Raw genomic sequence first — 115343 nt, 5'->3', positions numbered from 1 at the left:
GGCCCCGACGAGGGTCAGCTCCTGCTCGGCGATGCGGGGCAACAACGCGGCGTCGACCTGCATCGGCGTGCAGGTGGCCCACCAGTCCGCGCCGTCCTCGGTCCGCAGGCGCAGGACGTGGTCGGCTGCCTGCCCCACCACCCGGTCGGCCGGCAGCCGGAGGAGGCGCAGCGCCTGGGTGTTGGCGTAGGTGATGGCACCGTCGGATCCGACGATCACTGCCGCATCGGCGATCAGCTCCAACGCCGCCATGTCGGCGGGGGTCTTCTGCGCCAGGTGCGTGCTCATCGTCAGGGCGTCGGTGGCGTCTTCGTCGAGGGGTGGGACTGCGCGCTGTTGACCGAGTAGGCCATGACCGCGACGGCGGCGGCGAGGTTGAGGCTCTCGGCATGGCCGGAGTACCCGTCCCGCTGCGTGGTCGCGATCGGAATGTGCACCGACACGCTACATGCCTCGACGGCCACCGACGAAAGACCTGCAGCTTCTCCACCGAACACCAGCGCGGTGGGGACCGACAGGTCGACCTCGTCCAGCGGCACCGACGCGTGCACGTCGGCAGCCAGCAGCTGCAGGCCGGCGTCGGCGATGGTGTGCAGCTCCTCGGGGTCCACGCCGGTGATCAGCGGCAGGTGGAACACCGACCCCGTTGAGGCACGGACGGCCTTGGGGTTGTAGGGGTCCACGCTGCCCCGGACGAACACGACGGCATCGGCGCCGGCCGCGTCGGCGGTCCGCACGATCGTGCCGGCGTTGCCCGGGTCGCTGACGCCGTCGAGGACGACGAGGAAGCGTGCGGTCGGCAGGATGTCGGCCAGGGCCACCTGGCGAATCGGTGCCACACCGACCATGCCCTGCGGGGTGACCGTGTCGGCCAGCGCCCGCAGCACCTCGGGGGTCACGGTGCGGATCCGTGCCCCCGCGTCAGCTGCGTCACGCAGCAGGTGGACGTGGCCGTGCACGGCCTCGGGGGTGATGAACAGCTCGACGAGCTGGTCCACCGCCTCGCTGACCGCTTGCGGGCCCTCCACGAGGAACAGCCCCTCGTCCCGACGACCCTTGCGGGCCGCCAGCTTGGCCGCAGCCTTGATGGAGCTGTTCGCGGCCGACGTGATGACCGGTGCGTTGACCAGCGCCCTCACGTCGAACGCGGACTCCTCGAGGTCGACCTCGGTGGGTGCCTCGAGCCCCTCGGGAGCGATCGCCATCCCTAGAGGTGGGCCTTCGCCTGCTCGACGAGCGCGGAGAACGCCGCCGGGTCGTTGACGGCCAGCTCGGCCAGGATCTTGCGGTCGACCTCGATCTCGGCCTGCTTCAGGCCGAACATGAAGCGGCTGTAGGACAGGCCGTCCTGGCGGGCCGCCGCGTTGATGCGGGTGATCCACAGCTTGCGGAAGTCCCGCTTCTTCGCGCGACGGTCGCGGGTTGCGTACCGATCGGCGTGCAGGATCGTCTCGTTTGCGACGCGGTACCGGCGGCTACGTGCCCCCCGGAACCCCTTCGCGCGGTTCATGACTGTACGGCGGTGCTTGCGTCCGTGGACGCCGCGCTTGACGCGTGCCATTGCTGTCTCCTAGCTGAGGTGTGTCGTGGTGAGAGTGGTGCGCGGACGGGCTACTGGCCCAGCATCCGCGAGGTTGGGCAGGAGCCCGGGGACTGGGCTACTGGCCCAACATCCGCTTGATGGTCTTGGCCTCTGCGGTGTTGTGCAGCGGCTGGTCCTTGCGCAGGCGCAGCTTGCGGCGCTGCGGCTTGTGCTCCGCGAGGTGGTTGCGGTTCTGGCGGCGGTGCATGACCTTGCCGGTCTTGGTGACGCGGAAGCGGTCCTTGGCGCCGGAGTGGCTCTTCTGCTTGGGCATGACGTGCTCCTGATGGGGCGGTTCTTGGGAGAGCTGTCGTGGGTCTTGCTCTGGCGTCGCCGTGGTCACGGCGGGAAAACGCAACGCGGCCGCTGCGCAGGGGCAGCGGCCGACGACGATCCCGACCAGCCCTGGATCGGGCTGGCGTTCTGACGTGATGGACCCACGCGAGTCGTTGCCCGGTAGGTGGGGAAAGCCGCTCCCACTTGGTATGGACTCGCGATGATACGTCAGATCGTCACGATCTGCCGAACCCGTGGTGTCGGCCGGTGGGCCGAGGGCCGCGGACGGGACCGCGTGACGCGGACGCGGGGGTGGGGGTGGGGCTGGGGCTGGGGCGCGGGGCGCGGGCTCGCGGCGCGGGGCGCGGGGCGGGGCGCGGGGCGCGGCGGAGTTGTGCACCTCGGCCGAGACCCCGACCGAGGTGCACAGGCACCCGGCCCTCCTGTGCGGCTCAGCCAACCCCCCGGCTGTGCTGCACAACTCGGCGCCCCGGGTGGGCGCGCGGCGGGTGGGCGCGGGGCGCGGGCTCGCGGCGGGTGGGCGCGGGGCGCGGGGCGCGGCGAAGTTGTGCACCTCGGCCGAGACACCGACCGAGGTGCACAGGCACCCGGCCCTCCTGTGCGGCTCAGCCAACCCCCCGGCTGTGCTGCACAACTCGGGCGGGTTGCTGGCCCGCTGGACGCGGGCCGACCCCCGACCGAGAGGTCGCGCTAGCCCTGGCCGGGGATCCAGAGCTTGTCGGTGGCCTTCTGCTGGGGCTGCTGCGGCGCGGCCGGCGGCGGCGTGGTCGCCTGCGCCTGGCCGGACCCGGCTGCCTGTTCCTCCCCCGCACCCTCGCCGGCCCGTTCGGCGGCGATGTCCTTCTCGGCCTGGACCTGGGCGGTCTTCAGCTGCGCGATGGCCTGCTCGAGCTGCGGGGCGGTCTCGGCGAGGACGCCGCGACCGGCGCCGAGCAGCGCCTCCATGGAGTCGATCAGGACCCGGGCATCCGGCAGGCCGAGCTTGACCTCCGCACCGGTCCCGAGGACCGAGAAGGCCTGCAGGAGCAGGTCGTGGACGGGGGCCTGGCGGAGCTCGTTGAAGTAGGCCTCGAGCTCTTCCTGGCTGGGCTGGGGTTGCTGGGGTGCGCTCATGGTGGCGGCCATCCTACGCGGGCCACCGGCACGTTCACCCGTGCGTGCCGACGCTCAGCGAAGCCCCGAGAAGCGCAGGTAGGCGTCGACCAGCGTGGGGCCGACGAACAACGCGACGAACGATCCGGCGGCGAGGAACGGCCCGAACGGGATCTGGTCCTTGCGGTCACCCTTGCGTGCGGCCAGCACGATCGAGGAGATGATCCCGCCGCCGAGGAAGGCGATGAACATCCCGATCACCACGGTGCCCCACGACACGTAGCCCAGACCCATGCCGAGGAACGCCGCGAACTTCACGTCGCCCATGCCCATGCCGCGCGGGTAGATCAGGGCGAGGAGGAGCAGGAACGCGAACGCCGCCAGCCCCCCGCCGACGACCCGCAGCGCCACCGACGGTTCGCCGTTCAGCAGCGCCGCACCGACCAGCAGGACCAGCAGGGCGGGGGTCAGCGGGTAGGTCAGCGCGTTGGGGATCCGCTTGGTGGCCAAGTCGATGAAGGTGACGACCAGCAGCATCCACGCGAACAGCAGCATGCCGGGCAGGGCCCAGTAGTCCGGCGGCTCCATCGATGCCAGCCACCAGCCGACCGCGGCGAACATCAGGCCCGACGTCAGCTCGACGGCCGGGTAGCGTGCGCTGATGGGCTGTCCGCAGTGCCGGCACTTGCCCCGCAGCAGCAGCCAGGACAGCACCGGGATGTTGTCGCGGGGACTGATCTCGTTGTCGCAGCCGGGGCAGGCGCTGGGTGGCCTGACGACGCTGCGTCCCTCGGGGACACGGTGGATCACGACGTTGCCGAAGGACCCGAACAGCAGCCCGAAGACCCCGGCGAACAGCGCGACCAACCCAGCCATGGGGCACATGATGCCTGCTGGGCCCCCGTCACCGTCGCTGCCGTCCCCGATGGCCGTCGACGACCCGGCACGAGGACCGGTGGGCGGCCAGGGTGCGGGGGACGCGGTAGAACTCGACCTCGATGTCGGACACCTCACACCTGCCCTCCGCCGAATGCGCCGCCATGCTGCGCCGCCGCGCTGCCGACATCGAGGCGGCCCGCCGGCTGCCCGTTGACGTCGTCGAGGCGATGCGCGACGAGGGGTTGTTCCGCTCGTGGGTTCCCTCGGCCTACGGCGGTCCCGAACGATCGGCCGTGCAGGGCCTCGAGTCCATCGCCGCCGTGGCCGCCGACGACGGCGCGGCGGGCTGGTGCGTGATGATCGCCCTGACGACGTCGATGACCGGATACCTGCTGCCCGCGACGCACGCGGAGGCGATCTACGGTGACCCCGACGCCATCACCGGCGGGTTCGCCGCACCTGCCGGGACCGCCGTTGCCCTGCCCGGCGGTGGGCTGCGGGTCAGCGGCCGCTGGGCGTGGGGATCGGGGACCAGCCACTGCACGACGATCGCGGGCGGTGTGCGACTCGTGGACGCCGACGGCCGACCGGCGTCCCGCGAGGACGGCCTCACCTTCCCGTTCGTGTTCTTCGACCGCGATGACGTGACCCTCCTCGACACCTGGCACGTGATGGGCCTCTCGGGCTCCGGGTCGACGGACTACACGGTGGCGGACGCGATCGTGCCCGAGGGCCGGTGGGTGGAGTTCGGCCGCACCGAGCCGGTGGTCGAGCGGCCCCTGTCACGGTTCCCGATGTTCGGGTTGCTCGCGCTGGGGGTGGCGTCGGTGTCGGTCGGCCTCGCCCGCCGCGGGCTGGAGGAGCTGGTCGAGCTCGCCGGCGGCAAGCGGCCGCAGGGAAGCCGCAGGACCCTGGCGGAACGCCAGACCACCCAGGTCGACGTCGCGCGGGCCGAGGCGGTGGTCCGGTCGGCGTGGGCGTTCGTGGTCGACACCGTCGGGGACGCATGGACCACCACCGAACGCGGTGACCCGCTGACGGTCGAGCAGCGCCGGTTGCTGCGCCTGGCCGCCACCGACGCCACCGCCCGCTGCAGCGAGGTGACTCGTCGGCTGCACCTGCTGGCCGGCGGCGTCGACGCCTACCTCTCCTCCCCGATCCAGCGGGTGTTCCGTGACGCCCACGTCGCCTCGCAGCACGCCATGGTCGCCGAGCGCACCTACGAGCTCGCCGGCCGGCTGGCGCTGGGCCTGGACACCGAGACGGGCCAGCTGTGAACGGCACCCTGCTGACGGGAGGGCTGGCCGCGGGAGGGATCGCCGCCGCCGGGCTGGGCATCTCCAGGCTGCTGCCGCTGCGTCCCCTTCCCGCGCCCACCGGTCCGCACCGTGTCGGCACCCGGACCGTCGTGCTGGACGACGACCGCCACCCCGACGGGCTGCCCGTGCAGGTCTGGTACCCGACCGCGGACGCGGGCAGTGCCGCCCCGCTGCTGGCCGACGGCGACGCCTTCGGGCGAGGCCTTGCCGCCTCCTACGGCATCCCCGCCGCCCTGCTGACCCACCTGCGCTGGGTCCGGGGCACCGCCGTGGCCGACGCCCCTCCCCTGGACGTGTCGGCCGACCTGCCGACCGTCGTGCTGGTCCACGGCTGGAAGGGGTTCCGCACCGCCCACAGCGACGTGGCCGAGCAGCTGGCCTCGCAGGGCCACGTCGTGCTCGCGGCCGACCATGTCGGCGGGTCACTGGCGGCCGTGCACCCGGACGGGTCGGTGCAGCCGATCGACCCGTCGCTGCTGCCGCCCGAGGGAACCCCGGACTACTGGCCATCGGCCCGGCGGCTGGTCGAGCGCTACGCCAGCGACCTGTACACCGTCCTCGACGCGCTCGGCAAGCCCCACCTGCCGCAGGCCGGCCCACGGACGGTGCTGATCGGCCACTCCACCGGCGGGGCGGCTGCGCTGCTGGCTGCGGAGTCCCATGCCCGTGCGGTCGGCTGGGTCGGCCTGGACCCGTGGGTGCGCCCGATCGCCATGGCCGGCGGATCACTCCCCTCCTCCCTGGGTGTTGCCGCGAGGATCCTGCGCAGCGCGGAGTGGGCCGGCAACGCCAACGACGACGTGCTGGTGCCGCTCGCCGCCCACCTCGACCAGCCGGTGCGGACCCTCCCCGGCACCGGCCACGTCGACTTCACCCTCCTCGGGCGCCTGTCGCCGCTGGTCCGCCGCGCCGGGCTGACCAAGGCCGACCCCGACGTCACCCGCCGGGCCACCCTGTCGGCAGCCGAGGAGGTCCTGGCCGACCTGTCACACACCGCGGGGACCGCCGCAACCGGCTGACCCCGGCGCCGTCGAGCCGCGTCGGGCAGGATGGCCGGCGTGCCTGCCCATGCCCAGCCTGCCCGTGACGAGCACCGTCGGGAGCGCTCGCCGGGCCTGGTCCGGCGCGTCGTCCACGCGTTCGCCCCCTACCGGACCCGAGTCCTGGTCGTCTGCGCGCTGATCGTGGTCACCGCCACGATCGGCGTCGTCAACCCGCTGCTGGTCCAGGTCGTCTTCGACGATGCGCTGTTCGCCGACGGCGGGCCGGACCTGTCGCTGCTGTGGACGCTGGTGGCGATCATGACGACGCTGCCGCTGGTCTCCGCCGGCCTGAGCCTGTACCAGACCTACGTCACCAACACGATCGGGCAGCGGGTCATGCAGGACCTGCGCAACAACCTCTACGCCCACCTGCAGGGCATGCCGCTGCGCTTCTTCACCGACACCCGTACCGGCGAGATCCAGTCGCGGCTGTCCAACGACATCGGGGGTGTGCAGGCCGTCGTCACCGACACCCTGTCCAACCTGCTGTCCAACTCCGTGACGCTCATCAGCGTCATCGTGGCGATGCTGGCCCTGTCGTGGCAGCTGACCGTGCTCAGTCTCTTCCTGCTGCCGATCTTCGCGTGGCTGTCCAAGCGGGTCGGGCACGCCCGCCGCAAGGTGTCGAAGTCCACCCAGAAGGAGCTCGCGGACCTGTCGGCGATGTCAGAGGAGACCCTCAGCGTCAGCGGCATCCTGCTGTCCAAGACCTTCGGTCGGCAGCAGGCCGAGATCGAGCGGTACTCCGCCGCCTCGGGCCGGCTGGCCGAGCTGCAGGTCCGCCAGACGATGATCGGCACGTCGTTCTTCTCCGTCATCCAGGCGTTCTTCGCGATCACCCCGGTGGCGGTCTACGCCCTTGCCGGGGTGCTGCTCGCCGACGGTGGCGGCGGGGTGCTGGGCGGCGGCGACCTGACCGCCGGCACGATCGTGGCGTTCACGACGTTGCAGGCCCGGCTGTTCTTCCCCATCGCCCGGACGCTGGAGGTCAGCGTGCAGCTGCAGTCCTCCATGGCCCTGTTCGAGCGGGTCTTCGAGTACCTCGACCTCGAGCAGGAGATCGTCGACACCGACGACGCCACCGAGCTCGGCGCCGTCGAGGGCCACATCCGCTACGACCACGTGTGGTTCGCCTACGAGTCCCGGCCCGACGTGGAGGAGCCCACCGAGTGGGCGCTGTCGGACGTCGACATGACGATCGAGCCCGGTCAGCTGGCGGCGCTGGTCGGCCCGTCCGGGGCCGGCAAGACGACCCTGACCTACCTGCTCCCCCGCCTGTACGACGTCGATCGCGGCGCGGTGCGGATCGACGGCCACGACGTGCGCGACGTGACGCTCGCCAGCCTCGCGCGGCAGATCGGCATCGTGACGCAGGAGACCAACCTGTTCCACGCCACCATCCGCGAGAACCTGGTCTACGGGCGGCCCGACGCCACGCAGGAGCAGATCGAGGAGGCCTGCCGGGCCGCGTCGATCCTCGACCGCATCCACGAGCTGCCCGACGGCTTCGAGACCGTCGTCGGCGAGCGGGGGTACCGCATGTCGGGCGGCGAGAAGCAGCGGCTGGCGATCGCGCGGGTCATCATCGCCGACCCGCGGGTGCTGGTCCTCGACGAGGCGACCAGCGCCCTGGACACCGTCAACGAACGGATCGTGCAGCAGGCCCTCGAACGCCTGATGGAGACGCGCACGACCGTGGCGATCGCCCACCGGCTGTCCACGATCCTGCGGGCCGACGTGATCTTCGTCGTCGACCGTGGGCGCATCGTCGAACGCGGGACCCACGACGAGCTGCTGGAGCGCGGCGGGACCTACGCCGGGCTGTACCACGAGCAGTTCGGCGGTGGCGAGGTCGAGGCGCGCTGCGCCGACGGGCTGCTGCTGCGCAACGGGGACGTCGTCCGCATCGGCCCCGACGACGGCTGACCGGGAAGGCAGCAGGACTTCGCCCATCCGACGTCGAACTGCTGCGCCATGCGCATCCCGCCGATCGTCGCCCTGCTCGTCCTCGCACTGATGGCCGTCCCCCTCGGGGTCCAGGCCGACCAGCCCATCGCCCGCCGTGCCGCGGGCGTGGAGGAGGTCCGAGAGGGCCTGCTCGGGGGCGACCTCGGTCCTGCGGTTGCCCCCGAGGTGGCCCTGGCCGCCGTCGCCGACCGGCTGGAGGTCGACGCCGAGGGGTTCGCCTTTGACTTCCACCGCACGTCGCTGGCGGGTGAGCACTTCCGGGGCCGGCAGGTCATCGGTGGCGTACCGGTCGACGGCACGGCCGTGGCCGTGCACGTGATCGAGGGACGGGTCGCGATCGTCGAGGCGAGGGACACCGACGCGGTCGGCTCCCCCGTGGCGACACCCGTGACCGCAGCCACGGCCGAGGCCGCGGTGCTGGGCGCGTTCGGGGTGACCGACGCCATCGCCGTGGACAGCGAGCGGCTGCTCGTCCCCACCGACGGCGTGCTCGTCGACACGTGGCGGGTCGGTGTCGTCGCCCCCGAGGTCGCGGTCACCGTCGACGTCTCCGCCGCCGACGCCACCATCCTCGAGGTCGGCGACGACCGCCTCTTCGCCAACGCGACTGCCACCCTGTTCTCCCCCAACCCCATCGCCACCTCCGGCCACATCGACATGCGCCAGGACGTCGACGTCGCCGGTGTCGACGTGGACTTCACCACCGACAGCCGGGTGGCCAAGGAGCTTCGCGACCTGCCGATCCGCGACTTCGACCTGGCTCGTGCGGCCGCAGGCAACCTGGTCGGCCCGTGGGTCGACGTCATCGGCGGCGGCCCGATGGTGCCGGTCCTGGACCGCTTCGACGTCACCAAGACCGACCCCCGGTTCGAGGGCCTGATGGCCTACCACCACATCGACGCGATCCAGCGGTACTTCCGGGACGAGCTCGGCCTCGACGACATCAACGCCGAACCGCAGCTGACCGTCGCCCTGCCGGTGATGGGCTTCGACAACTCCTTCTACCAGCCGGCCAATGACCTCGTGCTGTTCGGCGCCGGCGGCGTGGACGACGGCGAGGACGCCGAGGTCATCATCCACGAGCTGGGCCACGCCATCCACGACGACCAGGTCCCCGGCTGGGGCAAGTCGGCCGAGGGCGGCGCGATGGGTGAGGGCTTCGGTGACTTCCTGGCCGCCAGCTACTACGCCACCTTCGACGACACCCTCCGCACCCAGGACACGTGCCTGATGGAGTGGGACTCCACCTCCTACTCCTCGGAGGAGCAGACCTGCATCCGTCGCATGGACACCACCAAGACCTATGCCGACAGGGTCGGGCAGGTCCACGCCGACGGGGAGATCTGGTCGAAGTTCCTGTGGAACGTCCGCGAGCACCTCGGGCAGACCGAGGACGAGCGGTCCGCCAACGTCCTGACCTGGCTGCTGACCGCGCACTTCTCCACGAGCGACCGCGCCGACTTCGCCGAGGCCATCCGCGCCCTGGAGATGACCGTCGACTCCGTCGCACCCGACGCCGAGACCGCCGCGGAATGGGACGCCGTCCTGTACGACGAAGCCGTCGCCATGGGCATGCCGATCGCTGCCCGCCCCGGCGCGTCGACGGGTTCGTAGCGCTCGACGTCGGCAGGTAGCGTTCCGGGCATGGAGCGCCTCGAGAAGCTGACCGCCGGCATGCCCCTGCTCGTCGGCGGCGACCGGTACACCACCGTCCCCGCCGACGTGGCCGACGCCTTCGAGCTCGGCGACGCCGTCCTGGTCGCCGACACCGGCGAGGTCCTGCACGTCCCCGCCGCGGAACGCCGGGCCGCCGGCGCCGCGGTCGATGCGGCGGTCGCCGCGTTCGACGTCATGGGCACCGCCACCGACGACCAGGTGTCGGCGTTCTACGACGCGTTCGCCAACGCCCTGGCCGACGACACGATCTTCGTCGCCATCGCCCGGGCCAACGCCGACGACGTCGAGGCCGCTCGCGAGAAGGGCCGGTCGACCACCCGGCTGGAGCTGACCGCACGGATGCGGGCGGACATGGTCGAGGGGCTCCGTGGCTGGCGGGACATGCCGGGCGGCCGCGGTGAGGTCATCGAGACCGTCACCCACGATGGCTGGCGGGTCGAGCAGGTCCGTGACCGCCTGGGTGTCGTCGGGTTCGTCTTCGAGGGCCGGCCGAACGTGTTCGCCGATGCCTGCGGGGTGCTGCGCAGCGGCAACACCGTGGTGTTCAGGATCGGTTCGGACGCGCTGGGCACCGCCCGCGCGATCGTGACCCACGCCCTGCGTCCGGCCCTGGCGTCCGCCGGACTCCACGAGGGCGCCGCGGTGCTGGTGGACTCCCCCTCGCGTGCCGCCGGCTACGCGTTGTTCAGCGATCCCCGCCTGTCGTTGGCCGTGGCCCGCGGGTCGGGCCGGGCCGTGCACACCCTCGGTGGTGTCGCCCGCCAGGCCGGCGTCCCGATCAGCCTGCACGGCACCGGCGGTGCCTGGATCGTGGCCGGCCCCAGCGCCGACGCCCAGGACTTCGGCGAGGCCGTCACCCGGTCCCTGGACCGCAAGGTCTGCAACACCCTGAACACCTGCGCCATCACCGCCGACCGCGCCGACGAGCTTGTTCCCGTCTTCCTGGACGCCATCCGGGCTGCAGGTACCGCCCGCGGCGCCGAGCCCAAGCTGCACGTTGCCGAGGACTCCACGGATCACGTCCCGGCGGACTGGTTCCAGCGGCAGGTCCCGATCGGCCGCGCCGAGGGCGATGTCGAGGAACCGCAGGCCGAGGCGATCGCCGTTGACCAGCTGGGCCGGGAATGGGAGTGGGAGGAGTCCCCCGAGGTGACGCTGGTCGTGGTCGATACCGTCGACGACGCCGTCCAGCGGTTCAACGCCCAGGCACCCCGGTTCGTGGCCAGCCTGATCGCCACCGACCCGGCCGAGCACGACCGGTTCTTCGCCACGATCGACGCCCCGTTCGTCGGCAACGGCCTGACCCGCTGGGTCGACGGCCAGTACGCGCTGGGCAAGCCCGAGCTCGGCCTGTCCAACTGGGAGACCGGCCGGCTGTTCGCGCGGGGCGGGATCCTCGCCGGCGACTCGGTGCACACCGTCCGCACGCGTGCGGTGCTCGACCGGCCCGACATCCCCCGCTGACCCATCACGGGGCTCCCGGCCCCGGACGCACCAACGAGGTCGTGTCTGCGGGAACACGACCTCGCTGATGGGCTTGGTTGGGCTGCTCGGTCGGGGGTGGCACGGCTGCCCCGGCACGGGGCCGGGGCAGCCGCCATCGGTCATCGGACCGGGTTGAGCAACCCTTCGATGGCCTGCTGGACGATCGCGCTGATCGCGCTCTCGCCACCGAGGAGGACCGCGCTGGTCACCGACGAGGTGGCCTCCAGGTAGTCAGCCGTGTCGGGGCTGAGGTCACCGGATGCGGTCAGCAGCAGCGGCGCGTCCAGGCGTGCCAGGCGGGGACCGCCTGCCAGCGCGTCGGGGAACGCGTCGTCCCGGGCGAACCCGACGACCATGGGGTCGTCGAAGAACGTCTCGGCGACCAGGACGGCCGTCGCGTGACGTGTCGCCCCGACCACGGACACCGCGTCCGGGTAGGCCGTCGCGGCCGGGCCACCGATGGCGTAGACGTCGGACGACGGCACCCCGCTGTCGGCGATGTAGTCGTCCACCGCGTCGTGCGGCACCCCTGCGGGGGTCAGCAGCACGGCACCGCCCCGGGCGCCCGCGGCCGCACCAGCGGTCATGGCGTCGGGGAAGTCGTAGCCGTTGGTGATCAGCAGCTCCGTCGGGTCACCGATGACGTCGGCGATCTCGATGGCCGTCTCGACCCGGCTCTCACCGGCAAGGCGAACCACCGCGTAGCCGTCGGTGGCCAGGGTGTCCTCGATGGTGGTGCCGAGCGCGGACTCGCCACCCAGCAGGTAGACCGATCCGCCGGGCGCCAGGGCCCGGGCGATCTCGGCCGCCACGTCGCCGTCGAGGCTGTCGGACGGGTTGATCAGGACGGGCGCGTGCAGGTCGACGGCCAGCGGTGCCCCGGCGAGGGCATCGGCGTAGTCGTCGGCACGGGCCAGGACGATGTTGCTGGCCTCGCCGTCGGCGAAGTCAGCCCGGGAGACGGCGATGGCGGTCTGGACACGACCGGCACCCTCCAGGCGCTGGACGAACGGCTCCGGCTCCGGGGTCGGGGTCGGGGTCGGGGTGGGCTCCGGCGTCGGGGTCGGTGCGGGCGTCGGGGTCGGGTCGACCGGACCGGGGTCGACGGGACCGGGGTCGACCGGACCGGCCGGGCACTCGGCCAGCGGCACAGCCGAACCGCTGTAGAGGAACGGTCCCTGGTAGGACCCGTAGGAGGAGTAGTCGTCCTGCTGGCCGGGTGCCGCAGGGTCGAACAGCAGGGCGATCAGGCCGCGAAGCGGCTGGCCGAGCGGGATGAAGATCCCGTCGTCGACCTCCTCGACCTGGATGCCGTGGGCCTCCAGCCGGGTCTGTGCCGACGGCATCAGGCCGAACTGTGGGTCACCCTCGTACTCGATCCGCTCGGTGTACTGCTCGGTGGTGATGAGGTACCCGCACGGCGCCGGGTCGACGATCGTGCCCTCGCGGCTGTCGCGGATCGGCGGGCTGATGCGAGGGGTGTCGCGGGTGCCGTGCAGGATCAGCGGACCCTCGTTGCGGGAGTTCTCCTCGAAGGCGGCGTCCTGCACGGCCGCCGCGTCCTCGTGGTTGGCCAGCGAGAAGCGGAGCAGCTCGCGGTAGGTCCACAGGTGGGAGTAGACGTGGCGACGGTCGTTGTGGTTCTGCTGGGTCGGGCCGCCGGAACCGGAGGCGTTGGGCCGGGTCGGCCCACCGCTGCTGCGGGACTCCAGGAGGATGCCAACGATGCCCTTGAGTCCGAGGGTGTTGCGGAGGATCGTCTCCTCGCTGTAGCCGATCGGGTAGGGCTGCGGCCACCAGCCGTCGTCCTCCGCAGCGCCGAACAGGTAGTCCAGCGTCAGTGCGTTCTGGGTGTAGCTGGCGACCTCCTCGTCGACCGCGGCGTTGCGGGCCCACAGCAGCGGCAGGTCACCCACGTCGTTGTTGCCGTAGTGGTGGCCGTCGATGGCGATCGTCGGCTCGTAGAGGCTCATCGCGCGTGCCACGGCGAGGGGCTCGGGCTCACGCAGGAGGGAGTGGTCGCGGTTGAGGTCCTGGCCGCGGGCGTTGCCGCGGCTGCCGGCCGCACGGCCGTCGCCGTTCATCGACGGCATGACGATGACGGTGACCGCGTCCAGCAGCTCGTCGATGAAGGGGTCGTCCTCCAGCGCGAGGTAGCGGATGATCATGAAGCAGGCTTCGCGGCCGCCGGCCTCGGGGCCGTGCACGTTGCAGTTGAGGAACACCGTGGAGCCCTCGCGTGCCTCCCCCGGGGTCGGGGGCGGGTCTCCGAAGACGAAGAGGTTGATGTCGCGGCCCAGGTGGGTGCGCCCCATCAGCTCGACGCGAACGCGGTCGCTGTTGTTGGCGATGAGGTTGGTGAAGGCCAGCTCGCCCTCGTAGGAGGTCCAGTCGTCGGGGTCCTCCTCGAACTCGATGCGGAAGGCGTCCGACGGGCTGGGGGCCTCCATGGTGTCGGCGTACGTCCAGTCCGACCAGGGGCCCTCCACACCGGCGGCGACGGCGCGAACACGCCAGCCGTACCGGTCACCGGGGATGAACCCCGCGTCGGCGAAGGTGGTCGAGTCGCCGGTGTAGGTGTAGCGGTTGTAGCGCCAGATGCCGACCAGCAGCTCGGCCCCGATCGGGGTGTCGGTCGCATCGACGGGAACGCGTTCGATCTCCTACTGGGTGACCAGCTGGTCGTTCTCGGTGGCCGGGTCCCAGGTGACGGTGGTGAAGCCCCAGTCGGGGGTGACGGCCACACCGGCGACCGGCTGCGTGGGTGCCACGGCCTGGTCGACGACGGTCGGGGACGGCGCAGGCGCCGGGTCGTTGCCGGTGCCGACGGCGAAGTACGCGAAGTCGGCGTACGCCGGGTTGGTCCCGGCGTTGCCCGACCCGATGCCGACCCAGCCGTTGGCCAGCGGAGTGGGGTCGTCGAAGGTGATCATCGGGGCGGCGGGCTCGGGGGTGCCGAACGGCCAGATGGAGGCGTTCAGCTCACCGTCGTCCTCACCGAACCGCAGCTCGTACCAGGTGTTGGCCTGGAAGTCGCCCGGGATCGGCGCGGAGGCGAGGGTCGACGCGGATCCGGCGGTGTTGATGCGCAGCCGCAGGTCGTCGCGGTACTCCTCGACGAAGTACGACGTCTCGTTGTCCTCCTCACCGGCGCCAGCCAGGTGGACCTGGAAGCTGGTGCTGGCGGTGTTGTCTGCGCCGACGTGCACCACGGCCCGGACCTCCGGACTGCTGGGGGTGCCGGCGGCGTCGAAGGAGAGCAGCCGGAGGGGGCTCGACGACGGCCCCTGGACCAGCCGCCGGGGGTCGTCCTGCACGGCGAACCAGCCGGGCGCCCACCTGGACGTCCAACCGGCGGGGGACGCGCCGACGGCGTCGGCGGTGAAGTCGGCGACGAACGTCGCTGCGCGGGCCGGGGCGACCTGGAGCAGCGAGGCGACCAGCAGCGCGACCACCATCCAGGAGACGGTGACCACGGATGATCGGGTACGTGAAAGCGTTGGCAAGTGCACTCCTCGAGGCGGGGGAAGCACACCCAACGCGGCGTTCCGCTGAGCGCACTTCCGTTTCGGAGAGCGCAATACCTAGGGGGCCACGCTGAACTGGTCAATGGTTCAGCAGCGGTTTGGTGACTCGAAATCTCGATTCCGTGCTCGTGATCAGCGCGACACGCCCGCTGGAGAGGAGCGGCACCGTGGGGAGGTCGGCGGCCACCAGGCCGCCGCTGTCGGCCACGAGACGGGTCAGCCGGCTCCGGCTGCGACCGATCGGTGCCGGACTGCGGCCGAGCACCCGCCGCGCTCGGGCGCGCCACGACGGGGTGGGACGCACGTCGCTGATGACCACGCCGTGTCGGGCCACACGCAGCCCCTCGGCCACCACCGCCCGGACCATCTCGTCGCTGCACCGGTGCAGCAGGCGGAGGACGACGACCACGTCGACGGCCCCGTCGGCGAAGGGCAGGGCTCGTGCGTCGCCGACGACCGCCGGATGGCCGCTGCGGTCCTCGGCCAGCATCGCCGCGGACACGTCGACCGCGATGCGACGTGGGGGGAGCCCGGCGTCGACCAGCTTCCCCGACCCGGCGGCCACGTCCAGCCACACCATGTCGCGAAATGCGACGTGGGTCCCCCCGTCGCCCGACGACCGCCGGTGTGCGGCGGCGACCGCCCGACGGACGGCACGACGCTCGCCGGCGGTGATCACGCGGGCGACCGGGTGGCGGAGGTCGGCTGCGTAGCGGCGGGCCCCGTCCGCCGTGACGTACCGGATCCGTGTGGCCCGATCCGTGCTGGCCGGGTCCGTGCTCGCCGGATCCGTGCTGGCCGGGCCCGTCACGGGCCGACCTCGACGACGGGGGCCACCGACGCGGCGCGGTCGGGCGGCAGGACCAGGCGTCCGCTCCGGAGGCCGTCGAGGACGCGCAGGTGGTAGCGCAGCCCGACGGTGTGGACGCCGACGAGGCGGCTCGCGGCGTCCAGCCGGGTCCGGCCGACCCACTCCCCCTGCCTCGCCCGCCACCACGACCGATGCGCCTGCTCGACCGCGTCGAGTCGTGGTCGGACGGGCAGCATCGCCGCGACCGCCGCGGCACCGGCCCAGTCCGGTCCGGCCACGAACCCGCGGAGCGGCCGGCCCCACCTGGTCCGCAGGGCGCTGGCGACCAGCTCGGCGGCCTGCTGCTCGACCGTCCCGACCCGATCCGGCAGGTCCAGCAGCACCGGTCCGCTGGGCCCGGCCATCACGGCATCCACCCCGAACAACGGCACGGTCCCGGTGCCGTCGATCCGCCCGACCGGCAGCAGGGCGAGCAGCTCGAGCAGCCGGTCGCCGGGAACCTCGACGTCGATCCAGGGATGGACGGTGACCGCCCGGTCCCCCAGCACGGCGACGGGCGGGACGGCTGGCAGCCCCACCGCCGCCGCCCGGTTCGCCGCACGGGCCTGGGCCGTCGCACTGGTGGGGTCGGGCCGGCGGCGACGGTCCAGGTGCTGCTTGCACCACACCCGCTGTGACCCCCGCAGCCCGTTCGCCACACGTGACCAGGTGCGCTGGTGGACCGTCCCGAGGACGACGATGGTCGCATCGGGCAGCACGAGGCGTGCCCCCTCCACGAACCCGTCGGCTGGTCCGGACCCACGCCACAGCAGCGCCGCGCCCACGAAGACCGCCTCGGCGAGGGCGTCCAGCAACCGCGCCAGCAGCGCGATGGCCCCTGCCGGACCGAGGCCGACGGTGGGCGCCAGCACCGCCGTCAGCATGGCCTCGCGCACGCCGAGGCCAGCCGGGGCGATCACGACGACGCGGCCGACCAGGTTGCTCACCGCGAACGCGCCGAGCAGGGCAGCCACGCCTCGACCGTCGGCCCGACCGGCAACGGCCACCCCCAGGACGACGAACCCCAGGCCGCGCACCCCGAGCACCCCGACGTAGCGCAGCGCCACCCCGCGCACGAGCCGTCCCGAACGACGGCCGGTCTCCATCCCTCCCCCATCCAGCTGGCGGACCAGTCGATCGACCGGCCCCGACGGGAACGGGCTGCCGAGGATGCGGACCGCACCGCCGGCCAGGGCCATCGTGCGGTCGGGAGCGACGAGGAGTGCGAGGGCGGCGCCCGCGGGAAGGACCGCCAGCCATGCCGTCCTCCCGGCGTCGTCGACGGCCATCCAGCCCGGCAGCGTCACCAGCGACAGCAACGAAAGGATCAGGACCGACAGCAGCAGCTCGACGCCACCGAGCCCCACCCCTGCGGCCACCGGCAGGCCGTGTCGTCGGGCTGCCGCCGCCCTGGCGGGGATGTGGCCGCCGGGGGCGAGGTACCGGGCGGGCAGGGACACCGCGTGTGCCCGTACCGCCGCCGCCACGTCCACGTCCGGGGTGCCGGTGCGCACGAGCGCGACCCACGTCCGGGCCAGGCCGACGTTGGCGACGACGTTGGCGGCCGCCACGACGACCGTGACCCCAGCCGACGGCAGGCCGCCGGCCGCGTGCACCTCGGTCCAGCGGGGCGCGACGACGAGGACGGCCAGGCCCACGAGGACGGCGGGGCCGACCACCTGTCCAACGATCCTGCCGACGCCCCCCATCGACGGCTGCGGCCTACAACGACTTCAGCAGCGTGGCGGTCTCGAGCGCGGCCTGCGCCGCCTCCCAGCCCTTGTTGCCCATCTTGCCGCCGGCGCGGTCCTGCGCCTGCTCCCAGGTCTCCGTCGTCAGGACGCCGAAGGACATGGGAATGCCGGTCTCCAGGGCAACCCGACCGAGGGCCGCGGACTCACCGGCGACGTACTCGAAGTGGGCGGTCTGCCCGCGGACGACGAGGCCGAGGGCGACGACCGCGTCGACGGCCCCCGCCTTGGCGATCCGCTGGGCGACCACGGGGATCTCCCACGCGCCCGGGACCCAGTACAGGTCGATGTCGTCGTCCCCGACGCCGTGCTTGGTCAGGCACGAGACCGCGCCGTCGACCAGGCGCTGCACGATCGTGTCGTTGAACCGGCTGGCGACCACGGCGACCCGCAGGCCGCTGCCGTCGAGGCTGCCCTCATGCACTCGCATCGGTGTTCGTCTCCTGGCTCGTGGTGTCGTCGCTGGTCTCGAGACGGGTCAGATCGTGGCCCATCCGATCCCGCTTGGTGCGCAGGTAGCGCAGGTTCTCCGTCGTCGGGGCGGTCTCGATCGGGACCCGCTCGACGATCTCCAGGCCGTAGCCCTCCAGCCCCGCCCGCTTGGCCGGGTTGTTGGACAGCAGCCGCAGGGTGGACAGGCCGAGGTCGACGAGGATCTGGGCCCCCGTGCCGTAGTCGCGGGAGTCCGCCGGGAAGCCCAGCTCGATGTTGGCCTCGACGGTGTCGCGGCCGGCGTCCTGCAGCTTGTAGGCCTGCAGCTTGTGCATGATCCCGATGCCGCGTCCCTCGTGGCCACGGATGTAGACGATGACCCCCTCGCCCTCCTCGGCGATCTGCCGCATCGCATCGTGCAGCTGCGGCCCGCAGTCGCAGCGCAGGGACCCGAAGATGTCCCCGGTCAGGCATTCGGAGTGCATGCGGACCATCACGTTCGGCTTGTTCTCGGGGTGGCCGTAGACCAGCGCGATGTGGTCGTGGTTGTCCATCTCCGAGGTGTAGCCGACCGCGCGGAAGATGCCGTAGGGGGTGGGGATCTCGGCCTCGGCGACGCGGGTGACCAGCCGCTCGGACCGTCGGCGCCAGGCGATCAGGTCCGCGATGCTGATCAGCTTGAGGTCGTGCTCCCTCGCGAACTCCGTCAGCTCGGGGAGGCGGGCCATGTCGGTCTTCTTGGCGTCGACGATCTCGCACAGCACCCCGGCCGGCTCCATGCCGGCGAGGCGGGCCAGGTCGACGGCCGCCTCGGTGTGACCGGCGCGCTTGAGCACGCCGCCCGGCTTGGCCTCCAGCGGCACGATGTGGCCGGGGCGGGTCAGGTCCTCCGGTCGGGTCGCCGGGTCGACCAGCGCATGGATCGTCTGGGCGCGGTCGGCCGCGGAGATGCCCGTCGACGTGCCCTGGCGGGCGTCGACGGTGATCAGGTAGGCCGTCTTCATCCGGTCGGTGTTGTTGTCCACCATCGGCGGCAGGTCCAGCTGCTGTGCCCGTTCGCCGGTGATGGCGGTGCAGATGTAGCCGGAGGTGTGGTGGAGGAAGAACGCGATCTTCTCGGGGGTCACGGCCTCGGCGGCCATGATGAGGTCGCCCTCGTTCTCGCGGTCCTCGTCGTCGACGACGACGACCATCTCGCCGCGGCCGATGGCGGCGATGGCGTCCGGGATCGGGGTGAACTGGACGTCAGACACGGCTGGTGCTCCTCGCCTCGTGGGCGTTCAGGTGGGCGGCGAGCTGCCGCTCCACGTACTTGGCGATGACGTCGACCTCGAGGTTGACGCGGTCGCCGACCTTGCGCCGTCCGTGGACGGTCACGGCCATGGTGTGGGGGATCAGGCCGACGGAGAAGTGGTCCTCGCCCGCGTCGGTGACGGTCAGGGAGGTGCCGTCGATGGTGATCGACCCCTTCTCCACCACGTAGGGCGCCAGCTGCGGCGGCAGGTCGTAGGTGACCGTCGTCCACTCCTCGTGTGGCTGGATCAGCCGCACGGTGCCGACGCCGTCGACATGGCCCTGCACCATGTGGCCGCCCAAGCGGGCGTCGGCCTTCATGGCCCGTTCGAGGTTGACCGGGTCGCCCTCGACCAGGTCGGCGAGCGCCGAGCGGACCAGCGTCTCGCCCATCATCTCGGCGCTGAAGCCGGCCGGTGCGTCGTGCAGCTCGGTCACGGTCAGGCACACGCCGTTGACGGCGATGGAGTCACCGATGGACGCGTCCTCCACGACCAGCGGGGCCTCCAGGGTGATGGTGCCGCCGCCCTCTCGGGTGTCGAGGACGCGCACGACGCCCACCTCTTCGATCAGTCCGGTGAACATGGCTCAGGGGGTCCTCGGGTAGGCGGTCAGGACAACATCGTCACCGGACAGCTCCGCGGACACCAATCGCAGGCGTGGCGCGTCCGGGAGCGCCACCCGCGTCGACAGCGCCCCGAGCCCCTCGCCGAGCAGGACGTTGCCGAGGTGCAGGACGTAGCGGTCCACGAGCCCCGCGGCGACGAAGGCACCGGCGACGCCAGCCCCACCCTCGACCAGCACGCTGTGCACCCCGAGGTCCCACAGCGCCGCGAGGGCCGCGGCTGGGTCAGGGGTGTCCAGCACGGTGGTGGGGGCCAGACCGTCGGTGAACAGCTTCAGGTCGGCGCCGGAGGTGCGGCCACGACGGTCGAGGACGACCCGTCGGGGTTGGGGGCCGTCCCAGCCGGGCAGCCGGACCGTCAGCGACGGGTCGTCGGCCAGGGCCGTGGCCGAGCCGACGAGGACGGCGTCGACCTCGCGGCGCAGCTCGTGGCCACGGGCGCGGGTGGACGGGGAGGTGATCCACTGCGAGGTGCCGCTGTGGTCGGCGATGCGCCCGTCGAGGCTGGTCGCGGTCTTGAGGATCACGAACGGGCGTCCGGTCGCGATGCCGTGGAGGAAGATCTCGTGCTGCTGTCGGGCCCGGTCGACGGCGGCGTCGGGGACGACCTCGACCCCTGCCTCGGCCAGCATCGTCCCGCCGCCGATCGCCACGGGGTTGGGGTCGGACAGCGCGTACACGAGCCGGGCGATCCCGGCGTCGAGCAGCGCCTGGCTGCACGGTGGCGTGCGGCCGTGGTGGTTGCACGGCTCGAGGGTCACCCAGGCCGTGCCGCCGCGGGCGCGGTCACCGGCCATCGCCAGCGCCACGACCTCGGCGTGGGAGCCGCCGGCCGGCTGGGTCCATCCCTCCCCCACCAGGGCGCCGTCGGCGTCGGCGATGACGCAGCCGACGAACGGGTTGGGACACGTCCGTCCGCGGCCGTGCTCGGCCAGCGCGAAGGCGCGGTCCATCATCTCGAGGTCACGGGGGAGGGTCACGTCCCCACGCTACGCGGCGACGCCGCGACGTCAGCCCGTGCGTCCGTCCAACGCGTAGGCCGAGGTGTCGGGATGCGCGCTCTTGACGTGGGTCTTCATCTCGGTGGCCACGGCGACGATGTCGCGGTGGTCGAGGAAGGTGCGGTGGGCGTTGGTGGTCACCCCGATGGCGATGGAGACCATGCCGAAGCGTCGCATCTCCCCGCGACGGTCCCGCAGCTCGAGGTAGCCGCGCTCGCGGTCCTCGGGGGCGTACAGGGTCGGGATCATCTCGTCGAACCGTCGGATCGCCTCGCTGCAGACGTCGTCGGCCTGGGACGGGTGGAACAGCATGACGAAGTCGTCGCCGCCGATGTGGCCGAGGAACGCCTCGGCGTAGGCGGTGCCGGTCAGGACGTCGCGCAACACCTGGGCGGTCGACTGGATGACCTTGTCGCCCTCGAGGAAGCCGTAGTGGTCGTTGTAGGCCTTGAAGTTGTTCAGGTCGACGTAGGCGACGGCGATGTCCTGGCCCTGGTCCAGCCGCCGGGCGATCTCGCTCTCGATGCGGTGGTTGCCGGGGAGCCCGGTGAGGGGCGAGGCCCCTCGCAGGTCGGCGGCGCGGCGCATGGTGGTGCGGACGCGGGCGACGAGCTCCATCGGGTCGAAGGGCTTCAGGACGTAGTCGTCGGCACCCGCAGCCAGGCCGACGACCTTGTCGACCGTCATCGACTTGGCGGTCAGGAGGATCACCGGGATGTGGCTGGTGCGGGGGTCGGCTCGCAGTCGTCGACAGACCTCGATGCCGTCGATGCCGGGCATCATCACGTCGAGCAGCACCAGGTTGGGGTCCACCTCGAACGCCGCGGCCAACCCCTGCTCGCCGTCGGGTGCCGAGACGACCTCGAAGCCCTCCAACCGCAGGTTGACCTCGATGAACCGCCGGATGTCGGCTTCGTTGTCGACGACCAGGATCCTGTCCGCGGTCACGACACCTCCGCCGTTCGTTCCAGCACCGCCATGTACATGCCATCTCCCTCATCGCGATCGGGCGCCATCTGTACGCCGAACCGGGTGGGCGTCCCGACCTGCGGGACGTCCGCAACCGTGACGCGACCACCGTCGACGGCGTGGGCGACCACGTCGTCGGCCTCGTCGGAGGTCCAGGTGCACACCGAGTAGACCACTCGGCCGCCCGGCCGGACGAGATCCACCGCGCGCTCCAGCAGCCGCTGCTGCACCGCCGTCATGGACGTGACGTCCTCGCGGCTGCGACGCCACCGCAGCTCCGGCCGTCGTCGGACGACCCCGAGGCCCGAGCACGGCGCGTCGACCAGGACGAGGTCGACCCCGTCGGGCAGGTCGACGGTGGCCCCGTCGCCAGTGACGGTCACCATGTCCAGGCCGAGGCGGTCGGCCATCTCGGCCGCTCGCCGCAAGCGGCCGGCGTGCCGGTCGACGGCGGTCACCTGCAGCCCCTGCTGGGCCAGGTGGGTGGACTTGCCGCCCGGTGCAGCACAGAGGTCGATGGCGGTGGCACCGGCCGGCAGGCCTGCGGCGGCGGTCTGGCCGATGACCTGGGAGGCCTGGTCCTGCACGATGGCAAGGCCGTCGCGGATCACGGCGAGCTTCCCCGGCTGGATGCGGTCGGCGAGGACGATCGCATCGCGGGCCATCGTGCCGGGTTCGGCGTCGATGCCCTCGGCGGCCAGCGCGGCGAGCACCTCGTCGCGTGGGGCGACGGCCCGCAGGACGAGCGGAGCCGGACGGTTGCCGGCGTCGAGCACCGCTGCGGCCCGTTCGTCGCCGAAGCGCGTGACCGCGGCGTGGGCGACCCACGACGGGTAGCCGTACTTCAGGCCGAGACCCATGTCGGTGGCCTCGTCGGGCCACGGCAGGTCGTCGATGCGACGGGCGATGTTGCGCAGCACCCCGTTGACGAACCCGGTGGCGCGCTGGCCGACGACGACACGGGCGACCTCGACGTGGGAGTCGACGACGGCGTGGACCGGCTGGTTGCCGTGCAGCAGCTCCCACGTGGCGATGCGGAGCAGGTCCAGCAGCGTGGCCTCGACGGCCTCCAGGCCACGGGACACGGCGTTGGCCAGCACCCAGTCGAGGGTGCCCTCCCAGCGCAGGGTCGAGAACGCCAGGTTGGCGGCGAAGGTCCGGTCCTGCTGGTCCAGCGGGCTCCTCGACAGGATCCGGTCGGCCACGGGTGAGGCCCAGGCGTCGTTCTCGTGGACCTGCATGACGATGACGAGCGCGGTCTGGCGGGCGGCGACGCCCGCCCGGTCGGCGCCCTCGGCGGCGGCGGTGTCCACCCGGTCCTCCTCGCTCACGAGCCCAGCCGTTCGGGTCGGTAGCCGTTGGCGAAGTCGCGTCCGTCCATGCGGGGCTTGCCGGCCGGCTGGACCTGGTCCAGCCGCAGGCCACCGCGGCCGACGGCGACCACTGGGCGGCCGTCGACGTCACCGACGACCTGCCCGGGTGTGCCGTCGACGTCGGCGATCGGGACGGCCCGGTGGATCTTCAGCCGGGTGCCCTCGAAGGTGGTGTGGGCGCCGGGCATCGGGTTGTAGCCGCGGATCATGCGGTCCAGCTGCTCGGCGCTGTCGGTCAGGTCCAGGCGTGCGTCCTCGGGGCTGACCTTGGAGGCGTAGGTGGCCGCGGCGTGGTCCTGCGGGTGCAGCGACAGCGACCCGTCGACCAGCCCGCGGATGGCGTCGACGAGCACGGGCCCGCCTGCCACGGCCAGCCGTTCGGTCAGCTCGCCGCTGGTCTCGTCGGGCAGGATCCGGACCTCGTGGCGGCTCAGCACGTCACCGGTGTCCATGCCGGCGTCCAGCCGGAAGCAGGTGACGCCGGTGGTCGTGTCGCCGGCCAGGATGCTGGCGGGGACGGGTGCGGCGCCGCGCCAGGCGGGCAGCAACGAGAAGTGGAGGTTGACGAACCCCTTGCCGCCGGCGTCGAGGACGTCCTGCGGCAGGATCGAGCCGTAGGCCACGACAGCACAGGCGTCGACGTCGAGGGCCTTCAGGTCCTCCAGCCGTTCGCGGGGCTTCTGCGGCTGCCAGACGTCGAGTCCGGCGTCGAGGGCGGCGACCTTCACGGGTGGTGGGGTCAGCTCGTGTCCCCTTCCCGCTGGTCGGTCGGGGTTGGTGACGACGGCCACGACCTCGACGTCGTCGGCGTCGAGGAACGCGCGGAGGGACGGCACCGCCGGGTGGGGGGTGCCGAAGAACGCGATGCGGATGGTCAGAGGACCTCTCCTTCGGGGGCTGGTGGATTCTCGAGCTCGCCGCGCCGGATGCGGCGCATGGCGTCCTTGCGGTCGTGCTTCTCGAGGTGCTCGATGAACAGGATGCCGTTCAGGTGGTCGATCTCGTGGGCGATGATGCGGGCCAGCAGGCCGGCGCCCTCCAGCTCGAAGTCCTCGCCGAAGACGTCCTGGGCGGTGATGTGGACCTCGAGCGGACGAGCCGTGGGGTAGAAGAGGCCGGGGAAGGACAGGCAGCCCTCCTCCCCCTCCTGGATCTCCTCGCTCTCGAAGGTGATGTCGGGGTTGACCACGGCCCCGCCCATGTAGCCCTCACCGGAGGGGTCGGGCGCTTCCCAGGTGAACAGGCGCTTGAGCACCCCGACCTGGTTGGCCGCGAGCCCGGCGCCGTTGCTGCCGCGCATGGTCTCCATCATGTCGTCGGCAAGGCGGCGGAGCTTGTCGTCGAACTCCGTGACCTCGTGGGCGCGCTGGCGCAGCACCGGGTCACCGAAGAGGCGGATTGGCAGTGTCGACACGGCGTTGGTTCCTCGTTGCGGCTGGCTCAGGTGATGGTGGGGTCCACGTCGACCCGGACGCGGATGTCGTCCTGCGCCCACGCGTTGCGCAGGGGCTTCAGGGCTGCAACCGTGTCACGAAGGGTGTCGGTCTTCAGGAGGGCGACACCGTCGGGGTCGGGTCCAAGAAGGGTACCGGGTACGTCCGCACGGACGGCGGCGGCGGCCTCGGGGGTGACGCCGGTCATGCGGATCAACGACCCGGCGGGTGGGAAGCCGAGGGGGGCACGGCGTTCGGCCTCGGCCGGCCAGAACCCGTCGGGGTCCAGGCGGACGAGTGACTGCAGGGCCGGGTGGGTGGGCTGGCCGGTCTGGACCATGACCTCATCGGCCAGGGCGGCACCGTCCAACCACAGCCGCAGGGCGTCCTCGGCGGCCTCGACGTCGGGGCGGCCGAGCAGCACGTCGGGGTCGGCGACGACCAGCAGGTCGGCGCGGCGGCCGTGCAGCCAGTCGGGCCGGGCAACGACGGAGCCCCGGGTCATCACGGCGATGGCGGGTCGGCCGGACGGGCCGGGCTGGTCGAAGCCCTCCATGTGGCCGACCTCGGCGTCGGGATGGGCCCTCGCCAGCTCCGTTGACAGCCGCTTGGCGCCAGCGCGGAGGGGGAAGGTGTCGGTGGCGCCGCAGTCGATGCACGCGAACGGCGGGGTGGTCCAGCTGCACACCGCGCACCGCCAGGTGGGGCTGGGTGCGCCGTCGACGGGGGCGATGCCGGCCCCGCAGTCACGGCACTCGAACCGGCTGCGACAGTCGGTGCAGGCGAGGGAGGACCCGCTGCCCTTGCCGGCGGCCAGCACGATGACCGTGCCGCCGGTGCGGACGACCTCGGCGACGCGGCTGGTGATGGGGCCGACGAGGCGGGTGCGGCGGTCCTTGGGCGACAGGGTGGTGCGGTCGACGACGCGGACATCGGGCGCGTCGGCGCGTTCGGTGGCCCGGTCGGCGCGGACGAGCGTCAGGTGGCCGCCGTCGTGGTGCTTGTGGACCTGGGCGGACTGCAGGCTGGAGGTCAGCACGACGGTGGCGCCGAGGATCCGTCCGCGGGCGAGGGCGGCCTCGCGCACGTGGTGGCGGGGGTTGCGGCGTTCCTTGTAGGCCGGGTTGGCCTCGTCGACGACGACGATCAGGCCGAGGTCGGGCATCGGCATCAGCGCCAGCCCACGTTCGCCGACGGCCACGGTGACGTCCCCGCGGAGCTGGCGCAGGTAGGCCCGGTAGCGGTCGGCGTCGCGGTCGAGGTGGCGGTGGTCGGCGACGGCGGTCCCGAGGGCGGCGACGACGTCGTCGGCGGGGCCCGGGGCGGGGCCGGGCACGATCACCAGGGCGGTGCGGCCGTTGCTGGTCGTGCGGGCGACCAGGTCGACCAGCAGCGGCCCGAGGTCGTGGTGGAGCGGGGGACGCAGGTGGTAGGCCCGGCCGTCGGGCTCCCACGCCGCCTTCAGCAGGGCCGACCCGTCCAGCGCCTTCCACCCCTCCGACGCACACGGCGGCCGCGCACGCGCCCCCTCCTCCCCCATCCCCTCGCCCGGCCCGGCTGGGTCGGGCTGGCTGGCGTGCGGCTGTCCCACCTCCGATCGGCGCGATCGGGGGCTCGATCGTCCATGGACGATGTCGGGCGCGATCGTGTCGTCCGGCGACGGGCCCGATCGTGCCGATCCTCGCGGATGCGCGACGGAGGCCCCGATCGGGGCGTCGAGGGGGTGGCGGGCCGGACCCCACGAGGCGGCTTCGTGCTCGACCCGGACGGTGCGTGGGGGCAGGCCGTGGGCGATGGCGCCCGACATGGTCCCGGCGAAGCGGTCGGCGACCCAGCGCCAGACGGTCAGGTCGTCGGGACCGAACCAGCGGACGTCGCCCTCGACCCGGTCCAGCGGCTTGACCTTCGCCTCGTCGACCTTGGGGGTGTCGGTCAGCGCGACGACCCAGCCGGTCCGCAGCCGACCGTTGAACCGCACGCGGACGCGCGACCCGATCCCGACCTGCTCACCGTCGGGGATGCGGTAGTCGAAGGGCCGGTCGAGGTGGGCCGGGCCGACGTCGACGACGACACGCGCGAACGCGGGCCGGGAGCCGGCCCGCGTGTCGACGGGTGTGGGGTGGTCGGCCGTGGCCGCGGCGACGCTAGGCGCCGGAGGCCGAGCGCAGCGCGTCGGCCCGGTCGGTGGCCTCCCACGGGAACTCGTCACGGCCGAAGTGGCCGTACGCCGCCGTGGGGGAGAAGATCGGCTCGCGGAGGCCGAGGTCGCGGATGATCGCGGCCGGACGCAGGTCGAAGACCTCCTTGATGCCGGCGAGGATCTTGTCGACGTCCTGGGTCTCGGTGCCGAAGGTGTCCAGCATGACCGAGACGGGGTGGGCCACGCCGATGGCGTAGGCGACCTGCAGCTCGGCGCGCTCGGCCAGGCCGGCGGCGACGACGTTCTTGGCGACCCAGCGGGCGGCGTAGGCGGCGGACCGGTCGACCTTGGTGGAGTCCTTGCCGGAGAAGGCGCCGCCACCGTGGCGGGCCATGCCGCCGTAGGTGTCGACGATGATCTTGCGACCGGTCAGGCCGGCGTCGGCCTGGGGACCGCCCAGCTCGAACTTGCCGGAGGGGTTGCAGAGGAAGTCCGCGGCGTCGAAGTCCAGGCCAGCCGGCAGGACGGGGCTGATGACCTTGTCCTGCAGCTCGGGACGCATCTGGCTGGCCAGGTCGATGCCCGGCTTGTGCTGGGTGGAGATGAGGACGCGCTCGATGGCGACGGGGGTGTTGCCCTCGTAGCGGACGGTGACCTGGGTCTTGCCGTCGGGGCGCAGGTAGTCGACCTCGCCGGAGTGGCGGACGGCGGCCAGCTGCTTGGCCAGCTTGTGGGCCAGGTCGATCGGCAGCGGCATCAGCGACTCGGTCTCGTTGGTCGCGTAGCCGAACATCATCCCCTGGTCGCCGGCGCCGAGCTTGTCCAGCTCGTCACCGGTCGGCTCGGTGCGGGACTCCAGCGCCGAGTCGACGCCACCGGCGATGTCGGGCGACTGCGGGTCGATGGTGACCAGGACGCCGCAGAGGCGGCCGTCGAAGCCGGCGTCGAAGCTGTCGTAGCCGATCCCGGCGACGGTCTCGCGGGCGATCGCGGCGATGTCGACGTAGGCGTCGGTGCGGATCTCACCGGCGACGACGATCAGGCCGGTGTTGACCAGCGTCTCGCAGGCCACACGCGCGTCCCACGGGTTGGAGTCGTTGGCGAGCACCGCGTCCAGCACCGCGTCGGAGACCTGGTCTGCCACCTTGTCGGGGTGGCCCTCCGTCACGGACTCGGAGGTGAACTGCCATGAACGCGCCATCGTGGGGATTCCTTCGTGTTCGGGGGTCGGGGGCGCGCCAGATGGCACCCCCGGAGCGAAAAAGCGTTGGGGGACAGCCTATACGGAGCCCCCGCTGGTCCGGAGCCCCCATCGGACAGGCGAAACCGTGGGATGGATCATGGCCGTGCAGCGGCTCCGGCGGTTCGGCCCGGGCCCGACTCAGGCAGGCAGGCGGTTGGCGGCCTCGGCCAGCAGGATGGCGGCCAGCTCGCGCTTGCTGGTCAGCGCCACGTCGCGGCGCATGCCGTCGGCGGCGAGGATCACGGCACGGTTGGTGTCGACCGCGAACCCGGCGTCGGCCTGGCTGACGTCGTTGATGACGATCAGGTCCGCGCCCTTGCGCCGCAGCTTGTCGCGGCCGTGGGCCTCCACGTCGGTGGTCTCCGCGGCGAAGCCGACCAGCACCGCGCGCAGGTCGTCGCGGGCACCGAGCTCGGCCAGGATGTCGGGGTTGGGCACCAGCTCGATGGTCGGGGTGCCGTCGGCCTTCTTGATCTTGTGCTCGGCGCGGGCCACGGGACGGAAGTCGGCGACCGCAGCAGCCTTGACGATGACGTCGGCCAGGTCGGCCCGGGCCATGACGGCGTCGTGCATGTCCAGCGCGGACTCCACGGGCACGGCCTCGACCCCCGGCGGGACCGGCAGGGTCGAGGTGGTGACCAGCACGACCTTGGCGCCCAGCGCTGCTGCCTCGGCAGCGATGGCGTGGCCCATCTTCCCGCTGGAGCGGTTGCCGAGGAAGCGCACGGGGTCGATGGCCTCGCGGGTGCCGCCGGCGGTGACCAGCACGGTCCGCCCGCTGAGGGGGCTGTCCAGCCGCCCGGCTGCGCGGGCGACGGCGTCCAGCAGGACGTCCTCGTCGACGAGGCGGCCCGGGCCGACGTCACCGCCGGCCAGCTCGCCCTCGCCGGGGCCGACGATGATCGTCCCGCGTTCGGCGAGCGTGGCGACGGCCGCCTGCGTGGCGGCGTGCTGCCACATCTCGGTGTGCATCGCCGGCGCGACGATCGTCGGGATCGTCAGGCAGGTGAAGGCCGAGGTGACCAGGTCATCGGCGATGCCCGCGGCGAACTTGGCGATGACGTTGGTCGTGGCCGGGGCGATGATCGCCACGTCGGCCCACCGGGCCACCTCCACGTGCACGATGCGGTGCACGTCGGTGAAGGTGTCGGTGTGGGCAGGACGTCCGGTGAGCGCCGCGAACTGGTCGGGCTGGACGAACCGGGTGGCGCCGCCGGTCATGATGACCTGGACCTCGGCACCGGCCTTCTTCAGCCCACGGGCCAGCGAGGCGGCCTTGTAGGCCGCGACCCCGCCGGACACCCCGAGCAGGACCCGCAACCCCTCGAGCGCGGTGTCCATGGTCGAGCGCTAGATCTCGGTCGGCGCGTCGTCGGCGTCGTCGATGATGGCGTCCTCGCCCTGCGGCAGGGTGACGACCTCGCCGTCCTCGTCGGCCGCGAGGGCCTCGGCCGCACGGGCGCGTGCCTCGTCGGGACGCTGCACGACGATCTTGTCGGCGGCGATCTCCTCCATGGCGATCGACAGCGGCTTGTTGGAGTCCACCTGCTCGACGAGGGGACGGACGTACTGCCCGATGCCCTCACCCAGGGAGTGGTAGTAGTTGTTGATCTCGCGGGCGCGCACGGCCGCGAGGTGCACCAGCGTGTACTTGGAGTCCACGCGGGCGAGGAGGTCGTCGATAGTGGCCATGGCGTCAGTGCCCCTGAGGATGTCGAGGTGCGGGAGAGGTCGTCGAGGGCGGTCCAGCGCCGCGAGTTCGGGCTGCCGCCTGCCGTGGACCTGACGGCACGGCGAACGGCCGTCGGTCAACGTTGAATGGCCAGTATACGTTCCAGGGCCTTGACTGCCGCGTCCACCCGGTCGTTGACCACCCGGTGGTCGAAGTCGTCGGCCTGCGCCATCTCCTCCCGCCCGATGGCCAGGCGCTGCTCGATGGACGTCTCGTCCTCCGAGCCGCGGTGGCGGAGCCGTCGTTCGAGGTCCTCCCAGCTGGGCGGCTCGAGGAACACCAGCGTCGCGGCGATGTCGCCGACGTCGTGCTGGCGCTGCCGGACCTGCCGGGCGCCCTGCACGTCGATCTCGAGGACCAGCGTCGCACCCTCGGCGAGCCGGTCGGTGACGGAGGACCACGGCGTGCCGTAGAAGTGGCCGTTGAACTCCGCCCACTCCAGGAACTCGCCGTCGTCGATCATCCGACGGAACTCGGTGGGCGAGACGAAGCGGTAGTGGACGCCGTCCTCCTCCCCCGGGCGCATCCGACGGGTGGTCGCCGACAGCGACACCTCGATCTCGTCGTGACGTTCCCGCAGCGCCGAGACGACCGTGCCCTTGCCGACCCCGCCCGGACCGCTGACGACCAGCAGGGTTCCGGGGGCCTGTGCCTGCTCGTTCAAAACGTCGGACGCTTCCCGTCGAATGCCTCGAGCAGCCGCTCGGTCTGCTTGTCCCCGAGCCCACGGAGCCGGCGGGACTCGGAGATGTCCAGCAGCTCCATCGTCCGCCGGGCCGTCTTCTTGCCGATCCGCGGGATCGACTCCAGCACGGCCGAGACCTTGGTCTTGGACAGGACGATGTCCTCCTCGGTCCGGGGGTCGCGGCCTCGCCGGACGACCTCCTCGAGGGTCAGCTCGCCGTCGCGCAGCTGCTGCTTGAGCGCCGCGCGAACCCTCCGCGCCGCGGCGGCTTTCTCCAGCGCCGCGCGTCGGGCGTCGTCACTCAGCTCGGGTACCGCCATCGTGATGCTTTCGTGTGTCGCTCGTGGAGGGAGGCAGCCGGATCCTAGTCGGCGCCACCCCGCCCCCGTCAACGGGTGGTGAACTTTCGGCTCAGGCCTGCTGGGACGCCTTGAGCTCGTCCATGGTGAACAGCGGCGAGAGGGCCAGGTCATGCTCGGCCAGCTTCTCGGGGCCGCCGGCCTGCCGGTCGATGACGCAGAGCACCCCGAGGATGTCCGCCCCGCGTTCCCGCAGGTCAGCGCAGGAGAGGATGACCTGCCCACCCGAGGTCACGACGTCCTCGACGACGGTGATGCGCCGTCCGCCGATCGTCCCGCCCTCGGCCAGCTTGGCGGTGCCGTAGGACTTGGCTTCCTTGCGGACGAAGAGGGTGGGCAGGCCGGTGACCTGGCTGAGCGCCACGGCGATCGGGACGCCACCGAGCTCGAGGCCGGCCAGCACCTCGGTGCCCTCGGGGATGGAGGGGGCGAGGTGCTCGGCGATCTCGCGCAGCAGCACCGGGTCGGCCTCGAACAGGTACTTGTCGAAGTACTCGTTGGAGGTGGCGCCCGACCGGAGGACGAACTCCCCGGTCAGGTGGGCGGCGTCGAAGATGGCGCGGGCGAGGTCGTGGCGTTCCATGGGGGCAGGCAGCCTACGGGATGCAGCCACGGATCGCCCGTCGAGGATGGCCGGCGAGCGGTTGTCTGACTAGAGTCAGACAACATGAGCGACGACGTGGCCGTGCTTCGGGCCTTCAACCGGCGGTACACCCAGCACATCGGGGTGCTGGAGGACCGGTTCCTCGGACGTGGGCGGCCGCTGGCCGAGTCGCGCCTGCTGTTCGAGGTGGGGCTCGACGGGGCGACGGTGCTGGCGCTGCGCGAGCGGTTGTCGCTGGACTCGGGGTACCTCAGCCGGCTGCTGCGGAGCCTGGAGGACGCCCGGTTGGTGACCGTGATGGCTGATCCGGCGGACGGCCGTCGTCGTCGGGTCGAGCTGACGGCTGCAGGTGTGGAGGAGTGGGAGGAGCTGGACCGGCGCTCCGACGAGCTGGCCGCCGGCCTACTGGCCCCGCTCGGTCCGGCCCAGCGCGACCGGCTGCGCGAGGCCCTGGGGACCGCCGAGCGCCTGCTGCGGGCTGCCACGGCGGAGTTCGTCGTGGCCGATCCGTTGTCGGAGGAGGCGCTCGTCGCCGTGGAGCGGTACCTCGCCGAGATCGCGGACCGTGGGGTCGGGGGCGGGGCAGCCCTCGGATCGGCGAGCGACGGGGCGGAGACGATGCGGCGTCCCGACGGGGTCTTCGTGCTGGTCCGCAGCGACGGGGATGTCGTCGGCTGCGGCGGCGTGCGCCCGCTCGGTGACGGCGTCGGCGAGGTCAAGCGGATGTGGGTGTCCCCCGCGGTCCGCGGGACGGGGATGGGCCGTCGGCTGCTGGACCACCTGGAGGAGTGGGTGCGGCGCCTCGGCCACGACGTCGTGCGGCTGGACACCAACAGCGCCCTCACCCAGGCCATCGCCATGTACGAGTCGGCCGGCTACACCGCCATCGAGCGCTACAACGACAACCCCCACGCCGAGCGGTTCTTCGAGAAGCACCTGCGCTGACGGCGTGCGTCGGGCGGGGCGGCGACCGGGGTGGCCGACCGGTGCAGGAACGGGGTCGGTCGGCGGCGAATGGGGCGGCGATGACCTCCACTCCCCTCTCCAGCACTCCCCTCTCCAGACGGTCCCTCCTCGGTCGTGCGGGCGTCGCCGCTGCTGGTGCCGCCCTGCCGCTCGGTGCCCAGCGCTCGGCGTCCGCCGCATCCCCGACGGCGGGTTCGGCATCGGTTCCGGGACGCACGGACGGCGGCCCCCTGCAGCTGGCGCGGGTGTGGTTCGGTGAGGGAGGTCCGACCCGTTTCGACACCACCCATCGGGTCTTCGAGGACGGATCCGTCGAGGTGGTCCTGTGGCCCGGCGACCTCGATCGGCTGGTGGCCCTGGACCTCAAGGTCGAGCTGACCGACGACGACCTGGCTCTCACCGACGCGATGGCGCGGGCGTCGGCATCCGGTCGCCCGGTGGCGTTGCCGATCCAGCCCGGCGAGGTCGATGGCTACCGCACGGTCGCGGCCCACGAGGACGACCTGCGGCGCCTGGCGGCCGAGCACCCGACGACCGCCCGGCTGGTCGAGCTGCCCTTCATCACGTTCGAGGGTCGGACGGTCCTGGGGCTGGAGATCGCCCGCAACGTGCACGCCCCCAACGACGGGCGGCCCACGTTCCACGTCGACGGGCTCCACCATGCACGGGAGTGGCCGGCCGGTGAGCTGGCCATCATGTTCGCCCACGACCTGCTGGAGTCCGACGGCACCGATGCCAGGGTCACCCGCATCGTGGATCGTGTCCGCACGATCGTCGTCCCGGTCGTCAACCCCGACGGATACCACCACTCCCGATCGGCGGTCGCGGAGACACCGGGCGGCACCGCGGAGTCGATCGCGCTCGGCGGACGGGGCGCGTACTGGCGCAAGAACCGCCGCTCCTTCACCGACTACTTCGCCGGCGACGGCCTGCTGCTGGACAGCGGGCACAGCGAGTACCCCGAGCCGCTGCGCGGCAGCGACGCCTACGGGGTGGACCCCAACCGCAACTACGCCTGCACCTGGGGCCGGCCCGGCAGCTCGGCGAACGACGTGCACTCCCAGTCGCACCGCGGGGATGCGCCCTTCAGCGAGCCGGAGTCGCGCAACATCGCTTGGCTGATGACGACCCGGCACGTCACCGGCGCCCTGTCCCATCACACGGGCGCGGTGGAGATCATCTGGCCGTGGGCCAACGAGATGGGCGAGGCCCCGGATGCCGACACGTTCCTCGCGCTGGCCGAGGCGATGAGCGCGATCAACGGCTACCGGGCACGGAAGTTCAACACGTCGGAGGGGACGACGCCCGATCACTTCTACGGCTCGACCTCGACGCTCTGCTTCCTGTTCGAGAACGCCTCGTCGTTCCACCCCGACTACGCCTCGACCGTCCCTGCGTTGTACGCGACGAACCGCGACGCGTTCCTGCTGCTGGCGGAGCGCACGTGTGTGGACAGCGACCTGCATGCCGTGGTGGCCGGACGGATCGTCGACGCTGACGGCAACGGCGTGCAGGCGACGCTGACGACCCGCAAGCGATACGGGTCACCGCTGTGGTTGTTCGGCGACGGCAACGCCCCCGGTGGACGGACGACGCACGAGGAGGTCTTCGAGGCGTCGATGGCGACCGCAGCGGACGGCACCTTCGAGTGGCACGTCAACCCGTCGACGCGCCCCCACGTGCAGCAGGCCGGGGCAACGGAGTCCGTCGAGCTGGCGGTGTCCTCGGCAGCCGGCGGGACGGTCCGCCACTTGGTGCTGGGACGTGGGGAACACCTCGACCTCGGGGACCTGCAGGTGATCTGACCCAAGGGGCTGCGCGGGGCGGGGCCTCGATCGTCGGCGCACGCGACCCGGCCGGTGGTCCGGGGTCGGGGCATCCGCGTCGGGCGTATCGTTGGCGGGGTCGCCACAGGCGGTGGTGGCCTCCAACGACCCCCGGAGGAACCCCGTGAGCAACCCCCTGATCGCCGCGCTGGACAGCGCCGACGCCGACCGGGTCGTGGCCTGGGCCGACCAGCTGGCCCCCGAGTGCGGACTGTTGAAGGTCGGCCTCCAGGCGTTCACGGCCAGCGGCCCCTCCCTCGTCCGTGCCGTCGTCGAACGCGGGCCGGTCTTCCTCGACCTCAAGCTGCACGACATCCCCAACACCGTCGCCGGTGCCGCCGGCGCGGTCGCCGACCTGGGTGTGACGATGCTGACCGTGCACGCCAGCGGCGGCCCCCGGATGATCGAGGCCGCCGCCAAGGCCGCCCCTGACGTGGCCATCCTCGCGGTGACCGTCCTGACCTCTCTTGACGATGACGACATGACCGCCGTCGGGCAGCGCCCGGTCGACGAGCAGGTCCCCCGCCTTGCCAAGCTGGCCATCGACGCCGGTGCCGCCGGGATCGTGTGTGCCCCCTCCGAGGTCGAGGCCGTCCGTGGCGCCATCGGCATCGACCCGCTCGTCGTCGTCCCCGGCATCCGCCCGGCCGGATCGGCCACCGACGACCAGGCCCGCGTGGCCACCCCCGCCGAGGCTCTTGCCGCCGGTGCCAGCCACCTCGTCGTCGGCCGCCCGATCACCCGCGCCACCGACCCCGCCGAGGCCGCCCGCGACATCGTCGCCTCCCTCTAGTCCCCTCCCCCGGCTCCGCCCGACGCCCGGCCGCCGACGCCGGACGCCCGACGCCCGGCCGCGCGGCCGCGCGGCCGCCGACGCCTGACGCTCCCCGCTGATGGAATCGTCCCCACGCTGTGGCGGAATAGTCCCCACCCTCGGCGGCTCGTGTCGCGAATCCGCTGGTCAGCGTTGACCCCGACGACGGATTGATCCCCAGACGGGCGGTTGGTGCCGCCCAAGTGGGTCAAGATCCGTCACGGGTGGCCGCACGGGTGGGCTGCCGCACGGGTGGGCTGCCGCACGGGGGGAGCCCGCGCGGCAGGAGGGAGTCAGCGGCCGGGCGGGTGGACGGCCGGCGCTACGAGCCGCAGGCGACCGGCACGGCAGTCTGGGCGGGGCAGCGGTCGGTCCACCACGCGGCGCCGTCGCGGGTGTCGACCACGACGCCGGTGTCGAGGAACGTGGCCTTCTGCTCGCCGCCGGGGACGTCGTTGCGGGGGTGGCCGTGGGGGTCGGAGCCCTCGTGGGCAGGGGGGACGTTGCCGCTCGGCGGGACCAGGTTGCCCGAGTCCATGTAGACGAGCGCCGACCCCTCGTGGGACCCCTCGAACGTCTCCAGCCCGAAGAACGGGTCGCGCGCCCAGTGCCGGCCGTCGGCAAGCGCCGTCTCCAGCACCGCCGCCCCGACGGTGCGGGCCTGCACCTCCGCCGCGAGGTTGGCGACCTGGAAGTCACCGTAGGCGACGTGCAGCAGCACCCGGTGGGCGGGGGTGTTGGGGTAGGGGTTGTCGGTCATGTGGTGGGCGTAGCCGTTGGATTCCGAGCGGTCCCACAACATCTGGATGAGGGAGAAGACGATCTGCTGCTCCACGGCGTCCGGATACGACTGGTACATCACCTGGGAGTAGGCGGGCAGGCCGGGCTCCCCCGGGTCGAACAGCTCGCCCTCCCAGTCCACCGACCGGTTCAGCAGCGTGGAGTAGTTCATGCCGGGCACGCCCAGCACGGCGTTGGTGAAGTCCGGCGCGACGGCCGTCAGCGCACCACCCATGATCGCGCCCTGGCTGTTGCCGTCGTAGGTCAGGACGGAGGTGTCCATCAGCGGCTGGCCGGCGGCGTCCTGGAACGCCGGGTCGGTCGCGAACCCGTCGGGGTGCAGCATGGCCCGGCCGACCATCATGAAGCCGAGGAACCCCTGCTGGCCGCGGTCGGCGAGGCTGCCCATGTTCGAGCCGTCCGACAGGATCATCGCGACGTTGGCCAGGTCCTCCTGGGCCATGCCGATCCAGTCGACGCCGCAGTTCATCGTGTTCTGGTGGCTGAGCATGTGGCGACCGCCGGACCAGTAGGCCCCCTCGATCCGCTGGCCGAGCAGGCCGTGGCCGTACAGCGCCATCCGCGCCGGGTCGGTGACCAGCCCGTCCTCGCCGACCGCAGTGGTCGGGATGGCGCACACGAACGGGATCTGCATCGTCGGCGCGACCGGGTTGATGTCGGGCAGGTCGTCACCGTCGAGGTACACGAACCGGCTGCCCGGCACCTGCTGCATCGGGACGTCGTGGCCATCGCGGTCCATGCGGCCCGGGTCGACCGGGTCCTGCGGCAGCTGGAGGAAGTTCGGCACCGTCACCGCACCGTGCACGACCCGGTCGGAGTTGCCGTCAGCCGTGTCGACGTAGTCGATGGTGAACGTCGGTGCGACCCCCTCGACCTGCAGGTCCTCGAGGTCGAAGTCGCCCAGCTGGGCGAACGCCTCGTCGCGGATGTGCAGCATCCGGCCGGCAAGGTTCTGCCACGACGCCACGGTGAAGTCCCACGCGAGGTACAGCTCGTCGGTGTCGACCCCGGCCGCCTCGAGCACCGGCAGCACGTCGCTGGACAGGTGTGCCTGCTTGTCGGCCTGCGCCCCCTCCCCTGCCAGGTAGCTGGCGAACGCATCCCCGGCCGGCAGCGGTGCCCCCGAGTCGTCGCGGAGGTTCCGCAGGCCGATCACGTAGCGGTGACCCTCGGTGTAGTTGATCGCCGGGCGGATGATCAGGCTGCGCTCGTCCTCGCCGGTGTGGGCGTTGTGGTCCAGCTCGTCGAAGAACGGGTGCCGCTCGCCGGTGTCGGCGTCGATGACGACGATCGGCGCGTCAACGTGCAGCGACCGGGCGGGATCGTCGACGGTCGTGGCGGCCGCGTCGTCACCCAGGACGGCCCGCCACGTGGCGGCCAGGTCCAGGCCGGGCACGAACGTCACGGCTGGCTGGCCGGGCGAGAAGCCGTCGTTGCGGTTGTACTCCGTCGGGTCGATCGGCTTGCCGGCCACGTTCTGCGGCATGGCAAGGATCGACAGGTCGACCCGCTGACCGGTGACCATCGAGCGGTCCTCGACGGTGAAGTGGTCGTTGGGGAACGGCAGCAGGCAGTGGCGGCCGTCGGAGTCGTCACAGACCCCGAGCCCTGCTGCACCCGCGACGTCGGCGACGGGCCCGTCGACCGCCACGGGGGCGGGCAGGGCGGTGGCGGGCAACGCGGCGGTCAGCAACGACAGCACGACGAGGAGGACTCGCAGGGTTCGGCTCATGGTGGAGGAGTTCGACGTCCGCCCCGCCCGTTCCTGCACCGGCGGACCCCCAGCGACCGGCCCCTACACTGCGGGCATGCTCGACCCCCGTCACGAACTGCTCATCGAGTTCTGCGTTCCCTGAAACTACATCCCACGCGCCGTCGGTCTGACGGCAGAGGTGTTGGAGGGCTGGGCGCCGCTGTTCGCCGACGTCCGCTTGATCCCCGGCGACAAGGGCGTGTTCGACGTGACGCTGGACGGTGATCTCGTCTACTCCAAGCACGCCACCGGACGCCACGCCGAACCCGGCGAGGTCAGGGCGATCATCGAGTCGGTCATCGGTCCGCCGGTGCTCGAGGGCTGAGGGCCCGCTCACCGGGTCACCTCGCAGCGGCACCCGTCAGATGCGCACGCCGCCGATGAGGGAGCGGGCGTGGCGGATGCCGCGTTCGGCCAGCCAGTGCGGAAGGCCCTCGACGATCTCCATCGACGCCATGGGGTTGGCGAAGGTGGCGGTGCCGATGGCGACGGCGCTGGCGCCGGCGAGCATGAACTCCACGACGTCCTCGACCGTCGCCGCACCGCCCATGCCGATGATCGGCAGGTCGGGCATGACGGAGTGGATCTGGTGCACCGCGCGGATGGCGATCGGCTTGATCGCCGGGCCCGACAGGCCACCCATGCCGGCGGCGAGCTTGGGCTGGCGGGTCTCGACGTCGATGGCCATGCCGAGCACCGTGTTGATGACCGACACGCCGGAGGCGCCGGCCTCGGCGGCGGCGTGGGCGATGGTCACGATGTCGGTGACGTCGGGGGTCAGCTTGGCGAAGACCGGCACGGTGGCCACGCGCATGATCGTCGAGACGACCTCGGCGGCGGTGGAGGGGTGGGAGGCGAACAGTCCGCCGCCCGCTTCGGCGTTGGGCGAGGAGATGTTGGCCTCGATGGCCACGATCCCCTCAAGGCCACGCAGCTTCTCGGCGACCTGCCGGTACTCGTGGACGGTCCGCCCCGCGATGGAGGCGATGATCGGCACGCCGTGGTGGACCAGCCACGGGTAGTCCAGCGACAGCCACCGCTCCACCCCGGCGTTCTGCAGGCCGATGGCGTTGAGCATGCCGCTGGCGGTCTCGGCCATGCGCGGTGTCGGCAGGCCCGGACGGGGTTCCATCGTGATGGACTTGATGACCACCGCACCCAGGCGGTTCACGTCGAAGAACCGGTTGATCTCCTGCCCGGACGCGAACGTGCCGCTGGCCGCCAGGATCGGGTTGCGCAGGATCATGTCGTCGAGCTGGACGCGGAGGTCCACCTCGGCGGGGGTGACGGTGACCGAGCGGGGCTTGCGGGACGACGGGACGGTGCTCACGCCTCGTCCTCCTCGGGCAGCGGCTCGGGGATGTCGTGGACAGGCAGCGCACCGATGGCGTCCCACTGGACCTTGGCGCCGTTGAAGACCGGTCCCTCGATGCACGACCGCAGGTTGTAGACCGCACCCTTTCGCTCGACGGGCATCACGCAGGTCCAGCAGACGCCGGTGCCGCAGGCCATGGCCTCCTCGACGGCAACCCGGATGGGCACGCCGCGGCTGGCGGCCAGCTCCGACACGTCCCGCAGCAGCGGCATCGGCCCGGAGGCGTAGATCAGCCCGGTCCGGCCGAGGTCCAGGTGGCGGTCCATCACGTCGAGGATGTTGCCCTCCTCCCCCAGCGACCCGTCCTCGGTCACGAGGATGGTGGTGGCGGACAGGCGCTTGGCCTCGATGGCGTTGAAGATGCCGTCGGCGTCCTTGGCCCCGATGATCATGTCGGCGCGGAAGCCCCGCTGCTGCAGGACCCCGGCGAGGTACAGGAGCGGGGCGGCCCCGTATCCCTGGCCGACGAGCAGGCAGCCGACGTTCTGCTTGGGCAGCGGGAACGGGGTGCCGAGGGGGCCGACCAGGTCGACGGTGTCGTGCTTGACGCGCGAGGCCAGCCAGCGGGTGCCCTCGCCGACGACGTCGAAGACGATCTCGACGGTGCCGGCCCAGGGACCGTGGCGGCTGACCTGGTAGATCGCGAACGGCCGGCGGAGCACCGTGGAGTGCCCCTCCACCCCGATGGTCACGAACATGCCGGGCTCTGCCCGATCGGCCATCTCGGGGGAGACGAACGTGATCGAGTGGTACTTGCCGATCTTGCGGTACTGCAGGACCTCGCAGCGGGCCCTGATGGGGCCGCTGGATCGGCCCTGGAACGGCGGGCCGTTGCCCTTGCTGGATACGAAGGTGCTCATCGGTTGGCTGGTGATGGTACCGGCGTCGGTCGCGCCGACCGGGTCGGTCCGACGTCCACCCGACCGACCCGCACCTCAGCGTTCGGCCAGCTCGCGGTGGTAGTCCTGCAGCGACCGCACGTCGCCGTCGGACTGCCGCAGCGCCTCGATGCCCTGGATGGCGGCGAGGATGCCGGGCAGGGTCGTGATGCACGGGATGCCGTGGCTGACCGCTGCCGTGCGGATCTCGTAGCCGTCGGCGCGGGCGCCGATGCCGGTCGGGGTGTTCAGCACGAGGTCGATCTCGCCGTCCTCGATGCGGTTGACGACCGACGGGCCGCCCTCGCTGAACTTGCCGATGATCTCCGCGTCGACGCCCGCGCGCTGCAGCGTCTCCGCGGTCCCGGCCGTGGCGACGATCTCGAAGCCGAGCTGCGCCAGCCGCTTGACCGGGAAGATCATGGCCCGCTTGTCGCGGTTGGCCAGCGAGCAGAACACCCGGCCCTTCAGCGGGAGGATCATCGCGCCGGTGCCTGCCTGGGACTTGGCGAACGCCACGCCGAAGTCGGGGTCGATGCCCATGACCTCACCGGTGGAGCGCATCTCCGGACCGAGCCGTGTGTCGACGCCCGGGAACCGGTTGAACGGCAGCACGGCCTCCTTCACGGCGTTGAACGGCAGCGTCGGCCCGTCGACAGCGTCGGGACCGAGGTCCAGGTCGGCCAGCTTGGCGCCCGACATGACGGTGGCGGCGACCTTGGCCAGCGGCACGCCGGTGGCCTTGGAGATGAACGGGATCGTCCGGGAGGCGCGCGGGTTGGCCTCGATCACGACGATCTCGGAGTCGCGGACGGCGAACTGGATGTTGATCAGGCCACGGGTGCCCAGCGCCTCGGCGATGGCGGCCGCGTGGGCCTTCAGCTTGCCCTGGGTCTCCTTGCCGAGGGTGAGCGGCGGGACGACGCACGCCGAGTCGCCGGAGTGGATGCCGGCCTCCTCGATGTGCTCCATGACGCCGCCGACGAAGGCGTCGGTCCCGTCGAAGACCGCGTCGACGTCGACCTCGGTGGCGTTCTCGAAGAACCGGTCGACGAGGACCTCACCCTCGCCGGCGTTCTTGTCCAGCCACTCCGTCATCTGCTCGGGGGTGTAGACGATCTCCATCGCCCGACCACCCAGCACGTAGGAGGGGCGGACCAGGACGGGGAAGCCGATCCGCTCGGCGATGCCGAGGGCGTGCTCGACGGACTGGGCGACCGCACCCGGCGGCTGGCTGATGCCGAGCCGTTCGAGGATGGCGTTGAACCGGCCACGGTCCTCGGCCAGGTCGATGGCGGCCGGCTTGGTGCCCATGATCGGCACGCCCTCGGCCTCGAGCGCCCCGGCGATCTTCAGCGGTGTCTGCCCGCCGAACTGCACCAGCACGCCGGCGACGCCGTGCTCGTCGATGGCCACGGAGGGGCCGACCCGCGGGACCGCACCCTCGGCGTGGGCGATCTCCAGCACGTCCTCCAGCGTCAACGGCTCGAAGTACAGCCGGTCGGCGGTGTCGTAGTCGGTGGAGACCGTCTCGGGGTTGCAGTTGACCATCACGGTCTCGTAGCCGGCGTCGCGCAGGGCGAAGACGGCGTGGACGCAGCAGTAGTCGAACTCGATGCCCTGCCCGATGCGGTTGGGGCCCGACCCGAGGATGATCGCGCGCGGCTTGTCGGCCGGGCGGATCTCCGACTCCTCCTCGTAGGTGGAGTAGTAGTAGGGCGTCTCGGCGGCGAACTCACCACCGCAGGTGTCGACGGTCTTGAAGACCGGCCGCATCCCGACCTCGTGGCGGCGTTCGCGGACCTCGACCTCGTCGGCACCCACGACGTTGGCGATCAGGGCGTCGGAGAAGCCCATCCGCTTGGCGCGGCGAAGCAGGTCGTCGTCGACGTTGGCCAGCAGCTCGGAGCCACGCAGCTCGCGGCGCATCTCGACGATCTGCAGGATCTGGTCGACGAACCAGGGGTCGTAGCCCGACAGCGCCGCGACCTGGCCGGGGTCCCAGCCGCGGGTCAGCGCCGCGTCGACCCAGTGGATCCGTTCGGCGGTGGGGGTGGCCACCCGGTCGGCGAGCTCGGTGGGGTCCAGCGCGCTGCCGGTCCCCTCCCCTGCCTCGCCACCACGGCCGGTCAGCCCGATGGTGCCGTTCTCCAGCGACCGGAGCGCCTTGTTGAGCGACTCCTTGAAGGTCCGGCCGATGGCCATGACCTCGCCGACGGACTTCATCTGGGTGCCCAGGGTGTGGCTGGCACCGGGGAACTTCTCGAAGGCGAACCGGGGGATCTTGGTGACGACGTAGTCGATGGACGGCTCGAAGGCCGCCAGCGTCGACTTGGTGATGTCGTTGGGGATCTCGTCGAGGGTGTAGCCGACGGCCAGCAGGGCAGCGATCTTGGCGATCGGGAAGCCGGTGGCCTTGGACGCCAGCGCCGAGGAGCGGCTGACGCGCGGGTTCATCTCGATGACGACCATGCGGCCGTCGGTGGGGTCCACGGCGAACTGTACGTTGGAGCCGCCGGTGGCGACGCCGACCTTGCGCATGACGGCGAAGGCCGCGTCGCGCATGACCTGGTACTCGGTGTCGGACAGGGTCTGGGCGGGGGCGACGGTGATGGAGTCGCCGGTGTGCACGCCCATCGGGTCGAGGTTCTCGATGGTGCAGATGACCACGCAGTTGTCGGCGTGGTCACGCATGACCTCGAGCTCGTACTCCTTCCACCCGAGCAGCGACTCGTCGATCTGGACCTCGCCGATGGGGCTGGCCTCGAGGCCCTCGCGGACCATGCGCTCGAAGTCCTCGGGCGTCTCGACGATGCCGGAACCGGCACCACCGAGGGTGTAGGAGGAGCGGACCAGCAGCGGGTAGCCGAACTCCTCGGCCAGCTTCTGCGCCTCGGCCATGGCGGCGGGGACCTGGGAGAGGTCGTGGTCGCGGCCGATCGACACGCGGCCGGCGCGAGCCTGCTCCAGGCCTATCTCGGTCATCGCGGTGTTGAACGACCGGCGGTCCTCCGCCAGGTCGATGGCGTCGATGCTGGCGCCGATCATCTCCACGTCGTGCCGCTCGAGGACCCCGGCCTTGGCCAGGTCCATCGCGACGTTGAGGCCGGTCTGCCCACCGAGGGTGGGGAGGATCGCGTCGGGCTTCTCCTTGGCGATCACCTTCTCCACGAACTCCACCGTGAGCGGCTCGACGTAGGTGGCGTCGGCGAACTCCGGGTCGGTCATGATCGTCGCCGGGTTGGAGTTCACCAGGATGACCCGGTAGCCCTCGCGGCGGAGGACCTTGCAGGCCTGCACGCCGGAGTAGTCGAACTCGCAGGCCTGGCCGATGACGATCGGCCCGGACCCGAGGATCAGGATGGACTGGATGTCGGTGCGCTTCGGCATTACTGGTGGCGCTCCATCAGGTCGGTGAACTGCCCGAAGAGGTAGCGGGCGTCGTGCGGGCCGGGGGCGGCCTCGGGGTGGTACTGGACGCTGAAGGCGGGCAGGTCGACCAGCGCCAGCCCCTCGTTGGTCCAGTCCGACAGGTTGACGTGGGTCTGCACGACGGCGCCGAACGGCCCGTCCTCGGGCAGCGACTCGGCGTCGACGGCGAAGCCGTGGTTCTGGGAGGTGATCTCCACCGACTCGCCCGCGCGGGCGAGGTGGGGGACGCGGCTGTCGGGCGCACCGGCGTCGTTGCGCACGGCGTGGTTGGCGCCGCGGTGCCCGAACTTCAGCTTGTAGGTGTCGGCGCCGGCGGCCTTGGCCAGCAGCTGGTGGCCGAGGCAGATCCCGAAGGTGGGGGTGCCGGTGGGGAGGATCTCGGCGATGGCGGCGATGCCGGCCTTGACCGCGGCGGGGTCGCCGGGGCCGTTGGACAGGAACACGCCGTCGGGCTCGCGGGCGAGGACGTCCTGGGCGGACGTGCCCGCGGGGACCACTGTCAGGTGGCAGCCGGCGTCGTTGAGCAGCCGGACGATGTTGGTCTTGATGCCGAAGTCGTAGGCGACGACCCGGAAGCGGGCGTCGTCGGGGCCGATTTCGTAGACCTCGGTGGTAGAGACCTCGCTGGCCAGCTCCGCACCCTCCATCGTGGGGGCCTCCTGGACCCGGCGGAGCAGCTCGTCGGTGTCGGGGATCTCCGTGGAGATGACCCCGCGCATCGCGCCGGCCTCGCGGATGTGGCGGACCAGGCGGCGGGTGTCGATCTCGGCGATGCCGACCGCACCGGCGTCGGCGAGCCCGTCACCGAGCGATCCCTTGGCCCGGTGGTTGGAGTGCATCCGGGCGGCCTCGCGGACGATGAACCCGCTGACCTGGACCCGGTTGGACTCGGCGTCCTCGGGGGTCATGCCGTAGTTGCCCATGTGCGGGTAGGTCATGGTGACCAGCTGCCGGTGGTAGGACGGATCGGTGAGGATCTCCTGGTAACCGGTCAGAGCGGTGTTGAACACGACCTCACCGAAGGCGGTGCCCTCGGCGCCGAAGCCGAGGCCCCGGAAGGTCGTGCCGTCCTCGAGGACGAGCGTTGCGGTGGGAGCGGTGGCCATCAGACGACCTTTCCATCGTTCAGGGTGAACTTGCCTCGGAGGACGGTGTGGACCGCGCGGCCGCGGACCTCGTGTCCCTCGAAGGCGGTGTTGCGGCTGCGGGTGCGCAGCTCGTCGCCGACGACCTGCCAGATGACGCCGGGGTCGAACAGCAGCAGGTTGGCGGGTTCGCCAGCGGCGATGGGCCGGCCGTGTCCCTCGATGTCGCGGGCGCGGGCCGGGCCGGAGGACAGCAGGGCGAGGGCCTCGGCCATGCTGAGCGTGCCGTTGCCGCGCGTGTCGGGGCAGGCGTCGGGGTCGACCAGCTCGGCCAGGACGACCGAGAGGGTGGTCTCCAGGCCCACGGTGCCGGCCGGCGCGTAGGACCACTCGTGGTCCTTGTCGTCGGGCGGGTGGGGGGCATGGTCGGAGGTGATCGCGTCGATCGTGCCGTCCTGCAGGCCCTCGCGGAGCGCGGCGATGTCGTCGGGGGTGCGCAGCGGCGGGACGACCTTGAACCGGGTGTCGTAGTCGACCAGGTTGGAGTCGTCGAGGACGAGGTGGTGGGGGGTGACGTCGCAGGTGACGCGGACCCCACGGGCCTTGGCGTCGCGGACCAGCTCGACGGCCCGGCGGGTCGACAGGTGCGGCACGTGCAGCCGGGCGCCGGCCCGCTCGGCGAGGATCAGGTCACGGGCGACGATGATCTCCTCCGCCTCCCGCGGTGAGCCCTTGAGCCCCAGCCGCGAGGACATCGCCCCCTCGTGCATCTGCGCACCCTCGGTGAGGGAGGTGTCCTCCGGGTGGTTGGCGACGATCGCGTCCCAGGTGCGCGCGTAGATGAGGGCGCGGCGCATGACCTGGCTGGACACGACGGCGTGGTGGGCGTCGGAGAAGGTCCGCACGCCTGCCTCGTGCATGGCGCCCATCTCGGCCAGCTCGTGGCCGGCACGGCCCTTCGTGATCGCGCCGACGGGGAAGACATCGCAGCGGCCGGTCTCGCGGGCCAGGCGCAGGACCTGCTCGACGATGCCGGCGTGGTCCATGGCCGGTTCGGTGGTCGGCATGGCGCTGACGGCGGTGTAGCCCCCGGCCGCAGCGGCGGCGGTGCCGGTGGCGATGATCTCGGAGTCCTCGCGGCCCGGCTGGCGCAGGTGGGAGGACAGGTCGACCAGGCCGGAGGTGCAGACCAGCCCCTCGCACTCGATGCGCAGGCCGGCGGACTCCTCGCCGACGGAGCGGATGGTCTCGCCCTCGACGACGACGTTGCCGGTCTGGGTCGTGCCGCGGACCGGGTCGACGATCTGGCAGTTGGCGAACGTGTAGGTGCGCTTGCTGGTCACGCGGGGGTCACCTCCGTAGCAGCCCCCGTTTGTTCCCCACCCAGCATCAGGTACAGGCACGCCATCCGGACGGCCACCCCGTTGGTGACCTGGTCGACGATGACGGCCTGGTCGGCGTCGGCCACGTCGGCGGAGATCTCCACCCCTCGGTTCATGGGGCCGGGGTGCATCACGATGGCGTGGTCGGGCATGACCTCGAGCCGGTCGATGTCCATCCCCCAGATCCGGGCGTACTCCCGGACGGAGGGGAAGAACTGTTCCGCCATGCGTTCGTTCTGGACCCGCAGGAGGTAGCAGACGTCGAGGTCGGCCAGCATGCCGTCGAGGTCGTGGCTGACCGCGACGTCCCAGCTCTCCACGTGGGAGGGCATGAGGGTCGGCGGGCCGACGAGGGTGACCTCGGCCCCCATGATCCGCAGGCCCTGGACGAGGCTGCGGGCCACCCGGGAGTGGACGACGTCACCGCAGATGGCGACGTTCAGGCCCTCGAGGCGGCCCATGCGTTCGCGGATGGTGAACAGGTCCAGCAGCGCCTGGGTGGGGTGCTGGTGCCAGCCGTCACCGGCGTTGAGGACCTTGGCGTCGACCCACTCGGTCAGCCGGCGGGGTGCGCCGCTGGAGGAATGGCGGATGACGATCGCGTCGACGCCCATGGCCTGCAGGGTGAGCGCCGTGTCCTTCAGCGACTCGCCCTTGCTGACGCTGGAGCCCTTGGCGGAGAAGTTGATGACGTCGGCGGACAGCCGCTTCTCGGCGACCTCGAAGGAGATCCGGGTGCGCGTGGAGTCCTCGTAGAAGAGGTTGCAGACGGTCCGGCCGCGGAGGACTGGGACCTTCTTGATGGGGCGGACGGCGATGTCCTTGAGCTCCTCGGCGGTGTCGAGGATGCGGGTGATCATCCCGGCGTCGAGGTCCTCGATGGACAGCAGGTCGTCGATCACTGGTCGCCTCCGATGATGAGGACCTCGTCACCGGCGTCGTCGACCTCGGCGAGGTGGACCCGGATGTCCTGGTTGCGGGAGGTGGGGAGGTTCTTGCCGACCACGTCGGCGCGGATCGGCAGCTCGCGGTGGCCCCGGTCCACGAGGACGGCCAGGCGGACGGCGGCGGGCCGGCCCTGGTCCATGACGGCGTCCATGGCGGCCCGGATGGTGCGGCCGGTATACAGCACGTCGTCGACGAGGACGACGGTGCGGCCGTCGATGGAGCCGGGGAAGCGCGTCTTGCCGAGCGGCAGGGGGCCGGTGCGGGCGTAGTCGTCGCGGTAGAGCGTGACGTCGAGGACCCCTTGGGGCACCTCGTTGCCGTCGATCTCGGCGATGCGCGCGGCGAGCCGTTCGGCCAGCGGGACCCCGCGGGTCTGGATCCCCATGAGGACCAGTCCCTCGGCGACGGAGCGCCCGTCCCCACCAGCGGCGTGGTTCTCGAGGATCTGATGGGCCATGCGCGTCAGCGCGCGGTCGATGTCGTCTGGTGACAGCACTCGTGTCACGGGTGGCTCCTTCCCGGCCTCGCAGGACCGGCCTTAAAGGTGCGAGTGGCGTTCGGGTGAGACTAGCAGCCACCCACCCCCTCCCCCGAGTCGACCCGCCGCCATATGGACAGGCACGCAACAAAACCGTCGGTGCCGTTGTGGTCCGGTCGGGCTCGCCCGAACGTCAGGCCGCGAGGTCGTGCGCGGCGACGCCGAGCGCCTGGACCAGTACGTCACGCCGCTGGGCGAAGACCTCGGTCGAGGCGGACAGGCCGATCGCCCACCACTCCTCCGTCTCGGTGGTGTGCACGGTCCGGTCCCCGGTGGGTGGCTGGCCGTCCGCGGGCGGCCGAACGGCACGGACGAGGCGGGCCGCGCACGACACCTGGCCGTCGAACTGTCCCTCCTCGACGAACACGCCGTCGCGGCACGACACGAGCTCGTGGTCCAGCTGGTCGAGGTCGGTCACCGTGCCGGGCGTGAACGCCGGCAGCCCCTGGGCCAGGAGGTACGCCCGGCGTGCCCCCGGGTCCAGCCGGGACAGCAGCGCCTTGCCGAGCGCCGTCGCGTGGGCGCCCTCGTCGAACCCGGGGATGAGGTCCTCCAGGTGCGGGGACCCGGGTGCTTCGGAGACCGCGGTGATGGCGATGCGGCCGTCGACGAACCGGGCGAGGTACACCGAGTGGCCCGTGCCCCCGGCAAGTGACTGCAGCACCTTGCTGACGTCGGCGGGACCGAGGAGTGCGCTGCGCAGGTCGGCGAACCGGTCGGCGATGCCGAGACCGAGTGAGTAGTCGCCAGCCGCGTCCCTGACCAGATAGTCCTCGTAGGCCAGCGTGCGCAGCAGGTGGTAGGTCGTGGCGAGCTTGAGGCCGGTCCTCCGGGCGATGACCTTCGGCGCGAGCCCCTCTGGATGGCCCCCGACGACCTCGAGTATGCGCAGCGCACGGGAAACGCTCTGGATGAGATCGGACGGGATGTCCATCGATGTGCCCTCCACCGTCGTGCGAGCGGTCATCGTGCACACGGCTCGTCCACCGATGAGCGTTCGACGTGTTCACCATATGAAATCGGCGGCCTTGTGGACAGGGGTGACCGGCCGGTTGAGTCCGGTGCATGCACGAGCCGACCAGTTCGCCCCCAACGCCCGGTTCCGTCGGGTCCGCGGTCACCGCGGCGCTCTCCGGCGTCATCGACCCCTGCTGCCGTGACCGCGGGATCTCCGTGGTCGACATGGGGTTGGTCTCGGAGGTGCACGTCGACCCCGACGGGCACGCCGCGATCGACATCCTGCTGACCAGCGGCTGGTGTCCGTTCCAGGTCGACCTGACCGCGGAGGTGACGGCGGCGGCGGAGACCGTACCCGGTGTCCGCACCGCCGAGGTCCGGATCCGGGTCGACCGCACCTGGTCGCCCGACCGCATGAGCCCGTCGGCCCGGCAACGGCTCCGCCTGCTGCCCGAGCCGGGTGAGGTCGGCGACCGCGACCGCTACCTCGCCGCGAATCCCCTGCCGATCGCCCACGTCGGCTGACCCGAGCCCAGGAGGACCCCATGATCCGTGATGCGTTCGTCTTCGACGGCGTCGCCCACCCGTTCAACGCCGACCTCAAGAACGCGCTCGGCCGCGGCGGGGAGATGTTCGTCAACCACCTCTACGCCTTCCACGCCACCCTGACGCCCGACGGCCAGACCGTCCTGCCCGCCGAGGAGTGGCTCAAGCAGTGGGACATCTCCGAGATCCAGGAGATGGTCTTCGACCAGTCCGACACCGACATGCTGATCTCCATGCCGCTGCCGCTGACCGACCTGTTCAAGGACGGGCTGTCGCCGTGGCAGGAGTGCGCCGAGCTGGCCAGCCGCGACCCTGACCGGATCGTCTTCTGGGGCACCGTCAACCCGATGGAGGGCCGTCGGGCGCTCGACGAGATGGAGCTGCAGGTCCGAGAGCACGGCGCCAGGGGCTTCAAGTTCTACAACACTCGCTACGACTACGGTCAGCCGATCCCGTGGCGCATGGACGACCCCAAGATCGCCTTTCCCATCTTCGAGAAGGCCCAGGAGCTCGGGGTCGACGTCATCGGGGTGCACAAGGGCGTGCCGCTCGGCCCGCAGCCGATCGAGCACACGCAGACGTGGGACATGGACGGAGCGGCGGCCGCCTTCCCGGACCTCAACTTCATCATCTACCACGTCGGCTTGCCGTTCCTCGACGAGACCTGCTGGCAGCTGATCCGCCACCCCAACCTCTACGCGTCGTTGGCTGCCACCATCGACTTCGTGGTGCGGTCACCGCGCATGTTCGCCGAGATCATCGGCAAGCTGCTGTTCTGGTGTGGGGAGGACAAGATCGTCTACGGCAGCGAGGCGCCGATCTTCCACCCCCAGTGGGCGCTCGAGGCGTTCATGGACTTCGAGATCCCGCAGGACATGGTCGAGGGCTACGGCTACCCGCAGCTCACCGACCAGGCCAAGCGCAAGATCCTCGGGGAGAACCTGCTCCGCCTCCACGGGATGGACGTCGAGCAGACCGTCCAACGCCTCGGCCGCCGCTGACCCCTTCGGCCCCGGGTGGTGCCGTCGCTACCCGTGGTGTGTCGCCCAACGACGACATGCGGCCGGTTCGACGACACACCGCTGGGGGCCGGGCCGGCGCGCCCCGTGGTGTGTCGCCCAACGCCGAGAGGTGGCCGGTTCGACGACACACCTGGGGCCGTGGCTCGGCGACGGGCGGCAGGGCCGCCGGGCCGGGTTGTCCACAGGGCGTGGAGGTTCTCCGCCTGACGCGCCAGACCCCGACGACGATCGGGCGATGACACCCGCGCAACGCGAACGGCTCCACCACCTCCTGCTCCACAATCATCAGGCCCTCACGGTCGAGGAGGCGCAGCGGGCAGGTTTCTCCCCCGAGCAGCTCCGTCGGCTGGTGGACCGACGCGAGCTCCGCCGGCCGCGTCGGGGGCTGCTCACCTCCCCCTCCTCCGCCCGGACGGTCCAGGAGCAGGTGGCAGCCGCCATCAGGCTGGCTGAACGTCCTGCGTTCGCCGCCCGTCACAGCGCGCTGCTGCTGCACGGCCTGCGCTGGTTGCCCGGCAACCCGCGGCGACCCGAGGTGGTAGTCGCGGGCCCATCCCGGCCCGAGCTCGAGACGAACGTGATCGTGCACCGGACGCGCCAGCTGGAGGACCTGGACCTGGTGACGGTCCAGGGCATCCCGACCACGACCGTCGAACGTGCCGTCATCGACCTCGCGAGCGGATCGACGACGGGAACGCTGCTGCGGCTGGTCGACGAGGTGCTGTACTCCGGCCTGGCGGACCGAGACACCCTGGTCCTTCGGAGCGAGGCGCTGCAGCGTGGTCGACGGGGGGTGCGGACGATCCTCCGGGTCGCGTCGGCGAGGGGGCCGCAGCGGTTCCGGTCCGACCTCGAGCGGACGGCCCTTCCCCTCCTCCGTCGCGCCGGCCTGCACGACGTCGAGCCGAACGTCGTGCCGCTGCACGCCCCGTCAGCTGGCGAGATGGATGCCGTGTCGGAGCACCACCGGGTGATCGTCGAGCTGGACGGCCTCCGGTTCCACGCCGACGGTCGGGCGCGCCAGCGCGACAACGTCAAGGGCAACGCCGTCGTGCTCGGCCGCTACACCCTCCTCCGCTTCACCTACGCCGACGTCCACGATCGACCTGGCGACGTCGAAGTACAGGTCCGAGCGGTCGTTCGCCCACGCGCCTGACCGTCGTGACCGCTGGTCCGCCCATGCCCTCGACCCCTTGGGTGTGTCGCCCAACCACGACATGTGGCCGGTTCGGCGACACAGGTAGGCACCGGTCCCGGCGTGGCCCCTGGGGTGTGTCGGCCAGCCACGACATGTGGCCGGTTCGACGACACACCTGGGCCGTGACGAGCCGCAGCCCCGACGGATGCGCCCAACCGCGACGTCCCCGGACCCGGCCGTGCAGGACGACGGGCTAGAGGAGGTCGCGGTCGCGGGCGACGGCGGCGAGGATGCCGTTGACGAAGCGGGGGGAGGAGTCGGTCGACAGCGACTTGGCCAGCTCGACGGCTTCGTCGATGGCGACGGCGGGGGGGACCTCGTCGATGTAGAGCAGCTCGGCGAGGCCCAGGCGCAGGACGTTGCGGTCCACACCGGGCATGCGGTCCAGCGTCCAGCCCTCGGCCCGTTCGCCGATGAGCTGGTCGATGTCGTACCGGTTGTCGGCGACGGTCGTGACCAGCGTGCGGGTGAACGCATCGACCCAGCCGCCCTCGGGGTCGTCCAGCAGGGTGGCTGCCGGGACACCGCGCAGGTCCGCAGCGAACAGGACCTCGAGCGCCTTCGTCCGGGCCTCGGTCCGTGACATCGACCGCCCGGACCCCCGTACGGAGTCCTCGGCGGCGGTCATGCGCGGGAGATGTAGTCGCCGGAGCGGGTGTCGACCTTGATCTTCTCGCCGATGTTGACGAACAGGGGCACCTGCACCTCGGCACCGGTCTCGAGGGTGGCCGGCTTGCTGGCGCCGCTGACGGTGTTGCCGGCGACGCCGGGCTCGGTCTCGGTGATCTCGAGGATCACGTTGGCCGGGAGGGTGAAGTCGATGACCTCGCCCTCGTAGAACGTCAGCTCGATGACGTCGGACTCCTTGGTCCACTTCATCGCGTCGGCGACGACCTCCTGCGGCACGAAGGTCTGCTCGTAGCTGTCGGTGTCCATGAAGACGTACTGCTCGCCGTCCTGGTACAGGTACTGCAGCTCGGTGCGGGTGACGATGGCCTGCTCGAGCTCCTCACCGGCGCGGAAGGTCTTGTCGACGACTTTGCCGTCGGGAACGCTCTTGAGCTTGGTACGGACGAACGCCGGGCCCTTGCCGGGCTTGACGTGCTGGAAGTAGTCGATCTTCCACAGCTTGTCGTCGATCTTGACGGTCATGCCGTTCTTGAGGCTGTTGGTCGAAACCATGGGGGTCTCCTGGAGACGTTTAGAGGACGATGAGGTCGTGGGAGGCCGTGGTCAAGCGCTCGCCGTCGGTGTGCCCTACCAGCACGACGTCTTCGATGCGGACCCCGCCGAGCCCCGGGACGTAGACGCCCGGCTCGACCGTGATGGCCATCCGGTCACGCAGTGTACCGGTTGCCTGAATGCCCAGGAACGGCTCCTCGTGGATCATCAGGCCAACCCCGTGGCCGGTCCCGTGGCGGAAGTCCGCGCCGTGGCCCGCGTCGGTGATGACCTCGCGGCACACCGCGTCCAGCTCCTTGGCGCCGATGCCGTCCCGCACCGCCTCGACCCCCGCCTGCTGCGCGCGGCGGACCAGGTCGTACAGGTCGCCCAGGTCCGATGCCACCGCGCCCACCGCGACGGTGCGGGTCATGTCGGCGTGGTAGCCGTCGACGCGGGCACCGAAGTCCATGGTGAGCAGCTCGCCACGGCCGACGGGACGATCCGAGGGTGAGTGGTGGGGCACCGCCCCGTTGGGTCCGGCGGCCACGATGGGGTCGAACGCCGACGCCTCGGCCCCCCGCCGGGTCATGTCGTCCAGCAGCCGACGGGCGATCTCGCGTTCGGTCAGGCCGGGTGCGATCCACCCGAGCGCCGCCTCGAACGCCTCGACGGTGATGGCGCACGCCCGACGGAGCGCGGCGATCTCGTGGGCGTCCTTGACCGCCCGGACACCGGCGAGCAGCCCCTCGGTGGGGACCAGCTCGACGTGCTCGAGCAGGTCGGCCAGCTCGCGCACGACCGCCCACGGCAGCACCTCGGCCTGGACGGCCAGGGGTCCGTCGATGTCGGCGTCGCCCAGCCACCCCCAGGTGCGGTCGATGACGATCTCCGCGGCAGGCGCCTCCACCTTCGCGCGCAGGGTGTAGCGGTCGTCGGTGACCAGCACGGCCGGGCCGGAGGCCCTGACCAGCGCCCGGCCGGCGGAGCCGCTGAAGCCGGTCAGCCAGCGGACGCTCGGCAGCTCGGTGACCAGCAGCGTGTCGATGCCGGCCTCGGCCATGGCCGCTTGCAGCCGGCCCACGCGGACGTCGATCGCCTCGGCGGGGACGGTGCTCATGCCATGGAACGCAGGACGTCGTCGACGATGCCGCGGCGGGGTTCGTCGATGACCTCGGCCTCGCCGGGCCGGCGGCTGATGATGAACCGCACGCCATCGCGGGCCTTCTTGTCGCGGGCCATGACGTCCCAGACGGCGCCCGGGTCCAGCCGCAGGCCGCGGGTGGGCAGGCCGAGTCCCTCGAGGACCGCGACGGTGCGGTCCGCCAGCCCCTTCTCGGCGATGTCCAGCCGCTCGCCCAAGCGGGCGGCGAAGACCATGCCGAGCCCGACGGCCTCGCCGTGGCGGTAGGTGCCGTAGCCGGTCAGGGCCTCGATGGCGTGGCCGACGGTGTGGCCGTAGTTGAGGAGGGCCCGACGGCCCGACTCCAGCTCGTCCTCCGACACGATCTCGGCCTTGACCGTCGAGCCGCGGCGGACGATCTCGCGCAGCACGTCGGGTTCGCCGGCCGTGGCCGACCCGGGCCGTTCCTCAAGCAGCTCCAGGACCACGGGGTCGGCGATGAAGCCGTACTTGGCGACCTCGCCGAGGCCGGCCCGTCGTTCGCGGTCGGGCAGCGTGGAGAGGGTGCCGACGTCGCTGATGACGACCAGCGGCTGGTGGAAGGCCCCGATGAGGTTCTTGCCCTGGGCCAGGTTGATGCCGGTCTTGCCGCCGATGGCGGAGTCGACCTGGGCCAGGAGCGTCGTGGGGACCTGCACCAGCGCCACGCCGCGGTTCCAGGTGGCGGCCGCGAATCCGGCAAGGTCGCCCACCACTCCCCCGCCGAGGGCGATCACCACGTCGTCGCGCAGCAGCGGGATGCCGGCGAACCGCGACCAGAGCGCCGCGAGGGTGTCGGTGGACTTGGCCTGCTCGCCGTCGGGCACGCGGATGGTGACCAGGTTGAGCCCGGCCGCCTCGATCGCCGCGGACACGGCCTCGCCGTAGTGGTCCCAGACGACCCCGTTGGTGACGACGACGGCGTTGCGGGCGTGGGCGGGCCACGGGACCAGGTCGTGCAGGTCGGCCAGGAGTCCGGCCCCGACGTGGATGTCGTAGCTGCGCGGGCCCAGGTCGACGTGGATGGTGTCGTGGGTCATGGTCAGGGTCGTTCCTCGGGGCTGAGCACGCCGGGCTGCTGCATCGCCCATGCCAGGACCTCCTGGGCCACGACCTCCGAGGAGCGTCCCATGGTGTCCAGCACGTAGACGGCGCTGCTGGCGTAGGCGTCGTACCGCTCGGCACGCAGCGCGCTCAGGCGGCTGTGCAGGGCGTCGGGGTCCTGGTCGCCTTCCAGCAGGGGGCGCTTGTTGGGCTTGGCGGAGGAGGCGAGGCGACCGACGAGCACCTCGACAGGCACGTCGATCCAGACGATGTCGCCGGTGGCGCGCAGGCGGGCGACGTTGTCGGGGTCCATGACGACGCCACCGCCGAGGGACACGACCTGGCCCTGCGTGGCGGCGACCTGACGGACGGCCTCGCGTTCCATGTCGCGGAAGGCCGCTTCGCCCTGCTCGGCGAAGATGGTCGCGACGCTGCAGCCGGCGGTCTCCTCGACCTGCTTGTCGGTGTCGACGAAGGGGCGGTCGAGCAGCCCGGCGACGATGCGGCCGATGGTGGACTTGCCCGACCCCATCATCCCGGACAGGACGATGTTGCGGCCCTGCTGGTCGGTGGCGTCGACGGTCACGGCGCGTCGTCCCGCAGGCTGCCGGCGTCGGTGCCCTCGGGGGTGCGATAGCCGCGTTCGTCGACGGGGTCGCCCTGGTAGCCGTCCGCGACGGGCCCGCGGGGACGGTCGACGCCGGCAAGGTAGCCCTGCAGGTTGCGGGTGACCTCGCCGAGGGAGTCGCCGCCGGTCTTCTCCAGCAGCGCCGAGGCGAGCTCCATCGCGACGACGGCCTCCGCGACGACGCCAGCACGAGGAACGGCACAGACGTCGGAGCGCTGGGTGATGGCCTCGGCCGGGCCACGGGTGGCGGTGTCGACGGTGGAGAGGGGACGCATGAGTGAGGAGAGGGGCTTCATCGCGGCGGTGACACGGAGGACCTCTCCGGTGGTCATGCCCCCCTCGAGCCCGCCGGCCCGGTGGGTCTTGCGGACGAACCGTCCGTCCTCGCCGGGGAGGATCTCGTCGTGGGCGACCGAGCCGGGGACGGCGGCCGAGCCGAACCCGTCGCCGACGCCGACGCCCTTGAACGCCTGGATGCTCATCAGTGCGGCGGCCAGGCGGGTGTCGAGCTTGCGGTCCCAGTGGACGTGCGAGCCGAGGCCCGGCGGGAGGCCGTGGACGACGACCTCGACGACGCCGCCGAGGGTGTCGCGTTCGGCCTTGGCCCGGTCGACGCGGTCCTGCATGGCCTGGCTGACCTCGGGGTCGAGGCAGCGCATGGGATCCTCGTCGATGCGGTCGAGGTCGTGCGGGCCGGGGAGGGGGTGTTCGTCGGTGACCGCGACCTCGGCGATGCGGGTGACGTGGGAGAGGACCTGGACGCCGACGTGGCGGAGGAGCCGCTTTGCGAACCAGCCGAGCCCGACGCGGGTGGCGGTCTCGCGGGCGCTGGCACGTTCGAGGACGTTGCGGGCGTCGTCGAAGTCGTACTTCTGCATGCCGACGAGGTCGGCGTGGCCCGGGCGGGGCCGGGTGAGGGCGGCGCCGCGACCGGTGGCCTGCAGGGCGTCGGGGTCCTCGGGCGCCTCGATGCCCATCGCCTCGGTCCACTTCTCCCATTCGGTGTTGTGGATGACGAGGGCGACGGGTGACCCGAGGGTCAGCCCGTGGCGGACGCCGCCGAGGATCTCGATGCGGTCGAGCTCGAAGTTCATCCGTGGGGAGCGCCCGTAGCCGAGGCGGCGGCGGGCGAGCTCGTGGCGGATGCCGTCGAGGTCGGTGGGTACTCCGGCGGGGAGGCCGTCAAGGATGCCGACGAGGGCGGGTCCGTGGGACTCCCCTGCGGTCAGGTAGCGCAGGGTCACAGTGCGAGCATCCTAGCCGGGTGCGGTGCCCGGCCTACTTGACGATGGTCTCGCCGGCGCAGAGCGTGAACCGGGAGTCGCCGAACAACATGATCGCGCACTGTCCGTCGATGTCGAGCAGCTGGAAGCGTTCGGCGAAGACCTCACCCTCGGCGATGGCCTCGTGGAGGGTCTCGTCGATGGTGACGTCCAGGCTGTCCCCGGTGAGGGAGACGGCGTCGAGGGTGATCTCGGTGCTGCCGGCGGCGGGGCCGACCGGCTCGTAGATCTCCTCGCCGGCGCTGCCCTGGGGGGCGGTGCCGTCGGCCGGCGCATCGTCGTCGACGGGCGGAGTTGTCGGGGCCGTGGTCGTGCCGCCGCCGGAGGACGAGGAGCCGCTGGTGGTGCTGCTGCTGGTCCCGACGGTGACGTCGGTCGTGGTGTCGGAGTCGGCATCGACGTCCACGTCGACGATCACGTCGGGATCGTCAGCTTCGACCACTGAGGCCTGCCCGCTCTCGACCTCGACCACCAGCTGCTGGAAGGGGTCGCGAGCGGTGAAGATGCCGAAGGTCTCCGGCACCGGCTCGCCGAAGAGCGTCTCGATCTCGTCGTCGCTGAGCACGGGGTCGTCGGGGCTCTCGGTGCCGGGGACGGGGGTGCCGTCCTCGGGTACGACCACGGGCGGGTCGGCGGGGTCGACGGAGCCGACCTCGTCGTCACCGGCGAGGAGCGGGGAGAGGACGAACGTCCACAGTGCGTAGATGGCCGCGAGGCCGACGACGACTGCGAGGAGGATCTGCAGGGGCCGGCTGACCTGCTGCTGGCCGTCGGTCGTGCTCATCGGGTCCCTCCCATGGCCACGGCCACCTGGTCGCCGTCGACCATGCTGATCTCGTCACTCTCAGCAGGAGCGTCGTCGCCCTCGGGGGCCTCGGTGGTCCCTTCGACGGGGGCGTTCGGGTCGATCACGGGGGCGTTGGGATCCACGGGTGCGACGATCAGGGCGAAGATGGAGCCGCGGATGGTCGAGCTCAGCCTGGGGAACCCGTCCTCGCTCTCCTCCAGGCCGATCTGCTGGACCAGCATGGCGCGGGCCACTTCGACCTCGAGGCGGCGAAGGAAATCTGCCGCTTGGAAGTAGCCCCCCTCCAACACGATCTCGGTTTCGATGCGGCCGAGGACCAAGCCCGGTTGCGCGGGGGGCGGGGCGCCCTCGACCACCACCGGATCTGCGAACGTCAACGACTCGACGGTCAGGCCCGACGCGTCAGCAGCCAGCTGGACCTGACGGACAAGTGACGCCTGCGATGGGTTGACCGGGATGTACTGCTCGAGCCGGGCCAGGTCCGCCTGGATCTGCACTTCCTGCTCACGGATGTCACGGAGCTGGGCGATCTGGGTGCGCAGCTGGCCCTGCTGGGTGACCAGCGTGGCGGTTTCGGCCTGGAGTGCCTGCTGCTGCGTGCGGGCGGGCCCGTAGAACAGGAACCACCACGCGACCGTCAGGACGACAGCTGCGGCGAGGACGGACAGCCAGACGCGGGTCATCGGGTGACCCCCGGAAGGCCCTCGGCGTACCGGCCGGTGCGGTTGTCCTCGTCGAGGCGGACCTCGGCGTCGAAGGTCGTCACGCCGACGTCACCGATCTCTTCCTGGACTGCGTTGGACAAGTACTGCTGGAAGAACGAGTCGACCTGACCGAAGCGCAGGAGCACGGACTCGACACCGGGGGCGAACCGTTCAGTCGAGTACCCCGTCACGTTGAGGAACCCGACGTCCGCGGTGTCGTTCTCGGCGAAGACCTCGTTGGAGACCGTGCCCGGGTCGTTGAGCGCACCGTCGAAGGTTCTGAGGGATGCCGTGGTCGGAACGGACAGCGCAAGGTTGTTGAGCACCTGTGCCCAGGACACCTCCTCGTCCATGGCTGTGGTGAGGATGGCGTTCGTGGCGTTGAGCCGGTCTGCGAGGTCCTGGAACGCGGCGAGCGACTGGACCTCGGCCTGGAGGCGGTTGACCTCGGCCTGCGCGGTGTCGCGCTCGTCCTTGGCGTCGTTGACGGCAGCGAGCTGGCCGAGCAGGACGAACGCCAGCAAGGCAACCCATGCGGCCACGACGAGCACGCCGACACCGACCATGCGGCGCTGGCGGCTTCGTTCCTCGAACTCCCGTGGGAGGAGGTTGACACGCACGCTCATTCGAGCGCTCCCATCGCCAGGCCGACAGCAACGGCAAGGAAGGGCTCGGCTTCTGCCAGCTGTGCCGGCTCGAGGCCGACCTTGCCGATCTGCAGGCTCTGCATGGGGTGACCGCGGTCGACGGGAAGGCGGACGGCCTCGGACAGGCGCTCGGCGAGGTTGGGCAGCTGGGCGCCGCCTCCGCTGATGATCACTCGCTCGACCTGGACGGAGTCGCCCTGTGCGCGGTAGTAGTCGAGCGAGCCTCGGACCTCGTCGATGAACCGCTGGGCACGCTCGGAGATCATCGATCCCTCGGGCGATCCGGGCGCGTGGCCGGCGGACTTCATGGCCTCTGCCTGCTCCCAGGACACGCCGAAGGAGTTCTGGAGGGACTCGGTGACCGAGTTGCCACCCATGAGCAGGATGCGGACGAAGCGTGGAATGCCGCCGGAGTGCACCACGATGTTGGTGACGGTGGAGCCCACGTTGACGATCAGCTCACCCGTCGTCACGGTACGTGGCTGCCCCTCGTCGACCGGTTCCGGTTCGTCGGCAAGCGCACGCAGCAGCGCGAACGCGTCGAGGTCAAGGAGGACCGGCTCGAGCTTGGCCTGCTTCATGACCGCCAGCAGCCCGTCGACCATCTCGCGAGCAGCGGCCACCAGCAGCAGCCGCGACATCGCGGTTCCGTCGGGGTTGGCGTACTCCTCGAGGATCTCGAAGTCGAGCAGCGCCTCGTCGACAGGGATCGGGATGTAGTCCTGCACCTGGAACGGCAGCGACTCGCGCAGCTGCTGCTCAGGGAGGGACGGCAGGTCGACCTGGCGGACGACGACCTGCTGGTTCGCCACGCCGAGGGCGACCTTCTTGCCCTTGAACTTGTAGCGACTCATGAGGATCTGGAGCGCCTCGACAACAGCGTCGGGGTCGACGATCTCACCGTCGCGCACCGCGCCTGGGGGCAGCATGACCTGCCCGAGGCGGTCGAGGGTGTGTCCACCCTTGCCGCCAGTCAGCTGCACAGCGCGTACTGCGCTGGAGCCGATGTCGAGTCCGATTGCGGAAGCCATGGGGAAGTTGGGCCTCGTCCGCTACTTGGTTTCGTCCGCGGTGCGCGCCTCGCGCGCCACCGCCTCGAACGATGCGTCGATGTAGTCCGAGAGCTCGCGCCCGCGGATGCGGTAGTTCTTGCCGACGCGAATCGCCGGTAGGTCACCGGCCTTGATGAGCCGGTAGACGGTCATGTTGCTCACGCGCATGTGGTCAGCTACCTCAGCGACCGTCCAGAGACGGTCCTTGTCAATCGGTGCCATGGGTACTCCTCCGAGGTCCCGCTGGGACCTCCCCTTCCTTTGTTCAGTTGTCGGCGGGGTTCGGGATCTGCCGTCCGTCTGCCTGCCGTTGGCCCGTGTCTCAGCTCTGCCAAGCCGTTGACACGAGCACCCATGGTGCACAGCACCCACAGTGCTCGTCAAGAGCAACTCCAGTTAACACCAGCAACACGAGCAACTCCAGTAGCACGGACTGCGGCGTTCGACGCAAACGAGGCGCAGCTCACGCCAGAACGCCGAACGCCCACCCAGCGACGGACTGGATGGGCGTGCTGTTGGGGCGTCAGCAGACGTTGCCGTCCTTCTGTCCCCCGCCGTCTGAATCCCAGCTGAGGAGCACTGCGCCGCCGTTGAGGTCGGCGTGAGCGGCCGTGAGGCAGAAGACCTGCCCTCCTGAGGCCACGGGCTCCGCGACGACCACGGAGACTCCGACAGCAGTGGTGAACGCGATGTCGGCTGCCGTGGGGTAGTCGCCTCGGTTCCTGTAGGCCAGCTCCATCTCGTTGGCAGCCGTTCGCAGGTCGGCCTGTGCCTGGGCCTCGACGGCACGTTCTCGCTGCGCCAGGAACTGCGGTACGGCAACGGCAACGAGAACCCCCAGGATGATCACCACCACGAGGAGCTCGATCAGGGTGAAGCCGGCATCGTCGTGTCGGAACGCTTTTCTGGTGTCCATCGAACCTCCATGCACCTCTACGGCAGGCCGGCTCACGACTGTAGGCAACAGTCCACCGGAGTTCGGGCGGAACGCCTCGGAACACACGACCGGCCCCCCGCCTGTGGCGAGGGGCCGGCACGTGTTCCGGATCGGAGTGGCCTAGCTCCAGGCCCCGAGCCCGCCCGTTGCGGAGTCGTAGGTGACCGACTCGGCGATGTTGGCGTGGGAACCGGTCAGCTGGTAGGTCTGACCGCCACCGACGACCGCCGCGAGGCTGGTGTTGTCGCTCAGCTGGAGGTCGACACCCGCGCAGACGCCGTCAGGGGTGGAAACGCCGGTCGGGGACGCTGCCTGAACAGCGATGCTCGGGTACGCCGCGTTGTTGGCGTAGCAGGTCTCCATGTTGGTGGCGAGGTTGCGCAGGTCGGATTCGACCGAGGCGCGCCACGCGCTCTCACGCTGGTTGAGGAAGGTCGGGATGGCGATCGCGGCCAGGATGCCGATGATGATCACGACGACGAGCAGCTCGATGAGGGTGAAGCCGTCTTCGTCGTCCTTGCGGAAGCGGTCGAACATTGGTGCGTTTCCTTTGGTTTCGTGGGGGATGCTCCCACGGGCACATTTCACTCTTGGTTCCCTTGTGCCCAGGTGTCCTGGTCACGAGGCAGCCCGGCGGTCCCGTACGTGATTGCGATGATTTGGTGGGATCCGTGGCTTTGCGTCCCGGCCTTGCAGCCGGTTTGCCTTTTCTCGTACCCGCGGTTTGCGCTTGCAACTTCTGTATCGGTCAGCGCCGAGGCCCACTTGAGCCGAATACCCGAGAATTTCGCCCGTGCACGGGGACGACCCCTCTCGGCCGGTCACAACGTCCACGACCGCCCGTCTGGGACGGGCGGTCGGTGCTGGGCGCACTCGCGGGGATCACGGTCAGGCGCAGGTCCCACCGGGACACTCGCTGTAGACCGAGACCTCCCACTGTCCCTCGACAGGGTCGATGAAGTGCGGCGGCGACTGGTACGTGAACCGCTGGTCGTACACGTAGTCCTTGAAGTAGCCCCTGCTGCCGTCCACGAGTCCGACGGGACCTCGGAACACCTGCGCGATCGCGCCGTTGACGCTGATGTCACCGAGCGGGATCCCCTGGTTCCAGTTGGGAACCAGGAACGATCCGGTCACGCTGAGGATGGCTGCATCGATCTGCGGGTTGTAGAAGTACTGCGTCGGGTGATTCGGGCCAGCTGTCCGCTGCGAGCCGGTGCTGGACACCGGGTGGTAGATCTGCACCAGGTTCTGGGCGACGAGGCCGATGATGTCGTCGGACGTGGCAGACCTGTCGGCGCGGGTGATGTGCCAGATGATGGCGAGGTTGTTCTCCGACGCCACGGTGACGCGTCCGTTGACCTCGCCCTCCACGAAGGCATCGCCGGCCCGGCAGTCGTAGGCGATGTGGTCCTGACGTGCGCTGTTGTAGGGGTACCCGAGGCCGTTGCCTCCACCACAGCCCGAGACGGCCTGGGACGCCGGGACGTTCTGGACGTAGACGACCCCGTTGGAAGGCAGGTTGACTCGTTGCCGCCCGCCGGGCCACGACCCACACCCGGCGCCCGAGCTCCGTGTCTGTGGGCTCGTGACCCACATCTGGGTGCCGACGAACTCGATTTCCGTCGGGCCGGTGTACAGGCAGCCATCACCACCGATGGTGTGGTCTGCCTCCCGACGGATCGACTGGTTGCTGGGCGGCATGGTCAGTCGGTCGGCGCGGCGTGGATACCCGGGCTGGAAGACGGCGCCGTCGAAGCTGTTGACGCTGTAGAGGTTTCCGGGTGAGGATCCGGTGGCCGGCCCGCGGAACTCCGGACGTCCGTACACGACGAAGCGGTCGTTGGTGTGGAACGGCCCGTTGACGACGTCACCGGTGGCCCAGTTGATCTGGATGCAGCGGGAGTCACGCGCCGGGCTGTCGTAGACGTGCCGACGGCAGACGACCTCGGCCTCCGCCTGCGTGAGTCCGTTGTAGGGATAGACGAGGGGGCTCAGGGTCTCGTACTCGGTGAAGTACAGGTAGTTGAGGAAGTTCTGGCGACGAAGCTGGGTGTTGACGGTCCGCGTCTCGCCGTTCACACGGCCGGTTGACGTCAGGTAGATGTTGCCCGTCGTGGGGAGGGCACTGACGTCGACGGCGTAGGTGAACTCCGCGTTGCCCGTGCCCGGGACGTCGACGAACTGGCTGAAGGCGAGGTTTCCGTCAGGGGGCGTACCGGCATCGGGCCACTGCCAGTAGTCCTGATTGCGGTTGAGCCGGTAGAGGTAGTCGTCGACCCCGGCGTCGGCTGCCGCCAGTGCCGCTTGTCGGTCACGGTCATCGGTTGACTGCCGGGTCTCCCTGATGGTCACGGCGGTCACGGTGGTGACCAGGATGGCGAGGATCGACGCCATGCCCACGGTGAGCAGCAGCGCGTAGCCCTCCTCGCCATGCAGGCGCGAGGGTCGTAGCGCCCTGAGCAACGATCGCATCATGGCTCCTTAGGTGAGGTTGCGCAGCTCGATACGGCTGCTGATCGTGACCGGGCCGGTACGCGGGTTGTCGTCGGCGTCGAGGCTCATCTCGACGCGCACCGACACGACGGTCTCTCGCTGCGCCGCCGTGAGCTGCCCGCTGAGGGTCATCGGTGTGCTGGACGGCGCGACTTGGTCGTAGTAGCTGAAGATGCTGCGGTCGGTGAGCCCCGTCGCGATGATTCGTTCGGTGCTGTTGGTGCTGCTGTAGGTCCAGTCGGGTCCGCTGCCGCTCGGCGTGGTGACACGCTCGATCAAGCGGCCATCAGGGTCCACATAGATCAGTACTTGGAGCGCTGGGCTGCTGGGGTGCCGTCCGTGCTGGCTGTAGAACCGAATCCCGTAGTCGGCCCCGGCGATGATGGCCGGCGGATTCGCCGTGCTGGACGACGATGGCGGGACGGCGGAACGCAGCATGCTCAGCACCCGCGCCTCCGCGGTACGGACGGAGCTCGTCGACGCCGCGGTGTTCTCGACCGACTGCCCCGTCTGCATCGTGATGATCATCGTCGACGTGACGATCGTGCCCACGATGGCGAGGATGCTGATGCCGACGAGCAGCTCGACGAGGCTGAACCCGTGATCGTCCTCGCGCCGTTCGAGGGCGTGCCGGAGCGCCGTCACAACGCCACCTCCGTGACGGTCGCCAGCATGCCGTGCGTGAACGTCACCGTCGCCTGGGCGGTCCCGACGGAGACGCGCCAGGGGCCGTACGGCATCAGGACGTACAGCTGTCCGTTGGCGGGCATCGTGCCGAACTCGAGCGTCTCGGTGCACGAGGCGGCGGTGTCGTCCATGAACGCTCGTACGGTGCCGCCGGGGGGACCGGTGATACGCGCCACGTGCATCGCCAGGTTGCTGTCGGTCCTGTCGCCGGGATCCACAGCCGCCACCGGAGTGTCGGGGGCGCCGTTGGCCACGGGGGCGGCCGCCGGACAGAGGCCGGCGTACAACCCGTAGCCGGCGTCGAACGGGAACAATCCGTCCACGACCCGTGGATGCCCGGTCCCGGGGAACTCCTTGCGCTGGTCCGTGCCGAGGTAGGTGTTGGTGACGGTGTAGCCCTGCCCGGGTGCAACCAGCGGCGAGGCCGGTGCACCCACCGCGGGAACTGGCGTCACCCGTATCGAAGCGGCCTCGTCGTAGATGAACTCCAGGGGAGCGGTCGTCGAGGCGGCCACCGACGTGGTCTGCTGCGACAGCTGGTTGCCCTCGAAGTCGACGTAGCCGCTGTCGTCGAGGGACACGTCGTACTGGCCCGGGGCAACGTTGACGAAGTAGGCACAACCCCGTGATGTGGTGCGCTGCGACCCGAACCCGGATGCCGGCGACTGGGCCGCGTAGCGAACGTTGCGGAAGGCAGCGCCTGCGGCGTCGCGGTCCAGGACCGTCACGGCGATCTGTCCCTTGTCCGGGTCGAGGTCACCGACGCCCGGCGTGATGATGGAGGAGGTGGTGGCTGGGCCGCCGGTCGCGCGAGGCCACGACACGGAGATGTCGGCCACGACGTAGTCGAGGTCGGCCCCCGGCGTGCTGGAGGCGCTGCACGAGGTACCGGCACCGCTCTCGACGTCCACGTAGTCGAGGTCGATGGTGACGGAGTAGGTGATGCCGTCCACGACGACCGTGCTCGTGGTCCGACCGATGACAAGGCTCGTGAAGGGAACGGCCTGGAGCGCGCTCAGCTGCTCCACGGCGATGTTGGTCCCGACGCTGCGGTCGCGGCTGTCGCGCGTGGCGGCGCTGGAGGAGATCAGCGCGCTGGCGGTGCCGGTGAGGACGACTGCCAGGATCGAGATGGCGACGATCACCTCGACCAGCGACACGCCGTCATCGGCGTGTCGCTCGGTGAGGACCGCACGAAGGCGGGACACGAGTCGAGGAGTCACGTCAGCACCTACTGGATCAGTTCGAAGATCTTGAACATGGGCATGTACAGCGCGATGACCATCCCGCCGACCACGGCACCGAGTACGGCGATCATCAGCGGCTCCAGCAGGGCGGTCAGGCTCTCGGTCGTGGCCTCGACCTCCTGGTCGTAGAACTGGCTGATCTTCTCCAGCATCTCGTCGATGGCACCCGTCTCCTCCCCGACGGCGATCATCTGGACGGTCATCGGCGGGAAGATCTCGTGGTTGGACAGCGGCGTATGCATGGATTCGCCCTCCTTGACCGCCCCGACGACGTCGTGGATGGCGTTGGCCATCACCCCGTTGTCGACGGTGTCGGAGGAGATCTCCAGCGCCTGGAGGATCGGCACGCCTGCCTTGAGCAAGGAACCCAGGTTCCGCGTGAAGCGGCTGAGCGCCACCTTGTGGAAGAGCGGGCCGAAGACCGGAGCCTTCAGCTTGAACTTGTCGAGGGCGAAGCGGATCTTCGGGACCTTGCGGGCCTTCTTGAAGGCCTGCCAGCTGAGGTACGGCAGGAAGGCCACGATGTACCAGTACTGGGTCAGGATGTCGGACCCGAGCATGAGGACCTGGGTGGGCAGCGGAAGCTCGCCGCCGAGCTGTTCGAACATGCCGGCGAACGTCGGCACGATGAAGACCAGCATCGCCGCGGTCAGGACGAAGGCCATGATCAGCACGACGACCGGGTAGGTCATCGCCGACTTGATCTTGCGGCGCAGCGCGAGGTCGGACTCGAGTGTCTCGGCGACCCGCATGAGCACCGAGTCGAGCAAACCCGCGGTCTCACCGGCGCGGACCATCGCGATGAAGAGCTTGGGGAACACGTCGTGCTCGGCCATGGCCGCGGAGAGGGGACGACCCTGCTCGACGTCGGAGCGGATCCTGCCGATGATCTCGGCGAGCTTGGCGTTCTCGGTCTGCGCCGCCAGGATGTTCAGGGCCCGGATCAACGAGAGGCCCGAGTTGATCATGGTCGCGAACTGCCGGGCGAAGATCGACAGATCGGCAAGGCCGACCTTCTCCCCCAGACCGGGGATCTTGATCTCCTTCTTGCCCAGCGATTCCTTGTGCTCGCTGATCGAGACCGGCGCGTAGCCGAGCTCGCGAAGCTTGTCGGAGACCGCCTTCTGGGTCGGGGCGGTCATCTGCCCCGACTTGGTCTTGCCGTTCCTGTCGCGAACGGTGTAGTCGAACGTCAGCGTGTCAGCCATGGTCTAGGCCCTTCCGCACAGGCGGTTGAAGTCCGGCACGCTCGCGCAGCGTTCGAGCGCGTGGTTGTAGGTGATGATCCCCTTGTTGACCAGGTCGGCCAGGGACTGGTCCATGGCGACCATGCCGTGCTGCTTGCCGGCCTGGATCGAGGAGTACATCTGGTGGGTCTTGCCCTCGCGGATCAGGTTCCTGATCGCAGAGGTGGCGACCATGATCTCCGTCGCGACCGCACGGCCCTGCCCGTCGGAGCGCTTCAGCAGCTGCTGGGTGACCACACCGTTCAGCGCGGTGGCCAGCATCACGCGGACCTGCTCCTGCTGGTGCGGCGGGAACACGTCGATCACGCGGTCGACGGTCTGCGGCGCGTCCTGGGTGTGCAGCGTGCCGAACACGAGGTGCCCGGTCTCTGCGGCGGTGATGGCCAGCTGGATGGTCTCCAGGTCACGCATCTCACCGACGAGGATGACGTCGGGGTCCTGGCGCAGCACGTGCTTGAGCGCCTGGGCGAAGCTGTGCGTGTCGGTGCCCAGCTCGCGCTGGTTGACCACCGAGCGCTTGTGGTTGTGGAGGAACTCGATGGGGTCCTCCACGGTCATGATGTGCGACGCCCGCTCGCGGTTGATGATGTCGATGATGCTGGCGAGCGTCGTTGACTTGCCCGAGCCCGTCGGCCCGGTGACCAGCACCAGGCCACGAGGCATGAACGCGAAGTTCGCGACCTGCGCGGGGACACCGAGGTCCTCCAGCGGCTTGATCTCGAACGGGATCATTCGCATGACCGAGCCGATTGACTCGCGCTGCTGGAAGACGTTGACGCGGAAGCGTCCCTGGCCCGGGAGGGTGTAGGACATGTCCAGCTCGAGCTCGTTCTCGAACGCCTCGCGCTGCTTCTGCGTCATGATGGAGTAGAGCGCGTTGCGCAGCATCTCCGGCTCGCAGACGGGGTATCCGGGAAGGTGCTCGAGCTCGCCGTGCACACGAACAGCAGGCGGGATGCCAGCGGTGAGGTGCAGGTCGGAGCCTCCGCGCGAGATCAGCTCGGTGAGGGCGGCGTCGAGGTCGAGGGCCAGATCCTCCTCGTAGGCCAGCCGCGGCCCGTCGTCGGCAGGAGCGCTCGCCTCCAGCAGGTCAGCTGGACGGAGGCCGGCGTAGGTGCCGTCGGCGCTGCCGTTGCCGTGGGCGTGCCCGTTGGCGCCGCCCCCGTGCGAGCCGCCCCCGTTCGAGCCGCCACCGTGCGAGCCGCCACCGTTCAGCCCGTCGGCGGCGTGGCCGTTGGATGCATCCGTGGCAGGTGACAGCCCCATGGCGTGCCGGCCGTTGGTCGGGGCGCCGTTGGACGGCGAACCGTTGGCCGGACCCTCGCGGAACAACCCACCGGGCGCGGCGATCGGCGCGGCAGCGACTCCCACGGCACCGTCGGAGGCGTCGGCGAGGTGCTCGATCGCGCCGAGCAGGGTGTCGCGGACGGCCAGGGCAGGGTGGGCCTCCAGGCCGGTGATGGCGGTCACGCGTGCGAGGGCGGTGGTGTTGGCGGGGTCGGCCAGCGCGACGAGAACGGAGTTGCCCTCACCGAACTGCACGGGCAGGGCCAGCATTTCCCGTGCGACGTCGCGCGGCATCAGGCCGGCGGCCATCGGGTCGACGAAGCCGGGGCTCGCGTCGACGAAGGGCATGCCGATCGTCGTGGCGACGGCCTCGACGATCTGGGACTCCGAGACCATCTGCATCTGCACGAGGGTCTTGCCCAGCGAGATTCCGTGCTCGGCCTGCACCTGCTCCGCGGCAGCGAGGGACTCTGGTGTCAGCAGACCCTGCTGCACCAGTACCTGTCCGAGACCTTGACTCATGGTTGCTCCCTGGGCGGGTGTCCGCCCCCGTGGTTCATGGACCGGCGCGTTGCTCCCGGTCCTCTCCCCATCTCATCGGCCCGAGGAGCAGCCGACTTGAACAAACAGGACCACGAGGTCCGCCGCACGCCGGGCGGCGTACCCTGCCACCAACCCCCTCCCCACGGATGGATTCACCTCCGCGACCACCCATCCTGTCGTCGGGCCGAGGCGATTCCGTCCCCGACGGGCTCGCTGACCTGCGACTACCACCGTGGGTAGCGCCGACCCGGAGGCGATTCCATCCGGCCGCGGAGTCGATTCCATCCGGCAGTGGGATTCTCGATCCCGCTCAGACAATGTTCATCGACGGGCTTCGCCCGAACTCGCGGGATCTCCGAGCCAGTCGGATTCTCGATCCCGCTCAGACAATGTTCATTGACGGGCTTCGCCCGAACTCGCGGGATCTCCGAGCCAGTGGGATTCTCGATCCCGCTCAGACAATGACGCGGCCGATTTCTTCCAGCGTCGTGTGGCCCTTGAGGACCTTGGAGAGGCCGTCCTCGCGGAGGGTGCGCATGCCGTTGGCGCGGGCGGCCTCGGCGATCTCGTCGGTGGAGGCCTTAGTGACGATCAGGCGCTCGATGTCCTCGTTGATGCGCATGATCTCGTGGACAGCCAGGCGGCCTCGGTAGCCGGTGTTGCCGCAGTGGGTGCAGCCGACGGCCCGGTGCAACGACGGGAACCGGTCGAGGTCCTCCTCCGTCACCGGCAAACCAGCGGTGTGGAGCTCCTCGACCGTCGGCCGGTACTCCTCCTTGCACTTGCTGCACAGCCGCCGGGCCAGGCGCTGGGCCAGCACACAGTCGGCCGCCGACGCGACGATGAACGGGTCGACGCCCATCTCGGTCAGGCGGGTCACGGCCGACGGGGCGTCGTTGGTGTGCAGGGTCGACAGCACGAGGTGGCCGGTCAGCGCGGCCTCGAGGCCGATCTGGGCGGTCTCCTGGTCACGCATCTCACCGACCAGCACGACGTCGGGGTCCTGACGCAGGATCGACCGCAGCGCCGCACCGAACGTCAGGCCGGCCTTCTTGTTGGTCTGCACCTGGCTGATCCCCGGCAGCCGGTACTCCACCGGGTCCTCGACGGTCACGATGTTGATCTCGGGCTTGGAGATCTTGTTCAGCGTGGCGTACAGCGACGTCGACTTGCCCGACCCCGTCGGCCCGGTCACCAGGATCAGCCCGTACGGCTTGGTGAAGGACTCCGCGTACATCTTGTAGTTGTGCTCGGTGAACCCGAGGTCGGAGAGGTCCAGCAGGATCGAGGACTTGTCCAGGATGCGCATCACGACTTTCTCCCCGTACACCGTCGGAAGGGTCGAGACACGCAGGTCGATCTTCTTGCCGGCCGCCTTCACTGAGATGCGGCCGTCCTGCGGGACTCGCCGCTCGGCGATGTCGAGGTCGGCCATGATCTTCAGCCGGGACACCACGCCGGCGTGGATCCGCTTGGACTGGGTCGTGATCTCGTGCAGCACACCGTCGATGCGGTAGCGCACGCGGACCTCGGTCTCCTGCGGCTCGATGTGGATGTCGGAGGCGCGGTCCCCCACCGCCTGGCTGATCAGCGCGTTGACGAACTTGACGATCGGCGCATCGTCGATGGCGTCGGCCGCCTCGACGGCGTCGAGGTCGTCCTCCTCGCTCATCATCAGGTCGCCGGCGAGGTCGTCGACGGAGTCCCCGCCCAGCGACCCGTACTTGTCCAGCGCCGCCATGATGTCGCCGCGGGTGGCGACGACCGGCTGCACGTCCTTGTCGCAGACCGTCCGGATGTCGTCCAGGGCGATCACGTTGGACGGGTCGCTCATGGCGACCTTGAGCTTGCCCTCCTCGTCGAACCCGAACGGGAAGACGCAGTACCGCCGGGCCATGTGGTCGGGCAGCATCGTGGCCGCCACGTGGTCGACGTCCTGCTCGGCGAGCTCGACGAACTCCAGGCCCAGGTGCTTGGCGAGCGCCGCCACCAGGCCGGCCTCGGTGAACAGGCCCATCTCGATCAGCACGCGGCCGAGGGATCGACCGGACCGCTCCTGCTCCTCGCGTGCGCGAGTGAGGTCCTCGGAGGAGATCAGTCCCTCCTCCAAGAGGACATCCGAGAGCTGGCGTGTGGCGTGCAACGGCGTCTTTCTTGCGGGTCTACCCGCGGTGGTACGGCTCGGCGACGGGGCGGCCCACCTTACCCAGCGCGAACCTGTTCGATGTCTCCGTCATGGACTCCATCGGCATCTTCGGTCGCGGCGTGAAGCAGCTGGAGGAGAAGCTGCTTGGAGGAGGCGCGTTGGCGAACGTCGACGGCGCAGACACGGACGTGGTCGGGGATCCGCAGGACGTGCCGTGTCCGCCGGATCGACCGTTCGGCGTTGGCGGCCGAGACCTTGTTGACGGCCACGACGTAGGGCACGTTGGCCCGTTCGCGGAACCAGTTGAGCACGCCGACCGCCTCGGGCAGCGAGTCCGCCCGCGAGTCGTCGACCAGCACGATGAAGCCGACCATGCCGTCCTTGACGACGTCCCACATGAAGTCGAACCGGTCGCGCGTCGGTGTGCCGAACAGGTGCATGGACAGCCCGTCGCCGACCGTCAGGCGGCCGAAGTCCATGGCGATGGTGTCGGCGTCGCCGCCGGCGCTGGTGACCGACCGTTCCTGGGTGAGGACGTTGATCTCCGACAGGCTGCGGACGAGCGTGGTCTTGCCGGCCCCGTAGGCGCCGGTCACCACCACCTTGACCGAGCTGACCGGGGCCTCCTGGTCAGCGCTGTCAGGCACCCTTGACCCCGTCGATCAGCCGGGCAAGCAGATCGGCGTTGACGTTGTTGTCACGGGCCAGCGGCCGCGAGTCGTCCGACGGCTTCTCCGACGTGGGCGCCGGGCCGATGCCCAGGGCCGCGAGCTCGCGGGCACGCCGGTCCTCGGCTGCTGACGCGGAGGAGGAGGGGGCGGGCGCCGCCTTGGGCTCCTCGGCTGGCTGGCCGAGCAGGTCGTCGACGTCGATGCCATCGGGCGTGCTGGTCTCGGTGTCGTCGGACTCGGGGGCGAAGGCGACCTCGACCGCGCCGGGCGGGGCCACCTCGAGCAGGTCCGCGGGGCTCGGACGGTCGTCGTCCGTCGCCTCGACCGGCTCGGGGGCCTCCGCGTGCACGGGCGTCGATCCGTTGGCCGACGGGGCGCCCGGGGGCGGCGTCGGCGGGACCGGCCGGCTGGACAAGGAACGCGGGGTCGCGCCGAGCAGCTGCTCCTCGGCGGTGACGAGGATGCGGCGACGGTGCTGGGAGGCGGTCTCGCCGGTCGGCTGGTCGAGGACCCTGACGAGCCCGACGCCGATCAGGTCGGCGATCATGCGCGACACGGTGAAGGTGCCCTGCCCGGTCAGCTCGATGATCTCCTGGACGGGCCGAAGGCCGTCGACGAGGGTCAGGACCTCCCAGTGGGCGGCCTGGACGGAGATGCCCTCGACGCCACCGGAGGGACGGCTGACCACGTCGAGCACCGCATCGTCGGCGGGGACGTTGGCGCTGAAGCCCTCCCACTCGGCCAGGCGCTGCTGGACGGTGCCGAGCACATCGGCGGCCGAGGTGACGGCGATGACGTCGCCGACATCCTGGTTGTCGAAGGCGAACGTGCCGTCGGACCATCGGCTGAGGTCGAACACGGCGTCGGTGATCTGGTCGACGAGGATGCTGCGGACCCGGTCGGCGCCGAGGCCGAGCACGTCCAGGGCGTCCTGCAGCCGCTGGGAGTCCCCGTCGGCCTGGGCGGCCACGATCTCGCGGACCTGCGCCTCGGATGCCTCACCGCCGTGCAGCAGGCGGGCGGCCAGCGGTGACCGGGTGACGTCGGCGACGGCGTTGCACAGCCCGCCCTGCGCGATCCAGACCCGTCCCTTGACCGCGCTGGTCTCCAGGTTCAGGACACCGGTCTTGCGGGTGGAGGACAGGAGGGTGAAGACGTCGGCGAGGCCGAACTCGTTCAGCGAGCCTGCGAGCACGTGGTCCCCCTTCGGCAGTCGGTCATGGCGATTTCCCCGGGTCGGTCGGTCGCGGCCAGGGCCGGAACGGCCGGCGCGAGGCCTGTGTCGTCTTGCATCGGCATGTCCTCCCCTGTTCTTGAGGGTCACCTCGACAGGGACCGACCGTCGGCCACCCCGGTTGCCGGATCCGTGCGACCGGTCGACGATCGACCCGGGTCAGCGGGGCAGCGCGGCGGCCATCACCCCGGCCGGCGGTCGGGCGCCGAACCAGCGGGCGAACGCCGCTTCCGCCTGGCCGACGAGCATGCCGACCCCGTCCACGGCTCGTCCGCCGGCCTCCCTTGCGGAGGTGAGGAAGGGCGAGGGGGTGCCGTAGTTGAGGTCCAGCGCTACCCGCCCGGGGCCGAGCCCCATGAACGGGTTGGGCAGTGGCTCGCCGTGCCGGCCGAGCGGTGTGGCGTTGATGACGACGCGGGGGTCGGTGTTCGACGGGACCACGCCTCCGGCGCGGACGGCCAGGTCGGCGATCGCCTCGGCGGCGTCCGGTCGGCGGGCGTGCACGGACGTGGCCGCGCCCAGGCGGCCGCAGGCCACCGCGGCGGCACGCGCGGCGCCGCCCGAGCCGACGATGGTCACCGGGTCGCCGGGCCGAAGCCCGCAGTCGTCGGCCAGGACCCCACGGAGCCCTGCGGCGTCGGTGTTGTCGGCCACCAGCCGCTCCCCCTCCCAGAACAACGTGTTGGCCGCGCCGATGAAGCGGGCTTCCTCCGTCGCCTCGTCGGCCGCGTCCAGGGCTGCGTGCTTGTGGGGGATGGTGACGTTGGCGCCGAGGAAACCGAGGGTGCGCAGCCCGGCGATCGCCGCGGTGATCTGCTCGGGGGGCACGTCGACGGCCAGGTAGACCGCGTCGTGACCGGCCGCCGCGATCGCCGCGGAGTGCAGGGTCGGCGACAACGAGTGGCCGACCGGATGCCCGAGGACGACGAGCAGCCGGGTGGCGGCCGTCGTCGCGGGCGGGCGTGGGCCGCTGGGGTCAGCCGCCACGGATCTCGGCGATGGCCTGTTCGTGCTGGGCGGCGGTCTCGGTGAAGCGATGGGCGCCGGTCGCCGGGTCCTCCACGACGTAGAAGAAGAAGCCCGTGTCGGCCGGGTTGGCGGCGGCCTCCAGGGACGAGCGGCCCACACCGGAGATCGGCGTCGGCGGCAGCCCCTCGTGGAGGTAGGTCGACCACGGCGTCTCGAACTGGTAGTCGGCGGTCAGCAGCCGGTCGGGGCGTTCCCCGGTGGCGACCTCGATGCCGTAGACGACGGTTGCGTCGATCTGCAGCAGCATCGGCCGCTCCAGCCGGTTGTGGATGACCGAGGAGATGATGGGCCGCTCCTCCTCCAGCCGGGCCTCGCGTTCGACGAGCGAGCCGAGGACCAACGTCTCGTAGGTCGACAACGAGTTGCGTTCGGCGAACCCGACCTCGCTCATGACGGCGTCGGTCTGCTGGACCAGGCGGGTCAGCAGGTCCGCGGCCGGCTGCTCGACGGTGAACTCGTAGGTCTCGGGGAACAGCAGCCCCTCGAACGCCTCGGCGCCCTCGGGGAGGTCGCGCTGGGGCACCCAGGCCGGCAGGGCGACGAGCGCGAGGGCCTCGCGCAGCGACTCGGCGGTGTGGGGGCTGCCCTCGGCCGACGCGATGGTCTCCAGCGTCTGGTCGACGGTGAGCCCCTCGGGGATGGTCACCCGGAAGGTGTCGGGGCCGGGTGGGCCGGCGACGAGGATGTCGAGGATCTCCTCGGTCGACAGCGACGGGTCCAGCTCGTAGGTGCCCGGCTTGATCTGGCCGGCGCGGCCGTCGAGCGTCGCCGCGGCCGTGAAGGCGCTGGAGGACCGGATGATCCCGTTGTCCTCCAGGAGCTGGGCGACGTCACGTGCACCGCTGCCCTCGGCGACGGTGACGGTGACCGGTCCCTCGGCGAGCACGGCGTCGGATGCCCCGCCGCTGTTCCACTCGTTGAACAGGTAGTAGCCGCCACCGACGAGCAGGAGCAGGAAGACGAGAAAGATCTTGGAGGAGGTCGTCATGGGGTGTGGGACATCTCGCGAGGTCGTGGGCCGTCTGTCGAGGTGGTCTTGCCCGGTCAGCGGTTGGCGTCGAGCCAGGCCTGCAGCAGGAGGCTTGCGGCCACTTGGTCCTTCACGGCCTTGCCGGTGCGTGCGTTGTGACCGGAGGATCGCAGGGCCCGGTCGGCCTGCACGCTGGTCAGCCGTTCGTCGTGCAGGTGGACCTCGAGCCCGAGGGCTGTCAGCTCGTCCGCCAGGGTTCGGGCCATCCGCGTGGAGTCAGTGTCACGTCCGGCGAGCGATCGTGGCAAACCCACGACCACCGCCACGCACCCGAGTGTCTCGTGGGCGTCCTTCACCCGCCGAGCCGCCCCCTTGCCGCCGGGGACGGTGTCGTGGGGAGTGGCGAGCAGCCGGTCGGGATCCGACACGGCCAGCCCGACCCGTTTGGTCCCGGGGTCGACCCCGAGCACCCGTCCCGGACGTGCTGCCATGTCAGCTGCCCACTCGGGGAGCGTGCCCCACCGTGGTCCGGCGGCCGAAGGTAAGGCCACACGGGTGTGGACGGGCACCGCCGTCCGCGCACCGTCCGCAATGGGGCTGGTCGCAGCTGCGTGGGGTCGGCACTGTGATTGGCATTGGCCGACGATCGTAGCGAACGGAGCACCCCCGCACCCCTGACCACAATCGTCGTCGAATGCCGGTCTCAGGCGATTGGCGTCGGACCACGATTGTAGGAACGGGTGCGCCCGTGCACCGTTCGCGCCAATTGTCGCGAAATGCCAGGTTCAGCCGGTCGCGGGTGAGCGAACGCGACCGGTCCACGTTCGAGGGAACGCGTACCTGGCGTTCGGTCTCGTCAGCTCGAGAGCTGGCGGCGACGGGTGGCGAGGGCGTCGAGGATCTCCGCGACCACGCGTTCGGGGTCGTTCCGCACCTCGTAGACGGTGAAGCGCAGGACGATCCAACCGGCGGCCTGCATCCGGCGGTCGCGGCGACGATCCTTCGTCTGGGCTCCTTGGAAGAAGTGAGAGGGCCCGTCGATCTCGACGTCGAGACGTTCGGCAAGGAACGCGATGTCGGCTTGGGCGATAGTCCTCCCGTTGACGACGACGTCGTAGGGACGAGGGTGGGGGTCGAGTCCCACGTCACGGAGGTACCGCCGGGCTCGCCGTTCGTCCCCGGAATGCGTCAGCTCACCGTTGAGCTCCGCCAGGACCTTCCGGAAGCGGGCAGAGCCATGCCACCGTCCTCGCGACGCGGCAGCCGACGCAAGGCTGTTGAGGGAGGTGTTGCGAAGGGCGTCCGCCCTCGCGATGGCGCGAGCGAGCTCCTCCTCCCCCAGGTCCCTGGCCGCGTCCATCAACGTCCAGTTGACGCCCGCGCAGACCAGCCCATCCACGACCTGCAGCGGGATCGCGTTGAAGTGGACCTCCCGACGGACATCCAAGCCCGGCAGGACGAAGCGCGCACGAGTCGCCGGGGTGGCCAAGTGACCGACCTTCGGCTCCCGAGGATGGAAGCCCCGTAGGTGCGCGGCGCTGGCACCGGTGACGCACACCGGAGACCCCACGGCCAGTACCCCACCGGCGAGGGTGAGCCGAAGTCCGTCGGGGGCGCCCGGAAGCGCGTGGACCGTCCCCGCGACACGTCGCAGGTCGCCGGACCGAACGCGACGGTTCACCGTCCACCGCGAAAGACCAGCCTCCTTGAACTGCTCGAGTGAAACCGCCCCGTGTAGATGTTCCATCCAGGCATCATGCGCTGAACCAAGAATCCGTGATCAGGGTTGTCCACAGGCGAGTCCAGCCGGCCGTCGAGACGTCGCCGGCAGGGGCTGCCCGCCGGGGCCGGCCGTCGCGGACGCCCCGATTGGCTTCCGACCACGATTGTGCGGAACGGAGCACGGGTGCACCCGTCGCCACAATCGTCGAGGGACGTCAATCCTCCGAAGGCGGCTTCCGGCCACGATTGTGGAGATCGGGGCACGGGTGCACCCACGGCCACAATCGTTGGGAGAAGCCAGGTTGGCCGGGCCGGGATCGCTGGGCCGAGATCGCCGGCCCGAGGCACGAACGGCCGGGCGGCGCACGTGTGCCCGGTTGGTCGGCCATGTCTCCAGGACGCGACACGAAGACGTAACGCCGCGTACACGACAACACCGTCAACCCGAAGCGTGGGGTGGTCGAGGGCGGGGACATGGTTACCGACACCTCCCGCCACCAGACGGTGTCCGCCAGGATCACCGCCGGCGTGGTCGCGCGGGTCCTGGTCGACTACGACGGGGCCTCGCCGCCGCACGAGCTGCTCGACGCGCTTCGGCGCCAGGGGTGGCTACCGCTGCGCCACCTCGCCCCGCCGGCCTCGGCCATCGACTGGGACCGGCCCGACCCCACACAGCGGTCCGGCTACGCCATCCGCTCCTACCCCGTCCGCACGCAGGGGACGTTCGAGGGCTCCGACGCCCAGCGGGCGCTGGCGATCCGCCGGGCGCAGGCAACGATCGACGACCTCGTCGGCCCGGGTGCTGGCGGCCGGCGACGGCTCGGGATCACCGTCACCGCCCCGGTGGCCGCGCTCGCCCGACCCATCGTCGCGGCCCACGGCACGATCCTGGAGGAGTGGGCGCACCGCTCGCCGCGGCAGGCGTCCTACCGAGGGCAGGTGGCCGCCGCCGAGAAGGCCGTCCACACCTTCCTCGTCCAGGTCTCGGCCCGGCTGGAAGGCGAGCTGCTCGGCGCGCTCGCCCACTGGCAGCCCGACGTGGTCGACGCCGACGCCGTCCGTCGCCCGGCACCACCGCAGGACGACCCCGCCGCCGGTCCCCCGGCCCTGGTCCACGTCGAGGTCCGGGCGCAGCTCCGCGACGAGGTCGTCCGGCACCTCGACTCGATCGCCGAGGTCCGGGACTCCTCGACGACCGGGCGGACCATCCTGGCGTCCTACCGGGGTGTGCGGTCCGAGCAGCGCCACGAGATGACCACCCTGACGGTGGCCGTGCCCGCGACGGTCGACCTGACGGAGCTGGAACGCGACATGACCGCCCTCGGGGCCAACGCCGTCCGCCGGCTGGCACCCGAGGCGACCCCGGCGACACGCCCGCCGGGGACACCCGTGTCGGTCAGCCCCGCAGGCGGTCCCGTGCCTCGTCGGCGGACGTGCTGACGGCCGCGACGATCTTGGTGCCGTCCTTGCCGCCGGCCTGGGCGACGTCGCCCTTGCCGCCGGCGCCACCGCCGACGACCTTGGCGCCGGGCCGCAGGATGTCCGCGGCGTTGTGGCCGGCCTCGACGAGGTCGGAGGAGACGGCGGCCAGCAGCTGCGCCTTGCCGTCCTCCTTCGCCGTCCCGAGGATCACCACGCCGTGGCGGATCCGGTTGCGGAGGTCCAGGGCCAGCTGACGCAGGGCGTCGTGATCGGCGCCCTGCACCACACCCGTGACGATGCGGTGGTCACCGACGACCTCGGCCCGCTCCAGCAGCGCGTCGGCCTGGCCCAGCACCGCGTCGGCGCGTGCCTTGGCCAGCGCCTTCTCGGCGTCACGGACCCGGCCGAGCAGGTCCTCGACCCGTCCGGGCACCTCGGCGGAGGGCACCTTCAGCATGCGGGCGACCTGGTCGGCGATCAGCCGTTCCTTTGACAGGTGGGTGAACGCATCCGGCCCGGTCAGCGCCTCGATGCGTCGCACGTTGTTGGCGATCGACCCCTCGTTGATGACGGTGAACAGGCCGACCTCGGAGGTGTGGCCGACGTGGGTGCCGCCGCACAGCTCCATGGAGTAGTCGTCGATGGTGACCACACGCACGCTGTCGCCGTACTTCTCACCGAACAGGGCGGTGGCACCGCGCTTGCGGGCCTCCTCCTGGCTCATCTCGCGGACCATGACGGTCGGGTCGGCGGCGATGCGCTGGTTGACCAGCTCCTCCAGCTCGGTCAGCTGCCCGCGGGAGATGGCCTCGAAGTGGGGGAAGTCGAAGCGGAAGTGGCCCTGGTCGATGGCCGACCCGGCCTGCGCGGCGTGGTCGCCGACCATCTCCTTGATGGTGGCGTGGAGGATGTGGGTTGCGGTGTGCCCCCGGGCGATCGAGGCGCGTCGGGCACGGTCGATGGCGGCGTGCACGTCGTTGTCGACGGCGACCTCGCCGGCGACGACACGACCGCGGTGCACGATCAGGCCCTCGGTCGGCGAGACGGTGTCGAGCACCTCGATGCGTCCGAGGTCGGAGGCGATCACGCCGTGGTCACCCAGCTGCCCGCCACCCTCGGCGTAGAAGGGGGTGCGCTTGAGGACGACCTCGACCTCGTCGCCCTCCTCGGCCCGCTGCACCAGGTCGCCGTCGGCGATCAGGGCCGCGATCCACGAGTCACCCTCGACGTGGTCGTAACCGGTGAAGTCCACGCCCTCCACGGCCCCGGCGGCACGCTTGTACACGTCGGTCGTGGCGGCCTCGCGGCCGGACTTGGTGGCGGCGCGGGCACGGTGGCGCTGGGCCTCCATGTGCTCGGCGAAGGCGTCGCGGTCCAGGGTCAGGCCCTGCTCCTCGGCGATCTCGATGGTCAGGTCGACCGGGAAGCCGTAGGTGTCGTGCAGCGTGAAGGCCGTCTCGGCGTCCAGGGTGGTGCTGCCCCGCTCCTTGGTGGCCTCCATGGCGTCGCCCAGCTTCACGAGGCCGGTGCTCAGCGTCTTGCTGAACGTGTCCTCCTCGGCCTGGGCGATCTTGGTGATCAGCTGCGCCTGGGTCTTCAGGTCCGGCCACGACGGCGACATGGTCTCGATGACCTGCTCCATCATCGGCGTCATGATCGACGCCTCGGTGCCCAGCTTGCGGGCGGAGTTGACCGCGCGGCGCACCAGCCGGCGCAGCACGTAGCCGCGGCCCTCGTTGGACGGCAGCACCCCGTCGGAGATCAGGAAGGCGGTGGCGCGGGCGTGCTCGGCGATCACCCGGATCCACGTGTCGGACTCCGGCGACCCCTCGCCGAACTGCCCGGTGTAGTCGACCCCGGTCAGGTCGACGGCCAGGTCGACCATCGGCTTGAACTCGTCGGTGTCGAAGACCGTCGGGACGTCCTGCAGCAGCATGGCGACACGTTCGAGGCCGGCACCGGTGTCGATCGACGGTGCGGGCAGCGGCCCGACGATCGCGTCGGAGCCCTTCAGCTCGGGGTTGCCGCTGCCGTCGGTCTCGAACTGCATGAGGACCAGGTTCCAGAACTCCAGGAACCGGGACTCGTCGACGATCGGACCGCCGTCGGGACCGTGCTCGGGGCCGCGGTCGTAGAAGATCTCGGTGCAGGGGCCGCATGGACCGGAGCCGCCGGTGGACCAGAAGTTGTCCTTGGCGTCGCGCCGCTGGATGCGCCGCTCGGGGATGCCGGTCTCGTCACGCCAGAAGCCGAAGGCCTCGTCGTCGTCCTCGTAGACGGTGGCCCAGATGCGGTCGGGGTCGAAGCCGAGCCCGCCCTTGTCCGCCGGCGTGGTCGACAGCTCCCACGCCCAGGCGATCGCCTCGCGCTTGAAGTAGTCGCCGAAGCTGAAGTTGCCCAGCATCTCGAAGAAGGTGAGGTGGCGGGTCGTGCGCCCGACGTTCTCGATGTCGTTGGTCCGCGCGACCTTCTGCACCGACGTGACCCGCTTGTGCTCCGGTGTGGCCTCGCCCAGGAAGTAGGGCTTGAACGGCACCATCCCGGCGACCGTCAGCAGCAGCGTCGGGTCCTGCGGGATCAGCGATGCGCTGGGCCGGACGCGATGGTCGCGCGCCTTGAAGAACTCGGTGAAGTTGGTGCGGATCTGTTGGGAACGCATCGGGAGAACCTGACGAGGTCGGTTGGGACGTGCAGCGCCCGGACACCCCTTCCGAGGCGATGTCGCCTCCGGCGTCCGGCGCGGCGGCCCACGATACTGGCCCGCATGCCGATGCTCCCGCGTCACCGTCCTCGCCCGCTCGCCCTCCTCGCCGCAGGGTTGCTGCTGGCGATGGTCCTCGCTGCCTGCTCCTCCCCGGGGTCCGACTCCGTCGTGGACGGATCCGCCGATGGATCCGGCGGGGCGTCCGACGACGGGCTGGTGGCGGTCGGCACCGAGGCGTGGGAGTCCGAGGACCCCCAGCCGAGCAGCCAGGCAACGGACGACGCCGACACGCCCAGCACGGTCGATCCCCAGGACCCCACCGGTGCGGGCGCGATCGACCCGAACGCCGCCGCCGCTGGCCCCGCCCCCGTGACGGGTGCCGACAGCGGGCCGCTGGACCCCCGTGCCGGGATCGACGCGATCGTGGCCGCCATGACCGTGGAGCAGAAGGTCGGCCAGCTGTTCACCGTGACCGTCATCGGCAACGACGCCACCGACCCCTCGCCGGCCGCCCGCACCGCCAACCAGCAGCTGTTCGGGGTGGAGACCCCCGCGGAGGTCGTCGCGGCCTACCACCTGGGCGGGGTGGCCTACTTCGACCACGACCTGGGTGAGGGGACCTCCAACGTCGACGACGTCCTGCAGGTCGCGGTGTTCTCCGCCGGGCTGCAGCAGGCGGCGGCCGACGACACGGGGATCGGCCTGCTGATCGGGGCGGACCAGGAGGGCGGCAACGTCGTCCGGCTGCGCGCTCCGGCGACGGTCTTCCCGTCCGCCCGCGCGATCGGCAACACCGGCGACCTGGAGCTGGCCCGGCAGGTCGGCATGGTCACCGGCACCGAGGCCCGGGCGCTGGGCGTCAACTGGGTCTACGCCCCCGTCGCCGACGTCAACGTCAACCCCGACAACCCGGTGATCGGCGACCGGGCGTTCGCGGTCGAGACGTCGCGGACCAGCCAGTTCGTGGCCGCGACCGCGGAGGGACTGGCTGCCGCCGGCGTGCTGCCGACCCTCAAGCACTTCCCCGGCCACGGCGACACCGCCGTCGACAGCCACTCCTCCCTGCCCACCATCGACCACGACATCGAGACCCTCCGGACCGTCGACCTGCCGCCGTTCCTGCTGGCCGCCCAGGACCCGACCCGCACCTCGGTGATGGTCGGCCACCTGGCGGTCCCGGCCGTCGATGCGGAGGGGTTGCCGGCCACGATCTCCTCGGCGGTGATGAACCTGCTGCGCGGCGACGTCGGCTTCGACGGGCTCGTCGTCACCGACGCCATGAACATGGGCGCGCTCAGCGGGTTCGGTGACCCGGGCAGCCTGGCGGTGCAGGCGATCGCCGCCGGCATCGACGTGGTGCTGATGCCGACCGACCTGCCCGTCGCGCAGCGGGCCGTCCTGGCAGCCGTTGCCGACGGGACCATCCCCGAGGGTCGGCTGGACGTGTCGGTCCGCCGGGTCCTCGAGGCCAAGCAGGTCCTCGGGGTGCTGGACGCGACGACCATCGCAACCCCATCGATCGACGTGGTCGGCAGCGCCGCGCACCAGCAGGTCCGCGAGCAGGTCAGGGCTGCCTGCAGCTGCTGAGACCCACCGCGACGGGCCCCCAGCGGGCCACCCACCCGTCACCGTGCAGCGCGGGGGGTAGGCTGCCGGCCAGTGCCGCAGCTGTCCCTTCCCGACCGAGTCGAGCGGCGAGTGGACGGACTCGCCCGCGCCATGGTCGCGGAGTTCGTGTCCAGCATCGCCGTCTATCGCACGCTGCCGCCCGAGCAGCTGCAGGGCGAGATCCACGGGATCTGCGTCACCAACCTGCGGTCGCTGTTCACCTGCCTGCGCGAGGCCCGACCACCTGCCGACGAGGAGCTGTCGGCCATCCGGGCCAGCGCTGCCCGACGTGCCGAGGAGCGGGTGCCGCTGGAGGCGGTGCTCGACGCCTACATGACGGGGGCGCGGATCGGCTGGGGGGCGCTTCGCGAGGAGGCCCTGCCGGAGGAGGCCGACGAGCTGTCCGGCCACGTCGGCACGGTGCTGGACTACCTCCGGGCCGTCACGGCGGCGGTCACCTCCGCATGGGTGGAGGAACAGCAGGCGATCGTCGGTGAGGAACGCGACGCCCGCCGGGCGCTGACCGAGGCGTTGCTGACCGGTGAGGAACCCTCCTCCGGCCTGGTCGAGCGGGCGGGGGTCCGGCCTGCCGACCGCTACCGGGCGGTGGCGTTCCGGTTCGACCTCTCCCCCGACGAACGCGACGTGGGGGTCTCGGCCACCGTGGCGGGTCGGCGCAAGGTCCGCCGGGTCGTCCAGGCCCTCGAGGACCTGCTCGGCGGGCCGGTGCTCACGCTGCTGGACGCCAACGGCGGCGCGGCTGCCCTGCCGGTGGCCGACGTGGCGCAGCTGCGGGACGTGGTGGAGGGCGCCGCCCGGGCGGAGGTGTGGATCGCCCACTCCGACATGGTCCGGCTGCCCGCCCTGCCGGCGGCGTGGGACGAGGCCCGGGAGGTGCGTCGGCTGGTCACCATGCTCGGCCGGCTGCCGGGGACCTACAGCATCGACGACGTCATCCTCGAGTTCACGATCACGAGCGACCCGGCGGCGATGGCCAGGCTGAACCGCCTGCTGGCGCCGATCGCCGAACGCGACGACCTGCTGGACACGCTGGAGGCGTGGTTCGACGCCGACTTCGACCGGCGGATGACCGCCCGTGACCTGTCGGTGCATCCCAACACCGTGGACTACCGGCTTCGGCGCATCTCCGAGCTGCTGGGCCACGACGTCGTGTCGGCCTTCGGCATGCAGCTGCTCGGTGCGGCGCTGCTGGCCCGGCGGCTGGCCCCGTGAGCCGGCCGGTGCCGGACGTCGCGACGCTGTCCGAACGCATCCTGCTGCACCAGCCGAAGGCCGCGCCGCAGGCGTGGGCGGCCACGGCGCTGGTGCTGGGTGAGGGGCCTGCCGGGCCGTCGGTGCTGATGATCCGTCGCCTGGCCCGCGCCGGTGACCCGTGGTCGGGCGACATGGCGCTGCCCGGCGGCAAGGTCGACCCGACCGACCCCTCCGTGGAGGCGGCGGCAGCCCGGGAGACCGCCGAGGAGGTCGGCGTCCGGCTCGGGTCACCGCTGAACCGGCTGGACGACCTGGAGTCCAACCGCTTCACCAGCCGGATCGCCACCGCCGTCTTCGCCGTCGACGGCACACCGCGGCTGACCCCCGAACCGGCCGAGGTCGCCGAGGCCGTGTGGCTGCCGGTGGCCGACCTGGCCGACCCGGCGTCACGGACGTGGCATCGCTACGGCGGGGTCGTGCCGTTCCGCTCCATCACCGTCGGCCAGTACATGATCTGGGGACTGACCCACCGAATCCTGACCCACTTCTTCTCGGTGACGGGCCTGGACTAGCCGTCGTCGGCGGGGACCTCGGCGCCGTTGTCGCGGTCGCGGGGGACGCCGTGGATGATGTCGGGGATCTCGACGGACTCGGGGGTGATGTCGGTGCCGTCGGCGTCGAGGAACGTCACGGTGCCCATCGTGAACGGCGCGTCCTCCGTGGCGCTGTCCTCCCGGGCGTGGAGGCGCAGGAACCGGACGTCGCCGTCGAGCGGATAGGTCACCACGTAGTCGCCGACGGCGTACTCGGCGGTCACGGCCCCCTCGGGGATGCCGACGTCGACCCGGCCCAGCACGCTGCCGACCCGCTCGACGTAGTCGTTGCCGACCGGCTGGTCGGTGCCGGTGCTGGCCAGGGGTTCGGCGGTCACCGGCGCCCCCTCCTCCCCCTCCGGCAGGTAGTCACAGACCCAGACCAGCTCGTTGCCGCCGCGCTCCCCCACCATCCAGACCGTCTGCACGAAGCCGACGGCGATGACCTGGTCGACGACGGGCGGCTCGTCCCACTCCACGTCCTCACCACAGTCGGTGTCCACCGATGGCGAGGTCTGGACCGCAGCGAAGAACCCGGTCTCGTCGGTGTCGTAGCCGTCGGCCGTCGCGGGTGCGAGCGCACGCTCGGGGGCGGAGGTGCACGCGGCCAGCCCGAGGACGACCAGGGCTGCGGCGACCGTGGTGGATCGGCGCATCAGTAGTAGTAGGGGTACGCCGACCAGTCGGGGTCGCGCTTCTCCAGGAACGCGTCGCGTCCCTCCGCGCCCTCGTCGGTGCCGTACGCCAGCCGGGTCGTCTCGCCGGCGAAGACCTGCTGGCCCATCAGGCCGTCGTCGGTCAGGTTGAACGCGAACTTCAGCATCCGCTGGGCGGTCGGCGACTTGGCGGTGATGGTCCGCGCCCAGTCCAGCGCCGTCGCCTCGAGGTCGGCGTGGTCGACGACCTCGTTGACCGCACCCATGCGGTGCATCTGCTCGGCGGAGTAGGTCCGACCGAGGTGGAAGATCTCACGGGCGAACTTCTGGCCCACCATCCTGGCCAGGTACGCCGAGCCGTAGCCCGCGTCGAAGCTGGCCACGTCGGCGTCGGTCTGCTTGAACTTGCCGTGCTCGCGGCTGGCGATCGTCAGGTCGCAGACGACGTGCAGCGAATGGCCCCCGCCGGCGGCCCAGCCGTTGACGACGCAGATGACGACCTTCGGCATGGTCCGGATCAGCCGCTGCACTTCCAGGATGTGCAGCCGACCGGCACGGGCCGGGTCGATGGTGTCGGAGGTGTCACCCTCGGCGTAGCGGTAGCCGTCCCGCCCCCGGATGCGCTGGTCACCGCCGGAGCAGAACGCCCAGCCACCGTCCTTCTCCGAGGGACCGTTGCCGGTCAGCAGCACACAGCCCACGTCGGAGGACATGCGGGCGTGGTCCAGCGCCCGGTACAGCTCGTCGACGGTGTTGGGCCGGAAGGCGTTGCGCACCTCGGGCCGGTCGAAGGCGATCCGCACCGCGCCGACGTCGTTGGCCCGGTGGTAGGTGATGTCGGTGAAGTCGAACCCCTTCACCGGTGTCCAGGCCGCTGCGTCGAAGATCTCGGAAACCATGACGCGGGAGCTTAAGCCCTGCGATGCCGATCAGCCGGATCGGCAGGTCGGCCCGGCCGTCGGCAACGGGCGGTGAGGACCGCAGCGGTGCTAGGCCGTGCGGCGCAGCAGGACCGCGCCCGCCGCGAGCGCACCCAGCGCCCCCGACAGCAGCAGCCCCACGGGCGCACCCGTGGCCGCCAGCGGCACGTCGGCCGGGGCGGTCTCGCCGACGATGATCACGCCGGAACGGCTGCCGTCGTCGGTGGCGTACGTGATCCGGCCGGCCTCGAGGAACGTGATGGAGAACACGTCGCCGGGGGCCAGCGGACCGGAGTCCCACCGCTCCCCGTCGTCGAAGAACCGGACCTCCTCCTCGGAGGTGTTGGTGAACGCGACCGTGTCGCCGACCTCGATGGTCAGCGGGTCGGGGGACACACCATCGGCGGTCACCGTGATCTCCTGGGCCAACGCCGGTGCGGCGAACACGGCCAGGAGGAGGGCGACTGCGGACAGGGCAAGGAGGAAACGGGTGGACATGACCGAGGGGAGTCTAAATGGTGGGATCCGGATCGCCGCGGTAGCACCCCCGTCCGATGTCCCGACCACCGGCCGAGCACACAGGGTGTGGGGAGGGCGGCGACGGGTAGTGTCCGCCCGGTGAGCGATTCCGTGGGCACCTACGCGCCGTTGGCCGTATCCGGCTACCGGAAGGTGTGGGGTGCCGCCGTCGTCAGCAACGTCGGGACGTTCCTCCAGCTGACCGCCGGTCCGTGGCTGATGAACGAGCTGACCGGGTCGCCGCTGATGGTCAGCCTGGTCACCGCGGCCCTGTCGTTGCCTCGGCTGCTGCTGACGATCCCGGCGGGTGCGCTGGCCGACGCGCTGGACCGCCGCAACCTGATGATCGCCGGCAACCTGGTCGGGGCGGTCTCGACGGCCGCGATGGCGATCATGGTCACGTCGGGCACGATCACCGCCGAGTGGCTGCTGGCCTGGACGTTCCTGCTGGGGACGGGATCGGCGATCACCCTTCCGGCCCAGCAGACGCTGGTGCCCGACCTGGTGCCCGCCAACATGCGGGCACAGGCGATCACCCTGAACTCCGCGGCGTTCAACGTGGCCCGCGCCGTCGGCCCCTCGATCGGTGGCCTGCTGGTCAGCGCCGGCCTGACCGCCGCGTCGTTCGGGATCAACGCCGCCACGTTCGTGCTCGTGGTCGGTGTGCTGCTGAGCTTCCCGCGCCAACCCGCCGAGGACGCCCAGCGCCACCTGTTCCGCTCCGCTGCGCTGGGCATGCGGTACGTGCGGTTCACGCGGCCGATCCGCCGGCTGATCGTCATCGCCGGGGTCTTCATGCTGACCGCCAGCAGCGTGCAGACCCTGCTGCCCGTCGTGGCGTCCGATGACCTGGCGGTGGGCGCGACCGGGTTCGGCCTGCTCTACGGGGCGCTCGGCGTGGGCGCGCTGGCCGGCGTGGCCGGGCGGGAGGCGGCGCGGGTGCGGCTGGGACGCCACATGCTACCGGGGGCGATCGCGGCGTTCGGGCTGGGCGGCATCGCCTTCGGCCTGGCGTCGAGCCCGTGGATCGCGGGGCTCGCCATGGCCGTCAGCGGCGTGATGTGGGTGTGGACGCTGATCACCCTCAACGCGTCGATCCAGACCCTCGCCCCGCGCTGGGTCCGTGGGCGCGTGGTCAGCCTGTACCTGCTGGCGATCGGCCTGCAGCCCTTCGGGGCCGTGCTCTCCGGTGCGATCGCCGAGGTCACGGGCGCCGGGATGGCCGTGGCCATCCTGTCGGTCGGCACGGTGGTGCTGGGGCTGTTCGCAGCACGCCTGGACCTTCCCGTGCTGGGCGAGATCGACGAGCCCGTCATCGCCGACAACTGGCAGATGCCCCGCCACGCCTCGCAGGTGGCCGGCACACCCGTGCTGGTCGCCACGACCTGGGAGGTGGACCCCGACGAGGTCGATGCGTTCATGGACGTGATGCGCGAGCTGCGACGAACCCGGCTGCGGACGGGCGCACACCGCTGGTCGTTGTACCGCGACGCCGACCGCCCGTTCCGCATCACCGAGTTCATGGTCGTCGCCGACTGGGACGAACACCTCGCCCAGCACGCCCGCATCGACACCGAGGCCGCCGAGGTCATCCGCCGCTCCCGTGCCTTCGACCGGGCCGACGGCCCGGTGACCCGCCACCTGGCGGGCCTGGACATCCTGGCCAGCCACGCGCCACCGATCGCCGAGCAGCTGATCACCGTGCACGAGCAGCTGCACGCCCACGACGGGTCGACGCCGCTGGAGCACCACGACACCGACGTGCGTTCCGGCACGCGCGAGCGCTGACCTCCGACCGCGGCCGGTCAGCGATCCGGCGGCGGGCCGATGCTCGAGCCGTCACCGGTGACCGCGCCGGCGCCCTCCGGTGGGGACGGACTGGCCACCCCCGCGGATGAGGAGGAGGGGCCGTCCTCGTGGAACGCGTCGACCTCGTCGCGAACCGCGGGGGTGTGCGGGTCGATCTCGAGCACCAGCTCGTAGGCCTCGGCGGCGTCGTCCCGACGGCCCAGCGCCTCCAGCAGGCGGGCGACGTTGAGGGCATGGCCGAGGTCCCGGGGTGACCGGGCCAGCGCCTCCTGCTGGTGGGCCAACGCCTCGTCCAGCAACCCCAACCCCGTCAGCCAGCCGCCCTGGGCGGCGTGGTACCGCCCGTCCCAGGGGGCGATGGTCGAGGCACGGGTCACCGCCGCCTCGGCCAGCGGGATCTCCACGGCTGCCCGCGCGACCGCGGCATCCCACCCGACCAGGTCCGCACGCCACGGCCGCAGGACCGGCACCAACGCCACGACCAGCAGCACGGCCGCCAGGCCCACCGCACCGACCGGCCGGGCCCCGACGACCCGGACCTCGCGCTGCCCTGCCAGCCCCCCGACGCCGGCGACCAGCCCGGTCAGCAGGAACCCGGTGGCGGCCAGCGGCGGCACGTCGATCGACACCATCGCCTGCAGCAGGTAGCCCGCCCAGGCCAGCACGACGGCGAGGTCCTCGGGATCGGCCCACACCGCATCCCGCCGTCGGACGACGCCGACGGCGGGCAGCGCCACGACGAAGACCAGCCACGCGAGCACCAGCACGATCCCGCCGCCGGTCAGCAGGTGGAGCGGCAGGTTGTGGGCGTTGTCGACGCTGCGACGCAGGCCGGACTCCTCGGCCACCTCCGGTGCCCGGGCGGCGAAGAACCAGTCGCCGTAGGTGTCCAGCCCACGTCCGGTCAGCGGTGCGTCGGCGACGATGTCCAGCGCCGCCTGCCACTTGGGCAGACGGGTCTCCACGCTGCGCAGCGCCCCGTCCAGCACGCCCGACGCCGGGCCGAGCAGCAGCCCGACCACCACGACCGACGTCACGCCGGTCACGAGCAGGCCGGTGCGCCGGGCGGGCTGCCACGCCCGCAGGCCGAGCACGGCGCCACCCGCCAGCAGCACGACCGGTCCCTGCAGGCTGCCCGTGGCGACCGCCGCACCGACGCACAGGACTGCGGCCACCGCACCCAGCCGGCGGATCCCCGTGGACCGCAACGGCGACAGGGCCATGCCCGCGGCGAGGACGCCCACCATCCCCAGCCATGCCGAGGCGAAGTCGACGTTGCCGAACGTGGAGAACACCGGTGCGCCGCCCTCGACGGTCGTCCACGGCAACGGGTCGACGTCGACCGCCTGCAGCAGCGCGTAGGTCGCGACCGGCACGGCGGTGGCGACCAGCACCAGCACGATCCCCCGACGGGTGGCCCGGTCGGGTCGTGCGGCGAGGATCGCGAGGACCACACAGGCGACGTACAGCACCCAGCCACCGTGGCGTCCGGGCGCGCCGACCAGCTGCCGGACGACGTCCCCACCCGTCAGCACCGCCACCGACAGCGCGGCGACGACGGCCCCGCCGGCGGCCACCCAGCGGCCCGTGGGCAGTCTCGCCCGGCCGGTGGCGACCGCGCCCAGGCAGCTGCCGATGAGCAGGAGGAGGACGCCAACGACCACGGCCGTGGCCTTGGCGGTGTTGAACACGTCGACCGACGCACGCCAGAACGCCAGGACGGCCACGGCGACCGGCAGCGCCGGTGCCGCCAGCCGTAGCTGCGTCGACCAGCGGCCAGTCATCGGCGACCACCCTATAGAGTTCTGCCCGCCAGACCGTCGGACCCCCCGGAAGGGCTGCGTGGACACCTCCCCCGCTCGTGTGGTCGTCGGTGACCCTGCCTGCTTGGTCGTCGACGACGACGACGCCATGCGCATGCTCGCGGTGCTGCAGCTGATCGAGCTGGGCGGGAACGTCGAGCAGGCGGCCTCCACCGAGCAGGCGCTGGGGATGCTCGACGGCGAGATGGCCTTCACGATGGTCGTGGCCGACCGGCGGCTGGACGGCGGCACCTCCGGCATCGACATCCTGCGGCGTGCCGCCGAGGCCGACCGGCCGCCGACGTTGTTCCTGATGACCGCACACGTCGACGACTCGGTCATGGCCGAGGCAACCGCCATCGGCGCCACCGTTGTGGACAAGCTTGACCTGCAGCCGATCCTGGACGCGTGGTCAGCGGTCGTGGCCGATCAGGGCCCGTGAGCCGTCAGGACCCGTAGTAGGTCCAGTGCCAGGGTTCGCGTGGGACGTCCTCGACGAACCCGAACCGTTCGGCGTTGTCGCGCATCCACGACAGGGCCCGGTCGTCGAGCTGCAGGTCCATGGCGACCCCCCAGCCGTGGTTGGACGTGCCCGGCTGTGCGGCGCGGCCGCCCCGGCTGTACAGGCCGTAGCGTTCGACCATCTCCACCTGGCCCTCGTAGGAGCGATAGCTGGAGTTGACGCCGATGGTGATGCCCTCTGCCTCCGCGGCGGCGACGAGGTCCTGGAAGCCGTGGGCGGCGGGGGCCCACAGGCGGTGGTCGCCCACCCCGACGGGGGCCAGCGCGTCGGGCGGGATCCGTCCGTTGCCGTAGGCCTGCAGCTCGGCGGGTGGGCCGCTGCGGTCCAGCTGGACCGGTTCGTGGACGTGATCGGCGTGGCCGGCGTGGTCGGCGTGGTCGACCGCCGGTGCGGCCGACGTGCCGATGCCGAGCAGCTCCTCGACGGTGGCGGCGCCGGCGCTGGGCACGATCACCGACTCGGTGCCGGTCAGCCGGACGCCCTGGCCGAGCGCGACGGGTCGTTGCCCGACGGTGTCCAGCCAGGACGGCGCGGGGACGGCCGTCGCGGCGGTGGCCAGCTGGTCGAACCCGAGTGGTGTGGTCCCGACCCGGCCGGGTGCGACGGCGTCGAGCTCGGCCTGGAGGGCGTCAGCGAACGCGGTGGCCGAGGGCGCGGCCTGTGCCGCGCGGGTGCGTGGGGACACGCCGACGTCAGCCAGGCCGGCAAGGCGCTGACCGATCGTGTGCAGGCCGAGGTCGCTTCGCATGTCGCAGGTTCCCCATCGGCCGGAGAACCCGCGAGCTGAGCACCCCCGTCAGCCTCGGCTCGGGTGGGTCGGGCGCACCCCGCGGGTGTGTCGCCCAATCGCGACTGGTGGCCGCTTCGACGACACACGGCCCGGAGCCGAGTCGGGCCGATCGTCACGTGTGTCGGCCAACGGCGACGGGTGGCCGGTTCGGCGACACACCTCCGGGAGCTGGCCGGCCCAACCGAGTCGGCCAGCACCCGGATGGGCAGCTACGCGTCGATGAAGGTCAGGCGGTGGAGGGTGTCGCCGGCGAACGGGCGGACGATGACGGTGGCCGTCTCCTCGCCGTCGTCGATCAGGCCGAGCAGGTCCTCGAACTCGCGCATCGTGATGTCGGAGCCGTCGGCCTCGAAGACCGACTCGCCACCGAAGATCGCGGCGCTGTAGTCGAGGTCGTCGTAGACCACACCGGCGAGGGTCACCACGTCGAAGGTGTTGTCGCCCTCGGTGATGTCGGCCAGGTCGCCGATGAGGTCACCGGTCTCCAGCGACAACGACTCGGGGGTGTCCGTCGCGGCGTCGGGCGCCTGGTAGACGACGGCGTCACCGGGGGTGCGTGCCGCCTCGAACTCCGCCTCGGTGGCGATGGCGCCGTCCAGGCGGAACACCGCGCCCGAGGAGTAGCTCAGGTCGACACGGCCGGTGGCGGTCAGGACGGTCAGCTCGCCACCGTCGCTGGGTTCGGGGGCCACGGGCGAACCGTCGGGGTCGTAGGTCTCGGTGACCAGCCCCTCGACGGGCGCGACCGCGCGGTTGGTCACGGTCAGGCGGGCGATGCCGTTCGCGCGCCGGTAGCTGGCCGTGTCACCCGGGGACAGGGCCGCGACGGCGGTGTCGAAGTCCGCGGTGGTGCCGTCGACGGTGTAGCGGGTCTGCTCGTCGCTCTCCAGCAGGCGGTACAGGTCGTCCTCGGCGTTGGCGTGGTCGTCGCCGAGCCCGCCGATGGCCACGCGGATGATGCCCGACACGGCGTCGATGTCCAGCCGGCTGACGCTGCCGATGACGGTCCGGTTGGTCAGGCTGGCCCCGGTGGCGGTCAGGGCGATCTCGTCGCCCTCGTTGATGTTGGCGTCGAAGGTCTCCCGGTCGACGTCGCCGCCGTCGACGACGAGCGTGGGCTCCGCCGGCAGGACGATGCCGGGACGCAGCGCCACACCGGTGACGGGCTCCACGATCGCCATCGTGCCGGCGGACTGGTCGATGTTGCCGACGATGCCGTCGGTGATGCTGCTCGGGTCGACGTTGACCAGCTCGTGGATGGTGCCGCTGGCGTTGTCGGCGCGGAACGTGGCGACGTCGGCGACCGTGACGGCGGCCTCGAACGCGCCGATGGTGGCGGGTTGTCCGTCGACGAAGAAGTCATCGGCGGCGGAGTAGGTGACGACCACGGGGGCGTCGGCGTCCTCCGGGACGATGGTGTAGGCGTCGCCACCGGTCTCGGTGTCCACGACCGGGCCGGTCAGCGGCTCGGCCGGGCCGACGAGGATCGTCCGGCTGATCCTCTGCAGCGTCCCGTTGCCGAAGCGGATCTCGAACTCCAGCGGGCAGACGCCCTCGCTGGCCTGCACGTCCAGCCCGAAGCTGCCGTCGTCGCCGACGATCACGAGGCCGTCGGTGACGCAGGGGCCGAACACGACGACGTCGGCGTCGGCCCCGAACAGCTCGAGGAACCCGACGAGGGTGCTGCGGGAGGGGACGCCGTCCTCGGGTTCGTCCAGCTCCAGGGTTGCCTCGGTGGGCAGGCCCAGCGCCTCGCGAGCCAGGTCGCAGGCTGCGGGGTCGGCGGCGCAGACCAGCACCGGCTCGGTGATCTCGTCGACGTCGACGGCGAAGGTGTTGGCCCGCAGGAACGCCTCGGTGGCCGGCGGCAGGGTGGGGCCGTTGGCCAGCAGGACCGGCGCGTCGTAGGTGGCGCTGTGCGCGGCAGCGGCGAACCCGGCGGCCCACGCGTCGGGGGCCTGGCCCTCGACCAGGATGATGCGGTCGGCGTCGGCGGCGCTGTCGAACCCGCGCTGCTCGGCGACCTCGACGGCGGTGTCGAAGCGGGTGGCACCGGCGACGCGGACGACGTCGACGCCGAGGGACTCCAGCTCGTCCTCGACCGTCGGGCTGACCGCGGCGGTACCGCCGAGCAGCATGACGCGCTCGATGTCGGAGTCCGCGAGGGCCTGGCGGATCGTCTCGGGCAGCTCGTCGGTGCTGGTCAGCAGCGACGGCCAGCCGGTTGCGGCAGCCCATGCACCGGCGGACAGCGAGTCGGCGAAGGCCTGCGAGGCGTCCGCCCCGCTGGGAAACGCCCGGGAGACGATGGCGGTGGTCGACTCGGGCGCCAGCTTGGCGACCTCGATGGCGGTCTCGATGCGGGTGGGGCCCGAGACCCGCTCGACGTCCAGTCCGGCGTCGGACAGCTCGTCCTCCACCGTCTCGTCCAGCGCGTTGACGCCGCCGAGCAGGACGACCTCGGTCGCACCCAGGCGGTTGATCTCGGTGACCACGTCGGCGCGGACGTCGTCGGAGGGGGTCAGCAGCAACGGCGTGTCGTCGCCCTGGAGGGTGCCGGACGTCAACGCGTCGGCGAACTGGGCGTCGGTGGCGATCAGCACACGGTCCGCCCCGTCGTCGGGGAAGGTCGCGCGGGACAGCCGCAACGCCAGCCTCGGGGCGTCGTTGGCACCGGCGGGTAGCTGGATGTTGATGGTGTCCGACACGTCACCCACTGCGCTGGCAGGGGGCACGGCGGCCAACGTGGCCAGCAGGGCCAGGACCAGGACTACGGGAAGGCGACGCACAGGATTCCTCCAGGAAGGACGGGACTCGGCAGCGAATGCTAGTTGACGGGGCGGTCGACGCCGCCTGTCCTCGGGGGTGCACTCGAGGGGGTGTGGTCCCTCGGACGTCGGTTGCCCGCTCGACGGTGCGGGGTAGCGTCGGCCTCCACGAGGCCGACGTGTCGGTCCCACCGTGATCCAACGCAGGGAGAACAACGATGGAGCAAGTGCAGCTGGGCCGGTCGGGCCTTTTCGTGTCCGACGTCGGGCTGGGGACGATGCAGTTCGGCTGGTCGGTCGACGAGGCCGGATCGGTGGAGGTGATGGACGCCTTCGTCGAGATGGGAGGGACGTTCATCGACACCGCCGACATCTACAGCGCCTGGGCCGGCCGCATGGGCGGTCCCGAGCAGGCCGGCGGGGTGTCGGAGGAGATCATCGGCCGCTGGATCACGGCGCGCGGCAACCGTGACCAGATCGTCGTGGCCACCAAGGTCCGCGGCGCCATGGGCGTCAACTTCTCCGAGGGCCGCTCGACGGTGCACCAGCGCGAGGGGCTGTCACGGCAGTGGATCCAGCAGGCGTGCGAGGACAGCCTTCGGCGGCTGCAGGTCGACCACATCGACCTGTACCAGGCCCACTGGATCGACCCGCTGGTCCCGATCGAGGAGACCCTCGGCGCGTTCACCGACCTGGTCCGCCAGGGCAAGGTCCGCTACATCGGCTGCTCCAACTACTCGGCCTGGCGGATCGTGGAGTCGTTGTGGGCCGCCGACACGAACGGGTTCGAGCGCTACGTCAGCCTGCAGCCCGAGTACAACCTGCTGTCCCCCAACCGCGGCGACGTCGAGCGGGAGCTGGCGCCGATGTGCGAGCGGTACGGCATCGGCGTCGTTCCCTACAGCCCCTTGGCTGGCGGCCTGCTGACCGGCAAGTACCGCCGCGGGCAGGAGCTGCCCGACAGCGTGCGGGCCGAGGAGAACGCCGAGGAGAAGGTCACCGACGGCACCTGGGACATCATCGAGACGCTGGTGGCCGTCGCCGAGCGCAACGACATCTCCCCCGCCACGGCAGCGATCGCGTGGCAGCAGTCCAAGTCGTTCGTGACCGCCCCCATCGTCGGGGCCAACCGACCGTCGCAGCTGAAGGGCACCCTGACCGGGTTGGACAAGGGCCTGCCCGCCGAGGACCTCGACGCGCTGGACCGCGTCAGCGACTTCCACGTCCCGCGCTACGCCGAGGAGCGCTGACCCACGGCAGGAGGCAGGGTCAGCGTCACCGCTGGGCGCTGGCCCACTCCACGGTGGAGGCCAGGCCGTCCCGCAAGCCAACGGGGTGGACGGCCCCCACGAGCGCGCGCAGGCGGGCCTGGTCCGCCCGGGAGTGCCGGACGTCACCGTCGCGCGGCGGCAGGTGCACCCGCTCCAGCGGCCGGCCGAGGACATCGGCAAGGGTGTCGGCGACGTCGAGCAACGAGTGGGCCTCGCCGAGCGCCAGGTTGACCGGCACGCGGCTGGTCAGCCGGCCCTCGATGGCGGTGGCCAGGACGTCGGTGACGGTGTCGACGTGCACGAAGTCGCGGGTCTGGCCCCCGTCGCCGTGGACGGGCAGCGGGCGACCGGCGAGGGCGGCCTCGACGAACGCCGGGACCACCGCGGCGTAGGCCTGCGTGGAGGTCTGGAGGGGGCCGTAGACGTTGAAGAAGCGCAGCGGCAGCACGTCGACGCCGTAGGACGCCGACCATGCCAGGGCGTACTGCTCGGCGGCCAGCTTCGTGGCCGCGTAGGGGCTGATCGGGTTGGGCGGGCAGTCCTCGTCGGTGGGCAGCGGCGGGGTGGGGCCGTAGACGGCGGCCGACCCGGCGAACAGGACCTGCCCTCCGTGGGCGCGTGCGGCCTGCAGGACGTTGAGGGTGCCGCCGACGTTGACCTGGTGGGCGGTCACCGGGTCGCGGAGGGAGGGTGGCAAGCCGGTGACGGCGCCGAGGTGCACGATCGCGTCGGCGCCGGCAGACAGCCGGTCGACCAGCTCGGCCTGCCGCACGTCGCCCTGGTGGACGGCGACGGGCAGGTCGGCCAGCCACGCCGGGTTGCCCGTCGCGAAGCTGTCGAGGACGGCGCACTCGTGGCCGCGGGCGAGGAGGGTGCGGACGAGGTTGGCGCCGATGAAGCCCGCGCCTCCCGTGACGAGGACCCGCACGGGCTACAGCACCACGACGTTCGGGCCGCCCCCGGTGGCGTTGCGGGCGTCGAAGACCAGCCCGGCGTGCGCGACGACGTGGTCCAGGTCAACGGCGCGGTGCGGGGTGAGGATCGCGACGAGGTCGGCGGCGGCGACGACCTCGGTCGTCAGATCGACCGACGTCAGGTGGTCCGCGCCGACGGTGAGCGAGGGGACGTGGGGGTCGTGGTAGCTGATGTCGGCACCGCGGCGGGCCAGTCCGTGGAGGACCTGGAGGGCAGCGGACTCACGGAGGTCGCCGACGTCGGGCTTGTAGGTGACGCCGATGGCGAGGACGGTCGAGCCGCGGACGGGCTTGGCGTGGTCGTTGAGGGCCTCGGCGATGCGGTCGGTGACCCAGCCCGGCATCTCGGCGTTGATGTCCTGCGCCAGCTCGACCAGTCGGATCGGCCGTCCGGCGTCGCGCCGTGACTGCCACGTGAGGTAGATCGGGTCGATGGGGATGCAGTGCCCACCCACGCCCGGGCCGGGGTAGAACGGCATGAACCCGAAGGGTTTGGTGTCGGCGGCCTCGATGACCTCCCACGGGCTGATGCCCTGGTCGGCGCAGAGCATCGCGAACTCGTTGACCATCGCGATGTTCACCATGCGGAAGGTGTTCTCCAGCAGCTTGGCCTGCTCGGCGGCCTTCGTGGACGACACGGGGTGGACGTGGTCGACGAGGTCGGCGTAGAAGGCGACGGCGGCGTCAGTGGAGGCCTTGTCGATGCCCCCGACGACACGGGGGATCTGGTGGAAGGCGAAGGTGGTGTTGCCCGGGTCGATGCGTTCGGGGGCGAAGGCGAGGAGGAAGTCCTGCCCCGCCACGCGGTGGCCGGCTTCGAGGATGGGGGCGAGCAGGTCCTCGGTGGTCCCGGCGTAGGTGGTGGACTCCAGCACCACCAGCGCGCCGGGCTTCATGTGCTCAGCGACCGTCCGCCCGGCGGCGGCGACCATCGACAGGTCGGGCAGCCGTTCGAGGATCGGGGTGGGGACGCAGATCAGGACGATGTCGGCGTCGTCGCAGCGGGCCCCGTCGGTCGTGAACGCCAGTCGCCGGGTCGCGATGGCGGTGTCGAACTCGTCGGACCGAACACCGGCGACGGCCAGCGTGCCGTCCTGGAGGGCAGCGATCCGGTCGCCGTCGGTGTCGATGCCGACCACGTCGTAGCCGGCGGTCGCGGCGGCACAGGCGACGGACAGCCCGACGTAGCCCTGTCCGAAGACGGCGACCCGACGGGGGCCCTCGGTCTGCTGCTGTGCGGTCATCCCGGCAAGGCTACCGGCGTCGATGCCGGTTCCCGCTCCGGGACTGGTCAGACGGCCCAGTCGTTGACCGCGGCGATGATCGTCTCGATCTCGGACTCGGTCAGGTCCGGCCGAACGGGCAGGCTCAGGACTTCCTCGGCCGCACGTTCGGTCTCCGGGAGGTCCAACCGCAGCCCGAACGACGGGAGTCGGTGCACCGGCGTCGGGTAGTAGACGCCCGCAGCGACTCCGGCCTTGCGCAGGTGTGCCAGCAAGCGGTCACGGTCCGCTGCCCGCACGGTGTACTGGTGATAAACGTGCGAGGCCCCGCTGACCACAGTGGGGGGCGTCACTCCCCTCAGCCGGGCATCCAAGGCACGCGCGTTGGCCTGACGTGTCGCTGTCCAGCCTCCGACCTTGCGGAGCTGGACGCGGCCCAGGGCGCCGCCGATGTCGGTGAGCCGGGCGTTGAACCCCACGATCTCGTTGGCATACCGCGCCTCCATCCCCTGGTTGCGCAGCAACCGCAGCTTCCTGGCCACTGCCGCGTCCTTGACGACGATCATTCCCCCCTCCCCCGTGGTCATGTTCTTGGTCGGATAGAAGCTGAACATCGCGGCATCACCCAGGGCACCCACCGGGACGTCGTGCCACGCAGCCAAGTGGGCCTGCGCCGCATCCTCGACGACAGCGAGGCCGTGACGTGCCGCCAGCGCCTCGATCGCCGTCATGTCGGCGGGGTGCCCGTACAGGTGCACCGGCACAACGGCTGCCGTGCGCGCGGTCACTGCCGCTGAGGCCGCGGCCGGGTCCATGCAGAACGAGACCGGATCGATGTCGACGAACACCGGCTCCGCACCGCACAGCCGCACCACGTTGGCCGTCGCAGCGAAGGTGAAGGACGGCACGATCACCTCGTCGCCCGGTCCGATCCCCAACGCCAGCATCGCCAGGTGCAGGCCGGTGGTGCCCGCGTTGACCGCCACGCAGGAGCGGCCGTCCACGTGGGCGGAGAACTCCTCTTCGAAGGCGGCGACCTCCGGCCCCTGGGCGAGCATCCCGGAGGCCAGCACGCGCGTGACGGCTTCGATCTCCTCGGCTCCGATGATGGGGCTGGAGAGGTGAATCATGCGACCGCCCTCCACACGGCGGGCGGTCGCGAGTCACAGCGTGCTCGGACGAAGGGCAGGACGCTCAGGGAATGTCCTGGTCCGAGGGCTGAGCACCGCCGCCTCCCCCGTCACCATCGCCGCCACCGGTCTGGCCGGGGCAGTCCTCGGTGTCGAGGTTGTCCAGCAGGCTGAGCAGCGCGTCGCTGAGCTGCGCGGGCGGGGCGACCCGCCGGAGGCTGACGGGCTCCTGGGCGCAGGAATCCAGCTCGGTCTCTGTGGCCGGCGGTGCGGTGTCGATCTGGGTGACCAGAACCGGAGCGCCGCTGTCCGCGCTGAGGCCCGCGGCGATCATTCCGTAGCCCCAGCCGTCGTCGGCGAAGCCGTTGATCAGGAGGTAGGCCCGGCTGCCCTCGGGTTCGACACCGCGCAGCTGACGGGCGATCGCGACGGCGGTACCAGCCCGCTCGTCACCTGGCACGCGCTCCGTGGCGTTCACCGCCGTGGCAACCGCGTCGGAGATCGCCGCCGTGCCGCCCAACACGACCCGTTCCGTCGGGGCGTTGGCCTCGACCCACTCGGCGACCGCGGGATGCAGGCTCGCCGTCGGGGTCAGGACGATCGGTGTCCCGGTGTCGGCAGCCCAGCCACCACCGGTGACCGAGTCAGCCCAGGCCGCGGTCTCGTTGTCCTCGGTGCCGAACGCCCGAGCGATGCCGACGTCGGTGCCGCCGTACAGGCTGCGCGCCTCGTCCGCCACCGCCAGCGCGGTTTCGACGCGGGACGGACCGGCCAAGCGGACGACCTGGAAGCCGTACGCCTCGACCGCGTCGTGGACCGTGGCGGACAGTGCCGCCTCGCCACCGAGGAGGTAGACGGTGCCCCCGGCCGGCAGGACTCGCCGGATCTCCTGTGCGACATCGTTGTCCAGGATCGCCCCCTGCGTGAACAGCAGCGGGGCGTCGCCGGTCAGGACGCTGCCGGCGAGGGCGTCGGCGAAGACGTCGACCCGAGCCAGAACGACGTGACTGGCCGTGTGCGCCGCGTCGGTGTCCTGCGCGAAGCCACCGGCGGACCCGAACCGCTCGCGGGACATCTCGATGGCCGCCTGGATCAGGTCGGCCGAAAGACCCTCTGCTTGGCGGACGAAGACGTCGATGCTGGCGGTGTCGTTGTCGCCGATCGGGTCGTTGTTGCCGACCACCGTCGCGGAGAAGGTGTCAGTGCCCTCCTCCGCGTGGGTGGTGAGCAGGGTGACCTCGACGGACCGGCCCGCACGGAGTGTCGGCAGCGCGCAGACCTGCTCGACCGGTGGTTCGGTGCACCCGATCACGTCGTTGACCGTCACGCCGTCGGGGATCGTGTACTCCACGACCCCCGTGGAAGTGTTGGGGCCCTCGTTGGTGATGGTGAAGGTGACTGCGCTCGAGCTTCCGGGCACGACCACGATCGGTCGGGCCGAGGCCTCGATGGACAGGTCGGCCACGGTGGCGGGCGGGGTCACGGGTGCGGACTGGGTGGTCAGGTCTGCGGAGGCGCCCGCTTCCACGCCGTTGGCGGTCACGAGCGGGTCGGTGGTGTTGGTCAGCGTGCCGACGGCGTCGGTGGTCACGTCCACCTCGACCTGGCAGGTCCCCGTGCCGGGCACGTCCCCGCCGCCGAAGGTGATCGTCGAGCCGCCGTCCGGCGCCGACAGGGTGCCGCCGATGCAGGTCGAGATGGCGCTGGCCGGGCTGGCAATCGTCATGCCCGCTGGGAGCGTGTCGGTCAGGTCGAGGATCTCCACGGCCGCACCGTTGGCGGTGTTGTCCAGCGTCAGGATGAGCGTGGTGGTGCCGCCGAGCGTGATTGTGTCGGCCAGGAAGTCCTTGTTCAGGGTCGGCGGGATGCGCACGACGAGGGTGTCGGTGGCCGTGCCGCTGTTGCCGGACGATGAGGTCAGCTCGCCGGTCTCGTCGACGTACACGCCGCCGACGTCACCGGAGATGTCGACCATGATGGTGCACATGTCACCCGCGTTGACGGTGCCGCCGGTGTAGGCGATGGTCGTCGACCCGGCAACCGCGGTGAAGGTCCCCCCAGTGCAGGTGGTCGAGGCATTGGCAGGGTCGGCCACACTCAGTCCTGCGGGCAGGGTGTCGGTGAAGTCAAGCCCCGTGGCGTCGAGCAGGCTGACGGTGTTGTCGATCGTGTAGGTCGCCGTTGTGGCGTCGCCCTGCCCGATCGGGTTGGGCGCGAAGGCCTTGGTGAACAGCGGCGGCGGCTCGACGGCGAGGTCGGCCTCGGCCGGCATGGCGACCGGGATGCCGCCGCTCTGGAGGTCGGACGTGACGTTGCTGTAGGTGCCCGGTGCCGCGGTCGCCGGCACCAGCAAGGTGACGCCGAACGTGCAGAGCTCCCCGTCTGGGACCGATCCGTCATCGAGGGTGAGAAGCCCCCCGGCGAAGGCCACGGACGATCCGGGACCGCAGGGCGCGGTCGGCAGTGCCCCGGTGGGGGCGAGACCGGGGAGGACGGCCTCGAGGTCGTCGGTGAACCGCAACGCGGCCACGGCCGACGGGTTGTCGTTGGCGATCGAGAACTGCAGCGTCACGGTGCCGCCCGGGACAACCGGCCCGGAGAAGGCCTTGTCGAAGGCGACCTCGCTGGAGACCAACAGGTCATCCATCGCCGGGTCACCCACGACGGCAAGATCGTCACCAACGGTTTCTCCGGTGACGATGCTGGTCTGGTTGGGGAAGGTGCCACCGGCAGCGGCGCTGGCCGGCACCTGGAGGGTCACGGAGAACGTGCAGCCGGCACCGGGGGCAAGGGTGCCGCCGGTCACGGTGATGACGTCGGTACCAGTGGCCTGGGAGCCGGCCCCGCACACGTCGGCGGCCGGCAGCCCGATGGCCTCCAGGCCGGGAAGGACTGCAGTCAGGTCGTCGGTGAAGCCGACTTCATCGATGGTCAGTGTGTCACTGGTGTTGGTGAGTGTGAACTCGAGGTCGACGAGGTCGCCGGCCCGGACGGGGAAGTCGAGGAAGGCCTTGGTGGCGTCGATCAGAGTCTTGTCGACGATCAGGACGTCGGTGGCCGGCATGCCGACGAGGGCATCGTTGGCCGGGTTCTGATAACTGACCGACGAGGTCGTGTTGCGGTAGTCGCCGTCAGCGGTCCCAGCAGGAACCGCCATGGACACGGAGAAGCTGCACGTTCCGCCTGCAGGGACGGCGCCGCCGGAGAAGAAGAGGAAGTTCCCGCCGATGGTCTGGGCGGTGCCGCCACAGGCGGCTTGGTCGGCGCTGGTGATGGTGGCGCCGCTGACCGCGGCAGAGACGCTGTCGGTGAAGAGGATCTCGTCGTAGTCGGTACCCGATGTGACGTTCTCGAGGGTGAACTCCAGCGTCGTCTCACCACCCGGCAGTGCCGGGTCGTCGGTGAAGTCCTTCGTCAGGACAATGCCCGGGACGTCGATGTCGTCCGCAGCAGGGACGCCCTCGACTGCCACGCCGTCGACGGTTGCGGTGGGCACTGTCGTCTGGACGGTGTAGAGGCTCGGGTTGGCACCAGCGTCCACCGTCAGGTCGAGCGTGATGACACACGACTCGCCGGGGTCCAGGCTGACCCCATCGAGGACGATGTCCGGCGCCAGGAACGTCAACGTGCCGTTGGCGCCGCCGCAGATGTCGGCGGGCAGGCCGCCGGCGCCGACCGTGACGTCACCGGGCAGCTGGATGTCGAATGCGATGTCGTTGGCGGTGCCGCTGCTGTCGTCGGCGATGATCTCCAACTCGACGGTCGCTGTCCCGCCGGCCGGGACGGGGTTGTTGGTCACGGCGAGCCGTACCGATGGCGCGCCGACGACGAGCAGGTCGTCGGAGAACGCTCGGGTGTTCACGAGCGCCCCTGCGACGGTGGCAGTGAGGTCCGACACGGTATTGGTGTAGAGCCCCCCGGCGATGGAGTCACCGACAGTGATGACCACCTGGAAGGTGCAGACCTGCGAGGGTTCCAACGAGTCGTCGCTGAAGGCCAGCGCCTGTGTCTCCGTCGCCGGGAACACGAGCGTGATCTCCGAACTCGGCCCGCAGGGGTCCGTCGGCAGGTCGACCGTCACCGGGAACGCGAAGATGTCAGTGAGCAGGTCGGTGAACGACACGTCGGTCATCGCCGTGGTCGAGTCCGGGTTCTCCAGCGTGAACTCGAGCGTGACCTGGTCGCCCGGGCCGACCGGGTCGTCCACGAACTCCTTGGACGCGATGGGCAGGTAGCGGACGACGATGTCGTCGGAGGCCGCGGGAATGACGACGGGGCCGTCTTCGCCGGGGCGGCCGTCGCCGCCACCTCCCGGGTCCGAGGTCCCCATCGCGGTGAAGTCCGAAGTGGTGTTGGTCAGCACCTGCCCGACGAGCTCGCCGCCGGGCAGCTGGACGGCAACCTCGAAGGTGCACGAGGCTCCCGCGGCCAGGGAGGCGTCGGCGAGCTCGAGCACTCCCCCGGCGAAGGACAGGGTCGACCCGAGGCCGCAGGGATCCGTCGGGAGCCCACCGGCGATGGTCGTACCCGTCCGCATGGCGTCGAGGTCGTCGGTGAACGTGCCATCGGCAAGCTGCGACCCCGTGCGGTTGTCGATGGTGAACTCGACCGTGGTGACGCCCCCGGGCGCCACCACGCCGTCGAGAAAGGCCTTGCGGAAGTCGAGCGCCTCCACGGAGATGGCCGCCACGGCGAAGCCGATGTCCCCGGAGCCAGCCTGATCGGTGCGGTTGACGGCGTCCATCGGCCGCGTTGCTGTCAGGACCACCTCGACGACGCAGGAGGACTCGACGTCGACTGCCCCGTTGAGAAGGCTGACGCTGCTGGAGCCCGGGACGGCGTCAACGCTCGCGAACTGGAACGGCCCAGCGTTGCAGTTGGTGAAGGCGTTCGACTGATCGGCCACGACGAGGCCTGCCGGGAGCGGGTCGGTCACGAACAGGTTGCTCTCGACAGCCCCGTTTCTCGAGTTGTCGAACGTGATGGTCAGGACGATGTCGTCGCCCTGCTGGTAGCCGGGTGCCAACCCTCGGTCCATCACCCGGCCGAGGGGGGAGAAGGACTTGGTGATGCCGGGAACACCGCCATCGACGGTGAGCGGGACCGTCCCGACCTCACCGGCGAACAAGGGAGGACCGTTGTTGCCGGTGGTCACGAACCCTGGGTCGTTGAAGTGGGTGTCGACGACGCTGGCGGTGACGTCGACGGTCACCCGGCAGAACTGACCGGCCCCGAGCTTGGCGTCGGACAACTCCACTTGGCTGGACCCCGGCAGCGCGGTGACGGTGGCTTGGGCACACGTGGTCGTCGCGGATGCCGGGTCCTGGACGGTGACGTCCGGATCGAGGATGGAGACGAACCCGACGGGGTCGACCGGGCCGGTGGTGTTGTTGGTCAGCGTCCACGTGGCACGCGTTGTGCTGGTCGGCCCGATCGTGGATGGCGCGAAGGCCAGGTCCAGCGAGTACGGCTCCTGTGCAGACACCGGCGCTGCCGGCAGGGCAAGCATCGCCGCGGCCAGGACGGTCACGAGCAACAGGTGGCGAATCGACCTCATCGGGGCCCCTCCTCGAAGGGTGTGGGGCACGCGGTGCGCGTGCCCGGCGGCGGTGCTCCGCGGCATCGTTGGCCGCTGATCGCCCTAGCTGCAGGTTTGGTCGCCAGCAGCCTGCAACGGGTGCCACGTGGTCCCGTCGTAGCCGCAGAACGTGTCGCCGTCGAAGTACATGGCCCCGGCCACTGGCCCGACGGGCGCAGCGCCGTTGTGGAGCACGAGCGCACCGTCCGGGGTCAAACGCAGCTCGGGCGAAGCGTCCGCGCCGATGCGCCGGATGATCAGTCCGTCAGCGAGCTCGCCGCTCCCGAGGGCGAATCCGGTCTGGCGAGTGGCGAACTGCCAGTCGTCCCCTCCAGTCTCGGTGTTGGTCAGGCGCATGTACACAAGGCCGTTTCGAGCAACGTCGAGGGGGGCCTCGGGCGAGGACGTCCCCATCCCGATGTCTCCATCCGCGTCAACGTAGATCGAGTTGCTCGGCGCGTTGGGACGGATGCGCAGGGGCAGACGCGAACCGTTTGTGACGTCACGGATGAAGAAGTTGGTCTCGTTACCAGCCATGTCCCAGGTCTGCGCGGTGAAGCCGGACGAACCATCCTGCTCGAGGCGCACAGTTGGGGTATCGCCATCCTTGAGGTGAACCTCGACCACCGGCGTGCTGGTCCCCAAGCCGATGCGACCACCGTCATCGACGTAGAGGGAATGCGACGGCGCGCCTGCCTCGATCGTGAACGGGGTGCGACCGCCGTCGATGTCGTCGATGGAGAACTTGTTCGCGCCGCCGTTGGTCGAGTCGTTGACCGTGATCTGCCAGTCGTTGCTCGGGAAGCTCGCCGACGTGCTCGTGTCGAAGAACCTGATCCGGAGGTTGTTCTCCTTCAACCGGATCGTGTCGAAACCGAACGACTCACCGTTCACGCAGTCAAACCCTACGCAGGCGCTGCCGTCGACGATCAGGTCGTCGAGGATGACCTGGTCGGCGAATGCCTGGTCGTCGAAGCGGGATACCTGCTCCTCCTCCGCGGCTTCCTCACCGCCCCCGGCATCAAGCCCCCGGGACTCGGTCTCCTCGGGGCCTCGGCGCTCGATCGGCTGGCCGGTCGCCGCGGGCACGGCGAGGAACGCCAGCGCCACCACGGTCATGGTCACGAACACGCGCTGCAGAGTCATGTCTCCCTCACACCCTTGTCTCGGATTCGGGCTCAGCGAGGGACACTAGACCGTCAGGACAGGTGGTGTCCCTTACATCGCGAAACAGGCCACGAGGTTCACGAACCGTCGGGGCGCAGGGTCACCGTCTGGTTGACGCCCAGGTCGGTCGCTTCGGTCGTGGTCCCGTCGGCCCATTCCACGGTGACCCGGTCGATGGTCTCGGCTCCACCCAATCCGACGTGCACCGACAGCTCGTTGCTGCTGAGGTAATTCGCGCAGCCGTCGAGGTGGCGGACCTGGCGCTGCCCCCCGGCCTCGACGACGATCCGGCTGCCGAACCCGTGAGGGGCCAGAGCGGGATCGTCGCTGGTGTCGAGGAAGATCCGCAGCCACGCCGTCCCGGCACCGTCGAGATCGTTGCGGAACAGCGCGAACCGGTCGTTCGCCGCGGTCAACGCGATGTCCTGGTCTCCGTCGTTCTCCACATCCAACCGCACGACCGACAGGCCGTCAACGACGTGGTCCAGGCCGACGTCCAGCGCGACCTCCTCGAAGACCTCCCCTCGGTTCATGAAGACCTTCGAGGGCTCGTCCTCGTAGGACGGCAGGGACCAGCCGTTGGTCTCGACTATGTCCAGCCGACCGTCGTGGTCGAGGTCGACGTCAACCGCACCCCAACCCCACCCGCCGTCGTCGACACCGAGCGATGCGCCCTGCTCGAGGAACGTCCCGTCGGGCTGGGCGACGAAGAGCATGTTGCCAAGGCCCCTGCCGACGTCGTCATCGTCGTGGATGGCGGTGACATACCAGTCCAGGAGGCCGTCGCCGGTGAGGTCGGCAACGAACGTGCCCATGGCCTGGGCGTCGTTGAGGCCGATGCCCATCTCGTCGCGGACCTCCACGAAGCCGTCCGCGCCGTCGTTGCGGTACACCTGCGTGGTCCCGAAATCGGCCACCAGGAGCAGGTCGGGATCGCGGTCGCCGTCGAGGTCCGTCCAGCACGGGCCGAACCCCCTGACGCCCTCGTTGTTGATCCCAAGGTCCTCAGTCACGTCGGTGAATGTGCCGTCCCCCTCGTTGCGGAACAGTCGGTTGCTGTCGGTGTCACGACGCCAGCCGGCGACGAACAGGTCCAGGTCGCCGTCCAGGTCGTAGTCACTGAACGCGGCACCGAACCCGTCGGCGTTGACGCTGGTGGTCCAGGCGACGTCGGCCTCGGATGCGCGGTTGGTGAACGTGCCGTCCCCCTCGTTGTGCCACAGGCGATGCGCGCCGGGCCCGCGAGCGTCCGGGGGACCGTGACTGGTCACGTAGATGTCGACCCACCCGTCCCCGTCGTAGTCGGCCATGGTCGCACCGGCGCCGATGTGGGGCGCGTCGACACCGGCCTCGGCGGCGACGTCGGTGAAGGTGCCGTCCCCGTTGTTGCGGTACAGCGCGTCGGGCCGGTTGCCACCGCCAAGGACGAACAGGTCGGTGAACCCGTCGTTGTCGAGGTCCGCCGCGGCCGCGCCGCCCATGAACCGACGGCCATCGTCCTTGTCGTCCAGGGGGCTCTCGTGCAGCAGCCCGACCCCAGCCGGCTCGGTGATGTCGGTGAACCTCAGCCGAACGGGGCCCTCGTGGGTGCGGTCCGGGCCGTCGACCAGCGCAGCGGTTGGGGGCTCCACCGGAGATGCGGCACCGGTGGCCACCGGTGTGTCGGTGGTGGCCGACATGCCTTCCACCGCGCCCTCGACGGAATCGGCCCCGGTGTCGGTCCCGGTGCAGGCGGTGGTGCACAGGACGAGCGCCAGCCCGGCGAGCGTCAGGCGGTGAAGGGTCATCGATGGGTGTCCTCGGTGTCGAGCAGAGTGCTCATTCGACGGGCAGCCAGACCGGGTCGGTCCCAGCGCCCACCTCGACCACTATTGCGCCACCGGGCCCTCCGATGCCGACAACAACCGCGGCGTCGTCGGTCGCTCGGGACGTGACGAGCAGGGTGCCGTCCGGTGAGAGATCGCCGGTCACTCCGTTCCCGCTGACCACGAGGGATGCCGGGCGGTCGAGGCCCACGTAGAGCAAGTCGGTGTGCAGACCGTTGCGGAGCGGCACGAGGCCGGTGCGCCAGTCGTCGGTCAGCGCCAAGCCCGACAGGTCGAACGTGGCCCACTCGTCGCCCTGGACGTCGGGCGCGACCGCCGACACCGCGCCTGTGGCCAGGTCCACGCCGACCAGCGGTGCTCCGCGTTCGCCGGACAGGCCGAACCATGCGACCCGTGGACCGCTGGGTCCCGGCCAGGCGACGACCTGAAGGGTCGAGGGGCCGATGGGCGTCGCCTGTCCGCCGTCCAGCGGCACCCACATCAGCCCGTCCGGGGTGTCGGTGACAACCGCCTCCCCCCCGGGGTCGACCACCAGCGTGCCGCCGACCGCGTCAGCCAGCGGCTGCGGGTTGGCGCCGTCGAGGTCGGTGAGGACCAGCTGACCGTCAACCTCGGCGATGATGGTGTCCTCGCTGGTCGGCACGGCCGAACGGGGCCTGGCCACGCCAACCGAAGTGATGCTGCCGTCGGCAAGGGTCAGCACACCGGGGCCGGGGTCAGCCTCCACCAGCAGCCGTGTTCCGCCATCCAGCCACTCGATCGGCGTCACGTCCAGCGGCAGGACTCGTGTCGGGTCGGCGGTCTCGACCAACGCGCCAGCCTGCGCCCCCCCGATCAGCAGCGTGGTGCCGTCAGGAGAGAGCGAGGCCACGCTCGGCTCCGGGACGATGTCGAGCACCGTGGCGGTCCCTGCGCCGAGGTCCACCAGCGCAACAGCCTGTCCGGGCGCCACCAGCGCCGCGTATCGGTCGACCACACGCGCGGAGCCTGGACGTGGGACCTGCCAGTCGGCTGCGGGCAGGTCGAGCCCACGCACCCCCAGTGCCGTGACGTCCAGCAGGCCGACCTCCAGACCGCCCTCGGGCGACTCCGCCAGCAGCCACGCGCGGTCGGGGAACCCGGTGGGGACGGGATAGACCGGCGTGTCGCGCCCCTCGGCGCGGTACAGCTCGGTCCCATCGGGCAGCGCCACCACAAGGTCGCCGGTGGCCGTGCCGTCCTCGTCCGCCCCCGCGTAGACGATGACCCCGTCCGGCGCGTCGACCAGCGGCGTGTCGTCGTCAACCCCGTTCGCCGCATCCTCGTCAGCCCGTCCGTCGGCCTCGCCGGAGGGCGGCGAAGCGTCGGGCGTCGTCGTGCAGCCAGCCACGAGGACGAGCAGCAGGGAGACGAGCAGGCGGATGGGCACCAGGGGTCCTTTCGGTCGGGCTGGCAGCGTAGCGGCGGGCTGCCGCGTGCCGGCACTAGACTCGCCACCGTGCGGTTCGGAGGGAGAACGTTGGCAGCCGTGGCGGCGCTTGCCGTCCTGCTCGTGGCGTGCACACCGGACGACGTCGCAACCGGTGGATGCACCCCGGAACCCCGCGCAGCCGACGTGTCGGTCGCACGGGTCTGGAACGAGGCTGCGCTGGAGGCCATCCGTCGCGACTTCCCCGCACCCACGGTCCACGCCCGCAACCTCTTCCACCTGTCGGTGGCCATGTGGGATGCCTGGGCGGCCCACGACGACACCGCTGCTGGATACGTCCTCGACGTCGAGGCCGTTGCTGAGGGTGCCGAGGGCATCGCCGATGCCCGCGATATCGCGATCAGCCACGCGGCGTATCGCGTGCTGTCCCATCGGTACGCCGACGCGGTCGGTGCGGAGGAGACCCTGGCAGGGCTCGACGCCACCCTGGCGGCGCTGTGCCACTCCCCCGAGCACGTGGACGCCGGCGCGGACGCAGCGATCGCGCTCGGCAGGGGGATCGGCGACGCGGTCGTCGAGCGGTTCCTCGACGACGGCGCCAACGAGGCCGGCGACTACCTGGACCCGGACTACCAGCCGGTGAACGACCCGCTGGTCCTGGTCGAGCGCAATATCGAGATGGCCGATCCCAACCGCTGGCAGCCGCTGGCGTTCGAGGTCGCCGCGACGCAGAACCAGATCCCGCTGGCCGACAACCAGCAGACGTTCGTTGGCTCCCACTGGGGGTCGGTCCAGGGATTCGCGCTGCCCGAGGGCGAGGCGGGACTGCCGATCGATCCCGGGCCGCCACCGTCCTTCGGGGACCCGGCCACCGACGCCGAGTTCCGGGAGTCGGCGCTCGAGGTCATTCGCTACTCCGCGCTGCTCGACCCGGAGCAGACCGACCCGATCGACATCTCCCCCGCGGCTATGGGCGACAACCCCCTCGGCACCTACGACGGCGACGGGTACGACACCAACCCGGTGACGGGCGAGTCCTACCACCCGCAGGTGGTCCCGCACGCAGACTTCGGACGGGTCGTCGCGGAGTTCTGGGCCGACGGCCCGGAGTCCGAGACCCCACCGGGGCACTGGAACACCCTGGCCAATACCGTGTCGGACGACCTTGGGGAGCTGCGGATCGGCGGCGACGGACCGGTCGTTGACCGGCTGGAGTGGGACGTCAAGCTGTACCTGGCATTGAACGGGGCCACCCACGATGCCGCGGTGGCAGCGTGGGGAGCAAAGGGCCACTACGACTACGTCCGCCCGATCTCGATGATCCGATGGATGGGGCGCAACGGTCAGTCCAGTGACCCGGACGGGCCGGCCTTCCACGAGGACGGACTGCCACTGGAGGACGGCCTGGTCGAGGTGGTGACTGCCGAGAGCGCCGCCGAGGGCGAACGCCATGAACGACTGGACGACCACATCGGCGAGGTCGCGGTGCGGTCGTGGGACGCTTACCCCCGCAACCCGGAGGCCGACGTCGGCGGGGTCGACTGGATCCTCGCTGTTGACTGGGTGCCCTACCAGCGCGCCACCTTCGTCACACCGGCCTTCGCTGGGTACGTGTCGGGCCACTCCACGTTCAGCCGCGCCGCCGCCGAAGTGATGGCCGGCATCACCGGCAGTCCGTGGTTCCCCGGTGGGATCGGCACCTGGACGGTGCCGGCAGAGGGACTGGAGTTCGAGGCCGGCCCCGCCGAGGACGTCGTGCTGCAGTGGGCGTCCTACTACGACGCCGCCGATCAGGCCGGCTTGTCACGGCTCTACGGGGGGATCCACGTTCGTGCCGACGACCTCGCCGGACGGGTGATCGGTGCCGAATGCGGCGAGGGCGCCTGGGCCCTGGCGCAGCGGTACTACGACGGCACCGCCTGATCCGTCACGTCAGGGGACGCCGGCGGGCCGAACCGACTCGAAGGTGCAGCGCAGGCCGTCGTGCACCCCGACGGGCCGAAGTGCCAGCCTGCGCGCCGGTGATCCGGGCGGCCTGCAGGGACGGTGAGGGCCCAATCTGGACACGGAAGCCCACCCCGTCTACGAGGTGGCCCGGACGCACGGTGGTTCTCGCCTGCCGCAGCAGGCAGAATGCTCTCAGACGTGGCCACACCGGATGCGGGTCCGAGGACGTCCGTGCCTCGAGCAAGCCGTGACTCATCGACGACCGGGACGGAGTCCTTCACGCATGGGCGAGCTAGTCACCTGGGCCTACCCGGCGATCTTCTTGGTCGCCGGCATGCTGTCGTGGCTTCTGGTCCCGGTCGCGATGAAGGTTGCCATCCAGCGAGACTTCGTCGACAGACCGGGCGGGTACAAGTCGCAGGAGAGCCCGGTCCCCTATTTGGGCGGCGTCGCCATCGTGGTGTCGTTCGCTGCCGTGGTCCTGGCTGCTGCGATCCTTCGCCCGCCCATCAGCGGCCTCGACGAGCTCGTTGTCATCCTCGGTACAGCCGTTCTGCTCAGCCTGATGGGGCTGATCGACGACCTTCGTGGGCTCGGTCCCTTCCTTCGGCTCGCCGTGGTCGCCGCTGCGACAGGGCTGCTGATCTTCACCGACATCAGTGTCCGACTCGTGGACAGCGGTGGTCCGGTAGACATCGCGATCACGATCCTCTGGGTCGCGGGCATCACCAACGCCTTCAACCTGCTGGACAACATGGACGGGCTGTCGGCCGGCATCGGCACGATCGCGTCGATCTCCCTGTTCGTCATCGCCGTCTTCAACGGCCAGTTCCTCGTCGCCGCCCTCTCGGCCGCGCTGGCCGGATGCGCCATCGGCTTCCTGCGGCACAACTTCCACCCGGCGCGGGTCTACATGGGCGACGCCGGTTCGCTGTTCATCGGTTTCGTACTGGCGGTCCTCGCGCTGAAGCTGCGGTTCGACGCTCCCCGGCAGATCACGGCGTTCGTCCCGATCGTGGTCCTCGGCCTCCCCATCCTTGACACGACCCTCGTCACCATCACCCGCCTTCGACACGGGCGGAACCCCCTCTCGGGCGGCCGGGACCACCTGTCGCATCGCTTGGTCTTCATCGGTCTGTCCGTGCCGCACGCGGTCAAGTCGTTGTACGGCGTCGCCATTGCGCTTGGCTGGGTCGGGCTCATCGTGTCGCGGTTGGACGTCGGTACCGCGTACCTCGTGCTCGGACTGGTGGGAGCCGTCCTGGTGACAGCCGGGTTCCTGCTCGGCCGAGTTCCCGTGTACTCCAACTCGATCCAGCGAAAGATCGTCCTCCAGTCCGTGGAGAAGACCGACGCCGACTATGCACACGAGCACCAGACGGCAGGGATGGCCAGCACCGACGGGTCGTGACCGTCCGACGGACAGGGCAGGTCTGGGCCACGCCGGTGGCGTCCTATGATCGTCGGCCCATCGCGCCCCGATGGCGAGAACGACAGAAGTGAGCACGTGACGCAGACAACCCCCCGCGAGCCGGCCCTCGACCGGGCCGACCCCGAGCTGTTCGACATCCACGCACAGCTCGGCGTCGGCACGTACCTGCGCCGGCTGTGGGACATGCGCGACTTCGTGGTCAGCCTGCCAGCCGCCAACCTCAAGGGGCAGCTGTTCGGCCAGCGACTTGGTGTGGTGTGGCTGCTGCTGAACCCGCTCTTCTTCTCCCTCGTCTTCTACTTCGTCTTCGGCGTCCTGTTCGAGACAAGCCGTGGCGTGGGCAACTTCCCGGCCTTCCTCGTTGTGGGCCTCTTCGCCTACCACTTCACCCAGCGGTCGATCACGAGCTGCCTGAACACGGTGTACAGCAACCGGTCACTGATGCAGACGCTGAGCTTCCCCAGGGCTGCCCTACCCCTCGCCTCGACCCTCGGAGAGCTCTACATCCACATCCCCGGCCTGTTCGTGATGATCGCCATCGCCCTCCTGACCGGTGTGCGGCCGCACCCGGCGTGGCTGCTGATCGTCCCCGCGGCAGTGATCCAGACCTTCTTCAACCTCGGGGTCGGGATGATCGCAGCTCGGGCCTCGTTCCACGTCCGAGACCTCCAGCAGCTGGCCCCCCATCTGCTGCGCGTGTGGCTGTACGTCTCCGGCGTGGTCTTTCCCGCCGACCTCCTCGCCGAGAAGGCAGGCGGGACCATCCTCACCATCTTCGAGGCCAACCCGATCTGGATCTTCCTGAGCATGTATCGCGACGCGGTCATCGATGGTCGTTTCCACGCATGGACCTGGGCATGGGGGATGTGCTACGCACTCGGTGCGACAGTGATCGGCTTCGTCTTCTTCCGAGGCCGCGAACGGAGCTACAGCAGTGTCTGATCTCGCTGGCATGCCACCGGTGGTGGTGCTGGACGACGTCCACATGCGCTACCGGATCTTCGAGGACGGGGGGAGACGAGCCCGGGCGCAGCGTCTGCTGCGCGGGAAGCGCGGTCGCACCATGCGAGAGGTACACGCCCTCAAGGGTGTGTCGATCACGATTCCCCACGGCCAACGGCTGGGGCTGATCGGCCGCAACGGCAGCGGCAAGTCCACGATGCTGTCGATCGTGGCAGGACTGCTCACGCCGACCGAAGGCCGCGTCCTGGCGTCTTCCTACCCTGTGCTCCTCGGGATCAGCGCTGCGCTGAACAAGGAGCTGAGCGGGCACAGCAACGTGATCCTCGGCTGCACCGCCCTCGGGATGCGCCGCACCGAAGCCCTCGACCGCGCATCGGAGATCATCGCCTACGCGGGGCTCGAGGAGTTCGCCCACGTACCGATGCGCGCGTACTCCGCCGGAATGCGGGCCCGGCTCAACTTCTCGATCGCCACTGTCGTCGAACCGGAGATCCTGCTCATCGACGAGGCGCTGGCTGCAGGCGACGCCCGCTTCCGCCGCCGCAGCAGGGACCGAGTGCGGGAGATCACCGAGCGCGCGGGCTCCGTGGTGCTCGTCAGCCACAGCACCAAGGAGGTCAGGGACATGTGCGACCGGGTCGTGTGGCTGGACAAGGGCAGCATCGTCATGGACGGACCGGCCGACGAGGTCACCGCCGCCTACGACGAGTCCGAGGGCGCGACATGAGTCCTGTCGTCGCCGTGGTCTCGATGGGCAAGACCGGGTCGAACACGGCTGTTGAGACCCTCCAGCACCACCTTCGCTCGGGCACCCCCCTGCTGCACCTGCACTCCACCAACGCACTTGCCGCACGACGTCGGGCAGAGGCTGCGAGGCGAGCCGGCGCGGTGCCGTCACGCCCGGTCCGAGACGCAGCGCGGTTGAGCGACTTGCTTGCGGATGGCAACCGGCCGGACCTCCGGATCGTGTCGTGTGTTCGTGAACCGTTGGGCCGCCATCTCTCAGCAGCGTTCCAGAACATCCATCGCCTTCTGAACGGCTACCGCGACCACCCGGGGCACGGGGCGGCAGCCGTCCTGCTGGAGCGAGAAGCCTCCTACCAGGACGTCTTGTGCCACACGGACGCTGCATCGGTCCTCGACCTGCTGCGCTCGTTGTGGCGCGACTTCCACGACGTCGACGGATGGGAATGGGTAGGCCAGCACCTGGAGCGTCCGTTCGCCGTCACCGTCAGGAACCGCCCCTTCCCCAAGGGCTTGGGCTTCGGCCGGTACGAGGCGGACAACGACGGGCCGCGAGCGGTGATCATCCGCCTCGAGGACATGAGCCGCCATCTCCCGGACGCGGTGAGGTGGCTCTGCGACGATGTCCTCGACCAGGACGTCGACATCGACATCGTCAACGCCAACCGGTCCGGGGAGAAGGCCTACGTCGGCCTGTACCAGTTCGCGCGTCGCCACCTCGGCCCGTCCGACGACCTGATCGGTCAGTATCTCGAGACCGACTTCGTCCACCATTTCTGGACGGAGGCCGAACGTGCGGACATGTGGGCAAGATGGCGGGCAACTCGGGACACCCTGTGACCGAGGCCGACCTGACCGCACGATCCGGGGGAGCGCACGTCCTCCGCTTCGTGTTGTCCGATGTCCGCCTGTCCCGTGTGGAAGTGGTGCTCCGGCGCGGGGGCGACGAGGTGCTTCTGGACACACTCCCGTGGCCCGACGAGGGCGTGCTCGTTCGCCGACTCATCAAGGTGCCGACGGACGGGACGGTGCACCTCCGCGATGCCACGAGCCGGGAAACGCTGCGGCCAGTACGAGCCACGCTTCGGCAGCCGGGTTCTGGCGAGCTTGCCGTACGGGCGGGTGCGGACTACATCCGTCGTCGCGGAGTCCGCAACGTCCTCTCGGTCCGAACCCTCGAGGCGCTGCGCCTGGCCCTCCGGCAAGGGGGCCCGGTCACCGGTGTCGCAAACCGCTTGGCCGACAGCCAAGTTGTGGGGCAGGGTGACCGGGACCTGCTCGACCAGTACCGATCACCAGACGGCGCCGTCGACCCGAAGTCGGTGCTTCGCGCAGGCTTCAGGGCACACCTGGACGCCTGGCTTGCCGCTGGCGGGTCACTCCGGCTGCCCCGGGTCGATCAGCCACGGACGAGCATCGTCGTGGTGACCTGGAACTCCCCAGAGCTCTGCCTGCAGGCGTTGCAGAGCATCGCACTGCATGGCCCTGCCGACAGCGAGACCATCGTTGTCGACAACGGGTCGGAACCGCTGACGCAGACGCTCCTGGACCGACTCGACGGCGCAACCGTGCTGCGCAACGATGACAACCTCGGTTTTTTGCTCGCGTGCAACCAAGGGGTCGAGCGGAGCAGCGGGGACGTCGTGGTACTCCTCAACTCCGACGCCCAGCTGCTGCCGGGCGCGATCGAGGCCGCGGCTGCCGCGCTGTCGGACCCGTCCATCGGTGTCGCCGGGGGTCCCATCGTCAACTACGACGGCCGCCTGCAGGAGGCCGGCTCCATCGTGTGGCGCGACGGGTCGTGTGCGCCCTACGGGCGGGGGCAGCAGCTCGGCTCCGCAGCAACGCACGTCGACAGGGACGTCGACTTCTGCTCGGGCGCGTTCCTGGTGGTCCGTCGGTCGCTTTGGGAAGCCCTCGGGGGCTTCGACGAACGGTACGCCCCCGCCTACTACGAGGACACCGACCTGTGCCTCCGGGCCTGGGAGGCAGGACATCGCGTCCGCTACCTCCGTGGCGCACCGGTGATGCACTTCGAGTACGGAAGCTCCGGCAGCGACGATGCCCGGTCGATGATGTCGGCGAACCGGGCGACGTTCGCCGCCCGTCATGCTGCGACACTCGCCGACCACCGTCCGTTCGACGAACGCACATGGGCTGCGGCCGTCCACCACTCCGCACGACCCAGGGTGCTGGTCGTGGAGGATCGGGTCCCGGATCCGTCCCTGGGGGCAGGGTCTCCCCGTGCCGCAGCGGTGATCGATGCGCTCCGAACGGCTGCTGCGACCGTGACGGTGGTCTGTACCGACCGGCGGACGACTCCGCAGGAGGTTGCCGACCGGTGGCGGACCGCACACCCGGACGTGGAGCTGCTGGTCGTCGGCGTGGACATCACTCGCGTGGAACTCGAGCATCGGGCCGGCGAGGTGGACGTGCTGTGGGTCTCCCGCCCCCACAACATGGCTGATCTGGGCGAGATCCCCGCCCGTACCGACGCCGCGGTCGTCTACGACGCGGAGGCCGTGATGCACGAACGGTACGTGGCCCAAGCACATCTGGGTGATGCATCAGCGGCAGCCATGGCGGACACCATGCGGGAGATCGAGCGGCAGGCGGTGCGTGACGCCGACGTTGTCGTCGCCGTGAGCGCCCGCGACGCCACGACGCTGGCCGGGATGGTCGAGCAGCCGCCCGTGACGACCGTGGTCGGCCATGCCCTGAAGGTGTCCGACCTTCCGATTCGATCCACCGAACAGGCCGGGTTCG

Annotated in this window: 98 protein-coding genes and 1 riboswitch (2 of these 99 only partly in view); of the genes, 25 read left to right on the top strand and 73 right to left on the bottom strand. The window is 70.9% G+C overall.

Annotated elements, in window-relative coordinates; translation table 11 throughout:
- The 6 genes from CUC05_RS08440 to CUC05_RS08415 all read right to left on the bottom strand — a co-directional run.
- Positions 1-288 carry the 5' end (the start) of a sensor histidine kinase gene (locus tag CUC05_RS08440; RefSeq protein WP_108665640.1) on the bottom strand. 834 nt of this gene lie to the left of the window's left edge, so 288 of the gene's 1122 nt are visible here — the first part of the coding sequence; the start codon lies at positions 286-288; its stop codon lies beyond the left edge, outside the window.
- Positions 289-290: 2 nt separating this feature from the next.
- Positions 291-1205 (bottom strand): TrmH family RNA methyltransferase, encoded by a 915-nt coding sequence (locus CUC05_RS08435; protein ID WP_108665639.1) that lies wholly within the window; start codon positions 1203-1205, stop codon positions 291-293.
- Positions 1206-1207: 2 nt separating this feature from the next.
- Positions 1208-1561 carry a 50S ribosomal protein L20 gene (gene rplT, locus CUC05_RS08430; protein ID WP_108665638.1) on the bottom strand — a complete coding sequence of 118 codons (354 nt, stop codon included), beginning with the start codon at positions 1559-1561 and terminating at the stop codon, positions 1208-1210.
- A 97-nt stretch (positions 1562-1658) separates the two neighbouring features.
- Positions 1659-1856: a 50S ribosomal protein L35 gene (gene rpmI / locus CUC05_RS08425; protein ID WP_108665637.1), complete on the bottom strand. Its 198-nt coding sequence runs from the start codon at positions 1854-1856 to the stop codon at positions 1659-1661.
- 713 nt (positions 1857-2569) lie between these two features.
- Positions 2570-2992, bottom strand: coding sequence for a hypothetical protein (locus tag CUC05_RS08420; RefSeq protein WP_157965370.1), 423 nt, complete (start codon positions 2990-2992; stop codon positions 2570-2572).
- Between the two features lie 54 nt (positions 2993-3046).
- Positions 3047-3847, bottom strand: a complete 801-nt coding sequence (locus CUC05_RS08415) for a prepilin peptidase (RefSeq protein ID WP_108665635.1) — start codon at positions 3845-3847, stop codon at positions 3047-3049.
- A 122-nt stretch (positions 3848-3969) separates the two neighbouring features.
- Between CUC05_RS08415 and CUC05_RS08410 the strand changes: the two genes are divergently transcribed.
- From CUC05_RS08410 to CUC05_RS08390, 5 genes are read left to right on the top strand one after another with little or no spacing between them, the layout of a single operon-like run.
- Positions 3970-5127: an acyl-CoA dehydrogenase family protein gene (locus CUC05_RS08410; protein ID WP_108665634.1), complete on the top strand. Its 1158-nt coding sequence runs from the start codon at positions 3970-3972 to the stop codon at positions 5125-5127.
- On the top strand, positions 5124-6188 hold the full coding sequence (locus CUC05_RS08405; RefSeq protein ID WP_108665633.1) for an alpha/beta fold hydrolase: 1065 nt from the start codon (positions 5124-5126) through the stop codon (positions 6186-6188). The genes CUC05_RS08410 and CUC05_RS08405 overlap by 4 nt, the downstream gene beginning before the upstream one ends.
- A gap of 30 nt (positions 6189-6218) precedes the next feature.
- The gene (locus CUC05_RS08400; protein WP_108665632.1) at positions 6219-8138 is read left to right on the top strand and encodes an ABC transporter ATP-binding protein; all 1920 of its coding nucleotides are present in this window, start codon (positions 6219-6221) and stop codon (positions 8136-8138) included.
- Positions 8139-8186: 48 nt separating this feature from the next.
- Positions 8187-9794, top strand: a complete 1608-nt coding sequence (locus CUC05_RS24595; protein WP_108665631.1) for a M36 family metallopeptidase — start codon at positions 8187-8189, stop codon at positions 9792-9794.
- A 30-nt stretch (positions 9795-9824) separates the two neighbouring features.
- Positions 9825-11321 carry an aldehyde dehydrogenase family protein gene (locus CUC05_RS08390; RefSeq protein WP_108665630.1) on the top strand — a complete coding sequence of 499 codons (1497 nt, stop codon included), beginning with the start codon at positions 9825-9827 and terminating at the stop codon, positions 11319-11321.
- Between the two features lie 140 nt (positions 11322-11461).
- On the opposite strand, the gene CUC05_RS08385 is transcribed toward CUC05_RS08390, so the two are convergent.
- The 19 genes from CUC05_RS08385 to pyrE form a co-directional block, all read right to left on the bottom strand.
- Positions 11462-13792: a cell wall-binding repeat-containing protein gene (locus CUC05_RS08385; protein WP_157965369.1), complete on the bottom strand. Its 2331-nt coding sequence runs from the start codon at positions 13790-13792 to the stop codon at positions 11462-11464.
- 213 nt (positions 13793-14005) lie between these two features.
- On the bottom strand, positions 14006-14818 hold the full coding sequence (locus CUC05_RS08380; protein ID WP_108665628.1) for a hypothetical protein: 813 nt from the start codon (positions 14816-14818) through the stop codon (positions 14006-14008).
- A gap of 130 nt (positions 14819-14948) precedes the next feature.
- A complete protein-coding gene (locus CUC05_RS08375) occupies positions 14949-15680 on the bottom strand; it encodes a class I SAM-dependent methyltransferase (RefSeq protein ID WP_108665627.1) in 732 nt (243 codons plus the stop codon).
- Positions 15677-17398 carry a lysylphosphatidylglycerol synthase domain-containing protein gene (locus tag CUC05_RS08370; RefSeq protein ID WP_157965368.1) on the bottom strand — a complete coding sequence of 574 codons (1722 nt, stop codon included), beginning with the start codon at positions 17396-17398 and terminating at the stop codon, positions 15677-15679. Before CUC05_RS08370 ends, CUC05_RS08375 begins: the two co-directional genes overlap by 4 nt.
- 43 nt (positions 17399-17441) lie before the next feature.
- Positions 17442-17900 (bottom strand): 6,7-dimethyl-8-ribityllumazine synthase, encoded by a 459-nt coding sequence (gene ribH, locus CUC05_RS08365; protein WP_108665625.1) that lies wholly within the window; start codon positions 17898-17900, stop codon positions 17442-17444.
- On the bottom strand, positions 17887-19155 hold the full coding sequence (locus CUC05_RS08360; RefSeq protein WP_108665624.1) for a bifunctional 3,4-dihydroxy-2-butanone-4-phosphate synthase/GTP cyclohydrolase II: 1269 nt from the start codon (positions 19153-19155) through the stop codon (positions 17887-17889). The genes ribH and CUC05_RS08360 overlap by 14 nt, the downstream gene beginning before the upstream one ends.
- Positions 19148-19780, bottom strand: a complete 633-nt coding sequence (locus tag CUC05_RS08355) for a riboflavin synthase (protein WP_108665623.1) — start codon at positions 19778-19780, stop codon at positions 19148-19150. The genes CUC05_RS08360 and CUC05_RS08355 overlap by 8 nt, the downstream gene beginning before the upstream one ends.
- A gap of 3 nt (positions 19781-19783) precedes the next feature.
- Positions 19784-20800 carry a bifunctional diaminohydroxyphosphoribosylaminopyrimidine deaminase/5-amino-6-(5-phosphoribosylamino)uracil reductase RibD gene (ribD, locus tag CUC05_RS08350; protein WP_205712209.1) on the bottom strand — a complete coding sequence of 339 codons (1017 nt, stop codon included), beginning with the start codon at positions 20798-20800 and terminating at the stop codon, positions 19784-19786.
- 30 nt (positions 20801-20830) lie between these two features.
- Positions 20831-21769, bottom strand: coding sequence for a GGDEF domain-containing response regulator (locus CUC05_RS08345; protein ID WP_205712208.1), 939 nt, complete (start codon positions 21767-21769; stop codon positions 20831-20833).
- Positions 21766-23103: an RsmB/NOP family class I SAM-dependent RNA methyltransferase gene (locus CUC05_RS08340; RefSeq protein ID WP_157965367.1), complete on the bottom strand. Its 1338-nt coding sequence runs from the start codon at positions 23101-23103 to the stop codon at positions 21766-21768. Before CUC05_RS08340 ends, CUC05_RS08345 begins: the two co-directional genes overlap by 4 nt.
- Before the next feature lie 14 nt (positions 23104-23117).
- Complete coding sequence (gene fmt, locus CUC05_RS08335; protein WP_276308889.1) at positions 23118-24029, bottom strand: methionyl-tRNA formyltransferase; 912 nt, start codon at positions 24027-24029, stop codon at positions 23118-23120.
- An 8-nt stretch (positions 24030-24037) separates the two neighbouring features.
- On the bottom strand, positions 24038-24577 hold the full coding sequence (gene def / locus CUC05_RS08330) for a peptide deformylase (RefSeq protein WP_157965365.1): 540 nt from the start codon (positions 24575-24577) through the stop codon (positions 24038-24040).
- 26 nt (positions 24578-24603) lie between these two features.
- Positions 24604-26805: a primosomal protein N' family DNA-binding protein gene (locus CUC05_RS08325; RefSeq protein ID WP_108665619.1), complete on the bottom strand. Its 2202-nt coding sequence runs from the start codon at positions 26803-26805 to the stop codon at positions 24604-24606.
- Complete coding sequence (gene metK / locus CUC05_RS08320) at positions 26741-27937, bottom strand: methionine adenosyltransferase (protein WP_108665618.1); 1197 nt, start codon at positions 27935-27937, stop codon at positions 26741-26743. Before metK ends, CUC05_RS08325 begins: the two co-directional genes overlap by 65 nt.
- A 180-nt stretch (positions 27938-28117) precedes the next feature.
- Positions 28118-29320 carry a bifunctional phosphopantothenoylcysteine decarboxylase/phosphopantothenate--cysteine ligase CoaBC gene (coaBC, locus tag CUC05_RS08315; protein ID WP_108665617.1) on the bottom strand — a complete coding sequence of 401 codons (1203 nt, stop codon included), beginning with the start codon at positions 29318-29320 and terminating at the stop codon, positions 28118-28120.
- Between the two features lie 9 nt (positions 29321-29329).
- On the bottom strand, positions 29330-29671 hold the full coding sequence (rpoZ, locus tag CUC05_RS08310) for a DNA-directed RNA polymerase subunit omega (RefSeq protein ID WP_108665616.1): 342 nt from the start codon (positions 29669-29671) through the stop codon (positions 29330-29332).
- Positions 29672-29787: 116 nt separating this feature from the next.
- Positions 29788-30375, bottom strand: a complete 588-nt coding sequence (gene gmk, locus CUC05_RS08305) for a guanylate kinase (RefSeq protein ID WP_170127955.1) — start codon at positions 30373-30375, stop codon at positions 29788-29790.
- Positions 30372-30716: an integration host factor, actinobacterial type gene (gene mihF / locus CUC05_RS08300; protein ID WP_108665614.1), complete on the bottom strand. Its 345-nt coding sequence runs from the start codon at positions 30714-30716 to the stop codon at positions 30372-30374. The genes gmk and mihF overlap by 4 nt, the downstream gene beginning before the upstream one ends.
- A gap of 91 nt (positions 30717-30807) precedes the next feature.
- Entirely contained in the window at positions 30808-31338 is a 531-nt protein-coding gene (gene pyrE / locus CUC05_RS08295; RefSeq protein ID WP_108665613.1) for an orotate phosphoribosyltransferase, read from the bottom strand.
- A gap of 84 nt (positions 31339-31422) precedes the next feature.
- Between pyrE and CUC05_RS08290 the strand changes: the two genes are divergently transcribed.
- The 3 genes from CUC05_RS08290 (at position 31423) to pyrF (ending at position 34944) form a co-directional block, all read left to right on the top strand.
- Positions 31423-32304, top strand: a complete 882-nt coding sequence (locus tag CUC05_RS08290) for a bifunctional helix-turn-helix transcriptional regulator/GNAT family N-acetyltransferase (protein ID WP_108665612.1) — start codon at positions 31423-31425, stop codon at positions 32302-32304.
- Between the two features lie 80 nt (positions 32305-32384).
- Entirely contained in the window at positions 32385-34130 is a 1746-nt protein-coding gene (locus tag CUC05_RS08285) for a M14 family zinc carboxypeptidase (protein WP_108665611.1), read from the top strand.
- 145 nt (positions 34131-34275) lie between these two features.
- Entirely contained in the window at positions 34276-34944 is a 669-nt protein-coding gene (gene pyrF / locus CUC05_RS08280) for an orotidine-5'-phosphate decarboxylase (RefSeq protein WP_108665610.1), read from the top strand.
- Positions 34945-35287: 343 nt separating this feature from the next.
- On the opposite strand, the gene CUC05_RS08275 is transcribed toward pyrF, so the two are convergent.
- Positions 35288-37498, bottom strand: coding sequence for a hypothetical protein (locus CUC05_RS08275; RefSeq protein ID WP_108665609.1), 2211 nt, complete (start codon positions 37496-37498; stop codon positions 35288-35290).
- Positions 37499-37628: 130 nt separating this feature from the next.
- Here CUC05_RS08275 and CUC05_RS08270 point away from each other — a divergent pair, with 130 nt between their 5' ends.
- Positions 37629-37844, top strand: a complete 216-nt coding sequence (locus CUC05_RS08270; protein ID WP_108665608.1) for an Rdx family protein — start codon at positions 37629-37631, stop codon at positions 37842-37844.
- Positions 37845-37880: 36 nt separating this feature from the next.
- Here CUC05_RS08270 and CUC05_RS08265 read toward each other — a convergent pair whose 3' ends face one another.
- The 8 genes from CUC05_RS08265 to CUC05_RS08230 form a co-directional block, all read right to left on the bottom strand.
- Positions 37881-38849: a dihydroorotate dehydrogenase gene (locus CUC05_RS08265; RefSeq protein ID WP_240606225.1), complete on the bottom strand. Its 969-nt coding sequence runs from the start codon at positions 38847-38849 to the stop codon at positions 37881-37883.
- The gene (locus tag CUC05_RS08260) at positions 38846-39754 is read right to left on the bottom strand and encodes a dihydroorotate dehydrogenase electron transfer subunit (protein WP_108665607.1); all 909 of its coding nucleotides are present in this window, start codon (positions 39752-39754) and stop codon (positions 38846-38848) included. The genes CUC05_RS08265 and CUC05_RS08260 overlap by 4 nt, the downstream gene beginning before the upstream one ends.
- A gap of 75 nt (positions 39755-39829) precedes the next feature.
- The gene (carB, locus tag CUC05_RS08255; protein ID WP_108665606.1) at positions 39830-43162 is read right to left on the bottom strand and encodes a carbamoyl-phosphate synthase large subunit; all 3333 of its coding nucleotides are present in this window, start codon (positions 43160-43162) and stop codon (positions 39830-39832) included.
- On the bottom strand, positions 43162-44310 hold the full coding sequence (gene carA / locus CUC05_RS08250; protein ID WP_108665605.1) for a glutamine-hydrolyzing carbamoyl-phosphate synthase small subunit: 1149 nt from the start codon (positions 44308-44310) through the stop codon (positions 43162-43164). The genes carB and carA overlap by 1 nt, the downstream gene beginning before the upstream one ends.
- A complete protein-coding gene (locus tag CUC05_RS08245; protein ID WP_108665779.1) occupies positions 44310-45593 on the bottom strand; it encodes a dihydroorotase in 1284 nt (427 codons plus the stop codon). Before CUC05_RS08245 ends, carA begins: the two co-directional genes overlap by 1 nt.
- A gap of 35 nt (positions 45594-45628) precedes the next feature.
- On the bottom strand, positions 45629-46570 hold the full coding sequence (locus CUC05_RS08240; protein WP_108665778.1) for an aspartate carbamoyltransferase catalytic subunit: 942 nt from the start codon (positions 46568-46570) through the stop codon (positions 45629-45631).
- Positions 46570-47124, bottom strand: a complete 555-nt coding sequence (gene pyrR / locus CUC05_RS08235) for a bifunctional pyr operon transcriptional regulator/uracil phosphoribosyltransferase PyrR (protein ID WP_108665604.1) — start codon at positions 47122-47124, stop codon at positions 46570-46572. The genes CUC05_RS08240 and pyrR overlap by 1 nt, the downstream gene beginning before the upstream one ends.
- A gap of 166 nt (positions 47125-47290) precedes the next feature.
- A complete protein-coding gene (locus tag CUC05_RS08230; RefSeq protein WP_108665603.1) occupies positions 47291-48124 on the bottom strand; it encodes an IclR family transcriptional regulator in 834 nt (277 codons plus the stop codon).
- A 98-nt stretch (positions 48125-48222) separates the two neighbouring features.
- Here CUC05_RS08230 and CUC05_RS08225 point away from each other — a divergent pair, with 98 nt between their 5' ends.
- From CUC05_RS08225 to CUC05_RS08215, 3 genes are all read left to right on the top strand, one after another.
- Entirely contained in the window at positions 48223-48639 is a 417-nt protein-coding gene (locus CUC05_RS08225) for a metal-sulfur cluster assembly factor (RefSeq protein WP_108665602.1), read from the top strand.
- A 20-nt stretch (positions 48640-48659) separates the two neighbouring features.
- Positions 48660-49661: an amidohydrolase family protein gene (locus CUC05_RS08220; RefSeq protein ID WP_108665601.1), complete on the top strand. Its 1002-nt coding sequence runs from the start codon at positions 48660-48662 to the stop codon at positions 49659-49661.
- Between the two features lie 256 nt (positions 49662-49917).
- Positions 49918-50838, top strand: a complete 921-nt coding sequence (locus tag CUC05_RS08215) for a type IV toxin-antitoxin system AbiEi family antitoxin domain-containing protein (protein ID WP_108665600.1) — start codon at positions 49918-49920, stop codon at positions 50836-50838.
- Positions 50839-51073: 235 nt separating this feature from the next.
- Here CUC05_RS08215 and nusB read toward each other — a convergent pair whose 3' ends face one another.
- The 25 genes from nusB to CUC05_RS08090 form a co-directional block, all read right to left on the bottom strand.
- Positions 51074-51508, bottom strand: coding sequence for a transcription antitermination factor NusB (gene nusB / locus CUC05_RS08210; protein WP_240606222.1), 435 nt, complete (start codon positions 51506-51508; stop codon positions 51074-51076).
- Complete coding sequence (efp, locus tag CUC05_RS08205) at positions 51505-52062, bottom strand: elongation factor P (protein ID WP_108665599.1); 558 nt, start codon at positions 52060-52062, stop codon at positions 51505-51507. Before efp ends, nusB begins: the two co-directional genes overlap by 4 nt.
- Positions 52063-52081: 19 nt before the next feature.
- Entirely contained in the window at positions 52082-53161 is a 1080-nt protein-coding gene (locus CUC05_RS08200) for a M24 family metallopeptidase (RefSeq protein WP_108665598.1), read from the bottom strand.
- Positions 53158-54243 carry a 3-dehydroquinate synthase gene (gene aroB, locus CUC05_RS08195; protein WP_108665597.1) on the bottom strand — a complete coding sequence of 362 codons (1086 nt, stop codon included), beginning with the start codon at positions 54241-54243 and terminating at the stop codon, positions 53158-53160. The genes CUC05_RS08200 and aroB overlap by 4 nt, the downstream gene beginning before the upstream one ends.
- Before the next feature lie 2 nt (positions 54244-54245).
- A complete protein-coding gene (locus CUC05_RS08190) occupies positions 54246-54833 on the bottom strand; it encodes a shikimate kinase (RefSeq protein ID WP_108665596.1) in 588 nt (195 codons plus the stop codon).
- Positions 54830-56119, bottom strand: a complete 1290-nt coding sequence (gene aroC / locus CUC05_RS08185; protein ID WP_240606221.1) for a chorismate synthase — start codon at positions 56117-56119, stop codon at positions 54830-54832. The genes CUC05_RS08190 and aroC overlap by 4 nt, the downstream gene beginning before the upstream one ends.
- Before the next feature lie 34 nt (positions 56120-56153).
- Positions 56154-56942, bottom strand: coding sequence for a hypothetical protein (locus CUC05_RS08180; RefSeq protein ID WP_108665595.1), 789 nt, complete (start codon positions 56940-56942; stop codon positions 56154-56156).
- The gene (locus CUC05_RS08175; RefSeq protein WP_108665594.1) at positions 56939-57649 is read right to left on the bottom strand and encodes a type IV pilus inner membrane component PilO; all 711 of its coding nucleotides are present in this window, start codon (positions 57647-57649) and stop codon (positions 56939-56941) included. Before CUC05_RS08175 ends, CUC05_RS08180 begins: the two co-directional genes overlap by 4 nt.
- A complete protein-coding gene (locus CUC05_RS08170; RefSeq protein ID WP_157965363.1) occupies positions 57646-58296 on the bottom strand; it encodes a hypothetical protein in 651 nt (216 codons plus the stop codon). The genes CUC05_RS08175 and CUC05_RS08170 overlap by 4 nt, the downstream gene beginning before the upstream one ends.
- The gene (pilM, locus tag CUC05_RS08165) at positions 58293-59348 is read right to left on the bottom strand and encodes a type IV pilus assembly protein PilM (RefSeq protein WP_108665592.1); all 1056 of its coding nucleotides are present in this window, start codon (positions 59346-59348) and stop codon (positions 58293-58295) included. The genes CUC05_RS08170 and pilM overlap by 4 nt, the downstream gene beginning before the upstream one ends.
- A 21-nt stretch (positions 59349-59369) precedes the next feature.
- Positions 59370-59591: a helix-turn-helix domain-containing protein gene (locus CUC05_RS08160; protein ID WP_108665591.1), complete on the bottom strand. Its 222-nt coding sequence runs from the start codon at positions 59589-59591 to the stop codon at positions 59370-59372.
- Between the two features lie 301 nt (positions 59592-59892).
- Complete coding sequence (locus CUC05_RS08155; RefSeq protein ID WP_108665590.1) at positions 59893-60285, bottom strand: type IV pilin protein; 393 nt, start codon at positions 60283-60285, stop codon at positions 59893-59895.
- Between the two features lie 141 nt (positions 60286-60426).
- The gene (locus CUC05_RS08150) at positions 60427-60843 is read right to left on the bottom strand and encodes a prepilin-type N-terminal cleavage/methylation domain-containing protein (protein WP_108665589.1); all 417 of its coding nucleotides are present in this window, start codon (positions 60841-60843) and stop codon (positions 60427-60429) included.
- Between the two features lie 84 nt (positions 60844-60927).
- A riboswitch (cyclic di-GMP riboswitch) is annotated at positions 60928-61022 on the bottom strand.
- A gap of 172 nt (positions 61023-61194) precedes the next feature.
- Positions 61195-62781, bottom strand: a complete 1587-nt coding sequence (locus CUC05_RS08145; RefSeq protein WP_157965362.1) for a hypothetical protein — start codon at positions 62779-62781, stop codon at positions 61195-61197.
- Positions 62782-62790: 9 nt separating this feature from the next.
- Entirely contained in the window at positions 62791-63447 is a 657-nt protein-coding gene (locus CUC05_RS24590; RefSeq protein WP_157965361.1) for a PulJ/GspJ family protein, read from the bottom strand.
- Complete coding sequence (locus tag CUC05_RS08135; RefSeq protein ID WP_108665587.1) at positions 63444-64712, bottom strand: type IV pilus modification PilV family protein; 1269 nt, start codon at positions 64710-64712, stop codon at positions 63444-63446. Before CUC05_RS08135 ends, CUC05_RS24590 begins: the two co-directional genes overlap by 4 nt.
- An 8-nt stretch (positions 64713-64720) precedes the next feature.
- Positions 64721-65944 carry a type II secretion system F family protein gene (locus CUC05_RS08130; protein WP_108665586.1) on the bottom strand — a complete coding sequence of 408 codons (1224 nt, stop codon included), beginning with the start codon at positions 65942-65944 and terminating at the stop codon, positions 64721-64723.
- A gap of 3 nt (positions 65945-65947) precedes the next feature.
- Positions 65948-67792, bottom strand: coding sequence for a PilT/PilU family type 4a pilus ATPase (locus tag CUC05_RS25845; RefSeq protein ID WP_108665585.1), 1845 nt, complete (start codon positions 67790-67792; stop codon positions 65948-65950).
- Between the two features lie 475 nt (positions 67793-68267).
- Entirely contained in the window at positions 68268-69956 is a 1689-nt protein-coding gene (locus tag CUC05_RS08120; RefSeq protein ID WP_108665584.1) for a GspE/PulE family protein, read from the bottom strand.
- 59 nt (positions 69957-70015) lie between these two features.
- Positions 70016-70606, bottom strand: a complete 591-nt coding sequence (locus tag CUC05_RS08115) for a GTP-binding protein (RefSeq protein WP_108665583.1) — start codon at positions 70604-70606, stop codon at positions 70016-70018.
- On the bottom strand, positions 70599-71825 hold the full coding sequence (locus tag CUC05_RS25115) for a DUF4388 domain-containing protein (RefSeq protein WP_170127954.1): 1227 nt from the start codon (positions 71823-71825) through the stop codon (positions 70599-70601). The genes CUC05_RS08115 and CUC05_RS25115 overlap by 8 nt, the downstream gene beginning before the upstream one ends.
- A gap of 198 nt (positions 71826-72023) precedes the next feature.
- Positions 72024-72851: a shikimate dehydrogenase family protein gene (locus CUC05_RS08105; RefSeq protein WP_157965360.1), complete on the bottom strand. Its 828-nt coding sequence runs from the start codon at positions 72849-72851 to the stop codon at positions 72024-72026.
- Entirely contained in the window at positions 72841-73881 is a 1041-nt protein-coding gene (gene mltG, locus CUC05_RS08100; RefSeq protein WP_108665580.1) for an endolytic transglycosylase MltG, read from the bottom strand. The genes CUC05_RS08105 and mltG overlap by 11 nt, the downstream gene beginning before the upstream one ends.
- A gap of 56 nt (positions 73882-73937) precedes the next feature.
- Positions 73938-74354 (bottom strand): Holliday junction resolvase RuvX, encoded by a 417-nt coding sequence (gene ruvX / locus CUC05_RS08095; RefSeq protein ID WP_108665579.1) that lies wholly within the window; start codon positions 74352-74354, stop codon positions 73938-73940.
- Between the two features lie 365 nt (positions 74355-74719).
- Positions 74720-75352, bottom strand: a complete 633-nt coding sequence (locus CUC05_RS08090) for an endonuclease domain-containing protein (protein ID WP_157965359.1) — start codon at positions 75350-75352, stop codon at positions 74720-74722.
- A gap of 707 nt (positions 75353-76059) precedes the next feature.
- Between CUC05_RS08090 and CUC05_RS08085 the strand changes: the two genes are divergently transcribed.
- A complete protein-coding gene (locus CUC05_RS08085) occupies positions 76060-77025 on the top strand; it encodes a hypothetical protein (protein ID WP_157965358.1) in 966 nt (321 codons plus the stop codon).
- On the opposite strand, the gene alaS is transcribed toward CUC05_RS08085, so the two are convergent.
- On the bottom strand, positions 76982-79666 hold the full coding sequence (alaS, locus tag CUC05_RS08080; protein WP_108665774.1) for an alanine--tRNA ligase: 2685 nt from the start codon (positions 79664-79666) through the stop codon (positions 76982-76984). The genes CUC05_RS08085 and alaS overlap by 44 nt on opposite strands.
- Before the next feature lie 105 nt (positions 79667-79771).
- Between alaS and CUC05_RS08075 the strand changes: the two genes are divergently transcribed.
- The 3 genes from CUC05_RS08075 (at position 79772) to CUC05_RS08065 (ending at position 83106) form a co-directional block, all read left to right on the top strand.
- On the top strand, positions 79772-81298 hold the full coding sequence (locus CUC05_RS08075; protein ID WP_157965357.1) for a glycoside hydrolase family 3 protein: 1527 nt from the start codon (positions 79772-79774) through the stop codon (positions 81296-81298).
- 72 nt (positions 81299-81370) lie between these two features.
- The gene (locus tag CUC05_RS08070) at positions 81371-82552 is read left to right on the top strand and encodes a PucR family transcriptional regulator (RefSeq protein ID WP_157965356.1); all 1182 of its coding nucleotides are present in this window, start codon (positions 81371-81373) and stop codon (positions 82550-82552) included.
- On the top strand, positions 82549-83106 hold the full coding sequence (locus CUC05_RS08065; protein ID WP_108665575.1) for an NUDIX hydrolase: 558 nt from the start codon (positions 82549-82551) through the stop codon (positions 83104-83106). Before CUC05_RS08070 ends, CUC05_RS08065 begins: the two co-directional genes overlap by 4 nt.
- Here CUC05_RS08065 and CUC05_RS08060 read toward each other — a convergent pair.
- The 3 genes from CUC05_RS08060 to CUC05_RS24580 form a co-directional block, all read right to left on the bottom strand.
- Positions 83103-83783 carry a hypothetical protein gene (locus CUC05_RS08060; RefSeq protein WP_108665574.1) on the bottom strand — a complete coding sequence of 227 codons (681 nt, stop codon included), beginning with the start codon at positions 83781-83783 and terminating at the stop codon, positions 83103-83105. The genes CUC05_RS08065 and CUC05_RS08060 overlap by 4 nt on opposite strands.
- The gene (locus CUC05_RS08055; RefSeq protein WP_108665573.1) at positions 83783-84682 is read right to left on the bottom strand and encodes a 1,4-dihydroxy-2-naphthoyl-CoA synthase; all 900 of its coding nucleotides are present in this window, start codon (positions 84680-84682) and stop codon (positions 83783-83785) included. The genes CUC05_RS08060 and CUC05_RS08055 overlap by 1 nt, the downstream gene beginning before the upstream one ends.
- Positions 84683-84772: 90 nt before the next feature.
- Positions 84773-85201 (bottom strand): cupredoxin domain-containing protein, encoded by a 429-nt coding sequence (locus CUC05_RS24580; RefSeq protein ID WP_157965355.1) that lies wholly within the window; start codon positions 85199-85201, stop codon positions 84773-84775.
- A gap of 120 nt (positions 85202-85321) precedes the next feature.
- On the opposite strand from CUC05_RS24580, the gene CUC05_RS08050 reads away from it, so the two are divergent.
- The gene (locus CUC05_RS08050) at positions 85322-87010 is read left to right on the top strand and encodes an MFS transporter (RefSeq protein ID WP_157965354.1); all 1689 of its coding nucleotides are present in this window, start codon (positions 85322-85324) and stop codon (positions 87008-87010) included.
- A 17-nt stretch (positions 87011-87027) separates the two neighbouring features.
- Here the strand turns inward: CUC05_RS08050 and CUC05_RS08045 are convergent, their stop codons facing one another.
- A complete protein-coding gene (locus tag CUC05_RS08045; RefSeq protein ID WP_157965353.1) occupies positions 87028-88815 on the bottom strand; it encodes an O-antigen ligase family protein in 1788 nt (595 codons plus the stop codon).
- A 58-nt stretch (positions 88816-88873) separates the two neighbouring features.
- Here CUC05_RS08045 and CUC05_RS08040 point away from each other — a divergent pair, with 58 nt between their 5' ends.
- Entirely contained in the window at positions 88874-89275 is a 402-nt protein-coding gene (locus CUC05_RS08040; RefSeq protein WP_157965352.1) for a response regulator, read from the top strand.
- Positions 89276-89279: 4 nt separating this feature from the next.
- On the opposite strand, the gene CUC05_RS08035 is transcribed toward CUC05_RS08040, so the two are convergent.
- Complete coding sequence (locus CUC05_RS08035) at positions 89280-90104, bottom strand: M15 family metallopeptidase (protein ID WP_108665569.1); 825 nt, start codon at positions 90102-90104, stop codon at positions 89280-89282.
- Positions 90105-90355: 251 nt separating this feature from the next.
- A complete protein-coding gene (locus CUC05_RS08030) occupies positions 90356-92935 on the bottom strand; it encodes a cell wall-binding repeat-containing protein (protein ID WP_157965351.1) in 2580 nt (859 codons plus the stop codon).
- Between the two features lie 197 nt (positions 92936-93132).
- On the opposite strand from CUC05_RS08030, the gene CUC05_RS08025 reads away from it, so the two are divergent.
- Positions 93133-94164 (top strand): aldo/keto reductase, encoded by a 1032-nt coding sequence (locus CUC05_RS08025; protein ID WP_108665567.1) that lies wholly within the window; start codon positions 93133-93135, stop codon positions 94162-94164.
- A 25-nt stretch (positions 94165-94189) separates the two neighbouring features.
- Here CUC05_RS08025 and CUC05_RS08020 read toward each other — a convergent pair whose 3' ends face one another.
- The 7 genes from CUC05_RS08020 to CUC05_RS07990 form a co-directional block, all read right to left on the bottom strand.
- Positions 94190-95113, bottom strand: a complete 924-nt coding sequence (locus tag CUC05_RS08020) for an NAD-dependent epimerase/dehydratase family protein (RefSeq protein ID WP_108665566.1) — start codon at positions 95111-95113, stop codon at positions 94190-94192.
- Between the two features lie 3 nt (positions 95114-95116).
- On the bottom strand, positions 95117-96403 hold the full coding sequence (locus CUC05_RS08015) for a nucleotide sugar dehydrogenase (protein WP_108665565.1): 1287 nt from the start codon (positions 96401-96403) through the stop codon (positions 95117-95119).
- Between the two features lie 47 nt (positions 96404-96450).
- On the bottom strand, positions 96451-97512 hold the full coding sequence (locus CUC05_RS08010; protein ID WP_108665564.1) for a DegT/DnrJ/EryC1/StrS family aminotransferase: 1062 nt from the start codon (positions 97510-97512) through the stop codon (positions 96451-96453).
- A 64-nt stretch (positions 97513-97576) separates the two neighbouring features.
- Positions 97577-103069, bottom strand: coding sequence for a DUF7933 domain-containing protein (locus CUC05_RS08005; RefSeq protein ID WP_170127953.1), 5493 nt, complete (start codon positions 103067-103069; stop codon positions 97577-97579).
- 84 nt (positions 103070-103153) lie between these two features.
- Positions 103154-104236 carry a hypothetical protein gene (locus tag CUC05_RS08000; protein WP_157965350.1) on the bottom strand — a complete coding sequence of 361 codons (1083 nt, stop codon included), beginning with the start codon at positions 104234-104236 and terminating at the stop codon, positions 103154-103156.
- A gap of 98 nt (positions 104237-104334) precedes the next feature.
- The gene (locus CUC05_RS07995; protein WP_108665561.1) at positions 104335-106044 is read right to left on the bottom strand and encodes a CRTAC1 family protein; all 1710 of its coding nucleotides are present in this window, start codon (positions 106042-106044) and stop codon (positions 104335-104337) included.
- 31 nt (positions 106045-106075) lie between these two features.
- Positions 106076-107491: a hypothetical protein gene (locus CUC05_RS07990; RefSeq protein ID WP_108665560.1), complete on the bottom strand. Its 1416-nt coding sequence runs from the start codon at positions 107489-107491 to the stop codon at positions 106076-106078.
- A 99-nt stretch (positions 107492-107590) separates the two neighbouring features.
- On the opposite strand from CUC05_RS07990, the gene CUC05_RS07985 reads away from it, so the two are divergent.
- The 6 genes from CUC05_RS07985 to CUC05_RS07960 form a co-directional block, all read left to right on the top strand.
- A complete protein-coding gene (locus CUC05_RS07985) occupies positions 107591-109414 on the top strand; it encodes a DUF6851 domain-containing protein (protein ID WP_108665559.1) in 1824 nt (607 codons plus the stop codon).
- 307 nt (positions 109415-109721) lie between these two features.
- Complete coding sequence (locus CUC05_RS07980) at positions 109722-110849, top strand: MraY family glycosyltransferase (protein WP_157965348.1); 1128 nt, start codon at positions 109722-109724, stop codon at positions 110847-110849.
- Between the two features lie 96 nt (positions 110850-110945).
- Entirely contained in the window at positions 110946-111812 is an 867-nt protein-coding gene (locus CUC05_RS07975) for an ABC transporter permease (RefSeq protein WP_157965347.1), read from the top strand.
- Positions 111805-112560, top strand: a complete 756-nt coding sequence (locus CUC05_RS07970) for an ABC transporter ATP-binding protein (protein WP_240606219.1) — start codon at positions 111805-111807, stop codon at positions 112558-112560. Before CUC05_RS07975 ends, CUC05_RS07970 begins: the two co-directional genes overlap by 8 nt.
- 260 nt (positions 112561-112820) lie before the next feature.
- Entirely contained in the window at positions 112821-113417 is a 597-nt protein-coding gene (locus tag CUC05_RS07965; RefSeq protein ID WP_157965346.1) for a putative capsular polysaccharide synthesis family protein, read from the top strand.
- Positions 113414-115343, top strand: partial view of a glycosyltransferase gene (locus tag CUC05_RS07960; protein WP_170127952.1) — the 5' portion only. Its footprint extends 539 nt past the window's final position; only the first 1930 of its 2469 coding nucleotides appear in the window; the start codon lies at positions 113414-113416; its stop codon lies off the right edge, out of view. The genes CUC05_RS07965 and CUC05_RS07960 overlap by 4 nt, the downstream gene beginning before the upstream one ends.

Origin of the sequence: Euzebya rosea, from assembly GCF_003073135.1 — a bacterium.
Classification (GTDB): domain Bacteria; phylum Actinomycetota; class Nitriliruptoria; order Euzebyales; family Euzebyaceae; genus Euzebya; species Euzebya rosea.
Note: the sequence above shows the minus strand (reverse complement) of the source record. Positions and strands in the feature narration are given on the sequence as shown.

Coding starts and splice junctions, on each gene's coding strand:
- CUC05_RS08435 (WP_108665639.1), bottom strand. CDS start 1,205: ATGGCGATCGCTCCCGAGGGGCTCGAGGCACCCACCGAGGTCGACCTC.
- rplT (WP_108665638.1), bottom strand. CDS start 1,561: ATGGCACGCGTCAAGCGCGGCGTCCACGGACGCAAGCACCGCCGTACA.
- rpmI (WP_108665637.1), bottom strand. CDS start 1,856: ATGCCCAAGCAGAAGAGCCACTCCGGCGCCAAGGACCGCTTCCGCGTC.
- CUC05_RS08420 (WP_157965370.1), bottom strand. CDS start 2,992: ATGAGCGCACCCCAGCAACCCCAGCCCAGCCAGGAAGAGCTCGAGGCC.
- CUC05_RS08415 (WP_108665635.1), bottom strand. CDS start 3,847: ATGGCTGGGTTGGTCGCGCTGTTCGCCGGGGTCTTCGGGCTGCTGTTC.
- CUC05_RS08410 (WP_108665634.1), top strand. CDS start 3,970: ATGTCGGACACCTCACACCTGCCCTCCGCCGAATGCGCCGCCATGCTG.
- CUC05_RS08400 (WP_108665632.1), top strand. CDS start 6,219: ATGGCCGGCGTGCCTGCCCATGCCCAGCCTGCCCGTGACGAGCACCGT.
- CUC05_RS24595 (WP_108665631.1), top strand. CDS start 8,187: ATGCGCATCCCGCCGATCGTCGCCCTGCTCGTCCTCGCACTGATGGCC.
- CUC05_RS08390 (WP_108665630.1), top strand. CDS start 9,825: ATGGAGCGCCTCGAGAAGCTGACCGCCGGCATGCCCCTGCTCGTCGGC.
- CUC05_RS08385 (WP_157965369.1), bottom strand. CDS start 13,792: ATGGAGGCCCCCAGCCCGTCGGACGCCTTCCGCATCGAGTTCGAGGAG.
- ribH (WP_108665625.1), bottom strand. CDS start 17,900: ATGCGAGTGCATGAGGGCAGCCTCGACGGCAGCGGCCTGCGGGTCGCC.
- CUC05_RS08355 (WP_108665623.1), bottom strand. CDS start 19,780: ATGTTCACCGGACTGATCGAAGAGGTGGGCGTCGTGCGCGTCCTCGAC.
- metK (WP_108665618.1), bottom strand. CDS start 27,937: ATGGCGCGTTCATGGCAGTTCACCTCCGAGTCCGTGACGGAGGGCCAC.
- coaBC (WP_108665617.1), bottom strand. CDS start 29,320: ATGGACACCGCGCTCGAGGGGTTGCGGGTCCTGCTCGGGGTGTCCGGC.
- rpoZ (WP_108665616.1), bottom strand. CDS start 29,671: ATGGCCACTATCGACGACCTCCTCGCCCGCGTGGACTCCAAGTACACG.
- mihF (WP_108665614.1), bottom strand. CDS start 30,716: ATGGCGGTACCCGAGCTGAGTGACGACGCCCGACGCGCGGCGCTGGAG.
- pyrE (WP_108665613.1), bottom strand. CDS start 31,338: ATGGAACGCCACGACCTCGCCCGCGCCATCTTCGACGCCGCCCACCTG.
- CUC05_RS08290 (WP_108665612.1), top strand. CDS start 31,423: ATGAGCGACGACGTGGCCGTGCTTCGGGCCTTCAACCGGCGGTACACC.
- CUC05_RS08285 (WP_108665611.1), top strand. CDS start 32,385: ATGACCTCCACTCCCCTCTCCAGCACTCCCCTCTCCAGACGGTCCCTC.
- CUC05_RS08275 (WP_108665609.1), bottom strand. CDS start 37,498: ATGAGCCGAACCCTGCGAGTCCTCCTCGTCGTGCTGTCGTTGCTGACC.
- CUC05_RS08260 (WP_108665607.1), bottom strand. CDS start 39,754: ATGAGCACCTTCGTATCCAGCAAGGGCAACGGCCCGCCGTTCCAGGGC.
- carB (WP_108665606.1), bottom strand. CDS start 43,162: ATGCCGAAGCGCACCGACATCCAGTCCATCCTGATCCTCGGGTCCGGG.
- carA (WP_108665605.1), bottom strand. CDS start 44,310: ATGGCCACCGCTCCCACCGCAACGCTCGTCCTCGAGGACGGCACGACC.
- CUC05_RS08230 (WP_108665603.1), bottom strand. CDS start 48,124: ATGACCGCTCGCACGACGGTGGAGGGCACATCGATGGACATCCCGTCC.
- CUC05_RS08225 (WP_108665602.1), top strand. CDS start 48,223: ATGCACGAGCCGACCAGTTCGCCCCCAACGCCCGGTTCCGTCGGGTCC.
- CUC05_RS08220 (WP_108665601.1), top strand. CDS start 48,660: ATGATCCGTGATGCGTTCGTCTTCGACGGCGTCGCCCACCCGTTCAAC.
- CUC05_RS08215 (WP_108665600.1), top strand. CDS start 49,918: ATGACACCCGCGCAACGCGAACGGCTCCACCACCTCCTGCTCCACAAT.
- nusB (WP_240606222.1), bottom strand. CDS start 51,508: ATGACCGCCGCCGAGGACTCCGTACGGGGGTCCGGGCGGTCGATGTCA.
- efp (WP_108665599.1), bottom strand. CDS start 52,062: ATGGTTTCGACCAACAGCCTCAAGAACGGCATGACCGTCAAGATCGAC.
- CUC05_RS08200 (WP_108665598.1), bottom strand. CDS start 53,161: ATGAGCACCGTCCCCGCCGAGGCGATCGACGTCCGCGTGGGCCGGCTG.
- aroB (WP_108665597.1), bottom strand. CDS start 54,243: ATGACCCACGACACCATCCACGTCGACCTGGGCCCGCGCAGCTACGAC.
- CUC05_RS08180 (WP_108665595.1), bottom strand. CDS start 56,942: ATGAGCACGACCGACGGCCAGCAGCAGGTCAGCCGGCCCCTGCAGATC.
- CUC05_RS08175 (WP_108665594.1), bottom strand. CDS start 57,649: ATGACCCGCGTCTGGCTGTCCGTCCTCGCCGCAGCTGTCGTCCTGACG.
- CUC05_RS08170 (WP_157965363.1), bottom strand. CDS start 58,296: ATGAGCGTGCGTGTCAACCTCCTCCCACGGGAGTTCGAGGAACGAAGC.
- pilM (WP_108665592.1), bottom strand. CDS start 59,348: ATGGCTTCCGCAATCGGACTCGACATCGGCTCCAGCGCAGTACGCGCT.
- CUC05_RS08160 (WP_108665591.1), bottom strand. CDS start 59,591: ATGGCACCGATTGACAAGGACCGTCTCTGGACGGTCGCTGAGGTAGCT.
- CUC05_RS08155 (WP_108665590.1), bottom strand. CDS start 60,285: ATGGACACCAGAAAAGCGTTCCGACACGACGATGCCGGCTTCACCCTG.
- CUC05_RS08150 (WP_108665589.1), bottom strand. CDS start 60,843: ATGTTCGACCGCTTCCGCAAGGACGACGAAGACGGCTTCACCCTCATC.
- CUC05_RS08145 (WP_157965362.1), bottom strand. CDS start 62,781: ATGCGATCGTTGCTCAGGGCGCTACGACCCTCGCGCCTGCATGGCGAG.
- CUC05_RS08130 (WP_108665586.1), bottom strand. CDS start 65,944: ATGGCTGACACGCTGACGTTCGACTACACCGTTCGCGACAGGAACGGC.
- CUC05_RS25845 (WP_108665585.1), bottom strand. CDS start 67,792: ATGAGTCAAGGTCTCGGACAGGTACTGGTGCAGCAGGGTCTGCTGACA.
- mltG (WP_108665580.1), bottom strand. CDS start 73,881: ATGACGACCTCCTCCAAGATCTTTCTCGTCTTCCTGCTCCTGCTCGTC.
- ruvX (WP_108665579.1), bottom strand. CDS start 74,354: ATGGCAGCACGTCCGGGACGGGTGCTCGGGGTCGACCCCGGGACCAAA.
- CUC05_RS08085 (WP_157965358.1), top strand. CDS start 76,060: ATGGTTACCGACACCTCCCGCCACCAGACGGTGTCCGCCAGGATCACC.
- alaS (WP_108665774.1), bottom strand. CDS start 79,666: ATGCGTTCCCAACAGATCCGCACCAACTTCACCGAGTTCTTCAAGGCG.
- CUC05_RS08075 (WP_157965357.1), top strand. CDS start 79,772: ATGCCGATGCTCCCGCGTCACCGTCCTCGCCCGCTCGCCCTCCTCGCC.
- CUC05_RS08060 (WP_108665574.1), bottom strand. CDS start 83,783: ATGCGCCGATCCACCACGGTCGCCGCAGCCCTGGTCGTCCTCGGGCTG.
- CUC05_RS08055 (WP_108665573.1), bottom strand. CDS start 84,682: ATGGTTTCCGAGATCTTCGACGCAGCGGCCTGGACACCGGTGAAGGGG.
- CUC05_RS24580 (WP_157965355.1), bottom strand. CDS start 85,201: ATGTCCACCCGTTTCCTCCTTGCCCTGTCCGCAGTCGCCCTCCTCCTG.
- CUC05_RS08045 (WP_157965353.1), bottom strand. CDS start 88,815: ATGACTGGCCGCTGGTCGACGCAGCTACGGCTGGCGGCACCGGCGCTG.
- CUC05_RS08035 (WP_108665569.1), bottom strand. CDS start 90,104: ATGCGAAGCGACCTCGGCCTGCACACGATCGGTCAGCGCCTTGCCGGC.
- CUC05_RS08025 (WP_108665567.1), top strand. CDS start 93,133: ATGGAGCAAGTGCAGCTGGGCCGGTCGGGCCTTTTCGTGTCCGACGTC.
- CUC05_RS08015 (WP_108665565.1), bottom strand. CDS start 96,403: ATGACCGCACAGCAGCAGACCGAGGGCCCCCGTCGGGTCGCCGTCTTC.
- CUC05_RS08010 (WP_108665564.1), bottom strand. CDS start 97,512: ATGATTCACCTCTCCAGCCCCATCATCGGAGCCGAGGAGATCGAAGCC.
- CUC05_RS08005 (WP_170127953.1), bottom strand. CDS start 103,069: ATGAGGTCGATTCGCCACCTGTTGCTCGTGACCGTCCTGGCCGCGGCG.
- CUC05_RS08000 (WP_157965350.1), bottom strand. CDS start 104,236: ATGACTCTGCAGCGCGTGTTCGTGACCATGACCGTGGTGGCGCTGGCG.
- CUC05_RS07995 (WP_108665561.1), bottom strand. CDS start 106,044: ATGACCCTTCACCGCCTGACGCTCGCCGGGCTGGCGCTCGTCCTGTGC.
- CUC05_RS07980 (WP_157965348.1), top strand. CDS start 109,722: ATGGGCGAGCTAGTCACCTGGGCCTACCCGGCGATCTTCTTGGTCGCC.